Consider the following 111,374-nt stretch of genomic DNA (forward strand, 5'->3'; position numbering starts at 1 on the left):
GGTCGATAACCGACCGGCCCTTCTTCGCGTTCCTCCCGGAGGCCCGCAGGCCCTGGGCGGCGGTGACCGTGGTCATCCGCTCGTCCACCAGACGGACCGTCACCGGCTTGATGCCCTTGGCCAGTTCGTTCGCGAATGCGCGCACCTTGGCCGCGGCCGGCCCCTCCCGCCCGCTGAGCGAGCGGGGGAGGCCGACCACGACTTCGAGGGGCTCGTACTCCTCGACGAGCTGCCGCAGCCGCCGGTGAGCGAAGGGGATGTCCCGGCCCGGGACGGTCTCCACCGGCGTGGCGAGCACCCCGTCGGGGTCGCAGGACGCGACCCCGATCCGGGCGTCTCCGACATCGATGGCCAGTCGGCGGCCGCGGCGCAGGGTCATCGTCAGGCCGTCTCTGCCACGAGGCGCTCGACGGCGGCGATGGCCTCGGGCACGGCGCCCGGGTTCTGGCCGCCACCCTGGGCCACGTCCGGCTTGCCGCCACCGCCGCCGCCGAGGGTCTTGGCGGCGGTGCGGACCAGGTCACCGGCCTTGAGGCCGCGCTCGCGGGCCGCCTCGTTGGTGGCGATGACGGTCAGCGGGCGGTCGTTCGCCACGGTGAAGAGGGCGACGACGGCCGGGCGGTCGCCCTGGATGCGGCCGCGGACGTCGAGGACCAGCTTGCGCAGGTCGTCGGCGCCCGTGCCGTCCGGCACCTGGCCGACGACGAGGGCCACGCCGCGGATGTCCTGGGCGTTCGAGGCGAGACCGGCGGCGGCCTGGAGGACCTTCTCCGCGCGGAACTTCTCGATCTCCTTCTCGGCGTCCTTCAGCTTGCCGAGCATGGTGGCGATCTTCTCCGGCAGCTCCTCCGGACGGCCCTTGACGAGCTCCTGGAGCTGGGCGACGACCGTGTGCTCCTTGGCGAGGAAGTTGTACGCGTCGACGCCGACCAGGGCCTCGACGCGGCGCACGCCGGAGCCGATGGAGGACTCGCCGAGCAGCTTCACCAGACCCAGCTGGGAGGTGTTGCCGACGTGCGTGCCGCCGCACAGCTCCTTGGAGAAGTCGCCGATGGTGACGACGCGGACCCGCTCGCCGTACTTCTCGCCGAACTCGGCGATGGCGCCCTGCTTCTTCGCCTCGTCGATGCTCATGATCTCGGCGGTGACGTCGAGCTCGCGGGACAGCACGTCGTTGATCTTCTGCTCGACGTCGGTGAGGACCGTGCCGGGGACGGCGTTCGGCGAGCCGAAGTCGAAGCGGAAGCGGCCGGGGCTGTTCTCGGAGCCGGCCTGGGCGGCCGTCGGGCCGAGGGCGTCGCGCAGCGCCTGGTGCGTCAGGTGCGTGGCCGAGTGGGCGCGGGCGATGGCCCGGCGGCGCTTGATGTCGATGGCGGCGTACGCGGAGGCGCCCACCGTGACCTCGCCGACCTGCACGGAGCCCTTGTGCACGGAGACACCGGGGACGGGCTGCTGGACGTCGCGGACCTCGATGACGGCACCGGTGTCGAGCTTGATGCGGCCCTGGTCGGCGAGCTGGCCGCCGCCCTCGGCGTAGAAGGGGGTGCGGTCGAGGACGACCTCGACCTCGTCGCCCTCGGAGGCGGCGGGCGCGGAGACGCCGTTGACCAGGAGGCCGACGATGGTGGACTCGCCCTGGGTGGTGGAGTAGCCGGTGAACTCGGTGGCGCCGGAGCCGTCGGCGATCTCCCGGTAGGCCGACATGTCGGCGTGGCCGGTCTTCTTGGCCTTGGCGTCGGCCTTGGCGCGGTCGCGCTGCTCCTGCATCAGGCGGCGGAAGCCGGACTCGTCCACGGAGAGGCCCTGCTCGGCGGCCATCTCCAGGGTGAGGTCGATCGGGAAGCCCCAGGTGTCGTGGAGCAGGAACGCCTTGTCGCCGGAGAGGACCGTGCCGCCGGCGGCCTTGGTCTCGGTCACGGCGGTGTCGAGGATGTTGGTGCCGCCCTTGACGGCCTTCAGGAAGGCGGCCTCTTCGGCGAGGGCGACGGTCTCGATGCGCTTGCGGTCGGTGACCAGCTCGGGGTACTGCTGCCCCATCGTGTCGATCACGACGTCGATCAGGTCCTGCACGACCGGGCCGGTGGCGCCCATGAGGCGCATGTTGCGGATGGCGCGGCGCATGATGCGGCGCAGCACGTAGCCGCGGCCCTCGTTGCCGGGGGTGACGCCGTCGCCGATGAGCATGACGGAGGTGCGCATGTGGTCGGCGACCACGCGCATCGAGACGTCGGTGCCCTGGGCGGCGCCGTACTGCACGCCGGTCAGCTCGGTGGCCTTGTCCATGACCACGCGCAGGGTGTCGGTCTCGTACATGTTCTGCACGCCCTGCAGGATCATCGCGAGGCGTTCGAGGCCGAGGCCGGTGTCGATGTTCTTCGACGGCAGGTCGCCGAGGATCGGGAAGTCTTCCTTCCCGTCGCCGGCGCCGCGCTCGTACTGCATGAAGACCAGGTTCCAGATCTCCACGTAGCGCTCGTCGTTGACGGCCGGGCCGCCCTCGACGCCGAACTCGGGGCCGCGGTCGTAGTTGATCTCGGAGCAGGGACCGCAGGGGCCGGGGACGCCCATGGACCAGAAGTTGTCCTTCTTGCCCAGGCGCTGGATGCGCTCGGCGGGGACGCCGATCACGTCGCGCCAGATCGTCTCGGCCTCGTCGTCGTCGAGGTAGACGGTGATCCAGAGCTTCTCGGGCTCAAGGCCGTAGCCGCCGTCCGCCACGGAGCTGGTGAGCAGCTCCCAGGCGTACTTGATGGCGCCTTCCTTGAAGTAGTCCCCGAAGGAGAAGTTGCCGCACATCTGGAAGAACGTGCCGTGGCGGGTGGTCTTGCCGACCTCTTCGATGTCCGGGGTGCGGACGCACTTCTGCACGCTGGTGGCGCGGGGGGCCGGGGGCTTGGTCTCGCCGAGGAAGTACGGCTTGAACGGGACCATGCCCGCGTTGACCAGCAGCAGAGTCGGGTCGTCCGCGATGAGCGACGCCGAAGGGACAACGGTGTGACCGCGCTCCTCGAAGAAGCTCAGCCAGCGGCGGCGGATTTCAGCCGACTCCATCAGTGGTCCTCATTCCGGTTGTACGAAAAATTCGAACGGTGGGTGTTCTGGTCGTTCTGGCGGTGCTCGATGGCCCGCAGCCGCCGCGGCCCGGGGAGGGCGGTGACGTTGTCGGGCCGGGCTGTGTCCTCTTCGGACCGGCACAACCCGAGTGCGTCGTTCAGCTCGTCCTCGCGCTGCGTCATTCCCGCCTTGACGTCGAGGGCGAATTCCTTGAGTCGGTGCCCGGCCTCCACGGCCTTGTCGGCCGCCTGGGCGGCGAGGCTCTCCGGGGTCAGCTTCTTCAGCTGGCGGTTGACCTTGGTGGTGGCCCACACGCCGGCGGCGGCGCCTGCGGTGAACCAGAAGGCTCGGCGGAACATCGGCGGTCTCAGCCCTTCTGCTTCCGGCGCCGGGCCGGCGGCACCGTACGGCCGACGATCACGGTTCGCCGGGTGGTCTTCTGCGGGGCGTCCTCGGTGCGGCCCAGCGCCTTGCGCACGCCGTAGCCGAAGGCCGCGACCTTGACCAGGGGTCCGCCGAAGGTGGTGGCCACGGTGGAGGACAGCGCGGAGGCGTTGGAGGTGACCTCCTGGACGTCGCTCGCGATGGCGTCGACCCGGTCGAGCTGGGTGCGCGCGGAGCGGACGGTCGTCGAGGCGTCCGCCAGCAGCGGGACGGCCTGCTCGGTGACGTCGGCCACGAGCTTGGTGGTCGCGCGGAGCACCTGCGCGAGCCGTACCAGCACCACGGCGAGGAAGGACACCAGAATGGCCCAGAAGACGGCCACGAGGATGCCGGCCACCTCTCCACCGGACACGTTGCACCGCTCCCTGATCTGCTTGCCTACGGTTTCACTACGGATCTACTGCGGAGAAAAGTCTCTCTCCGACCCTATCGCGCCGGAGATCCGCCGCAGTACCGGAATTCCGGGTCCGGCGCTCGCCCCCGCGGACCCGCCTCGTACCCGGCGCGTCCGGAACAGTACTCTCCGTGCCCCGTGCGACAGCGACCCACCCGGCGTGCGCCCTCGGGCAATCTTCCCTCGGAGCCGAGTTCCTTCGTCGGGCGGGGTGCCGAACCCGCCGGGGTGGCGCGGGCCCTGGACTCCTCCCGGCTGGCCACGGTGACCGGGGTGTGCGGGGCGGGGAAGTCCCGGCCGGCGCCGGGCAACGGAAAGGCCCGCCGCCCCCGGAGGGGACGGCGGGCCGATACCAGCCTGCGAGGGCTACGGCCGCTGGATCAGCGGGCGTAGTACTCGACGACGAGCTGCTCGTCGCAGATGACCGGGATTTCCTTGCGGTTCGGGTCGCGGTCGAGGCGGAAGGCCAGGGCCTTCAGGTTGACCTGCAGGTAGCGCGGGGTCTCGCCCTCACCGGCGTAGCCACCCTCGCGGGCAACCTGGAAGGGGTGCTTCTCGCGGCTGCGCTCGCGGACCGTGATGACGTCGTCGGGACGCACGCGGAACGACGGCTTGTCGACCTTGCCACCGTTGACCTCGATGTGGCCGTGGACGACCATCTGGCGGGCCTGGTAGATGGTGCGGGCGACGCCGGCACGCAGGACCAGGGCGTCCAGACGACGCTCGAGCTCGACGACCAGCGCCTCGCCCGTCTTGCCCTCGGCCTTCTTCGCGCGGTCGTACGCGCGGGCCATCTGGCGCTCGGAGATGTCGTACTGGGCGCGCAGACGCTGCTTCTCGAGCAGACGGACCTTGTAGTCCGAGTTCTGCTTGCGGCCACGGCCGTGCTCGCCCGGCGGGTAGGGGCGGGCCTCGAAGTACTTGACGGCCTTCGGCGTCAGGGCGATGCCGAGGGCACGAGACTTCTTGACCTTGGGTCGCTTCTGGTTCACGGGGAACCTACCTCCATGTAAGTTAGGTGAGGCTTACCTTAGCGAGGAGGACGTAATGTCTCGACCACATGGGATCCCCCTGCCCAGTGCGCGCCGCAGTTCGGATTCCAACGAAACGAAATCCGCTTTCGACGACGATAAGCAAGGTCAGCCGCGTCCCAGGGAAGGCGTTCGGCAGCTCACCGGAGCCGAACGCGTACGAACCCTCGTAGAGTCCAACGCCTCAGTATCCCTCACGCTGCCGGGTGCTTTCGACCAGGCCGAGTGGTGGACAGGGGTGCCGGCCGCGCGGACCGTCACCCCGGACGGGGACGTGATCCTCCTGGTATCAGGGGGATCCGCGGCTGCCAGGGCTGCCGCTCACGCCCAGGACGACGACCTCCCCGCCGTGATCGAGATCACGGATGTGGCGCCGGTGTCCGTGCCCCATCGTATCCGAGGCCGCGCCCGCCTCTCCGGGTGGCTGACCCCGGTGCGCGGGGACGACCGCGCGCCCTGCGCGGCCCTGCTCGCGGAGCGGCACCCGGTGGGCGAGCTGCTGGGCCTGACCGAATCGCAGGACCCGCCGTACACCGGCCGGCCCGCCTGGATGATGCTGCGCCTGGAGGTCGGCGAGATCGCGCTGGAGGACCTGTGGGGCGCCGGGCCGGTGGACCCCGACGGCCTGGCGGCCGCCGAGCCCGACCCGCTGACCGCCCACGAGACGGAGCTGCTCCAGCACCTCGCCTCCGCCCACGCCGAGCGGGTCGCCGACCTGTGCGGGCTGCTCGGCGCCCGGGAGACGGCCGGGATGACCGCCGTCCCCCTCGCCCTGGACCGCCTCGGGCTGCGCGTGCGCTTCACCGCCGGCCCCGGCCGGGCCGCCCGCTCCTTCGACGCACGGTTCGACTTCCCGGAGCCGGTGGCGGACGTCCGCGGCCTGCGCCGTGCCATGCGCGCCCTGTTCGCCGCCGCCGCGCGCTGAGGTCGGCCGTTCATCTCAGGCGGCAGGAGCCGACGACGGTCCTGTGACTCGTCACAGCCGTCAGCCGGACCCCCGCAGCCGCTCGCGGACCTTGTCCACCACGTCCGCGTAGCGCGCCTCCGCCCCGTACCGCGTCGGCTCGTAGTACCGCTTCCCGTGGATCTCGTCCGGCGCGTACTGCTGCGCGGCGATGGCGCCCGGCACGTCGTGCGGGTAGACGTACCCCACCGCGTGCCCCAGCTTCGCCGCGCCCTTGTAGTGCCCGTCCCGCAGGTGCGCCGGCACGGCGCCGGCCAGCCCGGCCCGTACGTCGGCCAGCGCCGCGCCGATCGCGGTCGTGGCGGTGTTCGACTTCGGGGCCAGCGCCAGCGCGATGGTCGCGTGCGAGAGGGTCAGCGCGGCCTCCGGGAAGCCGATCATCGCCACCGCCTGGGCGGCCGCCACCGCCAGCGGCAGGGCCGTCGGGTCCGCCAGGCCGATGTCCTCGCTCGCGGAGATCATCAGGCGCCGCGCGATGAACCGGGGGTCCTCGCCGGCCTCGATCATCCGGGCCAGGTAGTGCAGCGCGGCGTCCACGTCCGAGCCCCGGATCGACTTGATCAGGGCGCTGGCCACGTCGTAGTGCTGGTCGCCGTCCTTGTCGTAGCGGACGGCCGCCCGGTCGACGGCCTCCTCCAGGGTCTGGAGGGTGATCTCCTCCTCGCCCTTGGCGATGGCCGAGCCGGCCCCCGCCTCCAGGGCGGTCAGCGCCCGGCGGGCGTCGCCGCCGGCGATGCGCAGCAGGTGTGCCTCGGCGTCGGCGGGCAGGGCCACCGCCCCGCCCAGGCCGCGCTCCTCCGTCAGCGCGCGCCGCAGCAGCGCGCTCAGGTCCTCGTCGGTCAGCGGCTCCAGGGTCAGGAGCAGCGAGCGCGACAGCAGCGGGGAGATGATCGAGAAGTACGGGTTCTCCGTGGTCGCCGCGATCAGGGTGACCCAGCGGTTCTCCACGGCGGGCAGCAGCGAGTCCTGCTGCGCCTTGCTGAAGCGGTGGATCTCGTCCAGGAAGAGGACGGTCTCCTTGCCGTAGCCGCCGGCGGCGCGCTTGGCGCCCTCGATGACGGCCCGGACCTCCTTGACACCGGCGGTGATCGCGGACAGCTCGACGAACCGCTTCCGGGTGGCCTGGCTGACCACGTACGCGAGGGTGGTCTTGCCGATGCCGGGCGGGCCCCAGAGGATCACCGACGAGGCTCCGGCCGGTCCCCCGGCGCCCTCCCCCACCAGCCGGCGCAGCGGGGAGCCCGGCTTCAGCAGGTGTTGCTGGCCGACGACCTCGTCCAGGTTGCGCGGGCGCATGCGGACGGCGAGCGGGGAGCTCGCGGGGTCCTTCTCCTGGCGGTCCTCGGCTGCGGCGGTGAAGAGATCTGGTTCCACACCGGAAGCCTATGCGAGGCCACTGACAGCCCGACGGGCCTCAGGAGGTCCAGAAGTCCCACCAGCGGGTCAGGATCAGCATGCCGATGATCCCGATGTGCAGTACGGGCAGCACCCAGGTGAACTCGTCCAGGAAGCCGCGCAGCCAGCCGGGGGCGGGCAGCAGGCCCTGGCGCACGTTGTGCGAGGTGACGTACCAGAACATCAGGATGGTGGCGACCCAGGCCAGGCAGCACCACAGGCAGAGCGAGTTGATGTTGTACAGGGACTGGTACATCAGCCAGGCGCAGAATCCGACGCCGAAGAGGGTGCCGGCGTTCAGGGTCAGCCAGTACCAGCGGCCGAACCGGGCCCCGGCCAGCAGGCTCATGCCGACGCAGATCACGATGCCGTAGGCGACCAGGCCGAGCATCGGGTTGGGGAAGCCGAAGACGGCCGCCTGCTCGCTCTTCATGATGTTGCCGCAGGAGACGACCGGGTTCAGGGAGCAGCCCGGGACGAAGTCCGGGTCCTCCAGCAGCTTGAACTTGTCGATGGTGATCACCCAGGCGGCCAGCAGGCCCGCCGCTCCGGTGATGACCAGCAGCAGGGCCAGCGCCCGGCTCCCGCCGAAGGTCCGCGGAGCGGTGTCCGCGCCTGCGCCTGTTGTCGTCATCCCGATCCCGCCCGCTCCGCTTCCGCAAGGTCATCAAGCAGGGGCCATTGTGCCGTACGGGGCTGTCCGCCATCCGTTCGCCGGAGATAAGGACGGCCCGGAGCGCTTGTGGGATCGGGCGCCGGGGGCGGGGCGGGGAGGACTCCCCCGCCCCGCCCCCGGCGGACGGTACGGACGTCAGGCCAGACGGGCCCGCACCTCGGCGACCACGTCGGCGACGGCCACGGCGGCCTGCTCGCCGGACTCCATGTCCTTGAGCTGGACCACGCCCTCGGCGAGGTCGCGGTCACCCACGACGATGGCGAAGCGCGCACCGCTGCGGTTGGCGTCCTTCATGGCGCCCTTGAGGCCCTTTCCACCGTAGGACATGTCGGCCGCGACCCCGGCCCTGCGCAGTTCGGTCACCAGACCGAAGACGGCGGGCTTGGCCTCGCCCAGCGCGACCGCGAACACCGCCGTGGAGGCCGGGATGTCCAGCTCCACGCCCTCCGCCTCCAGGGCGAGGACGGTGCGGTCCACGCCGAGCGCCCAGCCGACCGACGGCAGCGCCGGTCCGCCGATCATCTCGGACAGGCCGTCGTAGCGGCCGCCGCCGCCCACCGCGGACTGCGAGCCCAGGCCGTCGTGGACGAACTCGAAGGTGGTGCGGGTGTAGTAGTCGAGGCCGCGCACCAGCTTCTCGTCGTCCTCGAAGGCGACCCCGGCGGCCGTGACCAGGGCCCGGACCTCCTCGTGGTACGCCTTGCACGCGTCGCACAGGTAGTCGCGCAGCACGGGGGCGCCCACCAGCTGCTTCTGCACCTCGGGCCGCTTGTCGTCGAGGACGCGCAGCGGGTTGATCTCGGCCCGGCGCACGGTCTCCTCGTCGAGGTCGAGGCCGCGCAGGAAGCCCTGGAGCGCCTCCCGGTAGACCGGGCGGCACTCCTTGTCGCCGAGCGAGTTCAGCAGGATGCGGAAGTTGCGCAGGCCCAGCGAGCGGTACGCCTGGTCCGCGAGGATGATCAGCTCGGCGTCCAGCGCCGGGTCCTCGGCGCCGATGGCCTCGGCGCCGACCTGCGAGAAGTGGCGGTAGCGGCCCTTCTGCGGCTTCTCGTAGCGGTAGTACGAGCCCGAGTACCAGAGCTTGACCGGCAGGTTGCCCTTCTTGTGCAGGCTGGCCTCCAGCGCGGCGCGCAGGACGGAGGCGGTGCCCTCGGGGCGCAGCGCGAGCTGGTCGCCGCCCTTGGTCTCGAAGGCGTACATCTCCTTGGAGACGATGTCGGTGGATTCGCCGACGCCGCGGGCGAAGAGGCCGACGTCCTCGAAGCCGGGGGTCTCGATGTAGCCGTAGCCGGAGTTGCGCAGGGGCGCGGAGATGGCCTCGCGCACCGCCAGGTAGTTCACGGAAACCGGCGGGATCAGGTCGTACGTGCCCTTGGGGGCCTGAAAAGTAGCCACGAAACTCTCGTCACATTCCTCGTCGTGGGGCGGCGGTGCCGTCCCCCAGGCCGGCGGCGACTTCCCGCAGGTACGGGTTGGTCGCGCGCTCACGGCCGATGGTGGTCTGGGGACCGTGGCCGGACAGCACCACCGTCGAGTCCTCCAGCGGCAGGCACACGCGGGCCAGCGACTGGAGTATCTCGGCGTGGGAGCCGCCGGGCAGGTCGGTGCGTCCGATGGAGCCGGCGAACAGCAGGTCGCCCGAGAAGAAGACGGGCGGGACGTCCGCCTGCTCGGGCATCCGGAAGGTCACCGACCCCTTGGTATGCCCGGGCGCGTGCGCCACCGAGAACTCCATCCCCGCCAGCTTCAGGGCGGCGCCGTCGGTGAGCTCGCGGACGTCGTCCGGCTCGCCCACGGTCAGCTCCCCCATGAGCGGCATGCCGATGGAGCGGCCGAGCGCCTTCTCCGGGTCGCTCATCATGTAGCGGTCCTCGGGGTGGATCCAGGCCGGTACGTCGTGTGCTCCGCACACCGGGACCACCGAGGCCACATGATCGATGTGGCCATGGGTGAGGACGACGGCGACGGGCTTGAGGCGGTGCTTCTTCAGCGTCTCCTCGACGCCCTGGGCGGCCTGGTGGCCCGGGTCGATGATGACGCACTCCTCACCGGCGGCGGGGGCGACCAGGTAGCAGTTGGTGCCCCAGGCCCCGGCGGGGAATCCGGCAATCAGCACGTTCGTCCTCAATCGTCGTCCGGCGGGAGGCAGCGGATCGGAATCTGCTGCTCAGAGCCTACCGGCGCCCCTCATTACACAGCGAACCCATATACGGTACGGCCTAACCCAGCCCGGACAGCGGTACCAGAGACGCACAAGGAGACGACCCGGTGGTCACGAGCGATCAGCGTCGGCGACAGCTCGCCAGGGAGAAGTACGAGCGCCAGCAGAAGCGCCGCGCGGAGGCCCGGCGCAAGTCACGGCAGCGTCTGGCGGTCATCGGCGCGGCCTCGGCCGTGGTGATCGCCACCCTGGTCGGCCTCGTCGTGGGCGGTGTGTTCGACAGCGAGGACACGAAGGACTCGGCGGCCGACCCCTCGTCGTCCCCGTCGGCGCCGACGCCGAAGAAGTCCCCCTCCCCCGCCATGGCGATCGACGACAAGGCGAAGTACACCTTCGACCTGAAGACCAGCGCGGGCGACGTGAAGTTCGAGATGGACGCGGCGAAGACCCCGCAGACGGTCAACTCGTTCAAGTCGCTCGCCGACAAGGGCTTCTTCGACAGGACCAAGTGCCACCGCCTGGTCACCGGCGGGATCTTCGTCCTCCAGTGCGGCGACCCGGAGGGCACCGGCACGGGCGGCCCCGGCTACAACGTGCCGGACGAGAACCTGGACTCCCTGGGCAAGCCGAACGAGCAGGGGCAGGTGGTCTACCCGGCCGGCACGGTCGCGATGGCCAATACCGGCCGCCCCGGCACCGGCGGCAGCCAGTTCTTCCTCGTCTACAAGGACAGCCCGCTCGCCCCGTCCTACACCCCCTTCGGCAAGATCGACGCGGCCGGTGTGAAGGTGCTGGAGGAGGTGGCCAAGGCCGGGACCGCCGACGGGGCCCAGGACGGGGCCCCCAAGACCCCGGTGACCATCGAGAAGGGCACCGTCACCAAGAACTGACGGGGCACCGCGGCCCCGGGCCCGGCGGGCCCGCCGCCCGTACGTCGATATTCCGTCGTGCGGGATGCGGACAGCCGGCCCGGCGGTCGCCTATGTTGGCGTTGTGCAGGGCGGGCGCTGCCCGCCCCAGGAAACTGTGGACGATGCCCGGGGGTCCACCCCCGGCGGGCATCAGGTGGAGGAGGCGCTGTGAGCAGCGACCCGTGGGGCCGAGTCGACGAGACCGGCACCGTGTACGTGCGTACTTCCGAGGGCGAGCAGGTCGTCGGCTCGTGGCAGGCGGGCACCCCTGAGGAGGCCCTGGCCTACTTCGAGCGCAAGTACGAGGGCTTGGTGGTCGAGATCGGCCTCCTCGAACGGCGGGTTCGGACCACCGATCTGTCCGCCAAGGACGCCCAGACGGCCATCGAGCACCTGCGTACCCAGGTGGACGAGCACCACGCCGTGGGCGACCTGGCGGCGCTGCGCGTCCGGCTCGACAAGCTGGTGGCGACGGTGGACTCGCGGCGCGAGGAGCGCAAGGTCCAGAAGGCCAAGCAGGCGGACGAGGCCCGTACGGCCAAGGACGCCCTGGTCACCGAGGCGGAGCAGCTGGCGCAGAGCGACCAGTGGCGCAGTGCCGGTGAGCGGCTGCGCGCGCTGGTGGACATCTGGAAGGGGCTGCCCCGGCTCGACCGCAAGTCGGACGACGAGCTGTGGCACCGCTTCTCGCACGCCCGCTCCGCCTTCTCCAAGCGCCGCAAGGCCCACTTCGCCGCGCTGGACGCGCAGCGCGAGGACGCCCGCAAGGCCAAGGAGAAGCTGGTCGCGGAGGCCGAGTCGCTGTCGAAGTCGACGGACTGGGGTCCGACGGCCGCCCGCTACCGCGAGCTGATGGACAGCTGGAAGGCGGCGGGCCGGGCGCAGCGCGAGGCCGAGGACGACCTGTGGAACCGTTTCCGCGGTGCTCAGGACGTGTTCTTCGCGGCGCGCGGCGAGGTCTTCGCGGAGCGCGACGCCGAGCAGGTCGAGAACCTGAAGCTGAAGGAGGAGCTGGTCGTCGAGGCGGAGAAGCTCGTCCCGGTGACGGACCTGAAGGCGGCCCGGGCCGCGTTCCGCTCCATCAACGAGCGCTGGGAGGGCATCGGCCACGTGCCGCGCGACGCCCGTCCCAAGGTCGAGGGCCGGATGCACGCCGTGGAGCGGGCCATCCAGGAGGCCGAGGAGGGCGAGTGGCGCCGTACGAACCCGGAGGCGCGGGCCCGTGCGGCCGGTCTGACCGGGCAGCTGCAGGCGGCCGTCGACAAGCTGCGTGAGCAGATCGACGCGGCGCGCGCGGCCGGCAACAACGCGAAGGCGGACAAGCTGGCCCGGGAGCTGGAGGGCCGGCAGGCCCTGCTGGACCAGGCTCTGAAGGGCCTGGAGGAGTTCGGCGGCTGACGCCGCGCACTCCCGCGTCCCCGATCGTTCGGCTGACGGGCACCACCGGTTCGGTCCGGTGGTGCCCGTCCGTCGTTCCGGCGCCTGAGGTCTCGTACGCGGCCTGTTTCGTGCGGCCCGTTCGTTACGTGGTCGACGCAGCCTGCGCGTCTGTCCCAGCCGGCGCATGTGTACCGTTGTACGGTGCCGCATCGGCGGCCCTCCAGCCGGGCGAGGACCAGGATCGAAAGTGACACATACCCACATACGCGCTGAAGTCCCAGAGACCCGTCTCGTTGCCCGGCCCGTGGCCGACAAGAGGGGATCGGGACTCCGGGGGGTCGGACGGCGCGTACTGGCCAACCTCAGGCGCGCCCGGAAGGCGCTGCTGATCCACATCGGACTGCGCGCCGTCGGGCTCGCCGTGATGGCGGTCTGGGCCCGCCGCGAGGGCGTGGGGCCGCTGGAGGTCCTGGGCGGGCGCTGGGACTCCGACTTCTACCTGCACATGGCCGAGCACGGTCTGACGACGGAGATGCCCGCGTCCTGCGGCGCGGTGGGGCCGGGCTGCCAGATGGCGTTCTTCCCCGTCTACCCGGTGCTGGTCCGGTGGACCGTGAACGTCACGCAGCTGCCCGTGAACTGGGCGGCGATCGGGGTGGCCCTGCTCGCGTCGGTGATCGCCGCGTGGGGGATCTTCGCCGTCACCGACAAGATCTACGGGCGTCGGGTCGCCCTCTTCACCTGCGCCCTGTTCGCGATCGTGCCGGCGGCGCTGGTCCAGTCGATGGCGTACACCGAGCCGGTGTTCCTCGCCCTGTCGGTGTGGGCCATGTACGCGGTGCTGAAGAAGTCCTGGCTGACGGCCGGTGTGCTGGCCTTCTTCGCCGGCGCCACCCGTCCGTCGGGTTCGGCGATCGTCGCGGCCGTGGTGCTGGCGGGCGTCTGGGAGTTCGTGCAGTGGCTCCGCGGGCGGCGTGTGCAGCGTCCGGCCGTGGGGCGGATCGTCGTGGCCTCGCTGATCGCCCCGCTGGGCTGGTTCGGGTACGTGGGCTTCGTCGGCTGGCATTTCGGCCGCTGGGACGGCTACTTCGAGCTCCAGCAGCGCTGGGGTTCGAAGTACGACGGCGGTTTCGACACGCTCCGGTCGCTGAAGAAGACCTTCACCGATACCCACCTCACCCTCAACCACGTGGTGGTGTCGCTGACGGTGGTCGCGGCCGTGGTGCTGTTCGTCCTGATCACACGCAGGCGCCGGCCCCCGGCGGTCCTGTGGATCTTCACGGCGATGACCCTGCTGGTGGCGCTGGGCGGCGCGGGCTTCTACTACTCCAAGATGCGCTTCATCATGCCGGCGTTCCCGCTGCTGTTCCCCTTCGCCCTGGCCCTGGCCAGGGCCCGGCGGAACACGGTGCTGTGGGTCGTCGGATCCGCCACGGTGGTGTCCGCGCTCTTCGGGGGCAACCTCAACTTCGTCTGGTGGGCCAACCCCTGAGCGGGTCCTCCCCGTACGTGACGGTGGGCGCCACCCCCTCGGGGACGGCGCCCACCGTCATGTTCGGCGCGGGGCGCTACGGCCTGCGGGCCGAGGTGACGCGGTACACGTCGTAGACGCCCTCGACGCCCCGTACGGCCTTCAGGACGTGCCCCAGGTGCTTGGGGTCGCCCATCTCGAAGGTGAACCGGGAGGTTGCCACCCGGTCGCGGGAGGTCTGCACGGCCGCCGAGAGGATGTTCACGTGCTGGTCCGACAGGACCCGGGTGACGTCCGACAGCAGCCGGGACCGGTCCAGCGCCTCGACCTGGATGGCGACCAGGAAGACGGAGGACTGGGTCGGCGCCCACTCCACCTCCAGCATCCGCTCGGGCTGCTGGGAGAGGGAGTCGACGTTGACGCAGTCGGCACGGTGAACCGATACGCCACTGCCGCGCGTGACGAAGCCGATGATCGGGTCGCCGGGCACCGGGGTGCAACAGCGGGCCAGCTTCACCCACACGTCCTCGACGCCCTTGACGACCACACCCGGGTCGGCGTTGCCACGCCGCTTGGTGCGGGCGCGCGACGGCGGGACGCTCTCCTCGATGTCCTCGTTGGCGGCGTCCTCGCCGCCGAGGGCCTGCACCAGCTTCTGCACGACGCCCTGCGCGGCCACGTGGCCCTCGCCGATCGCCGCGTACAGGGAGGAGATGTCCGGGTAGCGCATCTCGTGCGCCAGGGTGACGAGGGAGTCGCCCGTCAGGATGCGCTGGATCGGCAGGTTCTGCTTGCGCATGGCCCGGGCGATGGCGTCCTTGCCGTGCTCGATGGCCTCGTCGCGGCGCTCCTTGGAGAACCAGGCGCGGATCTTGTTGCGGGCCCGGGGGGACTTCACGAAGCCGAGCCAGTCGCGGGACGGGCCCGCGCCCTCGGCCTTGGAGGTGAAGACCTCGACCAGGTCGCCGTTGTCCAGGGTCGATTCGAGCGGGACGAGCCGCCCGTTGACCCGCGCCCCTATGGTGCGGTGTCCGACCTCGGTGTGGACCGCGTACGCGAAGTCCACGGAGGTCGCGCCGGCGGGCAGCGCGATGACGTCGCCCTTGGGGGTGAAGACGAAGACCTCGTTGCGGGAGAGGTCGAAGCGCAGCGAGTCGAGGAACTCGCCCGGGTCCTCCGTCTCCTTCTGCCAGTCGAGCAGCTGGCGCAGCCAGGCCATGTCGTTGACGGTGTCCTGGCCGGCGCTGCCCTTGGCGGCCTGCGGGACGTCGGTACGGACCTTGGAGGCGCCGGCGACGGTCTGCTGCTTGTACTTCCAGTGCGCGGCGATGCCGTACTCGGCGCGGCGGTGCATGTCGAAGGTGCGGATCTGGAGTTCGACCGGCTTGCCGCTGGGCCCGATGACCGTCGTGTGCAGCGACTGGTACATGTTGAACTTGGGCATCGCGATGTAGTCCTTGAACCGGCCGGGGACCGGGTTCCAGCGCGCGTGCACCGTGCCGAGGGCGGCGTAGCAGTCCCGGACGGTGTCCACGAGGACGCGGATGCCCACCAGGTCGTAGATCTCTGCGAAGTCACGGCCGCGGACGATCATCTTCTGGTAGACGCTGTAGTAGTGCTTGGGTCTGCCGGTGACGGTGGCCTTGATCCGGGCCGCGCGCAGGTCGACCATCACCTCGTCCGTGACGACGGCGAGGTACTCGTCGCGCTTGGGCGCCCGCTCGGCGACGAGCCGCACGATCTCGTCGTACATCTTGGGGTAGAGGATGGCGAAGGCGAGGTCCTCGAGCTCCCACTTGATCGTGTTCATGCCGAGGCGGTGGGCCAGCGGCGCGTAGATCTCCAGGGTCTCGCGGGCCTTCTTCTCCTGCTTCTCCCGCTTGAGGTAGCGCATGGTGCGCATGTTGTGCAGGCGGTCGGCGAGCTTGATGACCAGGACGCGCGGGTCCTTGGCCATGGCGACGACCATCTTGCGGACGGTCTCGGCCTGGGCCGCCTCGCCGAACTTGACCCGGTCGAGCTTGGTGACGCCGTCGACGAGGAGGGCGACGGCGTCGCCGAAGTCGCGGCGCAGCTGCTCCAGGCCGTACTCGGTGTCCTCGACGGTGTCGTGCAACAGGCCGGCCATCAGGGTGGCCGGGTCCATGCCCAGCTCGGCGAGGATGGTGGTCACCGCGAGCGGGTGGGTGATGTACGGGTCGCCGCTCTTGCGCTTCTGGCCGCGGTGCCAGCGTTCGGCGACCTGGTAGGCCTGCTCGATCTGGCGCAGCGTCGCCGTCTCGATCTTCGGGTCGTTGCTGCGGACTATACGGAGGAGCGGTTCCAGTACGGGGTTGTACGGGTTGGAACGCTGCACGCCGAGGCGCGCCAGCCTGGCGCGCACCCGGTTGGAGGACCCGGCCGGCCTGGCCGGGACGGGCTTGACCGGCGGGGCCGGCGGGGGCGTGGCTGCGGCCGCCGCGGCCGGGTCGGCCTTCGGGTCGGGCTGTGCGGCGGAGAGTGGCTGGACCTCGTCTGGCAAGAGCGCTCCTCTGGGGGTCCCCCCGGACGGAGTCAGGGGGAGGATCCGGGGGCCCGGTCAGGTCCGGATAACCCATGGTAGCGAGGGTTCCGCCGACCCGTTCTCCGTGGTCGCTCCCCGGCACGCGCCCCCAGGCACGCTCCGGCCCGGCCCGAGGGTCCGTACCCGAACGAGAACGGCGGGTCCCCGGATGTCCCGGGAACCCGCCGCTTCGGCAGAGCGGGGATCAGACCACGATCAGCGCGTCCAGCGGGGCCCCCGCCAGCGCCGGGGCCAGCTTGGCCCGGCCCGGGAGGAAGGACAGCTCCATCAGGACCGCCACTCCGGCGACCTCGGCACCGGCCCGCCGGATCAGCTCCAGCGATGCCTCGGCGGTGCCGCCGGTCGCGAGGACGTCGTCGATGACCATGACCCTGTCACCGCCCGACAGGTCCTCCGCGTGGACCTCGATCTCGGCGGTGCCGTACTCCAGCTCGTACGACTGCGCGAGCGTGGCGCCCGGCAGCTTCCCGGCCTTGCGTACGGGGACGAAGCCGATGCCCGCCTGGACGGCCACCGGGGCGGCGAGGATGAACCCGCGCGCCTCCAGGCCGACGATCTTGGTGGCGCCGTACCGGACGGCCAGCTCCACCAGCGCCTCCGTCAGCGCCGCGAAGGCCTTCGGGTCGGCGAGCAGCGGGGTGATGTCCTTGAACGTCACCCCGGGCTTCGGGTAGTCCGGGACGTCCTTGATCCGGCCGAGCAGCAGCTCGCGGAGCTCGGGGGTGGAGGAGGGCGCGGTCACCGGCGCCGCCTCCCCTGGCCGCCCTGGGCCACGACCTGCGGGGCGTCGTCCGCGTCGGCGCCCTCGGCGTCCTCGCCCTTGGCGGCCGCGGCGGCCCGCTTGGCGAGCACCCGCTTGGTCAGCGCCTTCATCGCCGGCTCGCGCTCCTTCAGGTCCACGACCAGCGGGGTCGCGATGAAGATCGAGGAGTACGCACCGGCCGCGAGGCCGACGAACAGCGACAGCGAGATGTCGTTGAGCATGCCCGCGCCCAGCACGCCGCCGCCGATGAAGAGCAGTCCGGCGACCGGGAGCAGCGCGACGACGGTGGTGTTGATCGAGCGGACCAGCGTGCCGTTGATGCTGCGGTTGGCGATCTCGCTGAAGGTGTAGCGGGTCTGCTTGGTGATGTCCTTCGACCCCTCCTTCAGACCGTCGAAGACGACGACGGTGTCGTAGAGGGAGTAACCGAGGATGGTGAGCAGACCGATCACGGTGCCCGGGGTGACCTCGAAGCCGACCAGCGCGTACACGCCGACGGTGATGGTGAGGTCGTGGACCAGCGCGATCAGCGCGGCGACGGCCATCCGCCATTCGAAGGCGATGGCGAGGTAGATCACCACGAGGACCATGAAGACGCCGAGGCCGGTCCAGGCCTTGTTCGCGATCTGCTCGCCCCAGCTCGGGCCGACCAGGTCCGCGTTGATCTGGTTCGCGTCGACCTTGAGGTCGGCCGCGAGCCCCTTCTTCACGGACGCCGCCGCTTCGGTGCTCAGGCCGGAGATCTGAATCCTCAGTCCGCCGGTGCCGAGCTCCTGGACGATCGCGTCGTGCCCCGAGGTCTTCTCCGCGCTCTCGGTCGCCCTGGCGACGGAGACGGCCGTCTTCGGGGTGGTGAAGACGGCACCGCCCTTGAACTCGATACCCATGTTGAGGCCCTGTACGGCCAGGGCCACGATCGCCGTGATGGTGATCAGGATGGAAACGCCGTACCAGACGAAGCGCTTGCCGACGAAGTCGTAGCCGACATCACCGCGGTACAGCTTGGCGCCGAGATCTCCCAGCTTCGACATCTCTCACGCCTCCTTTGCGTCGACGGGGGCGGGGACGGGCGCGCCGCGGCGGGACCGGCGCAGCGGCGGCTTGGCGCCCAGCCGCTTCGGGTCCAGCCCGGACCACGGGTGTCCGCCGGAGAAGAACTTCGTACGGGCCAGCAGGGTCATGACCGGCTTGGTGAAGAGGAACACCACGACCACGTCGAGGAGGGTGGTCAGACCCAGCGTGAAGGCGAAGCCCTGGACCTTGCCGACGGTGACGATGAAGAGCACCGCGGCGGCGAGGAACGACACGAAGTCGGAGACCAGGATGGTGCGGCGGGCACGCGGCCAGGCGCGCTCGACAGCCGGACGCAGGGTGCGGCCCTCGCGGATCTCGTCACGGATGCGCTCGAAGTACACGATGAACGAGTCGGCCGTGATGCCGATCGCGACGATCGCGCCGCAGACGGCGGGCAGGTTCAGGGCGAAGCCGATGCCCTTGCCCAGCAGCGACATGATCGTGTACGTGAGGATCGCGGACACCAGGAGGCTGACGATGGCGATGAAGGCCAGGCCCCGGTAGTACACCAGCAGGTAGATCACCACGAGCGCGAGGCCGATGGCGCCGGCGATGAGGCCGGCCTTCAGCTGCTCGCCGCCGAGCGCGGCGGTGACGGTGGTGACGCTGTCCTCGCTGAAGGAGAGCGGCAGGGCGCCGTACGACAGCATGTTGCCCAGGTCCTGCGCGGACTGCTGGGTGAAGCCGCCGGAGATCTCGGCGCTGCCGCCGGTCAGCGCCTGGCTGACGGACGGGTCGGAGATGACCTTGCCGTCGAGCACGATCGCGAACTGGTTCTGCGGGGACTGCTTGGTGGCCAGCTCACCGGTGATCTTGGCGAACTTGTCGGCGCCCTTGTCGGTGAACTGCATCTGCACGATCCACTGACCGCGCTGCTGGTCGATGACGCCCTTGGCGTCCTTCACGTCCTGGCCGTTGACCTGGGCCGGGCCGAGGACCCACTTGCCCCAGGCGGTGCCGCGCTGGCCACAGGCGAGCGTCGGGTCCTCGGGCTTGGCGCCCTTGCCGGCGGCGGCGCGCTGGTCCTCCTTGGTGCAGTCCAGCGCGGCGAACCTCGCCTGCAGGTCGGCCACGGCCGGGTCCGCCGACGGGGTCGGAGCGGGGGCAGGGGCCGAGGCGGAGGGCGTGGCCTTGCTGTCGTCTGCCTTCTTCGACTCGCTCGCCGAGGGCGAGGGAGTGGGGGTGCCCGGGGCCTTGAGGGCCTCGCTGAGCACACGGCCCTGGGAAGTGGCGCTGGACGACGGGGTGGCCGAGGCGGGGGGCTTGGAGCCCTCGGCCTTCGGGGTGCCGGAACCGCTCGCGGAGGGGCTCGGGGACGAGCTCGCGGACGTGCTCGGCTTCGGCTCCGGAGCGGCGGGGGCGCCGTCGGCGAAGGCCAGCACGGGGCGGAAGTACAGCTGGGCGGTGGTGCCGACCTGCTCGCGGGCCTGCTGCTCGTTCACCCCCTTGGGGATGTTCACGATGATGTGGTCGCGGCCCTGCGTCTGGACCTCGGCCTCCGAGACGCCGAGACCGTTGACACGGCGGTCGATGATGCCGACCGCGGTGTTCATGTTGGTCTCGTTGATGGCGTCCGGCTTGCCGGGCTCGCTCTTGGCCTTGAGCGTGATGCTCGTACCGCCGGCGAGGTCGATGCCCAGACGGGGCGTCGTCTGCTTCGTGAGGAACATCCCCGCGGTGAGCGCCACCATCGCGATCAGGATGAAGGCCAGAGCGCGCCCCGGCCTCCCCTGAGCCCCCGTGGGCCGCCGGCCCTTCTTCGGTGCTGCCACCTTGTCGTTTCTCCCTGTCCAACCGTCCCGCGCCGGGTCAGCGCGCGGACGGCCACGAAATGTGTGGTGGGGACCCCTGCCCCCCGCAGAAGTTCACTGCGGGAACCGCGGCGGATGCCGGTCGGACACCACCGCGGCTCCTGCCGGACGCTACTTGGCGCCGGGCTCGCCGTCGGTCTTGCCGTCCTTCGGCTCGTCGTCGCCCTTGGGCTCGTCCTTCTTGCCCAGGTCGAGCTTGGGGGCGTCGCCCTCGGTCAGCGAGGAGGCGTCGTCGGGGACGACCGGCGCGTCGCCCTCGGAGGCCTCGGAGAAGCCGTGGACGATCCGGTTGTACTCGGCGTCCTCCAGCACGGCACCGATGGCGTTCTTCGCGTAGACCGCGTGGACACCGGGGGCCACCTCGAGGGTGACGGTGTCCTCGCCGATCTCCTTCACCGTGGCGTACATGCCGCCGATGGTGCGCACGCCGGTGCCGGTCGTCATCTGGTCGCGCATCGAAGCGGCCTGGGCCTGCTTCTTCTTGGCGGACCGGGTCATCAGGAACATCGCCCCGATGAGCACGATGAACGGGAGCAAGAAGCTGATGTTGTTCACGGGACGAGGATCCTTCGCACGGCCGCGCCAGGGAGCGGCCATTTCTACGGGGGTGGGCACGCCGACCCGAAGGGTCGGCATCGGCGGAGTCTAGGCGAGTCCGCACCGATGGAACAACGCCCAGCATGGCACCGCAGTTCCTGACCGGTCGAACCTCCGCGCCGTCAGGCCCCGAACAGGCCCTGTTGTCCGCTTGATCCGCCGCCTCCCTGCTGGGGCGGGACGAGCCCCAGGTGGGCCCATGCGGCGGGGGTCGCGATCCGGCCGCGCGGGGTACGGGCGAGCAGCCCCTCCCTGACCAGGAACGGCTCGGCGACCTCCTCGACCGTCTCGCGCTCCTCCCCCACGGCGACGGCGAGGGTGGACAGCCCGACGGGCCCGCCGCCGAACAGCTTGAGCAGCGCCTCCAGCACGGCCCGGTCCAGCCGGTCCAGCCCGCGCGCGTCCACCTCGTACACCTGGAGGGCGGTGGCGGCCACCTCACGGGTGATCACCCCGTCGGCCTTGACCTGCGCGTAGTCGCGTACGCGGCGCAGCAGCCGGTTGGCGATGCGGGGCGTGCCGCGGGAGCGGCCTGCGATCTCGGCGGCCCCGGCGGTGTCGATCTCGACGTCGAGCAGGCCGGCGGAGCGGTGGACGACGCGTTCCAGCTCGGCGGGGGCGTAGAACTCCATGTGGCCGGTGAACCCGAACCGGTCCCGCAGCGGCGGCGGCAGCAGGCCGGCGCGGGTCGTCGCCCCGACGAGGGTGAACGGCGGCAGCTCCAGCGGGATGGCGGTGGCGCCCGGGCCCTTGCCGACGATCACGTCGACGCGGAAGTCCTCCATGGCCATGTACAGCATCTCCTCGGCGGGCCGGGACATGCGGTGGATCTCGTCGAGGAAGAGCACCTCCCCCTCCTGGAGGGAGGACAGGATCGCGGCGAGGTCCCCGGCGTGCTGGATGGCGGGGCCGGAGGTGATCCGGATGGGCGCGCCCATCTCGGCGGCGATGATCATGGAGAGGGTGGTCTTGCCGAGGCCGGGCGCGCCGGACAGCAGCACGTGGTCGGCGGTGGCGCCGCGCTGGCGGGCGGCCTTCAGCACGAGGTCCAGCTGCTGGCGGACCTTCTCCTGGCCGACGAACTCGCCGAGGTCCTTCGGTCGCAGCGCCGCCTCGACGGCGGTGTCCTCCCCGTCGGCGGCGGCCGCCACGATCCGGTCGTCGCTCTCGTCGTCCCAGTTCACGGTGTTCAGTCTGCCTTCTACGTCGTTGCGGTGGTCAACCCGGGTGCGGGGTCCGCTGCGCGGTGCTGCTGCCCGCCCCGCCCTTCGCCCGTTCCCCGGGGCGCGGCCCCGGAGCCCCTCCCGGGGGCTCGCTCCCAGACCCCCGGGAGCCCGTCAGCGGGCGCGGTTGAGGGACTGGAGCGCGGCCCGCAGCAGCTGCGGAACGGGGGCCGAACCGCCGGAAGCGATGGCCGCCTCCGCCTGCGGCGTGACGGCCGAGACCGCCTCCTCCGCGTCCCGCGAGGCGTACCCCAGCCCGATCAGCGCGGCGGTGAGCTGCTCGGTCCACGGCGCCGGTCCCGACGCGGCGGGCGCACGCTGGGCGCCGACCACGGCGGCGGCCGGGGCGCCCAGCTTGTCCTTCAGCTCCAGCAGCAGCTTCTGCGCCCCCTTCGGCCCGATCCCCGGCACCGCCGTCAGCGCCTTCGCGTCCCCCGCGGCGAAAGCCACCCGCAGCGCGTCCGGGGTGTGCACCCCGAGCATCGCCTGGGCCACGCGGGGACCGACCCCGCTCGCGGTCTGGAGCAGCTCGAAGACCTGGCGTTCGTCGTCGTCCGCGAAGCCGTACAGGGTCAGCGAGTCCTCCCGCACCACCAGCGAGGTGGCCAGCCGCGCCTGCTCGCCCGTCCGGAGCCCCGCGATGGTGTTCGGCGTGCACTGCACGGCCATGCCCACTCCCCCGACCTCGATCACGGCCAGGGTGGGGGCGAGGGCGGCGACCTGGCCGCTGACGAAGGCGATCATCGGGTACGGCCTTTCAAGGCAGAGGCGGAGGCAGAGGCGGAGGCAGAGGCGTGCCGGGCGACCGCCTGCTGAAGGCGGTTCTGGGCGGGGGCCCGCCAGATGTGGCAGATGGCGAGGGCGAGGGCGTCGGCGGCATCGGCCGGCTTCGGCGGTTCGGCGAGCCGCAGCAGCCGGGTCACCATCGCCCCGACCTGCGCCTTGTCGGCGCGGCCGCTGCCGGTGACGGCGGCCTTGACCTCGCTCGGGGTGTGCAGCGCGACCGGTATCCCGCGGCGCGCGGCGCACAGCATGGCGACGGCGCTGGCCTGGGCGGTGCCCATCACGGTGCGCACGTTGTGCTGGCTGAAAACCCGCTCCACGGCGACGAACTCCGGCCGGTGCGCGTCGAGCCACTCCTCGATGCCGGCCTCGATCGCGACGAGCCGCTGCCCGAGCTCGGCATCGGCGGGCGTCCGCACGACCCCGACGCCGATCATGGTCAGGGGCCGCCCGGCGACTCCCTCGACCACGCCGACACCGCACCTGGTCAGCCCCGGGTCCACACCCAGTACGCGCACTCCGCCCCCTCTTCCGACACCTGTCCGTGCAGGCTATCCGCCACCACCGACAATGCGACGGCGGGCCGACAGGGTGTGTCCTGTCGGCCCGCCGAAGGAAAGCGGGAGGTGCGGCGCCGGTCAGGCGTCGACCTTCTCCATGACCTCGTCCGAGACGTCGAAGTTGGCGAAGACGTTCTGCACGTCGTCGCTGTCCTCCAGCGCGTCGATCAGCTTGAAGATCTTGCGCGCGCCCTCTTCGTCGAGCTCGACCTGCATGGTCGGGACGAAGCTGGAGTCGGCGGAGTCGTAGTCGATGCCGGCTTCCTGGAGCGCGGTGCGGACCGCGACCAGGTCGGTGGCCTCGCTGATGATCTCCCAGGTCTCGCCGTTGTCGTTGACCTCTTCGGCACCGGCGTCCAGGACCGCGTCCAGGACGTCGTCCTCGGAGAGCTCGGCCTTGGGCAGGAGGATGACGCCCTTGCGGTTGAACAGGTACGAGACCGAGCCCGGGTCGGCCATGGAGCCGCCGTTGCGGGTCATGGCGACGCGGACGTCGGAGGCGGCACGGTTGCGGTTGTCGGTGAGGCACTCGATGAGCACCGCGACACCGTTGGGGCCGTAGCCTTCGTACATGATCGTCTCGTAGTCGGCGCCGCCGGCCTCGAGGCCGCCGCCGCGCTTGACCGCGGAGTCGATGTTCTTGTTCGGGACCGACTGCTTCTTGGCCTTCTGAACGGCGTCGAAGAGCGTCGGGTTGCCCTCGATGTCGGCACCGCCCATACGGGCCGCGACCTCGATGTTCTTGATCAGCTTCGCGAAGAGCTTGCCGCGCTTGGCATCGATCACGGCCTTCTTGTGCTTCGTCGTAGCCCATTTAGAGTGGCCGGACATCCGCCTGTCTCCTTCGCGTAACCAACAGTGTTCGTTCCCGATCCTACCGGGAGCCCGTCACAGCCCCGCGCGCACCATGTCGACGAAGTACGCGTGGACCCGGTCGTCGCCGGTCAGTTCGGGGTGGAACGAGGTCGCCAGGACATTATCCTGCCGCACGGCGACCGTGTGGCCGTCGTACGTCGCGAGCACCTCCACGCTGCCGCCGACCGACTCGACCCACGGGGCGCGGATGAAGACGCCCTCGACGGGGCCGCCTTCTATGCCCGCGAAGTCGATCTTCGCCTCGAAGGACTCGTTCTGGCGGCCGAAGGCGTTGCGGCGCACGATCATGTCGATGCCGCCGAGCGTCTCCTGGTCCTCACGGCCGTCGAGCAGCTTGTCGGCGAGCATGATCATGCCGGCGCAGGTGCCGTAGACGGGCATGCCGGCGCGCACGCGCTCGCGCAGCGGATCCAGCATGCCGAACAGCACGGCGAGCTTCGACATGGTCGTGGACTCGCCGCCGGGGATCACCAGGGCGTCGACCTCGGCGAGCTCCTCGGGGCGCCGGACCGGCCTGGCCACGGCGTCCGCCGCGGCCAGGGCGATCAGGTGCTCCCGTACGTCGCCCTGGAGGGCCAGGACACCAATAACGGGGGTGGTCATGGCAGTGACTACCAGCCGCGGTTGGCGTAGCGCTCGGCCTCGGGGAGGGTGTCGCAGTTGATGCCGACCATGGCCTCGCCGAGGTTGCGGGACGCGTCCGCGATGACCTTCGGGTCGTCGAAGAAGGTGGTGGCCTTCACGATGGCGGCGGCGCGCTTGGCCGGGTCACCGGACTTGAAGATGCCGGAGCCGACGAAGACGCCCTCGGCGCCGAGCTGGCGCATCAGAGCGGCGTCGGCCGGGGTGGCGACACCACCGGCGGAGAACAGCACGACCGGGAGCTTGCCGAGCTCGGCGACTTCCTTGACCAGCTCGTACGGGGCGCGCAGCTCCTTGGCGGCGGCGAACAGCTCGTTGTTGTCGTAGCCGCGCAGGCGGGCGATCTCGTTCTTGATCTGGCGCAGGTGGCGGACGGCCTCGACGACGTTGCCGGTGCCGGCCTCGCCCTTCGAGCGGATCATGGCCGCGCCCTCGGCGATGCGGCGCAGGGCCTCGCCCAGGTTGGTGGCACCACAGACGAAGGGGGTGGTGAACGCCCACTTGTCGGAGTGGTTGACCTCGTCGGCCGGGGTCAGGACCTCGGACTCGTCGATGTAGTCGACGCCGAGGGACTGGAGCACCTGGGCCTCGACGAAGTGGCCGATGCGGGACTTGGCCATGACCGGGATGGACACGGCCTCGATGATCTCTTCGATCATGTTCGGGTCGGACATGCGGGCCACGCCGCCGTCCTTGCGGATGTCGGCGGGGACCCGCTCCAGGGCCATGACGGCCACGGCTCCGGCGTCCTCGGCGATCTTCGCCTGCTCGGCGTTGACCACGTCCATGATCACGCCGCCCTTGAGCTGCTCGGCCATGCCGCGCTTGACGCGGGAGGTGCCGATCGCCGACTCAGCGGACTGGGAAGAGGTGGGAAGCGTGCTCACGGGTTGACCTCACTCGAAACGAACGCGAAAGGAAGACGGGTGGTACTCGCCGAGAAAACCCCACCGACCAGTCCACTACAAGGGCCAATGTGGAGCCGGTGGCTCTTTCATTTGTCCCCCGCGGCCCTATGAACCTCAGGCGGGCCGGTCCGCGAGGTCCACCGGAGGCTCATCGTCCATTTCGAAGGCCAGCGGGAACGGCGCGTGTCCCGCCAGTCTGAACCATCGGACCTTCCGGTGGCGGCGCAGCGCGCGGGCGGCCCGTACGGAGTCGTTGAGGAACCGGCGCGCCATCGGCACCCGGCGCACCGCCGCGGCCAGCTCCTCGGCGGCCTCCACCCCGCCCGGGGCGGCCTTCAGCACCTCCACCTGGTCCGCGTCGGCGAACACCGCCCGCAGCGCCTGGCTGAGCTCGCTCTCGGCGACCTCCCGGTGCTCCTCCTCGGCCTGCCGCGCGGCGTGCGCGGCCTCGTACAGCACGAGCGAGGAGGCGGGGTCGAGCGCCCCGGAGGTGGCCACCTCCAGCACCACGGAAGCCCGCCGCACGAGCTGCGCGTCGAGGGCGGCCCGGGCGGCATCCATCCGCGTGTGCAACCGGTCCAGCCGCCCGGCGGTCCAGCTGAGGTAGACCCCGACGACGGCGAGCGCCACCGCGATCCAGACAAGGTTTTCGATCACGGGCGGCGACACTACCCGCTACGGGCCCCTACGTGTCCCGTGTGAAGCCCAGGCGGGTGCGGAGGGGGACGCGTTCGTCGGTGGCGACGGCCGCCGCGCCGGCGGTGACCGTTTCGTAGACCGCCAGGATGTCCGCGCCCACCGTCGACCAGTCGAAGCGGCGTACGTGTGCCGAGCCGCGGGCGCTCAGTTCCGCGCGGCGGGCCGGGTCGCGCAGGAGGGCGGTCGCGGCCGCGGCCAGGGAGGCGGCGTCCTCGTTGGCGAACAGCTCCCCCGCCGCGCCCTGGTCCAGGACCTGGGCGAACGCGTCGAGGTCCGAGGCCAGGACGGCCGCCCCCGCCGAGAGGGCCTCGACGAGGATGATGCCGAAGCTCTCGCCGCCGGTGTTGGGGGCGACGTAGACGTCCACGCTGCGCAGCAGGCGGGCCTTGTCCTCGTCGGAGACCATGCCGAGGAACTCCACCCGGGAGCGCAGGTGCTCCGGGAGGGAGGCCACGGCCTCCTCCTCGTCGCCCCGGCCCGCCACGAGCAGGCGTACGTCCGGGCAGGCCTCGACGATGGCGGGGAAGGCGGCCATGAGCACCGGGAGGCCCTTGCGGGGTTCGTCGATGCGGCCGATGAAGCCGAGGGTCTGCCCGCCCCACTCGGCCTTGGGGTCGGCCCGGGCGAAGAAGTCGACGTCGACGCCGTTGGGGATGACCACCGCGTCCCCGCCCAGGTGTTCGACGAGGGTGCGGCGGGCGTACTCGCTCACCGCGATGCGGGCGCTGATCTTCTCCAGCGCCGGCTGGAGGATCGGGTACGCGGCGATCATCGCGCGCGAGCGGGGGTTGGAGGTGTGGAACGTCGCCACGATCGGGCCCTGGGCCGCCCAGCAGGAGAGCAGGCCCAGGGAGGGCGAGGCCGGCTCGTGGATGTGGATCACGTCGAAGACGCCCTCGTGCAGCCAGCGGCGCACCCGGGCGGCGGAGAGGAAGCCGAAGTTCAGCCGGGCGACCGAACCGTTGTAGGGCACCGGCACCGCCCGTCCCGCCGAGACCACGTAGGGGGGCAGGGGGGTCTCGTCGTCCGCCGGGGCCAGCACCGACACCTCGTGGCCCTGGCGGATCAGGTGCTCGGCCAGGTCGCGGATGTGGAACTGGACGCCGCCCGGCACGTCCCACGAGTACGGGCACACGATGCCGATCTTCACTACGGGCGCTCCTCCAGGTCGTCCAGCCACAGGCGCTGCAACATGTGCCAGTCCTCCGGGTGCTCCGCGATGCCCGACGCGAAGGCGTCCGCCACCGCCTGGGTCATCGCGGCGGTCTTCTCGGTCCGCGTGCCCTGCTTCGGCACCTCCACCTCGGGGTGGAACCGGCCGTACATCTTCGGGGTGTCGCCGTAGTACAGGGTGACCGGCAGCAGCACCGCCCCGGTCTGCTGCGCCAGCAGCGCGGGACCCGCGGGCATCCGGGCCCGGGAGCCGAAGAAGTCCACCTCGACGCCGGAGGCCGACAGGTCCCGGTCGGCGACCAGGCAGATCAGCCCGCCGGACCGCAGCCGGCGGGCCAGGGTGCCGAAGGATGCGCCGCCGGTGTGCGGCAGGACCTCCATGCCCAGGCTCTCCCGGTAGGCGACGAAGCGGTCGTAGAGGGATTCGGGCTTGAGCCGCTCGGCGACGGTGGTGAAGGGGACGCCGAGGTGGCCGGTGACCCACGCGCCGGCGAGGTCCCAGTTGGCCAGGTGCGGCAGGGCGGCGATGACCCCGCGACCGGAGGCGATGGCCTCGCGCAGGATGTGGTCGTCCTTCAGCTGGACGTCCTCGCCGAACCGCTGCGGGTCCATGGCCGGCAGCCGGAAGGATTCCATCCAGTAGCGCATGTACGAACGCATGCCGGCGTGCGACAGCTCGCGCAGCCGCTCGGGGGTCGCGTCGGGCACCACCCGGGCCAGGTTGGACTCCAGCCGCAGCACGCTCTTGCCGCGCCGCTTCCACGCCACGTCCGCGATCTTGCGGCCGAGGGCCACGGCAGCCGGCTCGGGCAGCTTCTTCACGCCCGCCCAGCCGAGCCCGTACAGCCCGTCGACCAGCTTGTCCTGTGCCTTGCCCATCAGAGCGCCCCGCCTTCGGCACCGGCGGCCGCCGCGTCGGCCTCCGCCGCCTCACGGCGTACGGTGACCACCCGCTGGACCAGCGTGACCAGCGAGCCCGCCGCCACGATCCACAGCGCGACCGGCAGCAGCACCCCGATCCACGAGGGCACCCCGAAGGTCTGCAGCCCGGACAGGCCGGCCGCGACCAGGGAGATCACCAGGCGTTCGGCGCGCTCGACGAGCCCGTTGACGGCGACCGGCAGGCCGATCGCCTCGCCGCGGGCCTTCGTGTACGAGACCACCTGCCCGCTGGCCAGGCAGAAGATCGCCACCGCGCACAGCACGTTGTCGTCGCCCAGACCCGCGTACCAGAGCGCGAGGCCGCCGAAGATCGCCGCGTCGGCCACCCGGTCGAGCGTGGAGTCGAGGAACGCGCCCCACCGGCTGGAGCTACCGGCCTGGCGGGCCATGTTGCCGTCCACCAGGTCGGAGAAGACGAAGAGGGTGATGGTGATCGTTCCCCAGAAGAGCTCGCCCCGGGGGAAGAAGACCAGCGCTCCGGCCACCACTCCGGCGGTGCCGATGAGCGTGACGGCATCCGGGCTCACCCCCCGGCGCAGGAGAAATGCGGCGAACGGCGTGAGAACACGCGTGAAGAATGCACGCGCGTACTTGTTCAGCATGGCCTTCCCAGAGGGTCGCTGGGCCGAACGGCCACCACGGCCACCGGCTGGCCCATCGTAGCCAGCGCCCCGCGCCCGCAGCGCCCCGCACCCACCGGTTCGCTCCGGCTCCCCACCCGCTGCACCGCCGCGTCACCCTCCCGCCGCGCACCCGACCGTGGCCGGTACCACGTATGGACGCAGTGTGACGGCAGTGCAAAGCTCGAAGGACCCCGATCACCCTCCTCACCGCGACACCAGGAGGCACGAGAAGCATGGGAGCCACATCACACCAAGCCGGAGCCGCCGGCAGGGCACTGACGGCCGACCGCCCCGATTCCGTACGGAACGTCGTGCTGGTCGGCCACAGCGGCGCCGGGAAGACCACTCTGGTCGAAGCCCTGGCCCTGACCGCGGGGGCCGTGAACCGGGCCGGACGGGTCGAGGACGGGGGCACGGTCTCGGACTACGACGAGATCGAGCACCGCCGCCAGCGTTCCGTCCAGCTGTCCCTGGTCCCCGTCGAATGGGCCGGAATCAAGATCAACATCCTGGACACCCCCGGATACGCCGACTTCGTCGGGGAACTCAGGGCCGGCCTGCGCGCCGCTGACGCGGCCCTCTTCGTCGTCTCCGCCTCCGACGGGATCGACGGAGCCACCCGGATGGTCTGGGACGAATGCGAGGCCGTCGGCATGCCGCGCGCCATCGTCGTCACCCATTTGGAGGCAGCCCGCGCCGATTACTCCCAGATGACCGCCGTCTGCGGAGAGATCTTCGGCGCCGACGACCCGGACGCCGTCATCCCGCTCTACCTCCCGCTGCACGGACCGGCCGGACCGGACGGCCACTCCCCCGTCAACGGCCTGCTGGGGCTGCTCTCCCGGCGCGTGTACGACTACACCTCCGGCGAGCGCGCGGAACGCGACCCGGACCCCGCCGAGCTCGCCCTCATCGACGACGCCCGCTCCCGCCTGATCGAGGGGATCATCGCCGAGAGCGAGGACGAGACCCTCATGGACCGCTACCTCGGCGGTGAGGACATCGACGTCAAGACCCTGATCGACGACCTGGAGCGGGCAGTGGCCCGGGGCACCTTCCACCCCGTCCTGATGGCCGCCCCCGCCGCCGACGGCGCCCGCCAGGGCCTGGGCACGGTGGAGCTCCTCGAACTGATCACCGGCGGCTTCCCCACCCCCGCCGAACGCGCCCCCGTCGCCGTCACCGCCCCCGACGGCTCCCCCCGCCCCGACGTCACCTGCGACCCGGCCGGGCCGCTGCTCGCCGAGGTCGTCAAGACCTCCTCCGACCCCTACGTCGGCCGCGTCTCCCTGGTCCGCGTCTTCTCCGGCACCCTGCGCCCCGAGGAGACCGTCCACGTGTCCGGGCACGGTCTGGAGGACCGCGGGCACGAGGACCACGATGTCGACGAGCGCATCGGCACCCTCACCTCCCCCTTCGGCAAACAGCAGCGCACCCTCGGCACCTGCATCGCCGGCGACCTCGCCTGCGTGGCCAAACTCACCCGCGCCGAGACCGGCGACACCCTGTCCTCCAAGGACTCCCCGCTCCTGATGGAGCCCTGGCCGATGCCCGAGCCGCTGCTCCCCCTCGCCGTCGAGGCCCACAGCAAGGCCGACGAGGACAAGCTCTCCCAGGGCCTGGCCCGCCTCGTCGCCGAGGACCCCACCCTGCGGCTGGAGCAGAACCCGCACACCCACCAGCTCGTCCTGTGGTGCCTGGGCGAGGCCCACCAGGACCTCGTGCTCGAACGGCTCAAGACCCGCTACGGCGTCCAGGTCGACCCCGTCCCCCACAAGGTCAGCCTCCGCGAGACCTTCGGCGCCAAGGCCGCCGGACGCGGGCGGCACGTCAAACAGTCCGGCGGCCACGGCCAGTACGCCATCTGCGAGATCGAGGTCGAACCCCTCCCGCCCGGCAGCGGCATCGAGTTCGTCGACAAGGTCGTCGGCGGCGCCGTCCCCCGCCAGTTCATCCCGTCCGTCGAGAAGGGCGTACGGGCCCAGGCCGCCCGCGGCATCGCGGCCGGCTATCCGCTGGTCGACGTACGCATCATCCTGCGCGACGGCAAGGCGCACTCGGTGGACTCCTCCGACGCCGCCTTCCAGACGGCCGGCGCCCTCGCCCTGCGCGAAGCCGCCGCCGACATCCCGATCCACCTGCTGGAGCCCGTCGCCGAACTCGACGTCGAGGTGCCCGACGAGTACGTCGGCCCGGTCATGAGCGACCTCGCGGGCCGCCGCGGCCGCGTCGTCGGCACCGAGCAGGCCGGACCCGGCCGGTCCCGGGTGCGCGCCGAGATCCCCGAGATCGAGATCGGCCGCTACGCCGTGGACCTGCGCTCCGTGTCCCACGGCACGGGCCGCTTCAGCCGCGCGTACGCCCGGCACGAACCCATGCCGCCCCACCTCGCGGACAAGGTTCGCGAACAGGCCGAGAAGGGAAGCCAGTTGACATAGCACACCGGATACCGCCCACCCAACCAGCTTGCGGTGGGCGGTATTTCCCTGTCCCATGACCATGGGGACGAGTACGCATATAGGCTCTTCGCCGCGACGGAGAGCACAACGGACCACAACGGAGCGCGACACGACCGGGCACGGCACGGCACGGCACGACCGGGCGCGACACGCCGCGAACGGCGGCGGCACGACTAGCACGACGGCACCACGGGCAAAGAGCACAGTGGCACGGCGATGGGGGCAGCGGTGGCGGACGACGGATTCGACTTCAGGCCCGGAGCACAGATTCCTCTCCAGGGGGGCGGCGGTCAGACCGCGGCGACCAACGCCCTCGCCTCCGCCGCGTACCGCGACGGCGGCAAGGACACCGCCCTGTCCTCCATACTCGGGGCGAACAGCGAGAACCACCCGGCCTCGGTCAAGGCCCCGAAGGTCTCCCTCCTCGAACCCAGCCTCGGCGAGGCCTTCTGCCGCGCCGTCGAGGCCCGCACCCTCGGCTCCGGCCGCAAGCCGCTCATCCAGTCCTTCGGCGCCGACCCGCAGACCGTCGTCGAGCACTGCCTGGCCGCCTCCCGCATCCGCAAGGAACGCGACCGCAAGCTGCGCCTGATCATGCTGGTCAGCGGAGTCGTGTTCCTGCCCGGACTGCTGCTCTGGCTCGGCCTCTTCCAGCTGCGCAAGACCCTGTCCAAGGGCGAGGGCAAGAAGAGCACCTGGATCGGCACCGCCCTGCTGGTCGCCGTGGTCCTCTTCGGCGCGGTCCTGCTCTACCGGGTGCTGTACCGCCAGCCCGGCAGCGGCCTGCTGGAGCTCTACCTGCTCGGCGCGATCATCGCGCCCGTCCTCGGCTGGTACCTGGCCCGCCGGATCTGCGAGAACACCGCCGCCGACCTGCGCTCCCGCTGGGACGGCCTGCTCGGCGGCGGCGCCCCCGTCGCCGCCAAGATCCCCGAAGCGGTCCCCGGCAACCCGGACGAGAAGGCCCGCGAGGACCTGCGCCACCAGCTGGCGAAGCTGACCGCCGAGAACCGCAGCAACTCGGTCTTCTACGCCGGCCCCAAGGGCATCCTCGGCATGGGCACCCGCTGGGGCAGCTGGCAGATGGCCGAGGAGCTGAACCCCAAGACCGACGGGCACGAGATCCACCCCTTCCGCAGCTGGGACGTCATACGCGCGATCGACTCCCAGCTGCGCAAGCTGGAACGCGGCCCCCTGCACACCGGCGGGTTCCCGACCGCCTCCATCCAGCACTGGATCGTCACCCCCGTCGGCGAGGGCGCCGCCGAAGTGGCCCGCCCGAGCGGCGAGGACGTCGACACCTTCCTCGTCAAGCCGCACGAGATCACCCGGATCTGCAACGAGCAGCAGTTCAGCGCCGGCAACCGGCACTACCTCGGCATCCAGTACCCGCTCTGGGACGGCCAGCTCGTCATCACGATGCTGGTCACCGTCACCGTCCTCTACAAGACCCTGCGCGTGGACGTCACCGCCCACGCCCTCGGCCCGGTGCACGGCCTGTTCACCACCAAGTCCAAGCCCCCGGTGGTCGAGGTCCCCAAGTCCATCCGCTTCTGGGAGACGGTGGAGCGCCCACTGCCGCTGGTGGACACCATGGAGGTGGTACGCCTCGCCGCGCGCGCCCCGCTGACCTGGTACCCGCCGCTGCTGGAGTACTTCGGCGGCAAGCTGGTCCTGCCCGAGCCCTTCGGCCTGCGGCACGTCTGGGCGGGCTCGATGTGGCGCCACCGCTTCATGGCGGACGACGCCCTGCGCACCGTGGCCCCGGTGCTGCGGTCGGTGCACGCGGCCACGTTCAAGGTGCTGGAGGAGAACGGCGTGGACACCGCGGCCTTCACCAACCGGTCCTCGATCATGAACGGCCTCATCCAGGAGCCGGCCCCGCGCAAGGCGGACGTCTACGACGCGTAGGGACGCTGCGACGCGTAGGTACGCTGGAGGAGTCCCAGCCGACGACCCCGGGAGGAGCCGTCATGACCGAGCGCAAGCCGCCGGGGGTCAGCTTCGAGTCCTTCGTGGACCGGCAGATCAGAGAGGCCGCCGACCGGGGCGAGTTCGAGAGACTGCCGGGCTGGGGCAAGCCGATGGCCTCGCTGGACGCCCCGTACGACGAGATGTGGTGGATCAGGCGCAAGCTGCACGGCGAGGGCTTCGCCGTGCTGCCGCCGGCGCTGGCGCTGCGCAAGGAGGCCGAGGACGCCCGGGAGGCGGCCCTGACGGCCGGGACGGAGCGCCGGGCCCGGGAGATCCTGGCGGAGGTCAACGAGAAGATCCGCACGGCGCTGCGCCGGCCCCCGCCCGGCCCGCCGCTCGGCCTCGCCGAGTTCGATGTGGAGGCGGTCCTGGCGGAGCGGCGCGAGGGCCGTACGGGCCGGCGCGAGGGCCGTACGGGCTGATCAGTCGTTCGGCCAGGAGTCGGCGAGCATCTGGCGGGTGTCCGCGAGCAGTTGCGGCAGCACCTTGGTGTGGCCGACGACCGGCATGAAGTTCGTGTCGCCGCCCCAGCGGGGCACGATGTGCTGGTGCAGGTGCGCGGCGATGCCGGCGCCGGCGGCACTGCCCTGGTTGAGCCCGATGTTGAAACCGTGCGCCCCCGACGCCTTCCGCAGCGCGACCATGGCCCGCTTGGTCAGGTCCGCCAGCTCCGCCGTCTCCGGGCCGTCGAGCTCCGTGTAGTCGGCGACGTGCCGGTACGGGACGACCATCAGGTGGCCGCCGTTGTAGGGGTAGAGGTTCAGCACCGCGAAGACGTGCTTGCCCCGCGCCACGATCAGGCCGTCCTGGTCGGACATCTCAGGAATCCCGCAGAAGGGACAGCCGTCCCCGGCTTCCGGGCCGGTCGGCTTGTTCTCGCCCTGGATGTAGGCCATCCGGTGAGGGGTCCACAGGCGCTGGAACCCGTCGTGCGTGCCCACACCGTTCTGCCGCTCCGGCTCAATCGTCATGCCATGCAGCATATGACCTCGTCCGGACGAACGAGCGGGGCCCCCGGAAAGTGATCGCTTTCCGGGGGCCCCGCTCGGTGGCCGGCCGGCCTGGACCAGACCTGGACCAGCCCTGGATCAGACCTGGACGCGGTCGGCGACGACCTTGGCCAGCTTGGCCAGCGCCTCGTCCTTCGGGATGCCGTTCTCCTGCGAACCGTCGCGGTAGCGGAAGGAGACGGTACCCGCGGCCATGTCCTCGTCACCGACGATGATCATGAACGGGACCTTGAGCTTCTGGTGGTTGCGGATCTTCTTCTGCATCCGGTCGGAGGACGCGTCCACCTCGACCCGCAGGCCCTGCTTCTTCGCCGTGGCGGCGAACTCCTGCAGGTACTCCACGTGCCCGTCGCCGATCGGGATGCCGACCGCCTGGACCGGGGCCAGCCACGGCGGCATGGCGCCCGCGTAGTGCTCCAGCAGCACCGCGAAGAACCGCTCGATGGAGCCGAACAGCGCGCGGTGAATCATGACCGGGCGCTGGCGGGAGCCGTCCGGGCCGGTGTACTCCAGGTCGAAGCGCTCCGGCAGGTTGAAGTCCAGCTGCACGGTCGACATCTGCCAGGTGCGGCCGATGGCGTCGCGCGCCTGCACGGAGATCTTCGGGCCGTAGAAGGCCGCGCCGCCCGGGTCGGGGGTCAGCGGGAGGCCCTGCTTCTCGGCGACCTGCTGGAGGACCGCGGTGGCCTCCTCCCAGACCTCGTCCGAGCCGACGAACTTCTCCGGGTCCTTGGTGGACAGCTCCAGGTAGAAGTCGGTCAGACCGTAGTCGCGCAGCAGGTTCAGCACGAAGGTGAGCGTGCGGTCGAGCTCCTCGGCCATCTGCTCGCGGGTGCAGTAGATGTGCGCGTCGTCCTGGGTGAAGCCCCGGGCACGGGTCAGGCCGTGGACCACGCCCGACTTCTCGTACCGGTACACGGTGCCGAACTCGAACAGGCGCAGCGGCAGCTCACGGTAGGAGCGCCCGCGCGCGTCGAAGATCAGGTTGTGCATCGGGCAGTTCATGGGCTTGAGGTAATAGTCGGTACCACCGTCGAGCTGCATGGGGGGGTACATGCCCTCCGCGTACCAGTCCAGGTGGCCGCTCTTCTCGAAGAGGGCGCCCTTGGTGGCGTGCGGGGAGTAGACGAACTCGTAGCCCTCCTCCTCGTGCCGGCGGCGCGAGTAGTCCTCCATCACCCGGCGGATGATGCCGCCGCGCGGGTGGAAGACGGCCAGGCCGGAACCGATCTCGTCCGGGATGGAGAAGAGGTCGAGCTCGTTGCCGAGCTTGCGGTGGTCGCGCTTCTCGGCCTCGGCGAGGAAGTCGAGGTGCGCCTTCAGCTCCTCCTTCGAGGGCCAGGCGGTGCCGTAGATGCGCTGGAGCATCGGGTTCTTCTCGCTGCCGCGCCAGTAGGCGGCCGCGTTGCGCATCAGCTTGAACGCCGGGATGTTGCGGGTGGTGGGCAGGTGGGGACCGCGGCAGAGGTCCTTCCAGCACAGCTCGCCGGTCTTGGCGTCCAGGTTGTCGTAGATGGTCAGCTCGCCGCCGCCCACCTCGACGTTCGCGCCGTCGTCGGTCGACGCGGAGCCCTTGATGCCGATGAGCTCCAGCTTGTACGGCTCGTCGGCGAGCTCCTCGCGGGCCGCCTCGTCGGAGACCACGCGGCGGGCGAACCGCTGCCCGCGCTTCTGGATCTCCTGCATCTTCTTCTCGATGGTCTTGAGGTCATCGGGAGTGAAGGGCCTGGCGACGTCGAAGTCGTAGTAGAAGCCGTCGCGGACCGGCGGGCCGATGCCCAGCTTGGCCTCGGGGAACAGCTCCTGCACGGCCTGCGCCATGACGTGCGCGGTCGAGTGGCGCAGGATGTTGAGGCCGTCCTCGGAGGAGATCTCCACCGGCTCGACGGTCTCGCCGTCCCGCACCTCGTACGAGAGGTCCTTCAGCTCACCGGCGATGCGGGCGGCGACGATGGTGCGCTCGCCGGCGAAGAGCTCCGCCGCCGTAGTGCCCGTGGCCACCACGCGCTCGTCCCGCTCGGAATCGCGTTGGATGATCACACGGACGTCTGACACCGGTCTCTCCTGACTCAGGGGGTACGCAGGCCAACGCTGCGCGCCTGAATCGTACCGAGCCGAGCGGCCGCGCCGCGAAACGGTTAACGGGGGCGCCCCCGAGCCCCGCCGCGCGGCCGGCTGGCGGGCGCGGGTTCCAGCCCCGTGGGGCGGTCGGCCGAGCCCCGCCGGGGCGGGGCGCCGGGCCGGAAAACCACCCGGTCCGTCCCCGTCCTCCGGGGTAGCGTGGCCGGACCCGCCCCGCCCCGCCCCCGGAAGGACCGGCCCCCATGCCGCAGCCCCGCCCGCTGGACCTCGCCGACGAGGCGACGGCCACCGCCGTGCACCGGATCGGCCTGGCCGCGTACGCGGTCGAGGCGGAGCTGATCGGCTTCGACGGCATCCCCGCGCTCGGCGAGAGCCTGGAGACGATGCGGGCGCGGCCGCTGCGCTGGCTGGGCGCGGTGACGGGGGCGGGCACGGTCGCGGGGTTCCTGGCCTGGGAGGAGACGCGGGACGGCGTGTCCGTCGACCGGCTGTGCGTGGACCCGGCCTGGTTCCGCCGGGGCATCGCCTCGCTGCTGGTGCGCCACGCCCTGGCGGAGCTCTTCCCGGGCCGCCCGGTCGAGGTCACCACGGGCGCGGACAACGGCCCCGCGGTCGCCCTGTACGAGCGCCTCGGCTTCACCCGCGGCGCGGACTTCACCCCCGTCCCGGGTCTGCGGATGGCCTCCTTCACCCTGCGCGGCACCGTGTAGGGCCGTGGGGGAACCGGCCGGCGGCCGGGTACGTCACAGGGGCGCCCGAATCACAGGGGACCCAGGGGGAACGAGGAACCATGCGCCGTACCGCAGTCACGCTCACCTGCATCGCCGCCGCGCTGCTCACCGGCTGCGGGACCGCCGCCGGTTCCGGCCCGGCGGCCGAGCCGCCCGCGCCGCCCGCGCCGGCGTCCGCACCGCCGTCCGCACCGCCGTCCGCCGGCGGGGCGCCGGCCTGCCCCGGAGCCGACCGCTCCGAGCCCGGTGCCCCGCCCACCACCATCGACGGGACTCCCGCGAACACCCCCGAGGCCGTGAGCCTGTCGCAGGCCGTCGGCGCCCAGGGGTACGGGGCCTTCGCGGACGTCTACGGCACCCACACCACCGACCGGCCCGCGGGCCGGGTCGCGGTGTGCGTGACCGACCTCGCCCGGGGCCGCCTGCTCCTGGAAGCCGCCCGGAAGGCCGACCCCTCCGTCGACCCGGGCCGCGCCGACCTCTACCTGAGCCGCTACACGCACCGCGAGCTCAGGGCCGCCGTGGACCGGCTCACCGCCGACCAGGGCCGGTCGGCCTTCCCGCTGTACAGCTTCTCGGCGGCCCGGGACGCGTCCGGGGTCGTGGTGACGAGCACCGAGGCGGGCGCCGCGTCGAAGGAGCTGAAGGCCCGGCTGGAGAAGATCACCGGCGGCGTCCCGGTGACGGTGGAGCGGGGCGACCCGGCGGAGTCCCTCGTGGGCAGCAGGCCCCCCAAGAGCCCGGACACCGCGTCACCGGTCGCGCCCTAGCGGACGCCCCCGGGGGTGTCGGCGAAGTCCCTCCTAGTCGTCGGAGGGGAGCACGTCCTCCGGGTCGAAGGCCGCGTCCAGGGACTTCATCAGCCGGTCCCGCTCCATCTCGTCGAGCGGGACCGGCGTCACGTCCGAGGCCCGTGCCAGCCTGCGGAAGCCGCCCCGGCGGGAGAGCCGGCCGCTGACCCGGACCGGCATTCCGGCCAGGTGGGCGTGGACGGCGATCCGGTAGCCCTCCTCGTCGAGGGCGGCCCGTACGTACGGGACCTCCGCGCCCGACAGCACCCGCAGCCGGACCGTCCCCCCGCCGCCCGACGCCGAGCGCCGCATCCGGACCACGGCACCCGTGAGCCGGACGGCGACGGCCGGCTCGGCCCGGGTGTAGCGGGCTGCGGCCTCGCGCAGCACGGGCAGGTCGCCCGGCGAGAACTCCACCGGCTCGGGCCGTGCCGCGCACCCGGCCGGGGCCCCGGCCGCCGGTGCCCAGGCCAGCGCGATCCGGGCCCCTTCCGAGCCCCGGACCAGGGAGACCAGCGCCTCGGCGAGCTCCCGGCTGACCCCCGCCGCCACGGCGGCGTCGAAGGCCTCCATGCCGCCGGTCGCCCTCTGGTAGTCCACCGCCTCCCGCGCCGCGTGCAGCGCGTGGTGCAGCCGCGTCACCACCCCGCGCCCCCCGGCCACGGGTACGTACGCGGCGAGCCTGCGCCCGCCCGGGGCGGGCCCCACCAGCACCCCGTCCAGGAAGCGCTCGGCCTGTGCGCGGTGGCGCGCGCCGTAGTACCCGGCGCGGGCGCGGTCGGCGAGGGCCCCGGCCAGCAGCAGCCGGCGGGCGGCCGAGCGCAGCCGCTCCTGCGCGGGCCAGGCGGCCTCGCCCTGGAAGCCGTACGGCCCCTGCGGGACCTCCCGCTCCCAGCGGACCTCGTCGCTGGGCACGCTCAGCCCGAGGAGCACCTCCCGCGCGGAGGGCACCCCGCTGCGGGACAGCGCGGTGAGCGCCTCCTCCAGCAGGTCGGCGCAGTCGGGGAAGCCGCGGCTCTCGGGGACGAGCAGGCTGGTCCCGGCGCGGTCCGGCGGGGTCCAGCGCCCGTAGCGGCCCGCCGCTCCGCCGCGGCGCAGCCAGCCGTGCCGGTGCAGCAGCGCCCCGAGGACCTGCGGGTCGACCTGCCCGGGATCGGGGGCGTCCGGGGCGAGTCCGGGGCGGGGCAGCGGTTCGAGGTGCGCTGGGTACCGGTCCATCAGGGTGTCCCTCCCGACCCGACCCGGGTCATGATCTCGCACAGCGCCCGGTCGTCGAAGATCCGCTCGGTGGGGATCCGTACGGTGGTGCGGCGCCGGCCGGTCACGGGGTGACCGGCGAGGTTGGTCCAGTAGCAGCAGTGCCGCAGGTCGAGCCGGTCGTGCCCGGCGCTCAGCCACTGTTCCCGCTGCCGCGGTACGAGCATCACCACGAGGATCTTGTGGACGGCGACCGGTGTCCGTGCCAGCTTCACCAGGTGCTCGTTGTCCAGGGTGAAGCCGAAGCTGGCCCCGGCGGGGCGGGGCGGTACCTGGTAGGTCGCCTTCAGCTGCACCTTGATGGTCACCTCGTCGTCGACGACGTGCTCGGGCGCGCCGTGGCTGACGTGCCAGTCGATGCCGTTGTCGGGGAAGGGCTGGGAGAGCGAGCAGCCGGCCGCGGCCGCTACGGCGTGCAGGTAGCCCACCTGGAGGGTCTCCATGCAGGCGGTGGTGGCGAGTGTGCCGCGCAGCGGTCCGCTCGGCGGATCGCCCTGTCCGTGCAGCACCCCGCCCGGTTCGGGCTGTGTGAGCGCCATGGCCGGCTCCCCATGCCTTCCGGGCCCTGCCGTGAACGGTGAACGGGAATGGGGGGGGTGACGACCGGTCAAGCGTGCGACCCCCCGAGGGAGTTGTCTCCGTACCCGGCCGCCCGCAAACGGCGTACGGGGCAAACAGCCCGGGTATCACGGATTCGGCGGGGGTCGGCGCGTCATGGGGCAGAGGTGCCCGGTGCGGCCCATCCGCCGACCGGGGACGAGGAGTTCGCCATGACACGCTGGTACGAGGGGCCGCTGGCCGCATTCGACACGGAGACCACCGGGGTGGACGTCGAGCAGGACCGGATCGTGTCCGCCGCGCTCGTCGTGCAGGAGTGTGCGGGCGGCCGGGTCCGCTCCACGCGGTGGCTGGTAAATCCCGGGGTTCCGGTGCCGCCGGGCGCCACGGAAGTGCACGGCCTGACCGACGAGCACCTCCAGCGCAACGGCCGGTGGCCGGCGCCGGTGGTGGAGGAGATAGCCCGTGCGCTGGGCGAGCAGCAGGTGGCGGGGCGGCCGGTGGTGGTGATGAACGCGCCGTTCGACCTGACGCTGCTGGACCGGGAGTTGCGCCGGCACCGGGCGTCGACGCTGGCGCGGTACCTGGACAACAGGCCGCTGACGGTGCTGGATCCGCGGGTCCTGGACAAGCACCTGGACCGCTACCGCAAGGGCCGCCGCACGCTGACGGACCTGTGCGCGCACTACGGGATAGAGCTGGAGGGGGCGCACGACGCCTCGGTGGACGCGCAGGCGGCGCTGGAGGTCGTACGGGCGGTCGGGCGCAGGTTCGCGGCGCGGCTGGAGCGGCTGACCCCGGCGGAGCTGCACACGCTCCAGGCGGTGTGGCACGCGGCACAGGCGCGGGGCCTGCAGGCGTGGTTCGCCCGGCAGGGCACTCCGGAGGCGGTGGACCCGCACTGGCCGCTGCGCCCGGAGCTGCCGCAGGCCGCCTGACCGGCGACCGACCGGCCGACCGGCTCGGGGCGGGCCCGGGAGTCCGGGGAGTCCGGGGAAGTGTCAGGAAATGCGGAAGGCCGGTCCGTCATCAGACGGACCGGCCTGTCCCGGTGGGCGATACTGGGATCGAACCAGTGACCCCTTCGGTGTGAACGAAGTGCTCTCCCGCTGAGCTAATCGCCCGGGAACGCACTGAACAATACAAGAGCCTCGGGGCCGGATCAAACCGCTTCCGGCGGAGCGGTCAGCAGGGCGCGCAGGCCGCGCCGCCCGGCCCGCATCATCAGCGCGTGGTTGAGCCGGAACACCGGCCGCCCGGCGAGCGCGAACCTCCGCAGCAGGGCGGCCCGTACCTCGACCTCCTGCTCGTAGACCGCCCGCGTACGGCCGGCGCCGGCCCCTCCCCGGGGGCGTACGGTCCAGCGCGCCCAGCCCTCGATGTCGCCGCTCAGGGCCGCTTCGAGGACGCCGCGCGCGGGGTCGTGGAGCAGGTCGGTGAGGGTGACGCGGATCCCGTACGGGAGGGCCGAGCGGATCAGCGCGGTCCCGGTGCGGTCGTCGATCCGCTCGACCCGGCGGACCTGGGGCCACCAGTCCGGGTAGCGGGCCGGGTCGGCGAGCAGGGAGTAGACGAGCGCGGGCGGGGCGTCGAGGTCCCACACGCTGCGGAAGCGGTAGTGCGTCCAGCGCGGCATGGTTCCAGTCTGGCCCGCCGGGGCGCGGCGGGGCGGGCGTTCTCCCGAGTAGGTACTCAACGTTCATCTGAGTACGCACGCCCATGCCCTGATGGCGTGACGGGCGCCACACTCCGGCTATGGACTCCCCCCTGCCGCCGGCCCACGAGCTGGCGCTCATCGACGGCGAACTCGCCCAACTGGAGGCCCGGCGCGGTTGCTTGCTGGCCCGACGGGACTGGCTGCTGCGCCTCCTTGCGGCGCAGCCGGTGCCGTCGGGGCAGGCGGTGCCGGGGCAGCCGGTGCCGTCGGGGCAGTTCGGGCCGGCCGCGCGGTTCGGGCCGCCCGTGCCCGTCGCCCGCGCGTCGACGCCGAGCGCCCAGAACGTGCTGCTGACGCTGGGCGCGGTGCTGCTGGCGGTGGCCGCGCTGGCGTTCACCCTGGTCAGCTGGGGCTCCCTGGGGATCGGGGGCCGCTCGGCGGTGCTGGCGCTGCTGACGGCGGGGGCGCTCGCGGCGCCCGCCGCGCTGCTGCGGCGCGGGCTGCGGTCGACGGCCGAGGCGGTCGCGGGGGTGGGGCTGCTGCTGACGGTGCTGGACGCGTACGCGGTGCGCGCGGTCGGGCTGTCCGGTGCCGACGGGGTCGCGTACGCGGCGTCGGCGTCGGCGGTACTGGCCGGAGTCTGGGCCGGGTACGGGGCGGCCCTGGGCCGGCTGCGGCTGCCGCTGCTCGCCGCGGTGGGGGCCGCGCAGCTGCCGTTGCCGCTGGCGGCGGCCGCGGCGGGGGCGGGCCCGCTGGGGGTGGGCGCGGCGCTGCTGGCGACGGCGGCGCTGGACGCGGCGGTGGCGTCGGCGGTGGCCCGCCGGGCGGTACGGGTGCCGGCGTGGGTGTGCTCGGGGGTGCTGGGCGGGACGGCGCTGACGGTGGGGCTGGTGCGGTCCCTCGCGGAGCCGGGTGCGGCCTGGCCGGCGCTGCTGCTGGCGGCGGGGGGCCTGCTGGGCGTGGCGGTGGCCTGGCGCGAGCCGCGGGCTTCGGCGGCCGCCCTGGCCGGGGGCCTGGCGGCGGTGTCGGCGGCCGGGGCGCTGGTCCCGGCCGGGGCGGGCTCCGCGGGGTGGGCGGTCGCGGTGCGGGTGGCGGCGGCGCTCGCGCTGTCGGCGGCGGTGGTGCGGGCGGGCTCGGGCGCGGTCCCGGGGCCGGTGCGGCGCGGGTTGCTGCGGGCCGGGGCGGCGGTGGCGGCCCTCGGGGCGCTCGCCGGGCTGACGGCGGTGGTGGTGGCGCTCACGGCCCGGGCCGTGGTGCTGCGCGAGGTGTGGGCCGCGACGGCCCCGCAGCAGGGCGGGCCGGGTGCGGGGCTCGCGGTGGCGCTGCTGCTCGCGGCGCCCGCGCTGTGGCTGCCGGGCGGGGTGCTGCCGCGGCCGGTGGCGGGGGCGGCGGCCGTGGTGTGCGGCTGGGCGGCGCTGTTCGCGGTGCCGATGCGGCCGGGCCTGCCGGCCTGGGCGGTGTTCGCCGCGCAGCTCGGGGTGGTGGCGGCGGCCGGGGTGGCGGCAGCCGGGGTGGGGGCGTCGCGGGCTTCGGCGCGGGCGGTGGCGTTCGCAGCCGGGGGGTGCGCGGCCGTGGGGGCCTTCAGCGTGTCCCTGGCGGCCCTGGACGGCCGGGCGGCCACCTTCGCGGTGTTCGGGCTGCTGGGCGCCTGCTGCGCCCTGGGAGCCGCCCACAGGGCCGCCGCGGTGCCCGTGCGGGCGGGCTGCGCGGTGGGCGCCGTCGGCTACGCGGCCGGGCTGGTGGTGGCGCTGGGCGCGGTGGCGGAGCTGCCCTGGTCCTGGCGGGCGGTGGCGGTGCTGGTCGTCCCGGCGCTGGTGGTGGCGTCGGCGCCCCGGCTGGGCCCGGTGCGGGTCGCGGCGGAGGCGGCGGCGGCCGGGGCGGGGGCGCTGGCGGTGGCCGGGGCTTCGGCTGCGGGTGACGCGCCGGTGCTGGCGCTGGTGCTCGGGCTGGCCGGGGCGGTGTGCGCGGGAGCGGCGCTGCGGGCGGAGCGGCACGCCCTGGGCTGGGCGGCGGGGGCGCTGTTCGTGGCGGCCGCCTGGGTGCGGCTGGCGGCGTGGGGGGTGGCGGTGCCCGAGGCGTACACGCTGCCGGTGTCGGTGCCCGCGCTCGCGGTGGGGCTGCTGCGCCGCCGCCGGGATCCGGGGGCCTCGTCCTGGTCCGCGTACGGGCCGGGGCTGGCGGCGACGCTGCTGCCGAGCCTGGTGGCCGCCTGGGGCGACGCGCACTGGCAGCGGCCGCTGCTGCTGGGGGCGGTGGCGCTGGCCCTCACCCTGGCGGGGGCGCACCGCCGGCTCCGGGCGCCGCTGCTGCTGGGCGGTGCGGTGCTGGCGGCGGTGGCCCTGCACGAGCTGGCCCCGTACGTGGTGCAGGTGGTGGGCGTGCTGCCGCGCTGGCTGCCGCCGGCCCTGGCGGGCCTGCTGCTGCTGGTGGTGGGTGCGACGTACGAGAAGCGGCTGCGTGACGCCCGCCGGCTGCGGGAGGCGATCGGGCGGCTGCGCTGACGGCGGCGGGGACGGGGGTACGACAGAGGCCCGGAGACTCTTCCGAGTCTCCGGGCCTCTGCTCCGGGTGGGCGATACTGGGTTCGAACCAGTGACCCCTTCGGTGTGAACGAAGTGCTCTCCCACTGAGCTAATCGCCCGGACGCACCGCAAACATTACCGCATGTCAGCGGTGCTCCGTGACCACCCTCGGGCGGGCGCCGGACCGGCCGGTCACTGGTCCTTGATGTTCCACGGCAGGGTGAGGCCGTACTTCCACAGGTAGAACCCGATCAGCGCGCCCGCGATGGCGAGGCCGACGCTGGTGAGGATGATGTTGCGGCGCCGCACCTTCGGGTCGAGGGCCTTCTGCGCGGCCTCGGTGACCTTGCGCTTCGTCCAGCGCAGGACGAGGGAGGCCCAGGCGAACTCGGTGGCCCAGATCGCCAGGCCCGCGAAGATCGCGACCCAGCCGGGGCCGGGCAGGACGAGCATCGCGACGCCCGCGCCGATGACGGCGAGGCCGACGACGAAGACGCCGACCTGCCAGCTCAGGTGCAGGCTGCGGTTGGCCTTGATGAAGGCGGGTGCCTTCGACTCGTGCGGCGGCTCTTCGGAGGCCGGCTCGCTGTTGGCGGATTCGTTGGTTCCGCGGTCACTCCCCGTATTCATGGCGCCGAATCTACCGGAGCCGGAAGCACACGTGAATGCCGGTTTGGATCCGCCGTCCGAGGGACCCAGAGGTCCGCAAAACGGTCAGAGGGGTTTACAACGGCACCGTAGGTGGCATGTCGATTTCGCCGACGTGCGAATCCCCGAGCGCACACTGAGCGAAAGGCCCTGGCGCTTATGAACACCACGGTCAGCTGCGAGCTGCACCTGCGCCTCGTTGTGTCGAGCGAGTCCTCACTGCCTGTTCCCGCGGGCCTGCGGTATGACACGGCCGACCCCTACGCCGTGCACGCCACCTTCCACACCGGCGCCGAGGAAACGGTCGAATGGGTGTTCGCCCGCGACCTCCTCGCGGAGGGCCTCCACCGGCCCACCGGTACCGGCGACGTCCGCGTCTGGCCGTCCCGCAGCCACGGTCAGGGCGTCGTCTGCATCGCCCTGAGCTCACCGGAGGGAGAAGCGCTGCTCGAAGCACCCGCCCGAGCCCTCGAGTCGTTCCTCAAGCGGACGGACGCCGCGGTCCCACCCGGGACCGAGCACCGGCACTTCGACCTCGACAAGGAGCTCTCCCACATCCTGGCCGAAAGCTGAGCCAGGCCCCCAGCCCGCCACCGTCCGACTCGGGGCGACGGTGCGGGACGGACAACCACATACGGCAGTGCCGGCGCTGTCCTCGCGGGAGCCACCCGCGGGGGCGGCGCCGGTGTGCTCGGGTACCTTTCCGGCGGTAAGCGCTATTGTCGGCCCCCAGCGGGCGGCAGCGGCCCGCCGCCGCAAGGCCCGGCCCCCAGGGAGCGACCCCCGTGCAGATCCCCCACGACACCCGTCGCGCGCTCGACGTCGTCGTCGCGCTGGTGAACACCGCGGCCGAACCGGAACAGCCCGACGGGCTGTCCGACATCGGGGCGCTGCGCGGCTTCGTCGAGGAGTACGCGATCAGCGACGTGGGCGAGCTGGGCGCCCGCGACCTCGCCGGGGTGCGGGCGGTCCGGGGCAAGTTCGCCCAGGTCTTCGCAGCACCGAACTCCCGTCCGGCCGCCGCACTGATCAACGAGCTCGTGGCCACGGCCGGCACCACCCCGCAGCTCACCGACCACGACGGTTACGACTGGCACGTGCACTACTTCGCGCCGGGCGCCTCGGTGGGCGACCACCTGGCGGCGGACGGCGGGATGGCGCTGGCCTTCATCGTGGTCTCCGGCGAGCAGGAGCGGCTGCGCCGCTGCGAGGCCCCGGACTGCCGGCGGGCCTTCGTGGACCTGTCCCGGAACCGCTCGCGCCGCTACTGCGACAGCCGGACCTGCGGGAACCGGCTGCACGTGGCCGCGTACCGGGCCCGCCGCAAGGAGGCGGACGGCCGGCCCGAGGGCTCAGAGCAGATAGAGGTCGTGCAGGGCGGCGAGCAGCAGCAGGGTCCCGACCACCGCTAGGAAGATCATCAGCGGCGGCTGGGAGAGCGCGAAGAGACACCCGCGCCCTTCGGCCGCGGCGGAGGGCGCCGCGGCCGGGGAGGGCTCGGGAGCCAGAGCGGTGGCGGCCCGGGCGATGGGGGCCTCGGAGGCGGGAGCCGGCGGCTCACCCTGCGATGTGTCGAGCATGTCGGGGCGATGATCGCGCAGCGCGCCCCCGCCCCGCCCTCAACACGCCATGATCGGCGCGGCAGTTCGCCGTCTCTCGTCAGATCAGGTGGTTCCCCGCGGCTTCTCCCCCCGCACGGGCCCGGCATCCGCTACGAGGACCCGGTCGGCCGTGTGTCGGTCGCGGGCCCGGCCGCCGGTGTGCGGGACGGTGGGCGCGGTGGGCGGGCCGTCCGCACGCGACGGCCCCGGGCGCACGCGCGAGAGGCTCCGCATGACCGACAAGGGCACTTCCCCGACCAGCCGGCGGGCCCTCCTGCTGACCGCCGGATCCGCCGGGATCGCCGCGCTGACGGCGTCCTGCGCCCGCCCGGCCACACCCGGCCGGGCCGCACCGGCGCCGTCGGGCGGCGCCACACCGGGCTGCGTACTGGCGGTGACGTCGGGCGCGGGCCCGAACTACGTCGGCCGGGGCCGGACCCGCTCGGACGTCACCGAGGGCCGCGAGGGCGTACCGCTGCGGCTGGAGCTGACGGTGGTGCGCGTGAAGGACGGCTGCCGGCCGCTCGCGGGCGCCGCCGTGGAGATCTGGCAGGCCGACGCGTCGGGCGTGTACTCGGAGGGCAAGGAGAAGTGGCTGCGCGGCGTCCAGGTCACCGACGCCTCCGGCCGCTGCGTCTTCGGGACGATCGTGCCGGGCTGGTACGCGGGGCTGGCGCCGCACATCCACTTCAAGGTCCGGCCCGACGCGCGCTCCGAGACGACCTCGCAGTTCTTCCTGCCCGACGCGTTCCTCAAGGAGGTCTACGGGCGGCAGCCGTACGCGCGCCGCAAGGCCCCCCGCGACCCGAACGGCAACGACGACCGCTACCGGGCCGCCAACGGGAGGATGACCCTGACCCCCGCCCCGGACGGCACCGGCTACCGCGCGGCGTTCACCGTGGGCCTCGCGTAGGGGGTCAGATCCCGTGCTTCTTGAGGATCGCCTCGATGTCGGAGAAGTCGTCCGCCGGGGCCGCAGCGGGGGCCGGCTCGGCGCCCTGGCGGCCTCCCGTGCCCAGGGAGGGGACCGAGGCGCCCGGGGCGACGGCCTCCCGGCCAGGGGCGCCCTTGGCCGCCTTCGGGGCCTTGGGGGCCCTTCCCAGGCCCCGGCGCTCCACGGCCCGGGTGGTCATGAACAGCACCCAGGCCAGCCCCAGCAGGCCGAAGCCGATCCAGACGGTCGGCTTGAAGACCATCCCGGACACCCACTGCACCACGCCGGTCAGCACCAGGCCCACCGGCACCAGCGAGTACGCCGCGATCCGCGTCGCGGCGAGGAAGCGCTTGCGGTACGCGGTCACTGCGGCGATGCCCAGGCCCGCCGCGGACACCGCGGAACAGATGGTCTCGGCGAGCATGCGGTCCTCCGGCGGTCGGCGGTGGTCGGTCTGTCCCTTCCATCCTGCACCGGCCCCCGCCGCGGCGGCCACGTCCGCGGGCCCGTCCACGCGGATCTCCGGGACATCTCGGGGTCGGATCTCCTCCTCAGGGGGTCTGGGAGACTGTCCGCATGACCGATTCCGTGATCCTCGAAGTCTGGTGCGAACTCCAGTGCCCGGACTGCCACAGCGCCCTGGACGACGTGCGGGCCCTGCGGGCCCGCTACGGCGACCGGCTGGACGTCCGGCTCCGGCACTTCCCGCTGGAGAAGCACAAGCACGCCTTCGCCGCCGCGCAGGCCGCCGAGGAGGCCGCGGAACAGGGCCAGGGCTGGCCGTACGCGGAGGCCGTGCTCGCCCGCACCGCCGAACTGGGCGAGCGCGGCGAGGCCGTACTGCTGGACGTGGCGCGCGAACTCGGCCTGGACGCCGAGGAGTTCGACACCGCACTGATCGACGGCCGGCACATCCTGATCGTCGACGCCGACCAGGCCGAGGGCAAGGCCATCGGCGTGACCGGCACCCCGACGTACGTGATCGGCGGCGAGCGCCTGGACGGCGGCAAGAGCCAGGAGGGCCTGCGCGCCCGCATCGAGGAGATCGCGGACCGGCTGCTCGCGGGCGAGACGGCCTAGGACCCGTCCCGCGCCACGGCGGGCGCGCCCGCTTCCGCCGTGGCGGGCTCCCGGCGGCCCGCGAGCCAGGCGGCGATCCGTCGCCTGAACTCGGGGTTGCTCCCGGGGAAGCTCCAGCCCGCGGTCCACTCCAGGTGCCGCAGGACCTCCGCCGAGCGGTACGGGTGGGACACCGCGACCACGTCGACGCCCCTCTCGCCCGTCGAGCAGATGATGTACACGCTGCTGTCGAGCGCCATCATGCCGAAGCCCGGGTGGCCCGCGTGGACGCCGAGGAAGGCGGAACCCGCGCCCCGGCCCATCACGTCCCAGCGCTCCAGCAGCCGCACCCGCGTCCAGAGCGACGGCGGCGCCGCGCCCTCGTGCATGTGGTGCAGCGCGGCGCGGTGCGTCCGGGTGCCCTGCGGGAGCATGACGAGGAACTCGCGCCGGTGGTCGAAGAGGCCCGTGGAGACGGCGAGCTCGTACCACTCCTCGTTGAGCCGCTCCACGAGCCGCGGGGTGTCGTACGGGAGGGAGAAGTACCCGGCGACGTCCTCGGCCCCGTACGAGCCGACGAACGGCATCACACCGTCCGGCACGGCGTCCGGGATCACTTCCAGACCGGCCCGCCGCAGCGGCCGGTACACCTTGCGCTCACGCTCCCTGACACCCATGGGCCACCAGGCTAGATGAGCTCCTTGCCGTAGTTGAGGCCGGTCGGCCGGTACCCGAGGGACTCGTACAGGCGCAGGGCCGGGGTGTTGGCGGTGAACACGTGCAGCGCCAGCACCCGGTGGCCGGCGGCGATGGCCGTGCGCTCCGCGAGCAGCATCAGGTCGCGGCCGTATCCGCGCCCGCGGTGCTCCTCGGCGACGGCGACGTCGTAGACGTACGAGCCCTCCCCGGCCGCCGCCACCCATACGTGGCCGACGGGGGTGCCCGCCGCCTCCAGGACGGCGAAGGTGACCCCGGGGGTGGCGAGTCCCCGCGGGAGCTGCGCGTCGTGGTCGGCCCGCGATTTGGCCCGGGCCGCCTCCTCCGGCATCCCCCGGGCGGCCCAGCTCGCCGCGTAGCCGGCGCGGGCCCGTACGTTCCAGGCCTCGTACTCGGCCTCGGTCATGGGCCGGCCCTGGACCCCCTCGGAGAGCGCCGGCGGGGCGGCCGGGAGCTCCTTGGCCATGTTGCGGCCGGACTCGGTGTAGCCGAGGGCGGCCGCGAGCCGGAGCCCGCCCGGGGAGGCGGCCGGGACCGAGATCCTCACCCGGCGGCAGCCCCAGCCGCGCAGCACCTCCTCGGCGGCGAGCGCCGCGACGGTGGCGCGGCCGCGGCGGCGGTCCGGCTCGTCGATGGCCAGGTCCCGGATCTCCCCCACCGTCGGCCCGAAGGGCGTGTCGGCGGCGATCAGCAGCGCCCCGACGCGCCTGCTGTTGACGCGGACCTCGTACGGGCGCGAGCGCGCGCCGGAGTCGCTCTGCTGAAGCGGCCCGCTCGGCCGCAGGGTGGTGGTCATCGTCGTGTTCTACCCGCCCCGCGCCGCCGTGACCACGGGGCGTGGGGCGCTCGGCGGGATGCTCAGGGGTCGATGTCGGACGCGGCGCGCTCGTCGAAGACGCGCATGGCCTTGGCCGTGACGGGGCCGGGGGTGCCGGTCAGGACGCGCCCGTCGACGCGGTGGACGGCCTGTACGTCGCGCAGGGTGGAGGTCAGGAAGACCTCCTCGGCGCGCTCCAGGACGTCGAAGGGCAGGTCGGTCTCCTTCGCGCCGGTCCATTCGACGGCCAGTGCGCGGGTGATGCCCGCGAGGCAGCCCGAGGCGACGGGCGGGGTGTGGAGCTCGCCGTCGAGGACGACGAAGACGTTGGAGCCGGTGCCCTCGCAGAGCTGTCCGACGGTGTTGGCGAAGAGGGCCTCGGAGGCTCCCGCCCGGTTGGCCCGGTCGAGGGCGACCACGTTCTCGGCGTAGGAGGTGGTCTTGAGGCCGGTCAGCGGGGAGCGCTCGTTGCGGACCCACGGAACGGTGATCACGGCGGTGGTGTCGGGGCGGCGGGTGGTCTCGCCGAGGGCGACGACGAGGGTGGGTCCGGAATCGCCTCGGTCGGAGCCGAGCGGGGACGGTCCGCCCGTGTAGGTGATCCGGAGCCGGCCGAGCGGGACGGGGTTGGCCTCCAGCACGGCGGCGCAGGCGCGGCGGACCTCGTCGAGGTCGGGGTCCGGCAGGCCCAGGCCGCGCGCCGAGCGGGTCAGCCGCTCCAGGTGGCGGGTGAGCGCGAAGAGGGTGCCGTCCTGGGCCTTGAGCGTCTCGAAGACCCCGTCGCCCACGGTCAGCCCGTGGTCCAGTACAGACACCCTCGCGTCATCGGCGTCGCGCAGCGTGCCGTCGAGCCAGATCCTCACCGTACGGTTCCTCCACTCAGGTCGTGCGTCGTCTCGTGTGCGCCGGGCAGGGGCCCGCCGGAGGCCAGTGCGACCAGCCGGGCGGCCTTCAGCTCGGTCTCGGCCCATTCCCGTTCGGGGTCGGAGCCCCAGGTGATCCCGGCGCCGGTGCCGAAGCTGAGGCGGGGGCCGCCGGGTGCCTCGCGGTCGATCCAGAAGGTGCGGATGCCCACGGCGAGCGCGGCGGTGCCGCGGTCGGCGTCGACCCAGCCGATGCCCCCACAGTAGGGGCCGCGGGGGGCGGTCTCCAGCTCTTCGATGATCCGCAGGGCGGAGGACTTGGGGGCGCCGGTGACCGAGCCGGGCGGGAAGGTGGCGGCGAGCAGCTCGGGCCAGCCGGCGTCCTCGGCAAGTTCGCCGCTGACGGTGGAGACGAGGTGGACGAGGCCGGGGTGCTCCTCCAGGGCGCACAGCTCGGGGACGGCGACGGAGCCGGTGGAGCAGACGCGGCCGAGGTCGTTGCGCACGAGGTCCACGATCATCACGTTCTCGGCGTGGTCCTTGGGCAGCAGGTCGGCGGCGGTGCGGCCGGTGCCCTTGATGGGGCCGGACTCGATGTGGCGGCCGTCGCGGCTCAGGAAGAGCTCGGGGGAGGCGGTGGCGATCTCGACGCCGTGAGCCCTGAGCCGAATCGTTCCTGCATAGGGCGCGGGATTGCCGCGCGCGAGGAGCGAGGTCAGGGCGTCCACGTCGGTGGCGGCGGGGTCCGGCAGGGGCGCGGACATCACGCGGCAGAGATTGGCCTGGTAGACCTCCCCCGCCGCGATGTACTCGCGGATCCGCCGGACGCCCGCGACGTACGCGGAGCGGTCGAGCGAGGAGGACCACCGGTCGGCGGCCGGTCCGCGCCAGGCCCCGGGCACGGGCGCGGGTACGGGGTCGGGGCGTATGTCTCCGAAGCGCGCGCAGACCAGCCGGCCTTCGAAGTCTGCGGTCACCGCCCAGAACCCGGTGGAGTCGAGGGCCGAGGGGTCGCTGGTGACATCTCGGAGGTCGGTCGCGAGAAGGCCGCCGAAGCGGGCCAGGGGAGGCAGGTCGTGCACGGCTGCGAGTCTATGACCGGTGACGCGATGGCGCCGGTGAGGTGACCGACGGGTGACCTCCGGTGATCGGGTGGCAGCACGCTGCGGAAACGCGTTTTTGAGCTGGCCCGGGAATCCGCTAGAGTTCAACACGTCGCCAGGGAGCGCCGGGAAAAACACCGGAGCGAACACGGTGACACTGCGGACGTAGCTCAGTTGGTAGAGCACCACCTTGCCAAGGTGGATGTCGCGAGTTCGAGTCTCGTCGTCCGCTCTGAGTGGGGGATCTTCCCGAGAACCCCTGCACACTCCGAGGTGGAGTGGCCGAGAGGCGAGGCAACGGCCTGCAAAGCCGTCTACACGGGTTCAAATCCCGTCTCCACCTCCAAGGACGATTAGCTCAGCGGGAGAGCGCTTCCCTGACACGGAAGAGGTCACTGGTTCAATCCCAGTATCGTCCACTGGTCCGCAAGGACCTGATCCGCAAGGATCCCCGCGCGATTAGCTCAGCGGGAGAGCGCTTCCCTGACACGGAAGAGGTCACTGGTTCAATCCCAGTATCGCGCACGCAACACCCGCAACACCTTGTTCACCTGCGGTTCCTTACCGCAGCCCGCGCGATTAGCTCAGCGGGAGAGCGCTTCCCTGACACGGAAGAGGTCACTGGTTCAATCCCAGTATCGCGCACCGCACCGGAAGCCCCGGCCGTCATCACGGCCGGGGCTTCCGCGTTGTCCGGCACCGGGACAGGAACGGGCACGCGAAAAAGGGTGCTGCCCGTCCGACTCCCCAGTCGTACGGGCAGCACCCTTCACCTGCCGTCCGTCGCTCCCCCGTCCCCACGGGGTGCGACAGGCCGATGCCCGGCCCGGACCGCTCTTCCGGGCCCGGGGCGCCGCTCAGCGCCCCAGCATCACGCCCACGGACGACGCCTGCGCCGCCACCTGCTCGAAGCCTCCGAAAAGGAAGAGCAGGAGGGCGGCCAGGGGAAGGACCATGGCCGCGGCCACCAGCGGGTGGCGCGTACCGGACTCATGGCCGTTGAACGCGAATGCCTTGCGTCCCTGCCGTGCGATGTCCGCCATGATCCTCTCCCTGTCGTTTGGCAGCGGCGGGCTTGTGACCTCGGGGGACGAGTGCGCCACCCGCCGCTTGTCTTCAACACTAGGCGGCCCGAAGGCTCCTGACCTCATGCCCTCGTACCCCTTGCCGGGCCTCCAGGAGGATGACGAGGCCGGCCCCGGCGTACTCCCCTGGGTGGAGATCCCTCCCCGGTGATGGGGGTCTTCCCGGAGGGGGCTATCGGAGCGTAGTGACTTCGCTCACTTCCGTCACTCCCCGCACACGTATGTCCCCTTGCGGGGCGTTGACGACCCCGCCCGCCGGGACGGGCCGATCCCCCTCGGAGCCGGCCCGTCCGGGGAGCGGTGCGGGCGCCAATACCCTTGACCCGAGGGCGGTTTGGGCCGGGGACCCGGACTCGGGGGCCGGACGGGGGCGGAACCTGTCGCACCCTCAAGTGGCCTGCCCCGCACTGACAATCGAATCTCCCCGGGAGGGCGCGGCCTCTGAGCGCTCGTGCCGGATGGTCCGTAAGCTGTGCCAGGTCAGCAGGACGACCGTCAGCGGGGTGGACATGGCGATGATGCGGCTCCGGCGCGAGGACCCGCGTGTCGTCGGCTCGTTCAGACTGCACCGGCGGCTCGGCGCCGGCGGTATGGGCGTGGTCTACCTCGGGTCGGACCGGCGCGGCCAGCGCGTGGCCCTCAAGGTGATCCGGCCCGACCTGGCCGAGGACCAGGAGTTCCGCTCCCGGTTCGCGCGAGAGGTGTCCGCCGCCCGGCGGATCCGCGGCGGCTGCACGGCACGGCTGGTGGCCGCCGATCTGGACGCGGAGCGCCCCTGGTTCGCCACCCAGTACGTGCCCGGCCCCTCGCTGCACGACAAGGTCGCCGAGGAAGGGCCCCTGACGGCCGCGCAGATCGCCGCGATCGGGGCCGCGCTCTCCGAGGGCCTGGTCGCCGTGCACGAGGCGGGGGTGGTCCACCGGGACCTGAAGCCCTCGAACATCCTGCTCTCCCCCAAGGGCCCCCGGATCATCGACTTCGGCATCGCCTGGGCCACCGGGGCCAGCACCCTCACCCACGTGGGCACCGCCGTCGGCTCCCCCGGCTTCCTCGCGCCCGAGCAGGTGCGCGGCGCCGCCGTCACCCCGGCCACGGACGTGTTCGCGCTCGGCGCCACCCTCGCCTACGCGGCCACCGCCGACTCGCCCTTCGGGCACGGCAGTTCCGAGGTGATGCTGTACCGCGTGGTGCACGAGGAGCCGCACCTGGTCGGGGTCCCGGACGCGCTCGCGCCGCTGGTACGGGCCTGCCTGGCCAAGGACCCCGAGGAACGGCCGACCACGCTCCAGCTGTCGATGCGGCTGAAGGAGATCGCCGCCCGCGAGGCGCAGGGGCTGGGCGACGTGCGTCCGCCGGCGCAGCGGGCCCGCGTGGAGCGGCCCGCGGCGCGGCCCGACGGGCGGGGCCCGGGCCAGGCGGACCGCAGCACGGAGCGGCGTACCGGTGGCGCGACCCCCGTCGCCAGGCCGCAGGGCCCCCACAGCGGGCCCCAGTCGCGGCCCTCGTCGTCCCGCAACCCCGGATCCACCGCCGGGCGTACGGGGGGCCGCCCCGGCCCGCGTACGACCGGCACCGGGCGCCGCCCGTCGCGGCCGGACCCGAAGCTGCTGCGGCAGCGGCTGATCGTGTTCGTCGTGGTCACCTTGATCGTGGCCCTGGGCATCGCCCTCGCGCAGCGGCTCTGAGCCGAGGGGTCTGCGCCGGGACCTGCACGGGATACCTCGAAGGGGGTGCCCCGCCTCGTCGGCGGGGCACCCCCTTCGGTCCTTCGGTACGTTCCGGCGGCTACCGGCTACCGGCTACGCGCGGCCGCTGCCGGCCACCGCGTAGAAGGCGACGGCCGCCGCCGCGCCCACGTTCAGCGAGTCCACTCCGTGCGCCATGGGGATGCGCACCCACTCGTCGGCGGCGACCAGCGCCTGCGTGGACAGCCCGTCGCCCTCCGCGCCCAGCATCAGCGCGACCCGGTCCAGGGTCTGCGGGGCGGCCACGTCGATCGGCGAGGCCTTCTCGTGCGGGGTGAGGGCGAGGAGCTTGAAGCCCGCCTCCCGCACCGTGTCGAGGCTCTTGGGCCACGCCTCCAGGCGGGCGTAGGGGACGGAGAACACCGCGCCCATCGACACCTTCACCGAGCGCCGGTACAGCGGGTCCGCGCAGTCGGGCGACAGCAGCACCGCGTCCATGCCGAGGGCGGCGGCGCTGCGGAAGATGGCCCCGATGTTGGTGTGGTCGTTGACGGCCTCCATGACGGCCACCCGGCGCGCCGAGGCCAGCAGTTCCTGGGCCGTGGGCAGCGGCTTGCGCTGCATCGAGGCGAGCGCGCCGCGGTGCACGTGGTAGCCGGTGACCCGCTCGGCGAGGTCCGGGCTGACCGCGTAGACCGGGGCGGGGAGCTCGTCGATGACGTCGCGCATGACGTCGACCCACTTGGCCGAGAGCAGCATCGAGCGCATCTCGTACCCGGCGTCCTTGGCCCGCCGGATGACCTTCTCGCCCTCGGCGATGAACAGGCCCTCGGCGGGCTCGCGGCGGCGCCGCAGCTCGACGTCGGTCAGGCCCGTGTAGTCGCGCAGGCGCGGGTCGTCGGGGTCTTCGATGGTGATGAGATCAGCCACAGGGTGATACTGCCTTGTCCTGGGTGCGGTGCCAACGGCCTGTCAGGCGCCGGCGAGGGGTGCGTTGACGCGGACGACGTCGCCGATCACGATGACGGCGGGCGGGCGGACCTCCTGCGCCTTGACCGTCTCGCCGACGGTCGCGAGGGTGGCGTCCACCCGGCGCTGGGTGGCGGTGGTGCCCTCCTGGACGACCGCCACGGGGGTGTCGGCGGAGCGGCCGTGACGGACCAGGGCCTCGGCGATCAGACCGATCTTGTCGACGCCCATGAGGATGACGATCGTGCCGGTGAGCTTGGCGAGGGCCGCCCAGTCGACGAGGGAACGCGGGTCGTCCGGTCCGACGTGACCGCTGACCACGGTGAACTCGTGCGCCACCCCGCGGTGGGTGACGGGAATGCCGGCGGCGCTCGGCACCGAGATGGAGCTGGAGATGCCGGGCACGACGGTGCAGGCGATCCCCTCGGCGGCGAGGGCCTGGAGCTCCTCCATGCCGCGCCCGAAGACGTACGGGTCCCCGCCCTTGAGCCGGACCACGGCCTTGCCGGCCTTGGCGTGCTCGATCAGGGCGTTGTTGATGGCCTCCTGGGCCATGAAACGGCCGTACGGGATCTTCGCGGCGTCGATGACCTCGACGTGCGGCGGGAGCTCGTCGAGCAGGTCCCGGGGGCCGAGCCGGTCGGCGATGACCACGTCGGCCTCGGCGAGCAGGCGGCGGCCGCGCACGGTGATCAGGTCCGGGTCGCCGGGCCCGCCGCCGACGAGGGCGACACCGGGGACGCGGGGGCGGGCGGCGGTCAGCGAGCCGTCGCGCAGCCCCTCGACGACCGCGTCGCGCACGGCGGCGGAGCGGCGCGGGTCGTTGCCGCTGAGCACGGCGACGGTCACGCCCTCCACCCGGCCGGTCGCCGGGGTCCAGGCGGTGGCGGCGTCGGCGTCGTCGGCGCGCACGCACCAGACCCGGCGGCTCTCGGCCTCGGCGGAGGCGGCGTCGTTGGCGGCCCGGTCCCGGGTCGCGATCAGCGCGTACCAGGCACCGTCGAGGTCGCCGTCCTGGTAGCGGCGGCGCTCCCAGCGGATCTCGCCGGTCTCCGCCATCGCGTCCACGGAGGGGGTCGCGGAGGGGGAGATCAGCAGCACGTCGGCACCGGCCGCGACGAGCGCGGGCAGCCGGCGCTGGGCGACCTGCCCGCCGCCGATGACGACGACGCGGCGCCCTGCCAGACGGAGTCCTACGGGGTAGGCGGGGTGTGCCGGGTTTGCCATGGCGGTTGCGGCTCCTGATGCGGCGGGGTGTGGACGGCGGTGGCCGCTGCTGCGCTGGAGCGGCTGGTCGGGCACGCGGTGCGGGGCGCCCGTCCGGGACCACGATACGACCCATCGGCGCTGGTGGTACCTGCGGGGGCGAACTTCGGCGAGGGGTCGGGGGACGGTTTTGCGCCGGGTGGCGGGGCGGGGGTTCCGGCGGGGCGGAGGTATCCCGTACACCGGAACTCGCGGTGACGGGATCCCGGTGGACCGGATCGGAGAGGGCACGGGGGTTTCCCGTCAGTCCCATCGTCCTTCCGCGTCGCGCCGGGCTGTCAAGAGCGCTCCTTCGTCGCGTCGCTGCGCGATGTCGCTCCGCTCCACTCCTGACAGCCCGTCCCGCCCCGGAAAAACGAAGACTGCCGGGAAACCCCCGAAGGAACGGTCACGGGGCAGGAGAGGAAGCGCGGCCGTGTCAGGGACGAGGCGACGGGGCCGGACGCCGGCCGACCGGGCATCCGGGCCCTGTGATCCCCGGCCCAGGGCCGGGGCGCGACCACGCGCACGAGAGGCCGACCAGAGCGACCTGCGGAGCCCCCAGCCGCACCAGATCGCTACGCGCTCCTCATATCTCAGCGTCCGACGGCCGTCCGGGGCTGATACCTGCACCAAAAGACGACCAGAGAGGCCCCCCGGCACGACAGGCGCGTCGGATCGCTACGCGCTCCCCCGTTCTCGGCGTCTGACTGCCGTCCTGGGCTGGTCGTCGGCGGGTTGGACGTTGCCGACGGCGGTCGTGAACTCCCGGCCGGACGCGCCACGGATGTACGCGAGTTCCATCCAGCGCTCGTAGGCGACGGAGTCGGAGACGTTCTCGTTGATCACGGCCATCAGCTCCCCCTCGGTGCCGGAGGCGATGTCACGCACCCGACGACGGAGGAGGCGGTGAGGGACGTACTCGTACTGCTCACTCATGGGGCGGCTCCTCGAACGAGTCGAGGAACCGCTCCCAACCACGACGCGCGCGGTCGAGAAGGTCCTGGCTGGGCACGGGCAGGACCTGCGCCCTACAGACGAGAGTGTCGCAATCGAGCGGGCGACTAACGCTGTCGGGCACGGTCCGGCACTGACCATTGCGTTTCTGTGGGGACACTGCACCTCTCCACTGTCTGTGTCTGGCGGCGGTGACCAGTCAACTGCCCTACGCGTTTGGATGGATGGGCCAGGAGGCGTGGCCATTCCGGGGACATGGCCACGTTTTATGGCCGGGGGACGGGAATGACGACCAGGAACGAGAGCAACGGAGTAGAGCCCATTGGGCAACTGCTTCGGCGACTACGGACGGCGAGCGGACGGACCCAGGAGGGGCTGGCGACAGACCTCTCGGCGCGGCGGGGATATCCCCTGGAGCAGGCTGCGGTGTCGAGATGGGAGACCCAAGAGCGTCTTCCGGACCCCGCGTCGCGGGCGCTGCTGGCTGCGGAGTTCGGCGTGCCCGAGGAGGAGCTGTGCCGTGCCGTTGCCTTGGCCCGGCGGCTTCGCCGACTGGAGCAGCAGACCGGTCAGGAGAACGATGTGAATCGCCGAGGATTCATGGCAGGCGCTGGGATCGCCGCCATACAACCGTCGTCGTTGCTGGCGTCCGGGCGGAGGATCGGCGCCGACGTGCCAGAACAGCTCAGCCAGAGGACGGCGCGGCTCAGGCGACTGGACGATTTCGTGGGTGGTGGTGACACCTACCGCATGTACGTACGCGAGCTGGAGGGCACGACCCGACTGGCCGACGAAGGCGTCTACTCCGAAGCCACCGGGCTCGCCCTTCGGGGAATCATCGCCGAACAGGCCCAGCTCGCCGGCTGGGCAGCGTACGACGCCGGTCAATACGGAGAGGCCCGTAGCCGCTACATGACTGCCTTGGCGGCGTCCCGCGCAGCGGAGGACACAGCGCTGGAAGGCAACTCGCTGGCCTTTCTCGCGTACCTGGAATGGACCGTGGGCGGGAGCGCCGGGGTCACATTCGCGACGGGCCGCCTACGAGGCACTCGGCACGGACGCAGCACCAGCAGTGCGGGCTCTACTGGCGGACAGGCTGGCGTGGCAGCACGCGACTTCCGGCAACGACCGGGAAGCGGACTACTTCCTCAAGGCTGCAGCGGAAGCCGTTAACAGGGAGAGCGGCGAGATCGCGCCGGACTGGGCCTACTGGGTGGACCGCGACGAGATCGCGATCATGACGGGGCGGTGCTGGGCAGAGCTGCATCGTCCGCTGCGCGCCATCCCGGCGCTGGAAGACGCCCTCAGCCGGTATGACGACACCCGGGCACGCGACAAGGCGTTGTACCTCTCCTGGCTCGCGTCGGCCTACCTCGACGCGGGCGAGGTCGAGCACGCGGCCGCGATCACGAGCCGGGTATTCGACCTCTCCGAGGGCCTCGCTTCGGTCAGACCGGTGGCGCGGGCACACACGATGGTCAAGCGGCTGGCACCCCACCGCGCCCTCGCCCCGGTCAGCGTTCTGCTGGAGCGTCTGAAGGTCTAGCGTGTGGCGCGGGTGATCCAATCCAGGTACTCGGTACGACCGGCATCGATCCCGATCGCGATGACCTCAGGCGAGTCATACGGATGGCTGCCCACGAGGTGGCTTTCGATGGCCTCCCGCCGGTCTTCGGTCGTGCGGAACGTCACCTGGTACTCGGTCCCCTCGCAGAGCTCGCCGAGATGCCGATACGTGGTCTCAATCGGTCCGGTCACCTGCCCGGAGGCAGCGAGCCCCGCCTCCACCGCCGACCGCGACAATTTTCGCGCGGCGTCGTGGGTGTCCACGGTGGTAATCACGATCAAGAAGTCAGCCATATCGGCAACGTACCTGTTCTTCAGGGCGCAGATCCGTTGAACTCGGCGATGCAGCCGGGGAGTTCGATGAGGCTGTCGACCCTGAAGGTCGGCAGCTCCACTGCCTCGGGCGTCTCCCATTGGATGGTGGCCCACGGCCCCCGCCGAATCAGGGCGCTCTGCATCCCTGCGGCAGCAGCAGGCCGCAGGTCGTTGTCGACCCGGTCGCCGACGTAAAGGATCTCCTCCGGGGCGAACGGCACGACCTTGGCAACGCGCACGAAGAACTCAGGGTCGGGCTTGCTCGCTCCCCAGTCGTCCGAGGTGCCGATCAGATCCACGTCCGAGGCGAAAAGCTCCCTCAGGATCCCACCAGCCCGAACGGTCTGGTTGCCGGCGATGCCCAGCCACAAGCCGTCAGACCGCAGCTGCGCCAGCGCGGGCCGGACATCCACGTACAGATCACCCTCGCCGAACTGCTCGGGCTGCCCCGCAGCCGCACGGGCCTCACGCTGCTCATAGAGGTCGAACCCCGGCCGGAAGGTCTGGAACGTCTCCCGATAATCACGCCCCTGGGCAATAACGGCACCGAACATCGCGGCGAACGTATGACGCGGCACCCCGAGCCAGTCGGCCCAGGTCCCGTACTCCCGCGTCTCGTCCACCAGGCACTCGCCCACGTCGAAAACCACAGCGCGAATCGTCATACGGGCACCCTAGCCCTGAGCCAGATCTAGATCCCTGGAATCCGCCGACCCTCTGCGAGCCCTAGCATCAGGGCATGCCCTCTGAGCGGGAAGTTCGTTTCCGGTCCCTCGACGGTACGAAGTTGGCCGGGACGGTGACATCGCCGTCCGAGGCGGAGCCGGCATGGCTGGCGGTGCTGGCACACGGCGCCGGTGTGACGAGGGAAGAAGGCGGCTTCTTCAGCCGGCTGGCCAAGGGCCTGGCAGCAGTTGGCGTGGTGTCCCTGAGATTCGATCTGCGTGCGCACGGGGCAAGCAAAAGCCGGCCCCAGGACATCACCATCGCCGGGATCGCCAACGACATCCGGGCGGCCGGAGACCAGATTCGCAAGGAGACGGGGCTGGCCGACCCCCCACACGTGATCGCGGCATCCTTCTCGGGTGGGGCGGCCGCCCTGCACGCCGGGCGGAGGCCACAGGACGTAGGACGGCTGGTGCTTTTGAATCCTCGGCTGGACTACCGGGACCGCTACGTGGACAGCCGCCCCTACTTCGACGGCGGCTACATCTCGACCACCGCAGCCAACGACCTGGACGAGCGCGGCTTCACCGAGAAGTCGCCGTTCGAGCTGGGCCGGGCCCTCCACAACGAAGTCTTCTACCTGGAGCCAGAGGTCTACCTGAAGGCAGTCCGTGCACCTGTCCTCCTCGTGCACGGCACGGAGGACACCTTCGTCCCTGTGGAATCATGCCGCCGGTATCTCCCGTTCTTCCCGGCGGCCGAACTGCTGGAACTGGGCGGCGCCCAGCACGGCTTCGCAGTCCACGACGATCCCGGGTACGCCGATCCGCAGACGCAGATCTGGCAAGCCCAGGTCATAGACCGAGTAAGCCGATTCCTGTCCTCCTAGGTCAGGTTCACCTGCGGCAGGCACGGCCGGCTGGCCAGCTCCAGGGTGGGCCGGTCCTGCAACGGGTTCGGAGGCCACCGTCAGATCCAGTGGGTCATCAGGGTGCGGGTCTTGGGAGCGAGATGGGGCGCAACAAGCTGCCAGACGGACCGCAGACGCTGAGACGCGAGGAGCGCGTAGCGACCTGCTGCGCCTGCGTGCTTCGCAGAGGCCTCTGGTCAACCTCTCGTGCGGGTAGCCGCGCCCCCGGCCCGGAATCGCGGATATGGGGCCCGGATGCCCGGCATGCCGGCGCCCGGCCCCTCGCCTCATCGCTGAGAACCCGCCCCTCCCCCTCTGGACCGTGCCGTTCTTTTGGGGGCTTCCCGGCAGTCCTTGTCTTTCCGGGGCGGGTCGGTCGGTCAAGGGTCGCCGAAGGCGATCGCGCAGCGACGCGACCGAAGGGAGCGCCCTTGACAGGCCGGCCCGAACCGGAAGGACGATGGGACTGACGGGAAACCCCCCAACCAGCTGCGAGACCGCCCAAGGGGCTACCGCCCCCACCCCACCGGCCCGCAGACGAGGGGGCGGGTGGGCAGCCACCGACCCGCCCCCACCCCCTCGAGGGGGAGATGGCGGGCCCGAGCCGACACGCGGCAGGGCCGGACACCCTGCGGTGTCCGGCCCTGGTCAGCGTGGAACTGCGTACCCGCTACTTCTCCGTCACGCCCGCCGCGTCGAACGTGGCCACCTCGTGCATCGCGCGGGCCGCGCTCTGGACCAGGGGGAGGGCCAGGAGGGCGCCGGTGCCTTCGCCGAGGCGGAGGTCCAGGTCGACCAGGGGGCGCAGGCCGAGCTTGTTCAGCGCCGCCACGTGGCCCGGTTCCGCGCTGCGGTGGCCCGCGATGCAGGCCGACAGGGCTTCGGGGGCGATGGCGCGGGCCACCAGGGCGGCCGCGCCGGCGCTCACGCCGTCCAGGATGACCGGCGTGCGCAGGGAGGCGCCGCCGAGGAGCAGGCCGACGATCGCGGCGTGCTCCAGGCCGCCGATGGCCGCCAGGACGCCGATCGGGTCGTTCGGGTCGGGCTGGTGGAGCTCCAGGGCGCGCCGGACGACGTCGACCTTCCGGGCGTGCGTCTCGTCGTTGATGCCCGTGCCCCGGCCGGTGACCTCGGACGGGTCGACCCCGGTGAACACGGAGATCAGGGCCGCCGACACGGTCGTGTTCGCGATGCCCATCTCGCCCGTCAGCAGCGCCTTGTTGCCCGCCGCGACGAGGTCGCGCGCCGTCTCGATGCCGACCTCGATGGCCGCGATGGCCTCCTCGCGGGACATCGCGGGGCCGACCGACAGGTCGTCCGTGCCCGGGCGGACCTTGCGCGGGAGCAGGCCGGGGGTGGCGGGGAGGTCGCCGGCCACGCCGACGTCGATGACGCAGACCTCGGCGCCGACCTGGTTGGCGAAGGCGTTGCAGACGGCCCCGCCGCCCAGGAAGTTGGCCACCATCTGCGTGGTGACCTCCTGGGGCCAAGGGGTGACGCCCTGGGCGTGGACACCGTGGTCACCGGCGAAGATCGCGACGGCGGCCGGCTCCGGGATCGGCGGCGGGCAGACCCGCGACAGGCCGGACAGCTGCGCGGAGATGATCTCCAGCATGCCGAGCGCGCCCGCCGGCTTCGTCATGCGCTTCTGCCGCTCCCAGGCCTCGCCGAGCGCCTTCGCGTCGAGCGGGCGGATGCCGGCGACGGTCTCGGAGAGCAGGTCGTGCGGGGCTTCGCCGGGCAGGGCGCGGCGGCCGTACGTCTCCTCGTGGACGACCCAGGCCAGCGGGCGGCGCTGGGACCAGCCCGCCTGCATCAGCTCCGGCTCCTCGGGGAACTCGTCGACGTAGCCGACGCACAGGTACGCGACGACCTCCAGGTGCTCGGGGAGACCCAGCGCGCGGACCATCTCGCGCTCGTCGAAGAAGCTGACCCAGCCGACGCCGAGGCCTTCGGCGCGGGCGGCGAGCCAGAGGTTCTCGACGGCGAGGGCGGAGGAGTACGGGGCCATCTGCGGCTGGGTGTGCCGGCCGAGGGTGTGGCGGCCGCCGCGGGTGGGGTCGGCGGTGACGACGATGTTCACCGGGGTGTCGAGGATGGCCTCGATCTTCAGTTCCTTGAACTGCTTGGCCCGGCCCTTGGGCAGCGACTTGGCGTAGGCCTCGCGCTGCTTCTGGGCGAGCTCGTGCATCGTCCGGCGGGTCTCGGCGGAGCGGATGACGACGAAGTCCCAGGGCTGCGAGTGGCCGACGCTGGGCGCGGTGTGGGCCGCCTCCAGGACGCGCAGCAGCACCTCGTGCGGGATGGGGTCGGTGCGGAAGCCCTTGCGGATGTCGCGGCGCTCGCGCATCACGCGCAGGACGGCCTCGCGCTCCGCGTCGGCGTACCCGGGGGCCGGCTCGCCGACGGGCTCCGCCGGGGCGGGCTCGACGGCTTCGGCTTCGGCTTCGGCCGGGGCGGGCTCGGCCGCGTCCGCGTCCGCGACGGCCGGCTCGGCGGCTTCGGCGGGCTGCACGGGCTCGGGCTGCGCCTCGGCGGTGGGCTCCGGCGCGGCTTCGGCGGGCGCCTCGGCCTGGACCACCGTTTCTGCGGGGCCCGGCTCGGCGGCGACGGCGGCCACGGCGGCGGGCGCCTCGGCGGGCTCGGCGGCCTGCGCGGGCTCGGCCGGGGTCTGCGGGGCCTCGGGCGCGGCTTCGGCGGCGGTTGCGGCCTCCGGGGCCGGCGGCGCGGCCTCGGCCGGGATGCCGGCGGGGGCGGGAACGGCGGCCTCGGCCGCCTCGGGGGCTGCGGCAGCCTCGGCGGCGGGAACGGCCGTCGGGGCCTCCTCGGCGGCGGGAGCGGCCTCCGGGGCGGCCTCCGGCGCGGGCTGGGCAACGGCGGCGGCCACGACGGGGGCGGGGGCGAGCGGCTCGGCCGTCCACGGGGTACCGGCCTGCGGCGGGACCTCACCGGGCTGCGGCGCGGCGGGACCCAGGTCCAGGTACTCCGGGCCGGGGGCGGCGGCCGGGTCGGCCGGCGCGGCTTCGGGGGCCGCCTCGGCGGCGGGCACGGGCTCGGGAGCCGGCAGGGCCTCGGCGGCCGGAGCGGTGGCTTCGGGGGCCTGGACCGCGGCGGCCTCGGCCGCCTCGGCGGCCTGGATGGCGGCCGCCACCTCGGGCGCCAGGACCACGACGGGCTCCGCGGCGACGGGCTCCGCGGCGACGGGCTCCGCCACCAAGGGCTCCGGCGCGACGGCCACGGCTTCGACGGGAACGGCTTCGACGGGAACGGCTTCGGCGGCCACGACGGGCTCCGCCGCAACGGCTTCCGCCACGACGGGCTGCACCTGCGCGGCGGCCTGCTCGACGGGCGCCGCCTGCTCGGCGGGAGGTGCCTGCTCGGCGGGAACGGCCTGCTCGGCGGCCGCGGCCATCTGCACATCAGGCGCCACCTGTACATCAGGCGCCACCTGCACCCCCGGGGCGACCTGCACCCCAGGCGCCACCTGCACCCCAGGCGCCACCTGCACCCCGGGAGCCACCTGCACGCCCGGCTGCACACCGGCGGCGGCCGGCACCTGCGCGGCGGGCGCGGCGGCGGCCGGGCCCCGGTCCGCGAGGGAGCGTACGACTCCCCCGGTGGCGTCGGGCACGGGCGGGCCCATGTGCAGCGGGCGGCGCGGCGGCACCACGGCGGCGGCGGGCGGGACCTGCGCGGCGGCGGGGGCACCGGGCGGGACCACGAGGCCGCCGAGGTCCAGGGAGCCGGAGTCGCGGCCGCCGGTCTCGTGCGCGCCGGCGCTGTACGCGGCGGGGTCGGCGAAGGAGCCGGGGGCGGGGTAGCCCGCCTCGGGGAAGCCGGGGGCGGGCTGGCCGGGCGCGGGGAAGGCCTCGGGGAAGCCGGGGTCCGGGAAGCCGAGGTGTCCGGGCTCGGGGTAACCGGCGGCGGGGGCCTGCGGGTACTCGGTGTAGACGGGCTCCGCCGGGAAGTCGCCGGGGAAGGCCGGGACCGGGGGGACCACCTGCGGGTCGCTCCAGGAGCCCTGCCCGTGGCCGCTCGGCATCAGGAGCAGTTCCTCGTCCTCGGCCTCGGAGGGGTCGTCCACGAGGTCCTGGAAGGCGTAGCCTGCCGGGGCCTGCGGCGGCATCGGGGGCAGCGGCGGCATCGGCGGGACCGGAGCGGGAATGCCCTGCTGATCCACCATGCCCGTGTTGTCCGGGTGACCCTCGCCCGGGACCTGGCCGGTGTCAGTCATGCGTACCCCTCGCCCATCGGTGTTGCCTCTTCGATCGCACGGCCGCCCAACGGGCGCGGCGTGCGGACTTTGCCGTGCGGGGTCGTCGCGCGGTGCGCCCTCTCGCGTGCGCACGCACAACAACTCCTGAGCATTGTCGCGCTCGTCGGCCTCCGTGTCGGCCATAAACCGGCACGGTCCGCTGTGGACTGCGCCACGTCGCGCGTCCACCAGGGCGGTACGACGATCGGCCAGCCTACCCCGGGCTCCGCGTCAGCGGTTCACGGGGCGTTCGCCTGCCAGCAGGAACACCACGGAACGCTCCTGTTCCGCCCAGGTCCGGGGGTCGAGGCCGACGGACTGGAGCAGGGCGCATTCGACGGCGTAGCCGTGTTCGGTGAGGGTGCGTCCGATGGCCTCGGCCTCGTCCCGCGTGGAGGCGTGGCTGACGATGCGTTCGGGGCGTCGTTCGGCGACGGCGGCGATGACGGCGGGCCCGCCGCCGCCGACGCGGACCACGTCGGGTTCGGGGAGGTTCTCCAGTACGTGTGGAGCGCGGCCCGGGACCACCTGGATCTGGACACCGCGCTTGCGGGCGGCGGCGGTTACGCGTTCACAGGCGCGCGGGTCGGCGTCGACGGCGATGACGGCGGCGCCGTGGGCCGCGGCGTCCACGGCGAGGGCTCCGGAGCCGGCTCCGATGTCCCAGACGAGGTCTCCGGTGCGGGGGCCGAGCCGGGCGAGCTGGGCGGCGCGCAGCTGGACGGACTCCCCTTCGCCGGGCCGGGGGCCGTCGGCCGCGGGCTGCGGGCGGGCCCAGCCGCGTACGGGGGCGGGTCCGGGGCCGCGGCCGAGCAGCCAGCCGGGGTCCGCGGCGGTGGGGGCGTGGCCGGCGCCGCCGATGACGATGACGACGTTGGGGTCGCGCCAGCTGTGGTCGGCGGCGGCGTCGGAGGTGAGGACGGTGACGCGTTCGCGGTCGGTGCCGAGTTCCTCGCAGATGACGAAGGTGCGGTGGATCCCCTCGAGGAGCAGGGCGAGTTCGGCGGGGCCGGCGCCGGGTGAGGTGAGGACGGCGACCTTGGTGTGGGCGCGGCAGACGTTGACGGCCCGGCGCAGGGTGCGGGGATGGGCGACGACGACCTGCGCGTCGTCCCAGGGCATGCCGGCGCGGGCGAAGGCGGCGGCGACGGCGGAGACGGCGGGGACGACTTCGACTTCGAGGCCGTGTTCGGGGGCGCGCAGGGTGCGGACGACGCCGAAGAAGCCGGGGTCGCCGTCGGCGAGGACGACGGCGGTGCCGCGGTGGCCGGCGATGCGGCGGGCGGCGAGGCCGAGGCTGCCGAGGCGGATGCGTTCCGCGCCGGGCGGGATCTCGGGGAGCGCGAGGTGGTGGGCGGCTCCGGCCACGAGGGTGGCGGCGGAGAGCGCGGAGCGGGCGGCCGCGGTCAGGGGGGAGCCGTCCCATCCGATCACCGTGACCCGGTCGGCCATCGTCGTCGGTCTCCTGGGGTGGGGGGTGGAGGGAGACGCCTTCGGCGCCTTCGGCCTCGTCAGGGGGTTTCGTCGGGTGTTTCGGGGGGTTTCAGGGGGTCACGGTGAGACTACCCGGTCATCGGGTCAGTGCCGGTCGGCGCCGACTGCGTAGCCGTGTGCGTCGGCGCGGCGGCGCAGGGGGTAGCCGTCGTCGTGGCCGGGGCGCCCGGAGGGGCCGGGGCGGGCGTGGCGGCTCTCGTACACGTCGTACTCGTCGGTGTCGTCGAGGTCCTCGGGGACCAGGCTCCAGACGATGAGGTCGGTGCGGGTGTCGGTCCAGCTGCCGTCGGCGGCCTGGGTGCGCACTATCGCCACGTTGCGCAGGACGCCCTCGCTGATGCAGCCGATCTTCTGGGCGACCTGCTGGGAGGCGGTGTTGTCGGCGGCGGTGCGCAGTTCGAGTCTCTCGAAGCGCTGGTCGCGCAGGAGCCACTGGGCGACTGCGAGGACGGATTCGCTGGCGTAGCCCTCGCCGCGGGCCCAGGGGGCGGTGACGTAGCCGGCTTCGGTGGTGCGGGTGCGCCAGTCGGTGTTCTGGAGGTGGACGATGCCCACCAGGCGCTGGGTGAGGAATTCGGTGACGGCGAAGACGATGCCGCGGCCCTCGGTGCGCTCGGCGTGGGAGAGCACGGTGGCCCAGGCCCGGGCGTCGGCGGGGGTGTAGGGGTGCGGGACGGAGGTCCAGGCGGTGATCTGCTCGTCGTTCATCATCTCGGCGAGTGCGGTGACGTCCTCTTCCTCGAAGGGGCGCAGCACCAGCCGGTCCGTGCTGATGGTGACGTCCGGGAAGGTGGTAGTCATGCGCAGCTCCATGCCTGGGACCTTGGGGCGGGACCGTTCGTACGGGACCGTGCGTACGGGACCGGTTCGTACGGGACCGTTGGTGCGGGACCGTTTGTGCGGGTCGTAGGCCACAGCATGCAGCATCGGCCCGGGGATGTGCAGGGCCGGGCTGCCCGGAAGCGGGCAAGCCGCGGGAAGCCCGCGGCCCCGCGCGCCCGGGTGGGTGCGCGGGGCCGGGAATCCGGCGTCTGCCGGGCGGTCTTGGGTCAGGCGGCGGGGGTGCCGAAGGCCGGGATGACCGAGCCCTGGTACTTGTCCTCGATGAACTTCTTGACCTCGTCGGAGTTCAGGAGCTTGGCGAGCTTCTGGATGCGCGGGTCGTTCTGGTTGCCGTCCTTGACCGCGAGGAAGTTGGCGTACGGGTTGCCCTCGGCCTTCTCCAGGACCAGGGCGTCCTTGGCCGGGGAGAGCTTGGCCTCCAGGGCGTAGTTGCCGTTGATGACGGCGGCGTCGACGTCGTTCAGGGCGCGGGGGACCGTGGCGGCCTCCAGCTCCTTGAACTCCAGGCCCTTCTTGTCGGTGATGTCGGACAGCTTGGCGCTGGTGCCGACCCCGTCCTTGAGGGTGATCAGCTTGTTGGCGGCGAGCAGCTGGAGCGCGCGGCCCTCGTTGGTGGTGTCGTTGGGGACGGCGACGGTCTGGCCGGGCTTGATGTCCGTGAGGGCCTTGACCTTCTTGGAGTAGAGGCCGAGGGGCTCCAGGTGGACGTTCACGACGGGCACGACGTGCGTGCCGTTCTTCTTGTTGAAGTCGTCGAGGTACGGCTTGTGCTGGAAGAAGTTGCCGTCGACCTGGCCCTGCTCGGTGGCGGTGTTGGGCAGGACGTAGTCCGTGAACTCCTTCACCTCCAGCTTGAGGCCGTCCTTGGCCGCGAGCTTGTCCTTGACGAAGTTCAGGATGTCGGCGTGCGGGCTCGGGGAGGCCGCGATGACCAGCGGCTTGCTCTCGTCGACCTTGCCGCCGTCGGTCTTGGCGGCCGTGGACGGGTCCGAGGAGCTGCCGCAGGCGGTGAGGCCGAGGGCGAGCGCGGCGGAGGCGGCGGCGATGGCGGTGAGCTTGGTGTTCTTGCGCACGAAGAGTGCCTTTCTTGCTTTTCGCGGGTGTTCGCGGGGTGGTGGCCCAAGCACGACAAGTGCGGGCTTTCCTTTTTGGGGAAGTCTGGGAGGTTTCCTCAGGCTGTCCGGCCGCGGCGCGCGAGGACGCGTACGACGCCGTCGCCGATCAGCTGGATCACCGTGACGAGGGCGACGAGGACGGCGACGGTGGCGAACATGAAGCCGGTCTCGAAGCGCTGGAAGCCGTAGGTGATGGCCTTGGAGCCGAGGCCTTCGCCGCCGACGGCGCCGGCCATGGCGGAGTAGCCGACGAGGGTGATCACGGTGGTGGTGACGCCGGCGACCAGGGAGGGCAGGGCCTGCGGGAGCAGGACCTTGCCGATGAGGGTGGGGATGCCGCCGCCCATGGACTCGACGGCCTCGATGAGGCCGTGGTCGACCTCGCGGACGGCCGTCTCGACGAGCCGGGCGAAGAAGGGGACGGCGCCGATGGCGAGCGGGACGATCATGGCGGTGGGGCCGATGAAGGTGCCGACGACGGCGGTGGTGACCGGGATCAGGAAGATCAGCAGGATGATGAACGGCAGCGAGCGGCCTATGTTCACGATCACGCCGAGGACCTTGTTGAGCGGCTGGTTCTGCAGGAGGCCGCCCTTGTCCGTGAGGACGAGGAGGATGCCGATGGGCAGTCCGCCGAGGACGGTCACCAGGGTGGACCACAGCACCATGTAGAGGGTGTCGTAGGTGCCCTGGGTGAGCAGGGGCTGCATCTCGGACCAGGTCACTTGGCACCATCCTTGACCAGTGCGGCGATCTCGGAGTCGAGGTCGGAGTCGTCGTCGACGATGTCGACCTGGAGGCCCTGCTCGCGCAGGAAGCCGACGGGCACCACGTTGTCCTCGTAGCGGCCGGGGAGTTCGATGCGCATGCGGCCGATCTGGCGGCCGGCGACGGTGTCCATGGCGGCGCCGAGGATCGAGATGTCGATGTTGTACGTGCGCGAGAGCTGGGAGATGACCGGCTGGGTGGCGGCCTCGCCGTGGAAGGTGACGTCGACGACGGTGCGGTCGGGGCCGGTGGCGGCGCCGCTGACCGGGAAGAGTTCGCCGGCGAGCTCGGAGCCGGGGGTGGCGAGCAGCTCGGCGACGGTGCCGGACTCGATGATCCGGCCCCGCTTCATGAGGGCGGCGGAGTCGCAGACGGCCTTGACCACGTCCATCTCGTGCGTGATGAGCAGGACGGTGAGGCCGAGCTGGCGGTTGAGGTCGCGCAGCAGCTGCAGGATGGAGCGGGTGGTCTCGGGGTCGAGGGCGCTGGTGGCCTCGTCGGAGAGGAGCACCTTGGGGTCGCCGGCCAGGGCGCGGGCGATGCCGACGCGCTGCTTCTGGCCGCCGGAGAGCTGGGTGGGGTAGGCCTTGGCCTTGTCGGCGAGGCCGACGAGGTCGAGGAGTTCCAGGGCCTTGCGGGAGCGTTCGCGGCCGGAGACGCCGAGGATCTCCAGGGGGAGCTCGATGTTGGCCTGCACGGTGCGCGAGGACAGCAGGTTGAAGTGCTGGAAGACCATGCCGATGCGGCTGCGGGCCTCGCGGAGTTCCTTGCCGGCGCGGCGGCCGCGGCCGGCGAGGGCGGTGAGCTCGACCCCGTCCACGGTGACGGTGCCGGTGGTGGGGCGCTCCAGCAGGTTCACGCAGCGGATGAGGGAGGACTTGCCGGCGCCGCTCTGGCCGATGACTCCGTAGACCTCGCCCTCGCGGACGTGCAGGTCGACGCCGTCCAGGGCGGTGACCTCGCGGCCACGGGACTGGTAGACCTTCGTGAGGCCCGATGTGGTGATCACAGGATTTCCGTCGCTGTCGAGTGCACGGGGTGCGGATGCCGTGCACGGGGCAAACATCTGGGGACGCGATACGGGTCTAACCGTCACAAAAAGATGGTGTCGACGCGTGCGCGGGGCAGGAGCGGTCCATACCGGGGATCAGTCGGCGGGGTGGTGCGACTGGGGCGGCGGAGTTGCTCGGCCGGTCTCGCTTCGGGGCGCGGGACTGCGTGAAGGGGCCCTCAGAAGGCGCACATTCGACACATACAACGAGCACCGGGCGTCATCGTCGCCTCGGTCGCAAGGGTGCGGCTGCTCGTCGTGGTCATGTGCCCCAGTAAAGCAGACATGGCGACTCACCGATCAATGTTGTCCGCATAGCGGACGGAATCCGGCCACATTCCGGACGGGATTGGACTGAACCAGTCAGCCTCACCCCTCCGGCTCCAGCCTGATCCCACCCTCGCTGACCAGCGCGGACACGGCCGAGAGGCCCTTGACGACCACGTGCGCGTCGAGCTCGGCGGCCGGGTGCGTTGTGGTCAAGACCACGGTCCGCATGCCGGCCGCCAGCCCGGTCGCCCGTCCGGCCGCCGGCCCGGCGGAGGCGTCCTCGAAGGCCCCCCGCGAGGGCCGGGCGCATCGGGTCTTTAAGCCCGTAATACCCTCGCTGCATGCTCGTCGCCCTGACGGTCGCCATCGGCGCGGCCGCACTCGCCCTCGCCGCCTGGTGCGGCCACGCCGCATGGCGGGACCAGCCCACCAAGGACTGGCACTTCATCGGCATGGCCGTGGTGACCGTGCTGGTCCTGGCGCAGCTGGTGATCGGCCTGGTCCAGCTGGGCCGGGGCGAGAAGCCCGAACAGGGCACGGTGATCTTCGTGGCCTACCTGCTGGGCGCCTTCGCGGCGGTCCCGGCGGCCGGGATGCTCTCGCTGACCGAGCGCACCAAGTGGGGCTCGGTGACGGTGGCCGCGGGCGCGGTCGTCCTCGCCGTGCTGGAAGTACGGCTCTACGACATCTGGGGATCCGGTGCCTGACACGACGACCGCCCCGCCGGCCGGGCGCAAGCGACTGGTCTCCGGTCCGGGTCTGCTGCTGGTGTGGCTCTACGGGGTGATGGTGGTGGGCGCGCTGTCGCGCTCGGCCTACCAGATCTCCACCGAGTTCGACCGGGCGCCGCTGGCGTACTCGCTCTCGGCGGCGGCGGCCGTGGCCTACGCCTTCATCACGTACTCGCTGGTGCGCGGCGGGGAGAAGGCCCGCCGGGCGGCGCTCGTGTGCTGCGGTGTGGAACTCGCCGGCGTGCTGGCCGTCGGGACCTGGACGCTGGTGCGGCCCGAGGCCTTCCCCGACGCGACCGTGTGGTCGGAGTTCGGGATGGGCTACCTCTTCATCCCGGTGATCCTGCCGGTCACCGGAATGCTCTGGCTCCGCTCCAAGCGCTGAGCCGTGCGGCCTCGGGGCCGTGCCGCCTTGGGGCCGTGCCGCCTTGGGGCCGTGCGGTCTTGGAGCCGTGCGGCCTCGGGGCCGAGGGGCCTCGGGGCTTCGGCCGTGCCGCCTCGGGGACTTGAGGCGGGCCATGGGCCGTGGAACCGGTCCGGGGGTGTCCCGCCGCTGCGGAACACCCCCGGACCGGACGGCCGCTACGCGCTGACGGCGTAGTCGGTGTCCTTGGCGTCCTTCTCCAGGATGACCAGGCGCACGCCGTCGGAGGCGGTGCGGTTGCCGACCTGCGCGTAGCCGGCCTTGCGGTAGAGCCGCAGGTTGGACTCGCTCTTGTGGCCCGTGTGCAGGCGGAAGCGGGTGGTGCCGCCGTGCCCGGCGAGGGCCTCCTCGACCCCGCGCAGCAGCCGGGCGCCCAGGCCGTGGCCCTGCAGGCGCGGGTGCACGCACAGCTTGGCGATGCTCGCCGTGCCGTCCTCGCCGACGCTGCCGCGCACCGCGCCCACCACCTCGTCGCCGAGCCGGGCCACCAGGACGGTGTCCGCGGCCAGCTCCGCCTTCAGGGAGTCCAGGGACTGGGTGAGGGGCTGGATGAGGTAGTTGCCGTACAGCTCGGCCTCCCGCTGGAACGCCAGATACTGCAGCTTGAAAATCTGCTCGGCGTCTTCGGCGGCCGCCGCCGAAATGGTCACGCTCATGCCCATGTGCGCATGCCTCCCGCTCACCTGGTAGCTCTCCGGTCTACCGCTCCTTTCCCCACGGGTCAGGAACCGCAACCTCGACAGCCAGCATTCTGCGCAGACATCCCAGGCAACGGGAACGTACTGGTCCCAAACTTCCTTGTGAGATACCCAACTCTCCTGCGATTTCACGGTAAGTCAGGTCTCTGGGTGACAGAAGTGCGGCCATCAGCTCCGGACAGCGTCCCGGCAATCGGGCGACCGCCGATCGGAGGGCCCGGTTCTCCTCGCCGTGCAGCAGGGCGTCTTCGGGCTCGCCGGCCACGTCTGCCGGGGTCGCGCCGTACGGGACCTCCCGGCGCGCCCGCCGCCGGGCGAGCCGGGCCTCGGCGCGCACCGCCCGCCGCAGCCAGCGGGCCCGGCCGGCGGGGAAGGGGGCGCGCGGGCCGCGCTCCAGCAACCGCACCCAGACGGCTTGTACCAGGTCGGCGGCTTCCACCCCGGCGGCCGGGGCCTCCGCGGCGGCCTCGGCGGAGAGCAGCGGGCCCAGTTCCGTGAGCAGGTCGGGTTCCTGTATCAGGTCCATGCCGGGCGGGACGCGGGTGCCGGGCCGGGCGGTTTCCCCTCCGGGCCCGGCCCACCCGTTCGGGGGCGGGGGCCTAGCGGTTGACGCCGCGCCCGGGCCGGAAGGCCTCCGCGGCGAGGAGCCCGGTGTCCGGGTTGTCGGTGAAGATGCCGTCGATGCCCAGTTCGAAGTACTTCTTGAAGGCGCCGAAGGCGTCCCCGTAGGCGGCCGGGTCGGTGCCCTTGCGGTACTCGGCCGGCAGGAAGCTGTTCTCGTTGCGCGCGGTGTAGGGGTGCAGCACCAGGCCCCGGGCGTGGGCGTCGCGGACGAGGGTGGTGGGGGTGCCGAGCTTGCCGGCCGCGTCGCGCGGCACGATCAGGTCGAGGGTGGGCCCGATGCCCTGGGCGAAGCCGGAGATCCACTTGAGGCCCTCGGGCTTGACCAGGTCGGCGACCGTACGGGGGTCCTTGGCCGCCTCGAAGTCCCAGGGGCGGGTGTTCGCCGCCGAGAGCAGCACCACGCGCGGGGCGGACACCAGGCGGGAGAGCCGCTGGATGCTGGAGGGCTCGAAGGACTGGAGGAAGACGGCGGCGTCGCGGCCGTCGCGCCCGTAGCGGCGCAGCAGCCGGGCGAGGGGCTCCTCCAGGCCGAGGCCCAGTCCCCGGAAGTAGGTGGGGTGCTTGGTCTCGACGTGCAGCCAGATGCGCTTGTCGCGCAGCCGGCCCTCGCGGTTGGCCCAGCGCAGCACCTCTTCGAAGGTGGGCACCGCCCAGCGGCCGTCGTAGAGGGTGTTGCGCTGGCGCACGGCGGGGATACGTTCCTTCGCGCGCAGGGTCTTCAGCTCGGCGAGGGTGAAGTCCTCGGTGAACCAGCCGGTGACGGAGACCCCGTCGACGGTCTTGGTGGTGCGCCGGCCGGCGAACCCGGGGTGGTCGGCGACGTCGGTGGTGCCGCCGATCTCGTTCTCGTGGCGGCAGACGAGGTGGCCGTCCTTGGTGGGGACGAGGTCCTGCTCGATGACGTCGGCGCCGAGGTCGAGGGCCAGCTGGTAGGAGCCGAGGGTGTGCTCGGGGCGGTAGCCGCTGGCGCCGCGGTGGCCGATGACCAGCGGGACGGGCAGGTCGCGGTAGCCGCCGCCGTCACCGTGGCCACTGTCGGAACGGTCGTCCGGCGCGGCGGAGGCGGTTCCCGCCGTCAGTCCGGAGATACCGGTTCCGGCCGCCAGTACGGCCGCTCCGAGCACCGTGCGCCGCGCTGCCCCACCCTGTGTCATGAGTGCCACTCCTCGTTCTGGACCGGGCCCGCGGCCCCGGGATCTCCGGGGGGCGTGGAGGCCCCGATCGGCGTGGCGATGGTAGGCAAAGGAGGGTGGCGCGGGGGTGGGCTCCGCCCGAACATGGCGGAAACGTGTGTCAACACTGCGTATCCACCTCGTGAACCCGATGTGCCAACAGGGGCGACCCGCGAGTATCGTCCTCACCTGCACTACCGCCGTGTGGTGCGAAACCCGCTTTCGATGCCGGAGGGCTCACGTTGTTCCGTACCGCGCTCATCAAAGCCACTGTCGGACCGGTCATTCGCCTGATCATCCGCACCAAGGTGGAGGGCATCGAGAACATTCCGGGCACCGGTCCGGTGATCCTGGCGGGCAACCACCTCACCTTCATCGACTCGATGATCCTTCCGCTGGTCTGCGACCGCACGGTCCACTTCATCGGCAAGGACGAGTACGTGACGGGCAAGGGCTTCAAGGGCCGCCTGATGGCGTGGTTCTTCACCGGCGCCGGCATGATCCCGGTGGACCGCGACGGCGCGAACGGCGGCGTGGCCGCGCTGATGACGGGCCGACGGATCCTGGAGGAGGGCAAGATCTTCGGGATCTACCCCGAGGGCACCCGCTCCCCCGACGGCCGGCTCTACCGCGGCCGCACCGGCATCGCCCGCCTGACCCTGATGACGGGCGCACCGGTGGTTCCGTTCGCGATGATCGGCACGGACAAGCTCCAGCCCGGCGGCGCGGGCATGCCGCGCCCGGGCCGGGTCACGATCCGCTTCGGCGAGCCGATGGAGTTCTCCCGCTACGAGGGCATGGACCGCGACCGCTACGTGCTGCGCGCCGTGACCGACTCGGTGATGGCCGAGGTCATGCGCCTGTCGGGCCAGGAGTACGTGGACATGTACGCGACCAAGGCGAAGGCGGCCTGAGGCCGGCTACTGCCGCTGGAGTGACCGGCTGACGCCCGCCGCCGTGGTGGTGGCGAGGACCCAGCCGGTCACGATCAGCACGTACGACAGCCACTGGTACCAGCCGGCCGGCGCGAAGGCGCCCTCCTGCCCGAAGCCGATGATCGGCAGCATCAGGTCGAGGGTGTAGAAGAGCGGGTTGAACTCCGGCGCCTCCCCCGCCTTCAGCGCCCGCGGCGGTGTGATCCCGTAGGCGAGGGTCCCGGTGACCGTTAGCGCCAGCAGCCAGGCCGCCGCGCGCATCGGCCGGAAGCCGTAGCCGACGGTGGCGTCCTGGAGCAGGCCCCAGAGCCGGGTGTGCCGGGGCTGGGTCCGCCGGTGGCGGCGCAGTTTGGCCAGCTGGGCGGTGCGGGCGGCGGCCTCGTCGCCGACGGTGCGGTAGGCGGCGGCCAGCTGCTCGTATGCGTACGGCAGGTAGCCGTCCTCCTCGCGCTCCAGCAGCGGCAGGCGTTCCTCGGCGGGCAGGTGGGGGTGGAGGAGCCGGTAGCTCAGCCCGTCGGCGCGGACCAGGGGCGGCCAGACGGACGGCTCCGCCCAGAGCATGTCGAACTGGCTGCGGCGCAGGTTGACGATCCCGTCGATGGTGGGGGCCTTGCGCAGCCAGAACTCCCCCATGACGGCGGAGCTGGCGCGCAGGGCCACGTTTCCGGGGTTGGACAGGTGTGCCCGGCCCAGGAAGAGCTGGCCGGGGATGCGGGCGCCGGTGAGGTTGACCATGCCCTCGGCGTGCAGCCGGTGGCCGCGTACGTCGCTGCCGACCACCAGGGTCTCGGCGTGCAGGGCGATGCCGCCGGGGTTGACGAGCCTGGCGCCGTCGAGGTTGATCTGACCGGCGACGCTGGACCCGTTGAGGCGCAGCTCGCCGTGGACCGTGAGGTCGTTGGCGATGATGTCCGTGCCTATTTCCGCGTGGTTGAGCTGGAGCGGCGGCTCGTCGGCCTCGTCGGGCAGGCTGCCCTGCCGGATGACGGCGCCCTGGAGGAAGAGGCCGCCGGCGATCTTCGCGCCGGCGAGGCGCACGGGGCCGTCGATGCGGCAGCCGGAGAGTCTGAGTACGACCTCGACGCGTACGGTGGCGGCGGTCAGGCCCGGCAGGGTGGAGTCGCCGAGGACGAGGGCGCGCAGCTGGGCGCCGTACATCATGGGTTTGCGTTCGAACCAGCAGGACCGCATCCGGATCGGGTGGTCGACGACCGCGTACTTCAGGTCGAGCTTGCCGCTGATCCTGGCACCGTAGAGCTTGATCCCGGCGACGTGCCCCTCGGCCGCCGTGCCCCCGACGAGGAGGTTGCGCAGCACCTCGGCGCGGACGGTGCGGCCGGGGCCCCAGTCGGCTCCGTCGTGGGAGGTCTCGTCGGGGCTCTCGCGGAAGTCGACCGCCTCGCCGCGCGGGAAGGCGTCGACGACGCGGCGTTCGGCCGGGGTCAGGTCGTTGATCTCCATCGCCGGGATGGTGTCCCGGGATCCGACGGACTGTCAATTCCGCGAAATCCGTCCGGGACACGACCGCCTGGCGGTGCGTCAGTGCTGGACGCCGTCCTGGAGCTCCTGGCCCTTGAGCAGGAACCAGGCGGCCGCCGCGGTCGCCAGCAGGACGGCGGCGCCCACGCCGGAGGCGAGCCGCAGGCCGTCCACGAAGGCCTCCTGGGCCGCGCCGACCATGGTGTGGGCGGTCTGCGGGTCCAGGGCGCGGGCGGCCTCCACGGCGCCGCCGAGCGATGCGTGCGCGGCGTCGGCCACCGGGGCGGGGACCTGGGCCGGGGCGGTGAAGCCCTGGTAGACGCCGGTGACGACGGAGCCGAGCAGGGCGATGCCGAGGGCGGCGCCGAGTTCGTACGCGGTCTCGGAGACGGCGGAGGCCGAACCGGCCTGCTCCTTGGGCACGCTGGAGAGGATGACGTCGGCGGTGACGGTGAAGGAGAAGCCGGCGCCGAGGCCGACGACGAGCAGGGCGGCGCCGAGCAGCGGGTACCCGGTCTCGCGGTGGATGACGGTGAGCGCCGCGAGGGCCAGGCCTATGGCGGCGAGGCCGCCGGTGACGATGACGCGTACGGAGTACGTGCGGGCGTACTTGCCCGCGACCAGGCCGGTGGCCACCGCGCCGATGGCGGCGGGCAGTTCGGCGAGGCCCGCTTCCAGGGGGTCGCGGCCCTGCACCAGCTGGAAGAACTGGGAGAGGAAGAAGACGAGGCCGGAGAGGCCGAAGACGGTCAGCAGGTCGGCGAGGACCGCGCCGGAGAAGCCGCGGTGCTTGAAGAGCCGCATGTCGAGCAGCGGGGAGGGGAGGGCGAACTGGCGGCGTACGAAGGCGTAGAGGCAGGCGGCGCCGAGGACGGCGGCGGTCCAGACGCCGGGGGTGGCGCCGTGGGTGGCGGCTTCCTTGACGGCGTAGACGACGCTGATGACGCCGACGAGGGACAGGGCGACGCTGATCAGGTCCCAGGGGCCCGCGACGGGGTTCTTGGACTCGGGCAGCAGCCGGATGCCGACGAGGACCAGGGCGATCATCACCGGGAGGTTGATGAGGAAGACCGAGCCCCACCAGAAGTGCTGGAGCAGGGCTCCGCCGACGACGGGGCCGACGGCCGCGCCGGCGGAGGCGGTGGCGCCCCAGATGCCGATGGCGAGGCTGCGTTCGCGCGGGTCGTGGAAGATGTTGCGGATCAGCGCGAGGGTGGACGGCATGAGGGTGGCGCCGGCCACGCCGAGCAGGGCGCGGGCGACGATCATCATCTCGGGGCTGGTCGCGTAGGCGTTCAGGACCGAGACGGCACCGAAGGCGGTGGCGCCGGTGAGGAGGAGCTTCTTGCGGCCGATGCGGTCGCCGAGGGAGCCCATGGAGACGAGCAGGCCGGCGATGACGAAGGAGTAGATGTCGCCGATCCACAGGAGCTGGGTGCCGGACGGCTTGAGGTCCTCGCTGAGGGAAGGCGTCGCGAGGCCGAGTACGGTGGCGTCGACCGCGACCAGCAGGACGGCCAGGACGAGCACGGAGAGGGCGAGCCAGCGCCCCCTGCTCTTCTCCTCCGCCCCCGTCCCCCGGTGCAGCTGTTCGGTTCGGCTCATCACTCCACGCTCCGTCGTGCGCCACCGAGCAGCAACTCGGTGATCATGTACTGGAAGTCCTTGGCCGCGACCCGGCCGTCCATGACGGCCCAGGCGCAGCTGCCGACGAGGCCGTAGAGGGCCTCGGTGAGCCAGGCGGGGCTCAGGTCGATGCGGATGTCGCCCTCCTGCTGTCCGCGCCTGAAGAGCGCGCTGACGCGGGCGTCGAGGCGGGCCCAGCCCTCGTTGACCTGGTCGCCCTCGAAGAGCTGGTTCTCGGTGACGAGGAAGGCCAGCAGCTGGGCGTTGGGCTCGGTCTCGGCGATCAGCCGCCTGAGGGCGTCCACGGCGGTCCCCTCGTCCAGGCGGGCCCGGTCGAAGGCGCCCTCGAACTCGCGGATGCCGAGGTCTTCGAGGGCGCGTACGAGGGCGTCGCGCCCGGCGAAGTGCCGGTGGAGGGTGGCGCGGCCGATGCCGGCGGCGCGGGCGACCTCGTCCATCGTGGCGGTCGACTTGCGGGAAAGCAGGGCCGCCGCGTCGCGGAGCACCTGGTCACGATCCATGGCCATGAGACAAGCATACCCCGAATGAGACACGCACGTCTCATTCGTTGATCCGGATCAAGGAAAACGGGTCGCCAGCGGGGCGGCCCGGGAAGAAACCTGGAGCCATGAAGCCACTGCTGCTGATCGACGTCGACGGACCCCTGAACCCGTACGCCGCCCGGGCCACGCGCCGCCCCGAGGGCTACACCACCCACCGGATGCGGCCCACCGGCTTCACCGACGGCAAGCCGCTGCGGGTCTGGCTGAACCACGGCCACGGGGCGGAGCTGCTCGCGCTGGCCGACTCGTACGAGCTCGTCTGGGCCACCACCTGGAAGGACGAGGCGAACGACTGGATAGGCCCGCACCTGGGGCTGCCGCGGCTCCCCTTCATCGACTGGCCGGTGATGCACGGCCGGGCCCCGCGCGGCACCTTCTGGAAGACGCAGTACGTCCTGGAGTACGCGGGCGCGCGGCCGTTCGCCTGGATCGACGACGACATCACGGCCATGGACCACGAGTACGTCGACCGGCACCACCTGGCGCACGCCCTGCTGATGTACGTCGACGAGCGGATCGGCCTGACCCGGCCGGACTTCGACGCACTGGCCGACTGGGCCGACGACCAGACCGGCTGATCCGCCGTCCGCCTCCGCCGCCCCCGGACACGCCGGGAACGGCGGGAACGCCGCAGGGGCGGTACGGGCCGATACGGCCCGTACCGCCCCTGCGGGCCGTATCGGCTACTGCTTGTGGACGGCCCAGGCGTGCTGGATGACCAGGTCCGCCTTCAGCTCGGTGAGCTGGACCGCGACCGCCGAGGGGGCGGTGCCGCCGCGGCCGTTGCGGGAGGCGAGCGCGCCGGGGACGTTGAGGACGGTGCGGACCTCGGGGGTCAGGTGCTCCGAGATCTTCGCGAACTGCTCGTCCGTGAGCTCGTCCAGCTCGATGCCGAGCCCCTCGCACTCCTTGACGCACTCGCCGGCGACCTCGTGCGCGACCCGGAAGGGCACGCCCTGCTTGACCAGCCACTCGGCGATGTCGGTGGCCAGCGAGAAGCCGGCCGGAGCCAGCTCCTCCATCCGCTCCCGGTTGACCGTGAGGGTGGCCATCATCCCGGTGAAGGCCGGCAGCAGCACCTCGAGGGTGTCGCAGGAGTCGAAGACCGGCTCCTTGTCCTCCTGGAGGTCCCGGTTGTAGGCGAGGGGCAGCGCCTTGAGGGTGGCCAGCAGGCCGGTCAGGTTGCCGATGAGGCGGCCCGACTTGCCGCGCGCCAGCTCCGCGATGTCCGGGTTCTTCTTCTGCGGCATGATCGAGGAGCCGGTGGAGAAGGCGTCGTGGAGGGTGACGAAGGAGAACTCCTTCGTGTTCCACAGGATGATCTCCTCCGCGATCCGGGACAGGTTGATCCCGATCATCGCGGTGACGAAGGCGAACTCGGCGACGAAGTCGCGCGAGGCCGTGCCGTCGATCGAGTTGCCGACCGAGCCGCGCTCGAAGCCCAGGTCGGCCGCGACCGCCTCCGGGTCCAGACCCAGCGAGGAGCCGGCCAGGGCGCCCGAGCCGTACGGGGAGACCGCGGTCCGGGTGTCCCACTGCCGCAGCCGCTCCGCGTCCCGGGACAGCGACTGCACGTGGGCCAGGACGTGGTGGGCGAACAGGACGGGCTGCGCGTGCTGGAGGTGCGTCCGGCCGGGCATCGCCACGTCCGGGTGCGCCTCGGCGAGCCCGACCAGCGCGTCCTGGAGGTCGGCGACCAGGCCGCCGATGATCCGCGCGTGGTCGCGCAGGTACATCCGGAAGAGGGTGGCCACCTGGTCGTTGCGGGAGCGGCCGGCGCGCAGCTTGCCGCCGAGGTCCGGGCCGAGCCGCTCCAGCAGGCCGCGCTCCAGGGCGGTGTGCACGTCCTCGTCGGCGATGGTGCCGGTGAAGGAGCCGTCGGCCACGGCCGCCTCCAGCTGGTCGAGGCCCGCGATCATGCGGTCGAGCTCCTCGGCCGTGAGCAGGCCCGCCTTGGCGAGCACGCGGGCGTGGGCGCGCGAACCGGCGATGTCGTACGGCGCGAGGCGCCAGTCGAAGTGGACCGACGCGGACAGCTTCGCGAGGGCCTCGGACGGGCCGTCGGCGAACCGGCCGCCCCAGAGCCGGACGTCACCGTTGTTGCTGCTCACAGCTGCTCCTCATGAGGGTGGTGGTGCGACGGTCTCCCCACCGCGCAGGAAGCGGGGAGACCGTCTCGGTACAGCGTCAAACGATTCACGGCGCGATGCGACGCACGATCGGCCGGGGTAGGCATAACTATGCATTGCTCCGTATGTTTCGTCAATCGAGGTCCGGTGTCCCACCGCTGACCAGCCCGTATATCGGGAGCGCTGACCGCCCGCGGCCACCTACGATCGCGCGAGCGGAACGATCCCGGGGAGGGCACATGTGGAGCGCGGCCGAGAACGCGTCATGGGGGCGCAACGTGGCCGGGGGTCTGCTGCGCGGGGACGCCTCGCCGGTGGCCGCCAGGCTCGCGGGGAACAGCCCGGACGCCTGGATCGCCTTCGACGAGGAAGTGCGCCGCCTCCAGCGCTTCTGCGACGGCCCGACGGCCGGCGCCGGCCGGCTGGAGGCCCGGCTGTGCCACCCCGACGGGCGGATACGCGAGGCCGCGCTCGCCGCGTGGCGCAAGCCGCCGCTCCAGCTCGTCCTCCTCCGGTGCGCCGACCGGGTCCCCCAGGTCCGCGAGCGCGCCCGCAGGGTGCTGGGCCGGGTGGTGGCCCAGCACCCCGTCCGCAACCGGGACCGGGCCCGCCGGACGCTGAACCGGCCAGTGGCCGACGACCCCGCCCACGTGCTGACGGCACTCGCCCCGCTCGCCGTGCGGCTGGGCGGGCGCGAGCACGGCGGCTGGGCGGTGGAGCAGCTGGAGGCCGCCCTGAGCGGCCGGTACTCCCTCCTCGCCGCGTGGTGGCGCCCCGGGCTGCCCTCGACGACCTGGAGCTGGAACTCGCTGACCGCCCGGCAGCGCGCGGGCATGCTCGAACGCCTGGCGGGCAGCGCCGACCGGCCGACGCGCCGCTTCGCGGCCCGGGTCGCCATCGCCTGCGGGCAGTACGGCGCGCAGGAGCTCGCCCGGCGGGCCGCCGCCGAGCGCGACCCGGTGACGGCCCGGGTGTGGACCGACGCCGCCCTGGCGGCGATGGCCGCCGACGGACCGGACGACGGAGCCGTCGACGCCCTGCTCGGCTCCCGCTTCGTCGCGGTGCGGGCCGCCGGGGTGACCGCGCTGCGCCGGGCCGGGCGGGCGGCCGAGGCCGTGGACCACCTGGCGGACCGGGCCGGCCAGGTCCGGGCCTGCGCCCGCTGGCTGCTGCGCCAGGACGGCGGTGACCCGTACGCGCACTACCGCGCGCTCGTCACGGACCGGCAGCGGGTGACCCGGTACGCGGTGACAGGCTTCCGGGAGGTGGCCGGACGGGCCGACGGGCCGCTGCTGCACGCCCTGCTGGACCACCCCGAGGGCGCGGTACGGTCCGCCGCCGTGGCCGGGCTGCGCGGGCTGGGCCTCGACGTCGAGGACGCGGTCCTGCTCGCGCTGCTGGAGGACCCGTCCGCCTCGGTGTCCCGCGAGGCCGCGTTCAGCCTCCTCCGCGTGGCCGGGCGGCTGGACTCCGCCGCGCTGGCCGCGCGTACCGGCCCCGAGTGGCCCACGCACGTCCGCCGGGCGGCGTTCCGGCTGCTGCGCGGCCGGGGCGGGAGCGCCGAACTGCGGGCCTCGGTGGCCATGATGACGGACCCGGACCCGGGGCTGGGCCTGCAGGCACGGAGCGCCGTGATCAACTGGAACTGGCTCAGCACCCTCGACGAAGGGGAGGCGCACCACGCGGAGCTCGGCGTACTGCTGGCACGGGCGGCCCGGGTGCTGGACGTCCACCGGATGCGGCTGCTGTGACACGCTTCCACGGCCTGCCTGCGCGGCCGCCGCGCCCGTCGGCCGTACCGTCTGACATGTGCTGCGTACCGCCCTGCTCACGGGCTCGCTGATCCTCGCCGGGCTCTTCCCGTACGGCCCCGACCCGCTGCCGGCGCGCCTCGCCGACACCGGCGGCGGCAGCCAGCTGATCACCGCCGTCGCCCCCGGGCCCGGTGCCACCACCGGGGTGCTGACCTGGTGGGACCGGCGCGCGGGGCGCTGGTTCGAGGCCGGCAGCGCGCCCGCACGGTTCGGCGCGAACGGCCTGACCGAGGGCACGACCCGGGTCCAGGGCACGGACACCACCCCGGCGGGCCTGTACGAGCTGCCGTACGCCTTCGGCATCGCGCACGCCCCGGCCGGAACGGAGTACGCCTACCGGCGGGTGACGGACCGTTCGTGGTGGTGCCAGGACAACGCCTCGGCCGCCTACAACCGCTGGACGGAGCCGCTGCCCGCCGACTGCGCGCCGGGCGAGTCCGAGCACCTGGTGGCGTACGGGCAGCAGTACGCGCACGCCCTGGTCATCGGCTTCAACTACGAGCAGCCGGTGCGCGGCCGCGGCGCGGGCATCTTCCTGCACGTGAACGGGAAGGGCGCCACAGCCGGCTGCGTGTCCGTCCCGCACGGGGCGATGCGCGAGCTGCTGCGCTGGGCGGACCCCCGCCGCCGCCCGCACATCGCGATCGGCACGGAGACCGGCGCCCTCGACGTGACCCGCTACTAGGCCGTGCCTGAGCCAGAAGCCGCGGGCTAGCCCTCCTTCTGCGCCAGGCGCAGAAGGTGGTCGGCCAGGGCCTGGCCGCCGGCCGGGTCGCGGCTGATGAGCATCAGGGTGTCGTCGCCCGCGATGGTGCCGAGGATCGCCTGGAGTTCGGCCTGGTCGATGGCCGAGGCGAGGAACTGGGCCGCGCCGGGCGGGGTGCGCAGGACCACGAGGTTCGCGGAGGCCTCCGCCGAGATCAGCAGTTCGCCGGAGAGGCGCCGCATGCGCTCCTCCTTCGCCGACTCGCCGAGCGGGGCCTGCGGGGTGCGGAAGCCGCCCTCGCTGGGGACCGCGTAGATCAGCTCGCCGCCGGTGTTGCGGATCTTGACCGCGCCCAGCTCGTCGAGGTCGCGGGAGAGCGTCGCCTGGGTGACGCTCAGCCCGTCGTCGGCGAGCAGTTTGGCCAGCTGGCTCTGGGAGCGGACCGGCTGCCGGTTGAGGATGTCCACGATCCGGCGGTGGCGGGCGGTGCGGGTCTGCGGAACGGAGGGGCCGCCGTTCTGCTCGGGTTCCTGCGCCTGGCTCATCGTCGTCTCATTCTCCGGATCGTCCCGCTTCGTCGAGGATGCCGGGAAGTGCCCGGACGAACGCGTCCACCTCGGCCTCGGTGATGACGAACGGGGGCATCAGCCGTACCACGTCGGGGGCGGGCGCGTTGACCAGGAATCCGGCCTGCTGGGCCGCGAGCTGCACCTTCGGCGCGAGCGGCTCCGTCAGCACGATACCCAGCAACAGACCCGACCCGCGGACGTGGGAGACCAGTCCGTGACCGGAGGCTTCGATTCCGGAGCGCAGCCGCTCGCCCCGGGCCTTGACCCGGTCGAGCAGTCCCTCGGCGGCGATGGTGTCGATCACGGCGAGGCCGGCGGCGCAGGCGACCGGGTTCCCGCCGAAGGTGGTGCCGTGCTGGCCGGGCTGGAGCAGGTCCGCGGCCGGGCCGAAGGCGGCCACCGCGCCGATGGGCAGACCGCCGCCGAGGCCCTTCGCGAGCGTGACGAGGTCGGGCTCGACCCCCTCGTGCTGCTGGTACTCGAACCAGCTGCCGCAGCGCCCGATGCCGGTCTGCACCTCGTCGAGGGCGAGCAGCGTCCCGGTGGCCCGGGTGATCTCGCGGGCGGCCGTCAGGTAGCCGGCGGGCGGGACGACCACGCCGTTCTCGCCCTGGACCGGCTCGATGAGGACGAAGGCGGTCTCCTCGGTGACGGCGGCCCGCAGGGCCTCCACGTCGCCGTAGGGGACGTGCGTCACGTCGCCGGGCAGCGGCAGGAAGGGCGCCTGCTTCCCGGGCTGGCCGGTGAGGGCGAGTGCGCCCATGGTCCGGCCGTGGAATCCGCCGCCGGTGGCGACCATGTGGGTCCGCCCGGTCAGCCGACCGATCTTGTAGACGGCTTCGACCGCTTCCGCACCGGAGTTGCAGAAGAACACCCGCCCCTCGCGGCCGAAGAGCTGGAGCAGCCGCTCGCCGAGGGCGAGGACGGGCTCGGAGGCGTAGAGGTTGGATACGTGGCCGAGGGTGGTGATCTGCTCGGTCACGGCGGAGACGACGGCCGGGTGGGCGTGTCCGAGGGCGTTGACCGCGATGCCGCCGACGAAGTCGGTGTACTGCTTGCCGTCCGCGTCCCAGACCTGCGCGCCCTCACCGCGTACGAGGGCCAGCGCCGGGGTGCCGTAGTTGTTGGTCAGCGCTCCCTTCCAGCGGGCGGCGTAGCGCTGGTTGCCGGTCTCCTGGTTGCCGCTCACTCGCTGTCCCCTCCCTGTGCGTCGGGCACGACCATCGTGCCGATTCCCTCGTCGGTGAAGATCTCCAGCAGGATCGAGTGCTGGACCCGCCCGTCGATCACGCGGGCGGTGCTGACGCCGCCGCGCACCGCGTGCAGGCAGCCCTCCATCTTCGGCACCATGCCGCTGGACAGCTCGGGCAGGAGCTTCTCCAGCTCGCTGACGGTGAGCCGGCTGATGACCTCGTCGCTGTTGGGCCAGTCCGCGTAGAGGCCCTCGACGTCGGTGAGGACCATCAGCGTCTCGGCGCCGAGTGCGGCGGCGAGCGCGGCCGCGGCCGTGTCGGCGTTCACGTTGTACACGTGGCCGTCGTCGGCGCTGCGCGCGATGGAGGAGATGACCGGGATCCGGCCGTCCGCGAGCAGGGCCTCGATCGCGCCGGTGTCGATGGCGGTGATCTCGCCGACCCGGCCGATGTCGACGGCCTCGCCCCCGATCTGCGGGGTGTGCTTGGTGGCGGTGATGGTGTGGGCGTCCTCGCCGGTCATTCCGACGGCGAGCGGGCCGTGCTGGTTGAGCAGGCCGACCAGCTCCCGCTGGACCTGGCCCGCCAGGACCATGCGTACGACGTCCATGGCCTCCGGGGTGGTGACCCGCAGGCCGGCCTTGAACTCGCTGACCAGGCCCTGCTTGTCGAGCTGGGCGTTGATCTGCGGGCCGCCGCCGTGGACGACGACGGGCCGCAGGCCGGCCTGGCGCAGGAAGACCACGTCCTGGGCGAAGGCCGCCTTCAGGTCCTCGTCGATCATGGCGTTGCCGCCGAACTTGATGACGACGATCTTGCCGTTGTGCCGGGTGAGCCAGGGCAGCGCCTCGATGAGGATCTCGGCCTTGGGGAGCGCGGTGTGGCGCCTCGCGGTGCTCATGAGCTGTACGCGCTGTTCTCGTGGACGTACTCGGCCGTCAGGTCGTTGGCCCAGATGACCGCGGACTCGGAGCCGGTGGACAGGTCCGCGGTGATGCGCACCTCGCGGTCCTTCATGCTCACCAGGTCGCGGTCCTCGCCGACGGAGCCGTTCTTGCAGACCCAGACGCCGTTGATGGCCACGTTGAGCCGGTCCGGGTCGAAGGCCGCCGCAGTGGTGCCGATGGCGGACAGGACCCGGCCCCAGTTGGGGTCCTCGCCGTGGATGGCGCACTTGAGCAGGTTGTTGCGGGCGATGGACCGGCCGACCTCGACCGCGTCCTGCTCGCTGGCCGCGCCGATCACCTCGATGCGGATGTCCTTGCTGGCGCCCTCGGCGTCGCCGATCAGCTGGCGGGCGAGGTCGTCGCAGACGTTCCGTACGGCGTCGGCGAAGGCCTCGTACGCGGGGACCCGGCCGGAGGCGCCGGAGGCCAGCAGCAGCACGGTGTCGTTGGTGGACATGCAGCCGTCGGAGTCGACCCGGTCGAAGGTGGTGCGGGTGGCGTCCCGCAGCGCCTTGTCGAGGGTGGCGCTGTCGAGGTCGGCGTCGGTGGTGAGGACGACGAGCATGGTGGCCAGGCCCGGGGCGAGCATGCCCGCGCCCTTGGCCATGCCGCCGACGGTCCAGCCGTCCTGGCCGGCGGTGGCCGTCTTGTGGACGGTGTCGGTGGTCTTGATGGCGATGGCGGCGTCCTCGCCGCCGTCGGCGGAGAGGGCGGCGGCGGCCGTCTCGATGCCGGGGAGCAGCTTGTCCATGGGGAGCAGGACGCCGATCAGGCCGGTGGAGGCGACGGCGATCTCACCGGCGTTGTGCTCGCCGCCCAGGACGGCGGCGGCCTTCTCGGCGGTGGCGTGGGTGTCCTGGAAGCCCTTGGGACCGGTGCAGGCGTTGGCGCCGCCGGAGTTGAGGACGACGGCGCTGACGGTCGCGCCGCGCAGGACCTGCTCGGACCAGCGCACGGGGGCGGCCTTGACGCGGTTGGAGGTGAAGACGCCCGCGGCGGCCAGTCTCGGCCCGTTGTTGACCACGAGGGCCAGGTCGGGGTTGCCGTTCGCCTTGATCCCGGCGGCGATGCCCGCCGCCGTGAATCCCTGTGCAGCCGTCACGCTCACGGCGCCACTCCAATCGTGGAAAGACCCAGCGCCTCGGGGAGCCCGAGGGCGATGTTCATGCTCTGCACCGCACCGCCGGCGGTGCCCTTGGTGAGGTTGTCGATCGCGCTGATGGCGATGATCCGCTGCGCGGACTCGTCGTACGCGACCTGGACGTGGACGGCGTTGGAGCCGTACACCGCCTTGGTGGTGGGCCACTGGCCCTCGGGGAGGAGCCGGACGAAGGGCTCGTCGGCGTAGGCCTTCGCGTACGCGGCGCGCAGCGACTCCGCGGTGGTGCCGGGCAGGGCCTTGGCGGAGCAGGTGGCGAGGATGCCGCGCGGCATGGGCACGAGGTTGGGGGTGAAGGAGACGGACACCCGCTCCCCGGCGAGCGGGGAGAGGTTCTGCACCATCTCGGGCGTGTGCCGGTGGGCGCCGCCGACGCCGTACGGGGTCACGGTGCCCATGGCCTCGGAGCCGAGCAGGTGCGGCTTGAGGGCCTTGCCGGCGCCGGAGGTGCCGGTGGCGGCGACGATGACGGCCTCGGGTCCGGCGAGCCTCGCCTGGTAGGCGGGGTAGAGGGCGAGGGAGACGGCGGTCGGGAAGCAGCCGGGGACGGCGATGCGCTTGGTGCCGGCCAGGGCGGCCCGGCCGCCGGGGAGCTCGGGGAGCCCGTAGGGCCAGGTGCCGGCGTGCGGGGCGCCGTAGAACTTGTCCCAGTCGGCGGAGTCCTTCAGCCGGTGGTCGGCACCCATGTCGACGACGAGGACCTCCTCGCCGAGCTGGGCGGCGACGGCGGCGGACTGCCCGTGCGGCAGGGCCAGGAAGACGACGTCGTGGCCGGCGAGGGCCTCGGGCGTGGTCGCCTCCAGGGTCCGTCCGGCGAGCGGGACGAGGTGCGGCTGGAGTGGACCGAAGGGCTGTCCGGCGTTGGAGTGGCCGGTCAGCGCGCCGATCTCCACCTCGGGGTGCGAGAGCAGCAGGCGCAGGACTTCACCGCCCGCGTATCCGCTCGCTCCGGCCACCGCTACACGTACCACCATCGGACCCTCCTCCTCGATGGCATGACTATACGTACCTATGCAGTTTTATGCAAAGGTCCGGTGTCCGCGGGACGGTGCCGACTCCCGTGCGGGTTCCGGCCGCCGCCGTCGGCCGGGCGGATCGAGGCGGGCTTCTCGATTCCATGCTCACGCCCCGGACCAGGGGTGTCGACCGGGCAGACAGGCCGGATACGCCCCGACCCCGACACGGGCCTCGACGACCGTCAGGGCTGCATCGCCGGGGTCGCGCTCGCCCTCACGACCGAGCGCCGCTAGCCCTGGCGGGTACCGCTCAGCACTCCCGCTCGTACTCGACCTGTTCGAGCGGGCGGCCGTCACCGAAGTCCGTTTCCCGTACCGCCCCGGTCCCGGCGAAGCCGCACTTGGCGTAGAAGCGGCGGGACCTCGGGGTGTCCCGCAGCGTCCACAGGTGGGCGCGGGCGAAGCCGTCCGCGCGCAGCCGGGCCAGCGTCGCGTCCATCAGCACGGCGGCGACGCCGGTGCCCCAGCCGTCGGGGTGGGCGTAGAAGCTGAGGATCTCGGCGAGGCCCGGCCGGGTCCCGGACGGGGAGGACCAGGACATGGCCAGGGGGCGGCCGCCCGCCTCGGCCAGCAGCAGCGTCCTCGGGTCCTCGGCGAGCCGCGCGTGCCAGCGGGCGCGTCGGCTGCGGACGCCCTCGGCGGCGAACTCCGGCGCGAAGAAGGGGGCGTACGCGGCCTCCCAGGCGACGGCGTGGATCTCGCCGAGGGCGTCGCCGTCGCCCGGGCCGGCGGCCCGGACGGCGATCATCCGGACACCGCCCCGTCGGCGCCGAGCGCGTGGCGCACCCAGACGTTCGGCTCCACGTAGACCGCGCGGTCGTGCTCCGGGTCGCAGTGGACGGTGCTGAGCGCCCCGGGCACCCGGACCGGGCCCGGGGTGTCGAAGGGCAGTCCGGTCCACCCGCGCCACTGGTCGAGGGTGCCGCTGATGGTCATCGACACCGGGGCCACCGAGTCGATGACCGCCCCCGCACGGACGTGGACCCGCAGCCACGGGTCGTACGGCAGTCCGTCCTCGCGGGTGCGGTACGCGTACTCCGCCATGGGGGTCTCGGGCTCGGCGGGCTTCGCGCTCGGCCGGACCGGGGCCACGACCTCGGTGAACCCGGCGGCGCGGGCACCCTCGCGCATGGCGGTGAGCATCCGGCCGGAGAGGCCCTCGCCCTGCCGGCCGCGGGCGATCGAGATCTCCAGGGCGGTGACGGTGTCCGGCCGGACGCCCCGCCGCTGGTCGGAGAAGGCCCACATCAGGACCCGGTCCCAGCCCTGCCCGGGCAGGACCCCGCCGCGCTCGGGGGTGTGCAGCGCGAAGGGGACGCTGAAGGCCCGGGCCACCACCTCGTCGCCGTCGGTGGCGATGAAGACGTACTCGGGGAACTCGGCCACCAGGCGCGGGTACAGCAGCCAGGCGATCGGGTCGTTCTGGGCGAACTCGGGCCAGGAGTCCTCCATGTCCCAGAGCCGGGGGGCCAGTTCGGGTCGGACGGCCAGGGAGGTGATCACGATCTCGGTCATGCCCGCAGGCTAGAGCGGTTCCACCACCCCCTCAACGAGGTTTACGCGCCCCCGCCCGCCCTGCCGAGCAGCCCCTCGGGCAGCCCGCCCCGCAGCCGCTGCACCGCCTCCACCAGCTCCCCCGGCCCGGACACCCCCGCGAAGCTCAACCGGACGTGCGCGGCGGGCGGTTCGGCGCAGAAGTACGGGCGGCCCGGCGTGACCGCGACTCCGGCGCGCAGGGCGGCCGCCGCGAACCCGGCGTCGTCGCCGTCGCCGCCGGGGCGCACCCAGAGCTGGAAGCCGCCCGAGGGCAGGTGGGTCAGCTCGGCGCCGGGCAGCTCCCGCCGCAGGGCGCCGGCGAGGACCTCGCGCCGGTGGCGCAGCTCGGCGGCGACGGCCCGCAGGTGGCGCGGCCAGGCGGGGGCTCCGACGAGTTCGAGCGCGGCCTCCTGGAGGGGCCGGGGGACGAAGAAGCTGTCGACGACCTGGATGGCCCGCAGCCGGTCCAGGACGGGGCCCCGGGCGGCGAGCGCGCCGACCCGCAGGCTGGGCGAGGTGGCCTTGGTCAGGGACCGGACGTGGACCACGACCCCGTCGGAGTCCTGGGCGGCGAGCGTCGGGGGCAGCGGGCCGGCGTCCTCGTGGGCCAGGTTGCGCGCGTAGTCGTCCTCGACCACGAAGGCGCCGGCGGCCCGCGCGATGCGCAGCACCTCGGTGCGCCGTGCGGCGGACAGCACGGCGCCGGTCGGGTTCTGGAACAGCGGCTGGCATACGAAGACCCGCGCGCCGGTGGCTTCGAAGGCGGCGGCCAGCAGCTCCGGCCGGACCCCTTCGGCGTCCACCGGGACGGGTACGGGCCGGCAGCCGGAGGCGCGGGCGATGGCCAGCAGCCCGGGGTAGGTGGGCGATTCGACCAGGATCGGCGCGCCGGGCGGGGCCAGCGCCCGTACGGCGGTGGTCAGCGCGCTCTGCCCGCCGGCCGTGATCAGCACGTCGGCGGCGCCGACCGACCCGACGGCGCCGCCGATCTCGCGGGCGAACCAGTCGCGCAGCTCGGGCAGTCCCTCCATGGGCGGCCGCCCCCACGCCCCGGGCCTGCGTCCGGCGCGGGCCAGGGCCGCCGCCATGGCCCGCTCGGGCTGGAGCGAGGGGTGCAGGTAGCCGCCGTTGAGCTCGATGACCCCGGCGGGCGGCACGGCGAGGGAGTTCGCGACCCCGCTGGCGTCCACGGAGCGCGGGACGATCTCCCCGGCGCCTTCGGCGCTGAGGGCGACCTCCTGCCAGGAGGTGTCCCCGGGCGCGGGGCCGCTCGTACGCGGACGGGCCCGGAAGGCCCCGGCGCCGGGCCGCGTGACGACGAGTCCCTCGGCGGCGAGCTGCGCGAGGGCCCGGGAGACGGTGACGGGGCTGACCCGGTAGCGCTCGACCATGGCCCGACTGGACGGGAGCTTTCCACCAACCGGGTAGCGGTCGAGCTCCGACCGCAGGGATTCTGCCAGCTCGGCCACACTGCTACGCTCATACATGACAGCACAGAATAGCGCTACTCGCCCGACGTCGATAGCGGTGCAGGTGGGGGCCAGCCGGACCGCAGCACGCAGCGGTACCGCCCTCGCCATGCTCGGGGTGGTCACCTTCTCGCTGACCTTCCCCGCCACCGCCTGGGGCCTGGAGAGCTTCGGCCCCTGGTCCCTCGTCGCGCTGCGGAGCGTCCTGGCCGCCGCCGTCGCGGGCGCCTTCCTGCTGGCCGGGCGGGTGCCGCTGCCAGCCCGGGAGCACTGGGCCGGGCTCGCCGTGGTGGCGGGTGGCGTGGTGGTGGGCTTCCCGCTGCTGACCACGCTGGCCCTGCGGACCTCCACCACCTCGCACGCCGCCGTCGTGGTGGGGCTGCTGCCGCTGACCACTGCCGCGCTCTCCGCGCTGCGTACGGGCAACCGCCCGTCCAACCGCTTCTGGGTCGCGGCCGTCGCCGGGGCCGTGGTGATCCTGGTCTTCACCCTGGCCCAGAGCGGCGGCGCCCCCTCCGCCGGTGACGCCTACCTGTTCGGGGCCCTGCTGGTGTGCGCGGCGGGCTACACCGAGGGCGGGCGGCTGGCCCGCTCGCTGCCCGGCTGGCAGGTGATCGGCTGGGCGCTGGTGCTGTGCCTGCCGTTGAGCCTGACGGGCGCGGCGTTCGCGCTGGCGTCCGAGCCGGTGCACCTGACCTGGCACGGGGTGACCGGTCTGGTGTGGGTGGCGGCGGGCTCGAACTTCTTCGGGCTCTACGTCTGGTACCGGGGCATGGCCGAGATCGGCACCGCGCGCGCCAGCCAGCTCCAGCTCGCCCAGCCGCTGCTGACCCTGGTGTGGTCGGTGGCACTGCTCGGCGAGCACCTCTCACCGGCCACCCCCCTGGCCGCCTGCGCGGTCCTGGTCTGCATCACCGTGACTCAACGGGTCAAATAACCTCGGATCGGCCTAAACTACTGGCACCGGATCGGACCGGCTCCGAGGGAGGTCAGCAGATGCGCGCGACCGAGGGCGACCAGCTGGTGCAACACGGCAGGATCGTGGGCCAGCACGACAGGGTGGGCGAGATCGTCGAGGTCCTGGGCGAGAACGGCGCCCCCCCGTACCGGGTCCACTTCCCGGACGGGCACGACGCCGTCATGTCCCCCGGCCCCGACTGCGTCGTACGCCACCCGGACAAGCCCGAGGGCAAGTCCCCCACCTGGCGCTGAGTCAGCGCGGCGGCACGGCCGTCGGGTAGTGGTCGGCGACGACCCTGGCCAGCGCTCCATTGGGGTCCGCGACCACGTACTTCCCCGAGAAGTAGGAGTGGCCGCGGACCTCGGCGTAACGGCGGGCGAGGGTCAGGTGCCGGGACAGCTCGGCGGGATCCCGCCAGGCGGCCGTGGAGCTGTCCGCGTCGCAGCGGTACAGCGCCTCGCCCACGTACAGGTCCACCCCGGTGCCGGCCACCGTCTTCGCCCACCAGCGCACGACCTCGGCGTAGTCGGCCGCCGCGTACCCGATGTGCCAGTACGCCTGCGGTGCGACGTAGTCGACCCAGCCCCGCAGCACCCACTTGCGGGTGTCCGCGTAGAGGTCGTCGTACGTCTGCAGCGCCCGGGTGGCCGAGCCGAGCCGGTCGGTGCCCCGGTTGCGCCACACCGCGAAGGGGCTGATGCCGAAGCGCACCCCCGGATGGGCGGAGCGCAGCCGCTGCGACATCTCCTGGACGAGGGTGTCGGTGTTGTGGCGGCGCCAGGCGGCGCGGGAGGTGAAGGAGCCGCCGTGCTCCGCGAAGGCGTCGTCGTCGTCGAAGTACTCCCCGGCGACCGGGTACGGGTAGAAGTAGTCGTCCCAGTGCACCGCGTCGACGGGGTAGCGGGAGACGGCGTCGAGCATCGCCTCCTGGACGAAGGACCGCACTTCGGGCAGCCCCGGGTTGTAGTACAGCTTGCCGCCGTAGGCGACGGTCCAGCCGCGGTTGCGGCGCGCCGGGTGCGAGGCCGCGAGCCGGGAGGGGTCGGTGTGGTTGGCCACCCGGTACGGGTTGAACCAGGCGTGCAGCTCCAGCCCGCGCGCGTGCGCCTCGCTGACGGCCGTGCCCAGCGGGTCCCAGCCCGGGTCCTTGCCCTGCGTACCGGTCAGCCACTGCGACCAGGGCTCGCGCGTCGAGGGCCAGAACGCGTCGGCGGCCGGGCGGACCTGGAGGATGACCGTGTTGAGCCGGCGCGCCACCGCCGTGTCGAGGAGCTTGATCAGCTCCGCGCGCTGCTCCCGGGCGGACAGCCCGCTGCCGGAGGGCCAGTCGACGTTCTGTACGGTCGCGATCCACATCCCCCTGAACTCCGCCGCCCCCGCCCGGCCGCCGGCGGCGGTCCGCGCCGGGAGCGCCCCTGGTGGCCCGGCCGCGTCCCGTACCCCGGCTGCCGCCCCGGGCTCCGCCGCCGCGGGGCCCGCGGCCGTCGCGGCCAGCACTCCCGCCGCCCCCGCCAGCAGTCCCCGCCGTCCGATGCGCGTCATGTGACGACTCCGTTCCTCTCCGTGACAATGCTCTGCGTGGCACAGCATGCCCCGCCCCGGCCCGCCGACGGGGGCAACGCGGGAGTAACGTCGGGGGGCGTGGCGGGCGCCGGGATGCAGTTACCACTGCCGAACACGGGGGACCCGCGATGGATGAGCAGCGAAAGGCACGATGTGACGGACCTCTCTACCCTCCCGACCGACATCACCAGGGTCGGCGTGGTGGGCTGTGGCCAGATGGGCGCGGGCATCGCGGAGGTGTGCGCCCGCAGCGGTCTTGAGGTGAAGGTCGCCGAGACCACCGGGGAGGCCCTGGAGATCGGGCGCACCCGGCTGCACAACTCGCTGACCAAGGCCGCCGAACGCGGCAAGATCAGCGAGGAGGAGCGGGACGCCACCCTGGCCCGGCTCTCCTTCACCACCGACCTCGGCGAGTTCGCCGACCGCGACCTCGTCATCGAGGCCGTCGTCGAGAACGAGCAGGTCAAGACGGAGATCTTCCAGGTCCTGGACCAGGTGATCACCCGCCCGGACGCGATCCTCGCCTCCAACACCTCCTCGATCCCGCTGGTCAAGCTGGCCGTCGCGACCTCGCGGCCCGACCAGGTCATCGGCATCCACTTCTTCAACCCGGCGCCCGTGCAGCGGCTCGTCGAGCTGATCCCGGCGCTGACGACGAGCGAGGAGACCGTCAAGCGGTCCGAGGCCCTGGTGCGGGACGTGCTGAAGAAGCACGCCGTCCGCGCCCAGGACCGGTCCGGCTTCGTCGTCAACGCCCTGCTGGTGCCGTACCTGCTGTCCGCGATCCGGATGTTCGAGTCGGGCATCGCGAGCCGCGAGGACATCGACAACGGCATGGAGCTGGGCTGCGCCCACCCGATGGGCCCGCTCAAGCTGTCCGACCTGATCGGCCTGGACACCATCGTCTCGATCGCCGATTCGATGTACGCCGAGTACAAGGAGCCGCTGTACGCCGCTCCCCCGCTGCTCCAGCGCATGGTGGACGCGGGCCGCCTGGGCCGCAAGACGGGCTCGGGCTTCTACCCGTACGGCTGAACGGACACCCCCTAGGGGCGGCCCAGCCTCAGGTGGTGCAGGAGGAGGAGCCCGGCCGCCATGTTGGCGGCCGGGATCTCCCCGCGCGCGATCATGTCCGGGACCAGCTTCAGCGGGACCCACTCCCGGCGCGAGGACTCGAAGGCGTCCTCCGGTTCACCGACGTACGCGGCCCCGTCCGCCCAGTAGAGGTGGTGGCGGGCGTCGGTCAGCCCGTTGGAGGGCTCCACGGTCATCAGGTGGTGGAGCGGGCCGGGCCGCCAGCCCGACTCCTCCTCCATCTCCCGTGCGGCCGCCGCCTCGACCGACTCCCCGTCCTCGACCACCCCGGCGGGCAGCTCCCAGCCCCAGCTGTCGGTGATGAACCGGTGCCGCCACAGCAGCAGCACCTCGTCGGCCTCGTTGACGGCCGTGGCGACGGCGACCGGCCGCAGCCGGATGACGAAGTGGTCCAGGTGCCGGCCGTCGGGGAGTTCCACGTCCGCGAGGTTCACATCGAACCAGCGGTTCTTGTACACGGTCTGCTCACTCAGGTTCGTCCACTGCACGGTAATGCCACCTTCCGCATCCGTTGGTGGCAACATGGCAGCAGCAGAGGCCCTCACAGGGGAACGCGCAGCGCCCCGTCGATCAGGTACGCGGTCTCCTCCGCGCCCGCGCACCCGCTGCTCAGCAACTGCTCCCGGACGGCCCGCAACCGGTCCCTCAGACGCAGCGACTCCATCCCCTTGGCCCGCTCGGCCATTTCGGCCGCCGAGGCCACCGCCCGGTCGGCCTCCCCCTGCCGCAGCTGGATCTCGCACAGCATCGCGAGGCGGTGCACCCGCCCCCTGTCGTGCGCCGGGGTCCCCACCGCCTCCGCCGCCTGCTCGTGCGCCCCGGCGAGGTCCCCCAGGCTCAACAGGGCCTCCGCCACCTGTACGTTGACCAGCCCGGGCTGTACGTAGCCGGTCTCGGCGGGCTCGGTGCCCGGCCTGATCCGCTCGGCGGCCGCCTCGGCCCGCCGGATGCACGCCAACGCGGCCGCCGTGTCCCCGAGTTGCGCGTAGGCCTTGGCCTGCATCGCGTACAGGTCGGCCCCCAGCGCCGGGGTGGTGTCCGGTCCGGCGGCACGCAGAGCGGCCTCGGCGAAGGCCACGGCCTGGCGGTACTCCTTCAGGTGCAGCGACTGGTTGACGAGCAGGGCGATCACGTACGCCCCGAGCCCCCGGTCCCCGCTGGCCTTGGCGAGCCGCAGCGCCTGGTGGAAGTAGCGCTGGGCCAGGCCGTGGGCGTCGGAGTCGTACGCGCAGATCCCCGCGACCGCCACCAGGGACCCGGTGGCCCGGTGCAGCGGGCGGCCGACCTCGTCGGAGTAGGTCCCGCGCAGCATCGGGGCGGTCTCGGTGCCGAGGAAGCGCACGATCCGGGCCCGGGTGGCCATCCCGCCCGCCCGGCGGTACATCAGCTCGTAGTGCACCCGGGCGGCCCGCAGGACCTCGATGTGCTCGGGCCCGATCCGGTGCCGCCCCACCCGGGACACGTCGGCGTCCTCGGGCGGGTTCTCCCACTCCCACACCGGTATCACGGCCGGGGTGCCGGTGAGGGCCTGCGCCGTGAGCTGCGCGGGCCGGCCCAGCTCGTCGGAGCGCCACAGGGCGGTGGCGCGGTCGACGAAGCCGCTGAGCCGGGTGCCGTGCGGGCTCTGCCGGCCGGGGATCCCGAGCCCGATGTCGTCGAGCCCGACGGGCCGTTGCAGCCGCCCGCCCAGCACCTCGCAGATCAGGTCGGGCACCTGGCCCCGGGGGCGCTGCCCCTTCAGCCAGCGGGAGACCGCGGTGTGTTCGTAGCGCAGCGCGAGTCCGCGGGACCGGCCCGCCTGGTTGACATGCGCGGCGAGTCCGGCGTGGGACATTCCCGCCTCGGCGAGGAGGGCGTCGAGCAGTGCATTGGGCTGCATGGGCCCCTCCAAGGGCTCGTCCGGTTCAGGCTAGTGGCTGAGCCGGGCGGGCGGGGGCGTTCCGCCTTTCCTTCACACGGGGTGTGAACCGAGTGCGCGCATAAATGCGTTCCGCACCCTGCCGCTCGGGGGGCCGGGGGCGGTTCACTTAAGAGCCTCGCCAAGGAGGCCGCCCGGTCGTCGGCTCCCCCTCGTACAGTGCGACGACCCGGCACCGCGCCGCCCGCCCCTGCTGTCTGCCCGACACTCCATGGCGGGCGCGGGCGGCGCACCACGGCTCCGCCGCGGTCCGGTTGGTCGCCGGACCCCGCCGGGGCCGGGCCGGTTCCGTACCGGGTCCGTCCACCGGCCCGGTACGGAGCGGCTCCGCCGGTGACACGGATCCGCCCGGGCCGTTCCACTCCCCCCGGGCCGGGCGGGTCCGCACCGGTCGTGCGCGGCCGGCACGGCACCCTGGGGGCGGCGTCGGCGGTGGGGCCGCCCTCCCGGTGCCGTGCACGGCGCGCACGCCCGCAGCCAGCCGCGCGGGTGTGCCCGTGCGCGGGTGCACCGCTGCGCGGAGCGGTCCCCTACCCGCCCTTCCACCGTCCCCAGGTGCTCCGCCCCTGACCCCGATACCGCGCGCTCCGCGCCCGGTGCGCTCGATCGCCGCTCGGGCTGGAATCCGCGCAGCGAATTGCCGGCCGCGCCGGCGAGTCCGGAGTACCACCCGAACGGGTGAGGGGCGCGCCCGGTGATCCGGACGCGCCCCTCGGCGGGAGCTACGGCGGCGTCACGCGCCCCGCAGCACCGCCCCGGTCCGCTCGCCGGCCAGCGCCACCGCGGCATCGCGCGCGGCCGTGGACTCCTCGGCGGTCAGCGTCCGGTCGGCCGCGCGGAAGCGCAGCGCGTACGCGAGGGACTTCTTGCCCTCGCCGACCTGCTCACCGGTGAACACGTCGAACAGCCGCAGCGACTCCAGCAGTTCGCCGGCACCCTTGCGCAGCGCGTCCTCCACCGCCGAGGCGGGGACGGAGGCGTCCACGATCAGCGCGACGTCCTGGGTCGCCACCGGGAAGGTGGAGATCCGGGGCGCCTGCACGGCCTCGCCGCCGGCCGCCGCGAGGCGGTCCAGGTCGAGCTCCATGGCGCTGGTGCGGGCGGGCAGGCCCATGGCCTTGACCACGCGCGGGTGCAGCTCGCCGGCGTGGCCGATGACCTGCTCGACACCGTCGACGGTGACGACCAGCTCGGCGCAGCGGCCCGGGTGCCAGGGGCCGTACTGGCCCTGGCGGACGACCAGCTCGGCACCGGCCTCGACGGCCAGCGCGCGGGCGGCCTGGACGGCGTCCGCCCAGTCGGCCGGACGGCCCTTGCCCCACCAGCCGGCCTGCTCGCGGGCGCCGGCCAGCACGACCGCGGCGTACCGCGGCTGCGCGGGCAGGGCCGCGTCGAGGGTGGCGACCTCCTCGTCCGTGGGACGCCGGTCGACGGGCAGGCGTACGGCGACGCCCGCCTCGGCGGCGGCACGGAAGACCGAGCCGGTCTCGAAGAGCGCGAGGTCGTGGCTGCCCCGGCTGTCGTTGCGGCGCAGCGCGCCCAGCAGGCCCGGCAGCAGCGTGGTGCGCAGCGCCGGCTCCTCGTCGGACAGCGGGTTGACCAGCTTGACGACCTGGCGGCTCGCGTCGTGCGCGGGCAGCTGCAGCTGGTCGAAGACGGCCTCGCCGATGAACGGGTAGCTCAGCGCCTCGACGTAGCCGGCGCCGGCCAGGGCGCGGCCGACCCGGCGGTGCAGCTGCTGGCGCGCGGTCAGGCCGCGGCCGGAGGGCACCTGCGGGAGGGTGGACGGGAGGTTCCCGTAGCCCTCCAGCCGGATGACCTCCTCGGCGAGGTCGTTGGGCTCGGCGAGGTCGGGCCGCCACGAGGGGACGGTGACGACGAGCTCGTCCTGTCCGTAGACGTCGCAGCCGATCTCCTGGAGGCGGCGCACGACGGTCTCGCGGCCGTACTCCATGCCCGCGACCCGGTCCGGGTGGTCCGCGCTCATCGCGATGGTGCGCGGGGCGCCCGGGGCGGTGAGCTCGGTGACGCCGGCCTCGGCGGTGCCGCCAGCGAGCAGCACGAGGAGGTCGACGGTCCGCTGCGCTGCCGCCGCGGCGGCCTGCGGGTCGACGCCCCGCTCGAAGCGCTTGGAGGCCTCGGAGGAGAGCTTCAGGCGGCGGGCGGTGCGCGAGATCGACACGGAGTCGAAGTGCGCGGCCTCGATCACGACGTCCGTGGTGCCCGTGACGGCGCCCGTCTCAGGGTCGGTGACGGAGTCGGCGATCTCGGTGTTGGCACCGCCCATGACGCCGGCGAGCCCGATCGGGCCGCTGCTGTCGGTGATCACCAGGTCCTCGGCGTCGAGCGTGCGCTTGACGCCGTCGAGGGTGGTGAACTTCTCGCCCTGCTCGGCACGGCGGACGCCGATCGCGCCGTCGAGGCGCGCGCGGTCGTAGGCGTGCAGCGGCTGGCCGAGCTCCAGCATCACGTAGTTGGTGATGTCCACGGCCAGCGAGATCGGGCGCATGCCCGCCTTCTGGAGGCGGCGCGTGAGCCAGATCGGGGACCGCGCCTCGGGGTCGAGGCCGGTCACCGTGCGGGCGGTGAAGCGGTCGCAGCCGGCCGGGTCGGAGATCTGCACGGCGTAGCCGTACGAGTTCGGCGCGGGCACGTCGAGCAGCGCCGGGTCGCGCAGCGGCAGGCCGTACGCGGTGGCGGCCTCGCGGGCCACACCGCGCATGGACATGCAGTAGCCGCGGTCCGGGGTGATGTCGATGTCGAGGACCTCGTCGACGAGCTGGAGCAGCTCGATCGCGTCGGTGCCGGGCTCGTACTCCGGCGGCAGCACGATGATGCCGTGCGTGCCGTCGTCGCCCATGCCGAGCTCGTCGCCGGAGCAGATCATGCCGTGCGAGGTCTTGCCGTACGTCTTGCGCGAGGCGATCGCGAAGTCGCCGGGCAGGACGGCGCCGGGCAGGACCACGACGACCTTGTCGCCGACGGAGAAGTTCCGGGCGCCGCAGACGATCTCCTGCGGCTCGCCGGTGCCGTTGGCGGTGCCGACGTCGACCGTGCAGAAGCGGATCGGCTTGCGGAAGCCGTCGAGCTCCTCGATGGTCAGCACCTGGCCGACGACGAGGGGGCCCTTGAGGCCGGCGCCGAGCGTCTCGACGGTCTCGACCTCGAGGCCGGCGTCGACCAGCTTGGCGGCCACGTCACGGCCGGTCTCGCCCGCGGGGAGGTCGACGTACTCCCGCAGCCAGGAAAGCGGGACGCGCATCAGATCTCACTCCCGAACGGCCGGGTGAAGCGCACGTCACCCTCGACCATGTCTCGCATGTCTTCAACGTTGTGACGGAACATCAGCATCCGCTCGATGCCGAAGCCGAAGGCGAACCCGCTGTACTTCTCCGGGTCCACACCGCAGGCGGTGAGCACCTTGGGGTTGACCATGCCGCAGCCGCCGAGCTCGATCCAGCCCTCGCTGGAGCAGGTACGGCAGGGGCGGTCGGGGTTGCCCACCGACTCGCCGCGGCAGACGTAGCACTGCATGTCCATCTCGGCGGACGGCTCGGTGAAGGGGAAGAAGTGCGGGCGCAGCCGGGTGGTGGTCTGCTCCCCGAAGAGCTCCTTGACCATGTGGTCGATGGTGCCCTTGAGGTCGGCCATGGTCAGGCCCTCGTCCACGGCGAGCAGCTCGACCTGGTGGAAGACCGGGGTGTGCGTCGCGTCGAGCTCGTCGGTGCGGTACACGCGGCCCGGGCAGACGATGTAGACGGGGGGCTTGCGCTCCAGCAGCGAGCGCGCCTGCACCGGGGAGGTGTGGGTGCGCAGCACGACGCCCGACTCGTCGCCCTCGGTGCCCTTGGGGCCCTGGACGAAGAAGGTGTCCTGCATCTGGCGCGCCGGGTGGTCGGGCGTGAAGTTGAGGGCGTCGAAGTTGAACCACTCCGCCTCGACCTCGGGGCCTTCCGCGACCTCGTAGCCCATGCCGACGAAGATGTCCGCGATGCGGTCCATCAGCGTGGTCAGGGGGTGGCGGGCGCCGGCGGGCACGCGGTCGTAGGGCAGCGTGACGTCCACCGCCTCCTCGACCAGCACCCGCTCGTCGCGCTCGGCCTCCAGCTGGACCGTGCGGGCCCCGAAGGCCTTGTTCACGGCGCCGCGGGCCTGTCCGACGCGCTTGCCCGCGTCGGCCTTGGCCTGGGGCGGCAGGGCGCCGATCTCGCGGTTGGCGAGCGCCAGGGGCGAGCGGTCGCCCATGTGCGCGGTCTTCGCCTCGCGAAGCTCGTCGAGGTCGCCGGCGGACGCGAAGGCGGCGAGCGCCTCGTCCCGCATGCGCTCGATCTCTTCCGGTTTCAGTGCCTCGACCTCGACAGGGTCGTACGACTTGTTCGGTGCCGACATCTCTTCCCGTACTTCCGATGGCTGGCTGGTGGGTCCCCGCGCGACGTGATCGAAACGCCTCGGGCTCGATCGGCACAAGGACACAAAGGTGCCAAAGGACGAGTCTAAGGGCCGCCGGGGGTGGAGGAGCCCGTGGGCCGCCCGGTGAGACTCTCCGCAGGGTTACTGGGTGAGGTAGGCCGGGGCGCTCACGGGCAGGATAAATCGGAACTCGGCGCCGCCTCCGGGGCCGCGGCCGACCGTGATGGTGCCGCCGTGTGCCTCCACGATGCCCTTGACGATGTACAGGCCCAGGCCGGTGCCGCCGCGCTTGCTCCCCCGCCAGAAGCGGGTGAAGACGCGGGCCATCGACTCCTCGGGGATCCCGGGGCCTTCGTCGGTCACGGTGACGGCTGTTCCCTTCTCGTGCGGCGCTACGTCGATGGTGACCGTTCCGTCACCGTGGCGCACCGCATTTTCGAGGAGGTTGCCGAGGATCTGGTCGATCTTGTCCGGGTCGGCCCAGCAGTCGGGCAGCGGGCTGCTGACCCGTACGAGGAACCGCTCGGGCGCCTGGCCGTTCGCGGTGAGGGCCTGGACGTGGCGGCCCACGGCCGCGGCGAGGTCGACCGGCTGGCGGCGGACCTCCAGGCGGCCGGAGTCGATGCGGGAGATGTCGAGGAGCTCGGCGATCAGCCGGGTGACGCGGTTGGCGTCGGCGTCGACGGTCTCCAGCATCAGCCGCTTCTGGTCGTCGGTGAACCGCTCCCACTTGGCGAGCAGGGTGGCGGTGAAGCCCTTCACCGAGGTCAGCGGGGAGCGCAGCTCGTGCGCGACCGTCGCGATCAGCTCGGCGTGGCTGCGTTCGGTGCGGCGCCGGGCCTCCGTGCCGCGCAGGGTGACCACGAGGCGGCTGAGGGGGCCGGTGGGGTGGCTGCGCACGTAGCGGGCGGAGACGAGCACCTCGCGGCCGCCGGGCAGCAGCAGGTTCCGCTCGGGCTGACCGCGCCGGGTGGCGAGTCCCCCGTACGGGTCGGTCAGCGCCCACCAGCGGCGGCCTTCGAGGTCCTCCAGCGGCAGCGCGCGTTCGATGCGGGCGCCGATGGCCTGGCCGGCCGGGATGGCGGTGATCCGGGAGGCGGCCCGGTTGAAGCAGACGACGTGTCCGGTGTGGTCGGCGACGACGAGCCCGTCGGGCAGTTCGTCGGGGTCGATGGCGGGCTCCGGGGCGGCCGGGCCCGGCCGGGCCGGCCCGTCCGCCGCCCGTCCCGCGGGGCCCGCCTGCGGCGGTACGAAGCCCAGGCCGTCCGGGGCCGCGGCGGCCTCCGTCGCGGGCCCCGGCCCGTCGGGTCCGGCGGCGGACGCGCCGGGGCGGTCGGCGCCCGGGTGCCCGGCGGCGTCCCCGAACCGCTCCTCGGCCGCGCCGGCGCCCACTGGCGAGCTGTTCGTACCGACGGTCATGTCCCCGTACCCCACATCTCCGGGTAGCTCAGTGGGCCCCCGGACGGCCACATTACTAGCTGGGGGTCACGGAGCGGCACCCTCCGGGCGCCCGCTGTGCACGCGCGGACGCGTAGAGGCACACGGCGGCGGCCGTCGCGAGGTTCAGGCTCTCGGCCTTGCCGTGGATCGGGACCCGCACGACGGCGTCCGCGAGCGCCCGGGTCTCCTCGGGCAGGCCCCAGGCCTCGTTGCCGAAGACCCAGGCGGAGGGCCCGCCCATGGTGCCCGCGTCCAGCTCGGCGTCCAGGTCGTCCTCCCCGGCGCCGTCGGCGGCCAGGATCCGCACTCCGGCGGCCCGCAGCCCCTCCACGGCCTGCTCCACGGGCACGCCGACGGCCACCGGGAGGTGGAAGAGGGAGCCCACGGAGGCGCGTACGGACTTCGGGTTGTACAGGTCGACGGAGGCGTCGGTCAGCACCACGGCGTCGGCGCCGGCGGCGTCCGCGCAGCGCAGCACCGTACCGGCGTTCCCGGGGTCGCGGACGTGGGCCAGGACGGCGACCAGGCGGGGCCCGGCCGCCAGGATCTGCTCGAACGGGGAGTCCAGGAAGTGGCAGACGCCCACCAGGCCCTGCGGGGTCACGGTCTGCGAGACCTCGGCGAGCACCTCGTCGGAGGCGTAGTGCACCCGGGCACCGGCCAGCAGCGCGGCCTCGACGATGTCGGCGTAGCGCTCGGCGGCCTCGACGGTGGCGAACAGTTCGATCAGGGTCGCGCCCTGGGCCCCGCGGTGCTCGACCGCCTCGCGGACGGCCTGCGGACCCTCGGCGATGAACCGGCGCTCCTTGGTGCGGAAGTTGCGCCGCGCCAGCCGCCGGGCGGCGGCCACCCGCGGGGATCGGGGGGAGATCAGCTCGTGGTGACCCAGGTCGGCCATGGTCTCTGCGGTCCCTCTCGGGGTGCGGGGCGCGCGGGGCGCGAGCGGTGCGGGCACGGGCGGTGCGGGGGCACCTCCGCCGTGCGGGGAAAACACTCGGACCCGCAGGCGATTCGCCTGCGGGTCCGGGGATGCCGACTGCTTACGCGGCCGGCCAGGCTTTAGGCAGCGGCCTTGGGCGCGTTGACGTCGGCCGGGAGGGCCTTCTGCGCGACCTCGACCAGCGCGGCGAACGCGTTGGCGTCGTTGACGGCCAGCTCCGCGAGGATCTTGCGGTCCACCTCGATGTTGGCGGCCTTCAGACCCTGGATGAGGCGGTTGTACGTCATGCCGTTCTGGCGGGCAGCGGCGTTGATGCGCTGGATCCACAGCTGACGGAAGTCGCCCTTGCGCTTCTTGCGGTCGTTGAAGTTGTAGACCAGCGAGTGGGTGACCTGCTCCTTGGCCTTGCGGTACAGGCGCGAACGCTGACCGCGGTAGCCGGAGGCCGCCTCGAGGATCGCCCGGCGCTTCTTGTGGGCGTTTACTGCCCGCTTGACGCGTGCCACTTTTTACTCCTTGTAGCGGGGCCGTGGATGTCGTCACACGGCCCGGAATTCGATGGGGTCCCGGTGCTGACGTCCCGCTCCCCCGGGGGGAGCGGAGGACATCAGATGCCGAGAAGCTTCTTGATCTTCGCGGCGTCGCCGGGAGCCATCTCCGCGTTGCCGGTCAGGCGACGGGTGATGCGGGACGACTTGTGCTCGAGCAGGTGGCGCTTGCCGGCGCGCTCGCGGAGCACCTTGCCGGAGCCGGTGACCTTGAAGCGCTTCTTGGTACCGCTGTGCGTCTTGTTCTTCGGCATGGCGCCGTTATCTCCTCGTCGGTGGCGCTCCCGCCGGTCACAGGGACCGGCCTGCGGGAGCGTCATGTTGTTGGGTGATCCGGAACGGGCTGTCCCGGGATCAGGCCTCGGCGTTCGCCTCGGCGGAGCCGTCGGCCTCGGCCTCGGCCTCGACGACCTCGGCAGCCTCGACGACCTCGGCCTCGTCCGGAGCGGCCTCGGCGGCGGTACCGCCCTGGCGCTCGGCCTTGCGCGCGGCCTGCGCCTCGCGGGCTTCGGCCATCGCCTCGGTCTTCTTCTTGTGCGGACCGAGAACCATGATCATGTTTCGGCCGTCCTGCTTCGGGTTCGACTCGATGAAGCCGAGGTCCTCGACGTCCGAAGCGAGACGCTGCAGCAGTCGGTAGCCGAGTTCCGGCCGGGACTGCTCGCGACCACGGAACATGATCGTGATCTTGACCTTGTCGCCCTGCTTGAGGAACCGAACGACGTGACCCTTCTTGGTGTCATAGTCGTGCGGGTCGATCTTCGGCCGGAGCTTCATCTCCTTGATGACCGTGTGCGCCTGGTTCTTGCGCGCCTCACGGGCCTTCATGGCCGACTCGTACTTGAACTTGCCGTAGTCCATGAGCTTGCAGACCGGCGGACGCGCGGAGGCGGCGACCTCGACCAGGTCCAGGTCGTATTCCTGCGCGAGCTCAAGCGCCTTCGCAAGCGGGACGATGCCCACCTGTTCGCCGCTGGGACCGACGAGTCGCACCTCAGGGACGCGAATCCGATCGTTGATGCGGGGCTCGGTGCTGATGGATCCTCCTCGGTAGCACCACACGGCTGCCTGGCAGACAGCCGCTGACGTCTTTTGTCGTCAGACCTAAACCGCGGCGGAGAACGAAAAAAGCCCCGCCGGGCACAGGCAGGGGCTCCAAAACAACCGGAGCACCGCCGCGTGCGAACCGCGGGGCGCAACTCGGCGGCTTTCCATCGTCCGTACGGAACGATGGATACCGCCTGACCGGAAGACCCGCCTCCCCGGAGGGTGGTCGGGTGGGAGATCGGAGCCTCCACTTGTGGGCCGGGCACGCATGTGTCCGGCCGGTCGATGTACATAGTACCCCACGCAATGCAAGGCCGCCGCACGACCTATCGTGGAGCGCATGACTGACGCGACGCCCTCCGATTCCACCACTCCCGACTACGACGAGATGACCCGCGACATCGCGGACGTCCCGGCCGTCGAGGTCATCACCACGGTGGCCGTCCACCTGCTGAGCGCCGCGGCGGTCAACCTGGGCCTGGACAAGCCGGACTCCGAGCACAAGGACCTCGACGAGGCCCGCAAGCTGATCACCGCCCTGGCCGGCCTGGTGACCGCCAGCGCCACCGAGATCAGCTCCTTCCACGCCGCCCCGCTGCGCGACGGCCTGAAGTCGCTCCAGCTGGCCTTCCGCGAGGCCTCGATCGTCCAGGACGAGCCGGGCCAGGGCCCGGGCGAGAAGTTCACGGGCCCGGTCTACGCCTGATCCCGCCCCGCCCTCCCCGCATTCCGCTCAGCCGCCGAAGGGCCGCCCGCGAGTTTCCGCGGACGGCCCTTCGGCGTGCGTACGGGCCTCAGCGCGTGAAGAGCGCGTCCCCCGGCGGGACCGGGGCGTCGGCCGGGAGCAGGGCCAGGTCCAGGCCGCGTACGAGCCGGCCGCGCAGGGTCTCGTCCGCCGCCAGGGCCTCGGCCACCCGGCGGGCCGCCGGGGCCGGCTCGGCGTCGGCGGAGAGCACGATGGCCAGGGTGCCGTCCGCGTCGGCGCCGCCCCGGCCCAGGTGGGCGCGGAGCACGGCGGGCTCGGCGGCCACGGCCGCCCGTACCGCCTCGCGCACGGCGGGGTCCGCCAGCGGGTCGGCGTCCGTGCGGCCCTCGGCGAGCGCGAGCAGCGCGGGGCCGGTCAGCTGGTACGGGACGGGGCCCGCCAGGTCGATGACGACGGTGTCGGCCTTCTCGTGCGCGGCGGCGGCGAGCGCCTGGTGCAGCGGGACCGCCACGGGGCGGGCCGCCGGGTCCCACAGGGCCAGCGAGGCGATCGAGGTGAAGGCGGGCAGCGCCCGCCGGTTCCCCGCCGTCAGCGTCGGCACGGCCATGTCGCTGGTCTTCTCGCGCTTGAGGCCGGTCTCCGGGTCGGTCTCGACCTCGCCGAGCATCGCCACGACGGGCACCAGCAGCCGGGCGTCCTTCAGCGCCGCCAGCAGCTGCGGTTCGGCCGCCCGGTCGGCCGCCCAGGCGGCCAGGGCGGCGCTCAGCCGGGGGTCGGCGGTGCCGTCGTCGTCGGAGAAACCGGGGTCTGGAATGTTCTTGGTCGCCACAATCAACCGACCCTATCCCGACGTGTCCCGCCGTGCGGCGCGCGGGCGCCGGGCCAGTACGGCGGCCAGCACCAGCAGGACCGCTCCCCCGGCCGCCGCCGCCGGGACCCCGGGCACCTTCCGGCGCCCGGCGGGGCGGGCCCGCTCGGGGCCGGGGCCGAAGTACCGCCGCCCGGCCGCGACGGCGGTGGGGACGGGCGCCTCGGGGCGCAGCGCGGCGCCCGCCTGGAGCGCGGCGACGGCGTCGACCGTGCCGTGGCCCCGGCCGTCGTCGCGGCCTCCGGCCGGGCGCTCGGCTGCGGTGTCCTCCAGCAGCTTCTTGACCTGGGCCGGGGACAGGCCCGGGTGGGCGGCCTTGACGAGGGCCACGGCGCCGGAGACGAAGGCGGCGGCGGCGCTGGTGCCCCAGCCCTCGTAGTAGGAGCGGTCGGGGTCGGCGATGACCACGTCGACGCCGGGGGCGCTGACGGTGGCGTACCAGTGGCGGGTGGAGAAGGGCGCCTTGCGGCCCTGGCGGTCGACGGCCGCGACGGCGATGACGCCGGGGTAGGCGGCGGGGTAGGAGGTGTGGTCGCCGCGTTCGCCGCCGTTGCCCGCGGAGGCGACGACGACCACGCCCTTGCCGAGGGCGTACTGGACGGCCTCGTCCTCGGCGGCCTCGTGGTGCGCGGAGTCGCTGTCGTCGCCGAGCGAGAGGTTAATCACGTCGGCGCCGTGGTCGGCGGCCCAGCGGATGCCCTCGGCGAGGGCGCCGGACTTGCTGTCGCGGGCCTCGTTGCGGCCCGGGTCGCCCTCTTCGAGGATCACCCGGACCGGCAGGACCTTCGCGTGGGGCGCGATCCCGAGGACCCCTTGCGAGCGGTCGGGGCCGTGGCCCCGGCCCGCGATGATGCTGGCCATCGCCGTGCCGTGGCGGGCCCAGGCGCGTTCGCCGCGGCCGGCGCCCATGCCGACGAGGTCGGTGCCGTCGAGGACCTGGCCGGTGAGGTCGGGGTGGGTGGCGTCCACGCCGGTGTCGAGGACGGCGACGGTGACCCCGTCGCCCTGGGTGGTGCCCCAGGCCTCCTCGGCGCGCAGGGCGAGCAGGCCCCACTGCCGGTCGCGGATGGTGTCGGCGGCGGCGGGGTGGGCGGCGGTCACGGCGAGGAGGGCGGCGGCGAGGCCGGCGGCGGCCGCCGCGCGCAGCGGGGTCGGGTTCATCGGGCGGACCCCTTCGACGGTGCCGCGCCCGGCACCGTGTCCGGGGCGGCGAGGGCGGTGAGGGCCTGTCCGACCCGGTCGGCGGCGGCCTTGGCGTCGTGGCCGAGCCCGGCTTCGGCGACGGTCCCGGTGGCGCCCTGGCGGACCGCTTCCTCGGCGGGGACGGGCGCGTCGACGGTGCGGCCGTCGGCGAAGGCGGAGACGGTGTAGACGACGGCCGGGGCCTCGGCGGAGACCGTCGCCGTCCAGGCGGCGCGGCGCGCGTCGGCGTACTCGTAGGCGGGCGGGACGGTGAGGCGGCCCCGGAGGGCGGCCATGGCGGTGGCGTCGGCGGGGGTGAAGACCAGGCCGACGGTGACGAGGGAGCTGCGGGTGGCGTCGGTGTAGGTGGCGCGGAGCACGCGGGTGCAGCCGGTGGCGGCAAGCGCGGTCCGCCAGTCGGCCGGGAGGGCGGCCCCGCAGTCGGCGTCGGGCGCGAGGGAGATCCGGGTCCAGCTGCGGTCGGCTCCGCCGGGGCCGGCTTCGGGGGCGTCCAGTACGGGGGGCAGGAGGCTGTCCACGGGGGCCGACCGCCACAGCGACGCGGCCTGGCGGTAGGCGGCGTCGGGGGGCAGGGGGCGGTGCGCGGCGCGGTGGTCGCTCCAGGCGGTGGCGGCGGCGCCGGCGAGGAGGGCGCTGCCGAGGAGGGCGCACGCGGCGGCCGTGACGACCCGCACGGGGTGGCGGCGCGGTGGCTGCGGCGGCGGTCCGGGGGCGTCCAGGACCTCGGTCCGTGGTGTCGTCGTGGTCATGCGGCGGCTCCGCCCCCCGTTCCGTACGGCTGCCTGCCCGTACTCTACGGGGCCCTTGCCCTGGCCTGGCCCTTGCCCTGGTGGGCGGCGGCCGCACCGGCCGAACCGCTGCGCGGGCCGTCCCCTACCCGCCCTTCCACCGTTCCTCCCCCAGCTACCGCTGGGAGGTACCCCCAGGGCTGCGCCCGCGGGGTCCGGGGCAGCGCCCCTGGGAACGGTGGAAGGGCGGGTGGGGGACCTCGCCCCGCGCAGCGGCGGCACCCGCACACCGCCCGGCCGGGGCAAGGGCCTACCCACCGGTAGAAGCGTCTGGCAAGCTGCCGCCCATGACTTCGGACCGGGCCCGGTACGACCGGGCGACCGCGCATCTGGACGCGCCCCTGGCCATCGTGGACCTGGCCGCCTTCGACGCCAACGCCGACGACCTCGTCCGGCGGGCCGGCGGGAAGCCGGTGCGGGTGGCCAGCAAGTCCGTGCGGTGCCGGGCGCTGCTCGAACGGGTCCTGGCCCGGCCGGGGTTCGCGGGGATCATGTCGTACACCCTCGCCGAGTCGCTGTGGCTCGCCCGGTCCGGGTTCGAGGACGTGCTGCTCGCCTATCCGTCCGCCGACCGGGCCGGGTTCGCGGAGCTGGCCGGGGACGCGAAGCTCGCGCGGGCGGTCACCGTGATGGTGGACGACCCGGCGCAGCTGGAGCTGATCGACCGGGCGCGGGACGGCGGGGCCGAGGAGGTCCGGGTCTGCCTGGAACTGGACACCGCCCTGCGGCTGTTCGGGGGCCGGGTGCGGGTCGGGGCGCGGCGGTCGCCGTTGCGGGAGCCGGGGCAGCTGGCGGAGCTGGCGCGGGTGGTGGCGTCGCGTCCGGGGTTCCGGGTGGTCGGCCTGATGGGCTACGAGGGGCACGTGGCCGGGGTCGGGGACGCGCCGGCCGGGCGGCCTGTGCGGGCGCGGATGATCCGGCTGATGCAGAGCACGGCCCGCAAGGAGCTGGCGGTGCGGCGGGCGGAGGCGGTGCGCGCGGTACGGGCGGTGGTGCCGGACCTGGAGTTCGTCAACGGCGGCGGTACGGGCAGCGTGGCGGAGACGGCCGCCGAGGAGGCGGTGACGGAGATCGCCGCCGGGTCGGGGCTGTACGTGCCCCGGCTGTTCGACAACTACACGACGTTCCGGGGGCGTCCGGCCGCGCTGTTCGCGCAGCCGGTGGTGCGGCGGCCCGGGGTGGGGGTGGTGACGGTGCTGGGCGGGGGCTATCCGGCGTCGGGGGCGGCGGGCGCCGACCGGCTGCCGGTGCCGTACCTGCCGGCGGGGCTGCGCTACGACCCGCAGGAGGGTGCGGGCGAGGTGCAGACGCCGCTGCTGGGGAGCCCGGCCGACGACCTGCTGATCGGCGACCGGGTGTGGTTCCGGCACGCGAAGGCCGGGGAGCTGTGCGAGCGGTTCGACACCCTGCACCTGGTGGAGGGGGACCGGGTCGTGGACTCCGTTCCGACCTACCGGGGTGAGGGGCGGACCTTCCTCTAGGGCCTGTCCGGCCTGATCCGGCGGACAGGCCCTGGGGGCCCGTCAGAAGACGCTGTCCGTCTGGTCGGGGACGATGCCGGTGTCGTCCCGGCGGACGGGGCCCTGGGTACCGTCGTGGTCGACGTAGCCGGTGGTGGAGCAGGGGTAGGGGCCGGTCTTCTGCTTCTTCGGCTCCATGAACATCGGGTTCACGATCCACTTGCCGTCGCTGTTGTCGTAGGCGCGGCACATCAGCTCGTCCTTGTTGCGGTTGAGCACCAGGCGCAGGGCGGTGGCGTCGCGCAGGAAGGAGATGTCGGTGTCGGAGTCGCCGGCGGCGAAGACCTGGCGGCGGGCGGCCGGCTGGACCTTCTCGGCGGCGCGGCCCCGGACGCCGAAGACCTCCTTGTTGATCCAGCAGCGCTTGCCGTCGATGTAGGTGGTCATCGTGTCGGCGCCGTCGGGGACGGAGCCGCAGCCCTGGAGGTGGGCGGTGAGCCTGCCGTCGCGGGTGGTGGTGTTGCGGATGCCGATGACGTGGG

107 protein-coding genes and 7 tRNA genes (2 of these 114 cut by a window edge) are annotated in these 111,374 nt (G+C 72.8%); 35 read left to right on the plus strand and 79 right to left on the minus strand.

The features are described 5' to 3' along the window. The 5 genes from ruvX to rpsD all read right to left on the minus strand — a co-directional run. Positions 1-379, minus strand: partial view of a Holliday junction resolvase RuvX gene (gene ruvX, locus ACZ518_RS23750; protein ID WP_030028999.1) — the 5' portion only. 92 nt of this gene lie to the left of the window's left edge; only the first 379 of its 471 coding nucleotides appear in the window; it begins with the start codon at positions 377-379; its stop codon lies off the left edge, out of view. A 2-nt stretch (positions 380-381) separates the two neighbouring features. Continuing rightward, positions 382-3,051 carry an alanine--tRNA ligase gene (gene alaS, locus ACZ518_RS23755; protein WP_469115004.1) on the minus strand — a complete coding sequence of 890 codons (2,670 nt, stop codon included), beginning with the start codon at positions 3,049-3,051 and terminating at the stop codon, positions 382-384. Then, positions 3,051-3,413: a DUF6167 family protein gene (locus ACZ518_RS23760; protein ID WP_469115005.1), complete on the minus strand. Its 363-nt coding sequence runs from the start codon at positions 3,411-3,413 to the stop codon at positions 3,051-3,053. Before ACZ518_RS23760 ends, alaS begins: the two co-directional genes overlap by 1 nt. A gap of 8 nt (positions 3,414-3,421) precedes the next feature. Next, the gene (locus ACZ518_RS23765; RefSeq protein ID WP_469115006.1) at positions 3,422-3,850 is read right to left on the minus strand and encodes a DUF948 domain-containing protein; all 429 of its coding nucleotides are present in this window, start codon (positions 3,848-3,850) and stop codon (positions 3,422-3,424) included. Positions 3,851-4,272: 422 nt separating this feature from the next. Beyond that, the gene (rpsD, locus tag ACZ518_RS23770) at positions 4,273-4,884 is read right to left on the minus strand and encodes a 30S ribosomal protein S4 (RefSeq protein WP_365156943.1); all 612 of its coding nucleotides are present in this window, start codon (positions 4,882-4,884) and stop codon (positions 4,273-4,275) included. A gap of 55 nt (positions 4,885-4,939) precedes the next feature. Here rpsD and ACZ518_RS23775 point away from each other — a divergent pair, with 55 nt between their 5' ends. Further along, positions 4,940-5,848, plus strand: a complete 909-nt coding sequence (locus ACZ518_RS23775; protein ID WP_469115007.1) for a DUF2470 domain-containing protein — start codon at positions 4,940-4,942, stop codon at positions 5,846-5,848. Positions 5,849-5,908: 60 nt separating this feature from the next. Here ACZ518_RS23775 and ACZ518_RS23780 read toward each other — a convergent pair whose 3' ends face one another. From ACZ518_RS23780 to ACZ518_RS23795, 4 genes are all read right to left on the minus strand, one after another. Continuing rightward, on the minus strand, positions 5,909-7,261 hold the full coding sequence (locus ACZ518_RS23780; RefSeq protein WP_469115008.1) for a replication-associated recombination protein A: 1,353 nt from the start codon (positions 7,259-7,261) through the stop codon (positions 5,909-5,911). Positions 7,262-7,301: 40 nt separating this feature from the next. After that, a complete protein-coding gene (locus tag ACZ518_RS23785; RefSeq protein ID WP_469115009.1) occupies positions 7,302-7,916 on the minus strand; it encodes a vitamin K epoxide reductase family protein in 615 nt (204 codons plus the stop codon). A 177-nt stretch (positions 7,917-8,093) separates the two neighbouring features. Then, on the minus strand, positions 8,094-9,353 hold the full coding sequence (hisS, locus tag ACZ518_RS23790) for a histidine--tRNA ligase (protein ID WP_469115010.1): 1,260 nt from the start codon (positions 9,351-9,353) through the stop codon (positions 8,094-8,096). A 10-nt stretch (positions 9,354-9,363) separates the two neighbouring features. After that, a complete protein-coding gene (locus tag ACZ518_RS23795) occupies positions 9,364-10,074 on the minus strand; it encodes an MBL fold metallo-hydrolase (RefSeq protein ID WP_469115011.1) in 711 nt (236 codons plus the stop codon). Positions 10,075-10,226: 152 nt separating this feature from the next. On the opposite strand from ACZ518_RS23795, the gene ACZ518_RS23800 reads away from it, so the two are divergent. The 3 genes from ACZ518_RS23800 (at position 10,227) to ACZ518_RS23810 (ending at position 13,902) form a co-directional block, all read left to right on the plus strand. Continuing rightward, complete coding sequence (locus ACZ518_RS23800) at positions 10,227-11,009, plus strand: peptidylprolyl isomerase (protein ID WP_469115012.1); 783 nt, start codon at positions 10,227-10,229, stop codon at positions 11,007-11,009. Positions 11,010-11,198: 189 nt separating this feature from the next. Beyond that, positions 11,199-12,428: a DUF349 domain-containing protein gene (locus tag ACZ518_RS23805; protein WP_469115013.1), complete on the plus strand. Its 1,230-nt coding sequence runs from the start codon at positions 11,199-11,201 to the stop codon at positions 12,426-12,428. A gap of 286 nt (positions 12,429-12,714) precedes the next feature. Then, positions 12,715-13,902 (plus strand): glycosyltransferase family 39 protein, encoded by a 1,188-nt coding sequence (locus tag ACZ518_RS23810; protein ID WP_469115014.1) that lies wholly within the window; start codon positions 12,715-12,717, stop codon positions 13,900-13,902. A 76-nt stretch (positions 13,903-13,978) separates the two neighbouring features. Here ACZ518_RS23810 and ACZ518_RS23815 read toward each other — a convergent pair whose 3' ends face one another. The 15 genes from ACZ518_RS23815 to pgsA form a co-directional block, all read right to left on the minus strand. Next, entirely contained in the window at positions 13,979-16,402 is a 2,424-nt protein-coding gene (locus ACZ518_RS23815) for a RelA/SpoT family protein (RefSeq protein WP_469115015.1), read from the minus strand. Between the two features lie 226 nt (positions 16,403-16,628). Continuing rightward, on the minus strand, positions 16,629-17,186 hold the full coding sequence (locus ACZ518_RS23820; RefSeq protein ID WP_469115016.1) for an adenine phosphoribosyltransferase: 558 nt from the start codon (positions 17,184-17,186) through the stop codon (positions 16,629-16,631). Next, the gene (gene secF, locus ACZ518_RS23825) at positions 17,183-18,238 is read right to left on the minus strand and encodes a protein translocase subunit SecF (protein ID WP_469115017.1); all 1,056 of its coding nucleotides are present in this window, start codon (positions 18,236-18,238) and stop codon (positions 17,183-17,185) included. The genes ACZ518_RS23820 and secF overlap by 4 nt, the downstream gene beginning before the upstream one ends. 3 nt (positions 18,239-18,241) lie before the next feature. Then, on the minus strand, positions 18,242-20,053 hold the full coding sequence (gene secD, locus ACZ518_RS23830; RefSeq protein ID WP_469115018.1) for a protein translocase subunit SecD: 1,812 nt from the start codon (positions 20,051-20,053) through the stop codon (positions 18,242-18,244). Positions 20,054-20,203: 150 nt separating this feature from the next. After that, positions 20,204-20,647, minus strand: a complete 444-nt coding sequence (gene yajC / locus ACZ518_RS23835) for a preprotein translocase subunit YajC (protein WP_469115019.1) — start codon at positions 20,645-20,647, stop codon at positions 20,204-20,206. A gap of 164 nt (positions 20,648-20,811) precedes the next feature. After that, a complete protein-coding gene (ruvB, locus tag ACZ518_RS23840) occupies positions 20,812-21,873 on the minus strand; it encodes a Holliday junction branch migration DNA helicase RuvB (RefSeq protein ID WP_469115020.1) in 1,062 nt (353 codons plus the stop codon). Between the two features lie 153 nt (positions 21,874-22,026). Then, entirely contained in the window at positions 22,027-22,656 is a 630-nt protein-coding gene (gene ruvA, locus ACZ518_RS23845; protein WP_469115021.1) for a Holliday junction branch migration protein RuvA, read from the minus strand. Beyond that, the gene (gene ruvC / locus ACZ518_RS23850; RefSeq protein ID WP_469115022.1) at positions 22,653-23,213 is read right to left on the minus strand and encodes a crossover junction endodeoxyribonuclease RuvC; all 561 of its coding nucleotides are present in this window, start codon (positions 23,211-23,213) and stop codon (positions 22,653-22,655) included. The genes ruvA and ruvC overlap by 4 nt, the downstream gene beginning before the upstream one ends. A 120-nt stretch (positions 23,214-23,333) precedes the next feature. Next, positions 23,334-24,086, minus strand: coding sequence for a YebC/PmpR family DNA-binding transcriptional regulator (locus ACZ518_RS23855; RefSeq protein ID WP_469115023.1), 753 nt, complete (start codon positions 24,084-24,086; stop codon positions 23,334-23,336). A 57-nt stretch (positions 24,087-24,143) separates the two neighbouring features. Then, on the minus strand, positions 24,144-24,734 hold the full coding sequence (gene pdxT / locus ACZ518_RS23860; RefSeq protein WP_469115024.1) for a pyridoxal 5'-phosphate synthase glutaminase subunit PdxT: 591 nt from the start codon (positions 24,732-24,734) through the stop codon (positions 24,144-24,146). A gap of 8 nt (positions 24,735-24,742) precedes the next feature. Continuing rightward, positions 24,743-25,660, minus strand: a complete 918-nt coding sequence (gene pdxS, locus ACZ518_RS23865; protein ID WP_469115025.1) for a pyridoxal 5'-phosphate synthase lyase subunit PdxS — start codon at positions 25,658-25,660, stop codon at positions 24,743-24,745. Between the two features lie 135 nt (positions 25,661-25,795). Continuing rightward, positions 25,796-26,338: a hypothetical protein gene (locus ACZ518_RS23870; protein WP_469115026.1), complete on the minus strand. Its 543-nt coding sequence runs from the start codon at positions 26,336-26,338 to the stop codon at positions 25,796-25,798. A 28-nt stretch (positions 26,339-26,366) separates the two neighbouring features. Beyond that, the gene (locus tag ACZ518_RS23875) at positions 26,367-27,530 is read right to left on the minus strand and encodes a glycosyltransferase family 4 protein (RefSeq protein ID WP_469115027.1); all 1,164 of its coding nucleotides are present in this window, start codon (positions 27,528-27,530) and stop codon (positions 26,367-26,369) included. Next, on the minus strand, positions 27,530-28,432 hold the full coding sequence (locus ACZ518_RS23880) for a phosphatidylinositol mannoside acyltransferase (RefSeq protein ID WP_469115028.1): 903 nt from the start codon (positions 28,430-28,432) through the stop codon (positions 27,530-27,532). The genes ACZ518_RS23875 and ACZ518_RS23880 overlap by 1 nt, the downstream gene beginning before the upstream one ends. Continuing rightward, positions 28,432-29,097, minus strand: a complete 666-nt coding sequence (gene pgsA / locus ACZ518_RS23885; RefSeq protein WP_469115029.1) for a phosphatidylinositol phosphate synthase — start codon at positions 29,095-29,097, stop codon at positions 28,432-28,434. Before pgsA ends, ACZ518_RS23880 begins: the two co-directional genes overlap by 1 nt. 254 nt (positions 29,098-29,351) lie before the next feature. Here pgsA and ACZ518_RS23890 point away from each other — a divergent pair, with 254 nt between their 5' ends. The 3 genes from ACZ518_RS23890 to ACZ518_RS23900 all read left to right on the plus strand — a co-directional run bounded on the left by ACZ518_RS23890 (position 29,352) and on the right by ACZ518_RS23900 (position 33,973). Then, positions 29,352-31,556 (plus strand): elongation factor G-like protein EF-G2, encoded by a 2,205-nt coding sequence (locus ACZ518_RS23890; RefSeq protein ID WP_469115030.1) that lies wholly within the window; start codon positions 29,352-29,354, stop codon positions 31,554-31,556. Positions 31,557-31,805: 249 nt separating this feature from the next. Next, positions 31,806-33,488, plus strand: coding sequence for a hypothetical protein (locus ACZ518_RS23895; protein ID WP_469115031.1), 1,683 nt, complete (start codon positions 31,806-31,808; stop codon positions 33,486-33,488). Positions 33,489-33,550: 62 nt separating this feature from the next. Then, positions 33,551-33,973 (plus strand): DnaJ family domain-containing protein, encoded by a 423-nt coding sequence (locus ACZ518_RS23900; RefSeq protein WP_469115032.1) that lies wholly within the window; start codon positions 33,551-33,553, stop codon positions 33,971-33,973. On the opposite strand, the gene ACZ518_RS23905 is transcribed toward ACZ518_RS23900, so the two are convergent. Together ACZ518_RS23905 and thrS are read right to left on the minus strand one after the other, a co-directional pair. Further along, positions 33,974-34,534 (minus strand): HIT family protein, encoded by a 561-nt coding sequence (locus tag ACZ518_RS23905; protein ID WP_469115033.1) that lies wholly within the window; start codon positions 34,532-34,534, stop codon positions 33,974-33,976. A gap of 105 nt (positions 34,535-34,639) precedes the next feature. Next, complete coding sequence (thrS, locus tag ACZ518_RS23910; protein WP_469115034.1) at positions 34,640-36,616, minus strand: threonine--tRNA ligase; 1,977 nt, start codon at positions 36,614-36,616, stop codon at positions 34,640-34,642. A gap of 269 nt (positions 36,617-36,885) precedes the next feature. Between thrS and ACZ518_RS23915 the strand changes: the two genes are divergently transcribed. Then, a complete protein-coding gene (locus ACZ518_RS23915; protein ID WP_469115035.1) occupies positions 36,886-37,353 on the plus strand; it encodes a GNAT family N-acetyltransferase in 468 nt (155 codons plus the stop codon). 80 nt (positions 37,354-37,433) lie between these two features. Beyond that, positions 37,434-38,144 (plus strand): hypothetical protein, encoded by a 711-nt coding sequence (locus ACZ518_RS23920; RefSeq protein WP_469115036.1) that lies wholly within the window; start codon positions 37,434-37,436, stop codon positions 38,142-38,144. 33 nt (positions 38,145-38,177) lie between these two features. On the opposite strand, the gene ACZ518_RS23925 is transcribed toward ACZ518_RS23920, so the two are convergent. Both ACZ518_RS23925 and ACZ518_RS23930 read right to left on the minus strand, forming a co-directional pair. Further along, positions 38,178-39,383, minus strand: a complete 1,206-nt coding sequence (locus ACZ518_RS23925) for a hypothetical protein (RefSeq protein WP_469115037.1) — start codon at positions 39,381-39,383, stop codon at positions 38,178-38,180. Next, on the minus strand, positions 39,383-39,961 hold the full coding sequence (locus ACZ518_RS23930) for a DUF4365 domain-containing protein (RefSeq protein ID WP_469115038.1): 579 nt from the start codon (positions 39,959-39,961) through the stop codon (positions 39,383-39,385). Before ACZ518_RS23930 ends, ACZ518_RS23925 begins: the two co-directional genes overlap by 1 nt. 231 nt (positions 39,962-40,192) lie before the next feature. Between ACZ518_RS23930 and ACZ518_RS23935 the strand changes: the two genes are divergently transcribed. Further along, on the plus strand, positions 40,193-40,918 hold the full coding sequence (locus ACZ518_RS23935) for a 3'-5' exonuclease (protein ID WP_362474165.1): 726 nt from the start codon (positions 40,193-40,195) through the stop codon (positions 40,916-40,918). Positions 40,919-41,032: 114 nt separating this feature from the next. On the opposite strand, the gene ACZ518_RS23940 is transcribed toward ACZ518_RS23935, so the two are convergent. Next, positions 41,033-41,104, minus strand: a tRNA-Val gene (locus ACZ518_RS23940). Between the two features lie 38 nt (positions 41,105-41,142). After that, positions 41,143-41,616, minus strand: a complete 474-nt coding sequence (locus tag ACZ518_RS23945) for an SRPBCC family protein (protein ID WP_469115039.1) — start codon at positions 41,614-41,616, stop codon at positions 41,143-41,145. Between the two features lie 119 nt (positions 41,617-41,735). Between ACZ518_RS23945 and ACZ518_RS23950 the strand changes: the two genes are divergently transcribed. Next, positions 41,736-44,138, plus strand: coding sequence for an SCO7613 C-terminal domain-containing membrane protein (locus ACZ518_RS23950; protein WP_469115040.1), 2,403 nt, complete (start codon positions 41,736-41,738; stop codon positions 44,136-44,138). 68 nt (positions 44,139-44,206) lie between these two features. Here the strand turns inward: ACZ518_RS23950 and ACZ518_RS23955 are convergent. Continuing rightward, positions 44,207-44,278: transfer RNA gene (locus ACZ518_RS23955), tRNA-Val, on the minus strand. 73 nt (positions 44,279-44,351) lie between these two features. Next, positions 44,352-44,789 (minus strand): TIGR02611 family protein, encoded by a 438-nt coding sequence (locus ACZ518_RS23960; RefSeq protein WP_469115041.1) that lies wholly within the window; start codon positions 44,787-44,789, stop codon positions 44,352-44,354. A 177-nt stretch (positions 44,790-44,966) separates the two neighbouring features. Here ACZ518_RS23960 and ACZ518_RS23965 point away from each other — a divergent pair, with 177 nt between their 5' ends. Together ACZ518_RS23965 and ACZ518_RS23970 are read left to right on the plus strand one after the other, a co-directional pair. Continuing rightward, positions 44,967-45,380 carry an SsgA family sporulation/cell division regulator gene (locus ACZ518_RS23965; protein ID WP_030011909.1) on the plus strand — a complete coding sequence of 138 codons (414 nt, stop codon included), beginning with the start codon at positions 44,967-44,969 and terminating at the stop codon, positions 45,378-45,380. A 212-nt stretch (positions 45,381-45,592) separates the two neighbouring features. Then, on the plus strand, positions 45,593-46,219 hold the full coding sequence (locus ACZ518_RS23970) for a CGNR zinc finger domain-containing protein (RefSeq protein WP_469115042.1): 627 nt from the start codon (positions 45,593-45,595) through the stop codon (positions 46,217-46,219). Here the strand turns inward: ACZ518_RS23970 and ACZ518_RS23975 are convergent. Continuing rightward, entirely contained in the window at positions 46,160-46,387 is a 228-nt protein-coding gene (locus tag ACZ518_RS23975; protein ID WP_469115043.1) for a hypothetical protein, read from the minus strand. The two genes, ACZ518_RS23970 and ACZ518_RS23975, sit on opposite strands and share 60 nt — an antisense overlap. A gap of 253 nt (positions 46,388-46,640) precedes the next feature. Here ACZ518_RS23975 and ACZ518_RS23980 point away from each other — a divergent pair, with 253 nt between their 5' ends. Further along, positions 46,641-47,321, plus strand: a complete 681-nt coding sequence (locus ACZ518_RS23980) for a dioxygenase family protein (RefSeq protein ID WP_469115044.1) — start codon at positions 46,641-46,643, stop codon at positions 47,319-47,321. Positions 47,322-47,325: 4 nt separating this feature from the next. Here the strand turns inward: ACZ518_RS23980 and ACZ518_RS23985 are convergent, their stop codons facing one another. Continuing rightward, entirely contained in the window at positions 47,326-47,766 is a 441-nt protein-coding gene (locus ACZ518_RS23985; RefSeq protein ID WP_469115045.1) for a hypothetical protein, read from the minus strand. 152 nt (positions 47,767-47,918) lie between these two features. Here ACZ518_RS23985 and ACZ518_RS23990 point away from each other — a divergent pair, with 152 nt between their 5' ends. Next, on the plus strand, positions 47,919-48,422 hold the full coding sequence (locus ACZ518_RS23990; RefSeq protein ID WP_469115046.1) for a DsbA family protein: 504 nt from the start codon (positions 47,919-47,921) through the stop codon (positions 48,420-48,422). Here ACZ518_RS23990 and ACZ518_RS23995 read toward each other — a convergent pair. The 4 genes from ACZ518_RS23995 to ACZ518_RS24010 all read right to left on the minus strand — a co-directional run bounded on the left by ACZ518_RS23995 (position 48,419) and on the right by ACZ518_RS24010 (position 51,880). Further along, positions 48,419-49,078: a hypothetical protein gene (locus ACZ518_RS23995; RefSeq protein ID WP_469115047.1), complete on the minus strand. Its 660-nt coding sequence runs from the start codon at positions 49,076-49,078 to the stop codon at positions 48,419-48,421. The genes ACZ518_RS23990 and ACZ518_RS23995 overlap by 4 nt on opposite strands. Positions 49,079-49,089: 11 nt before the next feature. Further along, on the minus strand, positions 49,090-49,914 hold the full coding sequence (locus ACZ518_RS24000) for a GNAT family N-acetyltransferase (RefSeq protein ID WP_469115048.1): 825 nt from the start codon (positions 49,912-49,914) through the stop codon (positions 49,090-49,092). A 62-nt stretch (positions 49,915-49,976) separates the two neighbouring features. After that, positions 49,977-50,798 (minus strand): aminotransferase class IV, encoded by an 822-nt coding sequence (locus tag ACZ518_RS24005; protein WP_469115049.1) that lies wholly within the window; start codon positions 50,796-50,798, stop codon positions 49,977-49,979. Continuing rightward, positions 50,795-51,880 (minus strand): chorismate-binding protein, encoded by a 1,086-nt coding sequence (locus ACZ518_RS24010; RefSeq protein WP_469115050.1) that lies wholly within the window; start codon positions 51,878-51,880, stop codon positions 50,795-50,797. The genes ACZ518_RS24005 and ACZ518_RS24010 overlap by 4 nt, the downstream gene beginning before the upstream one ends. Positions 51,881-52,060: 180 nt before the next feature. Between ACZ518_RS24010 and ACZ518_RS24015 the strand changes: the two genes are divergently transcribed. The 5 genes from ACZ518_RS24015 (at position 52,061) to ACZ518_RS24035 (ending at position 52,546) form a co-directional block, all read left to right on the plus strand. Next, a tRNA-Gly gene (locus tag ACZ518_RS24015) sits at positions 52,061-52,133 on the plus strand. Between the two features lie 40 nt (positions 52,134-52,173). Continuing rightward, positions 52,174-52,247 (plus strand) — tRNA-Cys (locus ACZ518_RS24020). A 1-nt stretch (position 52,248) separates the two neighbouring features. After that, positions 52,249-52,320: transfer RNA gene (locus tag ACZ518_RS24025), tRNA-Val, on the plus strand. A 34-nt stretch (positions 52,321-52,354) separates the two neighbouring features. After that, positions 52,355-52,426 (plus strand) — tRNA-Val (locus ACZ518_RS24030). A 48-nt stretch (positions 52,427-52,474) separates the two neighbouring features. Next, positions 52,475-52,546 (plus strand) — tRNA-Val (locus tag ACZ518_RS24035). 212 nt (positions 52,547-52,758) lie between these two features. On the opposite strand, the gene ACZ518_RS24040 is transcribed toward ACZ518_RS24035, so the two are convergent. Further along, positions 52,759-52,944: a hypothetical protein gene (locus ACZ518_RS24040; protein ID WP_125597167.1), complete on the minus strand. Its 186-nt coding sequence runs from the start codon at positions 52,942-52,944 to the stop codon at positions 52,759-52,761. Between the two features lie 551 nt (positions 52,945-53,495). Here ACZ518_RS24040 and ACZ518_RS24045 point away from each other — a divergent pair. Then, positions 53,496-54,671, plus strand: coding sequence for a serine/threonine-protein kinase (locus ACZ518_RS24045; protein ID WP_469115140.1), 1,176 nt, complete (start codon positions 53,496-53,498; stop codon positions 54,669-54,671). A gap of 114 nt (positions 54,672-54,785) precedes the next feature. Here the strand turns inward: ACZ518_RS24045 and ACZ518_RS24050 are convergent, their stop codons facing one another. The 3 genes from ACZ518_RS24050 to ACZ518_RS24060 form a co-directional block, all read right to left on the minus strand. After that, positions 54,786-55,601, minus strand: coding sequence for a TrmH family RNA methyltransferase (locus tag ACZ518_RS24050; RefSeq protein ID WP_007263096.1), 816 nt, complete (start codon positions 55,599-55,601; stop codon positions 54,786-54,788). 42 nt (positions 55,602-55,643) lie between these two features. Further along, entirely contained in the window at positions 55,644-56,867 is a 1,224-nt protein-coding gene (gene cobA / locus ACZ518_RS24055; RefSeq protein ID WP_469115051.1) for a uroporphyrinogen-III C-methyltransferase, read from the minus strand. Positions 56,868-57,566: 699 nt separating this feature from the next. Next, the gene (locus ACZ518_RS24060) at positions 57,567-57,824 is read right to left on the minus strand and encodes a hypothetical protein (protein WP_469115052.1); all 258 of its coding nucleotides are present in this window, start codon (positions 57,822-57,824) and stop codon (positions 57,567-57,569) included. Between the two features lie 516 nt (positions 57,825-58,340). Here ACZ518_RS24060 and ACZ518_RS24065 point away from each other — a divergent pair. Both ACZ518_RS24065 and ACZ518_RS24070 read left to right on the plus strand, forming a co-directional pair. Then, positions 58,341-59,015: a hypothetical protein gene (locus tag ACZ518_RS24065; RefSeq protein ID WP_469115053.1), complete on the plus strand. Its 675-nt coding sequence runs from the start codon at positions 58,341-58,343 to the stop codon at positions 59,013-59,015. 40 nt (positions 59,016-59,055) lie between these two features. Then, on the plus strand, positions 59,056-59,388 hold the full coding sequence (locus ACZ518_RS24070) for a hypothetical protein (protein WP_469115054.1): 333 nt from the start codon (positions 59,056-59,058) through the stop codon (positions 59,386-59,388). Here ACZ518_RS24070 and cutA read toward each other — a convergent pair. Both cutA and ACZ518_RS24080 read right to left on the minus strand, forming a co-directional pair. Beyond that, the gene (cutA, locus tag ACZ518_RS24075; protein WP_469115055.1) at positions 59,385-59,702 is read right to left on the minus strand and encodes a divalent-cation tolerance protein CutA; all 318 of its coding nucleotides are present in this window, start codon (positions 59,700-59,702) and stop codon (positions 59,385-59,387) included. The genes ACZ518_RS24070 and cutA overlap by 4 nt on opposite strands. Positions 59,703-59,722: 20 nt before the next feature. Next, a complete protein-coding gene (locus ACZ518_RS24080) occupies positions 59,723-60,388 on the minus strand; it encodes an HAD family hydrolase (RefSeq protein WP_469115056.1) in 666 nt (221 codons plus the stop codon). Between the two features lie 74 nt (positions 60,389-60,462). On the opposite strand from ACZ518_RS24080, the gene ACZ518_RS24085 reads away from it, so the two are divergent. Then, a complete protein-coding gene (locus ACZ518_RS24085) occupies positions 60,463-61,278 on the plus strand; it encodes an alpha/beta hydrolase (RefSeq protein ID WP_469115057.1) in 816 nt (271 codons plus the stop codon). Positions 61,279-61,969: 691 nt separating this feature from the next. Here ACZ518_RS24085 and cobT read toward each other — a convergent pair. The 6 genes from cobT to ACZ518_RS24115 all read right to left on the minus strand — a co-directional run bounded on the left by cobT (position 61,970) and on the right by ACZ518_RS24115 (position 70,783). Next, the gene (cobT, locus tag ACZ518_RS24090; protein ID WP_469115058.1) at positions 61,970-65,533 is read right to left on the minus strand and encodes a nicotinate-nucleotide--dimethylbenzimidazole phosphoribosyltransferase; all 3,564 of its coding nucleotides are present in this window, start codon (positions 65,531-65,533) and stop codon (positions 61,970-61,972) included. Between the two features lie 252 nt (positions 65,534-65,785). Continuing rightward, on the minus strand, positions 65,786-67,006 hold the full coding sequence (gene cbiE, locus ACZ518_RS24095) for a precorrin-6y C5,15-methyltransferase (decarboxylating) subunit CbiE (RefSeq protein WP_469115059.1): 1,221 nt from the start codon (positions 67,004-67,006) through the stop codon (positions 65,786-65,788). A 126-nt stretch (positions 67,007-67,132) separates the two neighbouring features. Then, complete coding sequence (locus ACZ518_RS24100) at positions 67,133-67,849, minus strand: GNAT family N-acetyltransferase (protein ID WP_469115060.1); 717 nt, start codon at positions 67,847-67,849, stop codon at positions 67,133-67,135. Positions 67,850-68,097: 248 nt separating this feature from the next. Beyond that, complete coding sequence (locus ACZ518_RS24105) at positions 68,098-68,964, minus strand: MetQ/NlpA family ABC transporter substrate-binding protein (protein ID WP_469115061.1); 867 nt, start codon at positions 68,962-68,964, stop codon at positions 68,098-68,100. Between the two features lie 98 nt (positions 68,965-69,062). After that, positions 69,063-69,731 carry a methionine ABC transporter permease gene (locus ACZ518_RS24110; RefSeq protein ID WP_469115062.1) on the minus strand — a complete coding sequence of 223 codons (669 nt, stop codon included), beginning with the start codon at positions 69,729-69,731 and terminating at the stop codon, positions 69,063-69,065. Further along, positions 69,728-70,783, minus strand: a complete 1,056-nt coding sequence (locus ACZ518_RS24115) for a methionine ABC transporter ATP-binding protein (RefSeq protein WP_469115063.1) — start codon at positions 70,781-70,783, stop codon at positions 69,728-69,730. Before ACZ518_RS24115 ends, ACZ518_RS24110 begins: the two co-directional genes overlap by 4 nt. Before the next feature lie 653 nt (positions 70,784-71,436). Between ACZ518_RS24115 and ACZ518_RS24120 the strand changes: the two genes are divergently transcribed. Beyond that, positions 71,437-71,802, plus strand: coding sequence for a hypothetical protein (locus ACZ518_RS24120; RefSeq protein WP_125597304.1), 366 nt, complete (start codon positions 71,437-71,439; stop codon positions 71,800-71,802). After that, positions 71,795-72,211, plus strand: coding sequence for a hypothetical protein (locus ACZ518_RS24125; RefSeq protein WP_469115064.1), 417 nt, complete (start codon positions 71,795-71,797; stop codon positions 72,209-72,211). Before ACZ518_RS24120 ends, ACZ518_RS24125 begins: the two co-directional genes overlap by 8 nt. 197 nt (positions 72,212-72,408) lie before the next feature. On the opposite strand, the gene ACZ518_RS24130 is transcribed toward ACZ518_RS24125, so the two are convergent. From ACZ518_RS24130 to ACZ518_RS24140, 3 genes are all read right to left on the minus strand, one after another. Next, positions 72,409-72,912, minus strand: a complete 504-nt coding sequence (locus tag ACZ518_RS24130) for a GNAT family N-acetyltransferase (RefSeq protein ID WP_469115065.1) — start codon at positions 72,910-72,912, stop codon at positions 72,409-72,411. A 37-nt stretch (positions 72,913-72,949) separates the two neighbouring features. Continuing rightward, positions 72,950-73,474 carry a sigma-70 family RNA polymerase sigma factor gene (locus ACZ518_RS24135; protein WP_469115066.1) on the minus strand — a complete coding sequence of 175 codons (525 nt, stop codon included), beginning with the start codon at positions 73,472-73,474 and terminating at the stop codon, positions 72,950-72,952. Positions 73,475-73,547: 73 nt separating this feature from the next. After that, a complete protein-coding gene (locus tag ACZ518_RS24140) occupies positions 73,548-74,726 on the minus strand; it encodes a glycerophosphodiester phosphodiesterase (RefSeq protein ID WP_469115067.1) in 1,179 nt (392 codons plus the stop codon). Positions 74,727-74,986: 260 nt separating this feature from the next. On the opposite strand from ACZ518_RS24140, the gene ACZ518_RS24145 reads away from it, so the two are divergent. Beyond that, entirely contained in the window at positions 74,987-75,658 is a 672-nt protein-coding gene (locus ACZ518_RS24145; RefSeq protein ID WP_469115068.1) for a lysophospholipid acyltransferase family protein, read from the plus strand. A gap of 6 nt (positions 75,659-75,664) precedes the next feature. Here ACZ518_RS24145 and ACZ518_RS24150 read toward each other — a convergent pair whose 3' ends face one another. The 3 genes from ACZ518_RS24150 to ACZ518_RS24160 all read right to left on the minus strand — a co-directional run bounded on the left by ACZ518_RS24150 (position 75,665) and on the right by ACZ518_RS24160 (position 79,311). Beyond that, positions 75,665-77,140 (minus strand): bactofilin family protein, encoded by a 1,476-nt coding sequence (locus tag ACZ518_RS24150; protein WP_469115069.1) that lies wholly within the window; start codon positions 77,138-77,140, stop codon positions 75,665-75,667. Between the two features lie 78 nt (positions 77,141-77,218). Next, positions 77,219-78,763 (minus strand): MFS transporter, encoded by a 1,545-nt coding sequence (locus ACZ518_RS24155; protein ID WP_469115070.1) that lies wholly within the window; start codon positions 78,761-78,763, stop codon positions 77,219-77,221. After that, positions 78,763-79,311: a TetR/AcrR family transcriptional regulator gene (locus ACZ518_RS24160; RefSeq protein WP_469115071.1), complete on the minus strand. Its 549-nt coding sequence runs from the start codon at positions 79,309-79,311 to the stop codon at positions 78,763-78,765. Before ACZ518_RS24160 ends, ACZ518_RS24155 begins: the two co-directional genes overlap by 1 nt. A 101-nt stretch (positions 79,312-79,412) precedes the next feature. Between ACZ518_RS24160 and ACZ518_RS24165 the strand changes: the two genes are divergently transcribed. Continuing rightward, positions 79,413-79,925 (plus strand): HAD domain-containing protein, encoded by a 513-nt coding sequence (locus tag ACZ518_RS24165; protein ID WP_469115072.1) that lies wholly within the window; start codon positions 79,413-79,415, stop codon positions 79,923-79,925. A 105-nt stretch (positions 79,926-80,030) separates the two neighbouring features. Here the strand turns inward: ACZ518_RS24165 and argH are convergent, their stop codons facing one another. Beyond that, a complete protein-coding gene (gene argH / locus ACZ518_RS24170; RefSeq protein ID WP_469115073.1) occupies positions 80,031-81,458 on the minus strand; it encodes an argininosuccinate lyase in 1,428 nt (475 codons plus the stop codon). A gap of 257 nt (positions 81,459-81,715) precedes the next feature. Between argH and ACZ518_RS24175 the strand changes: the two genes are divergently transcribed. Together ACZ518_RS24175 and ACZ518_RS24180 are read left to right on the plus strand one after the other, a co-directional pair. Then, positions 81,716-83,227, plus strand: coding sequence for a hypothetical protein (locus tag ACZ518_RS24175; protein WP_469115074.1), 1,512 nt, complete (start codon positions 81,716-81,718; stop codon positions 83,225-83,227). Positions 83,228-83,288: 61 nt separating this feature from the next. Then, positions 83,289-83,975 carry a L,D-transpeptidase family protein gene (locus ACZ518_RS24180; RefSeq protein ID WP_469115141.1) on the plus strand — a complete coding sequence of 229 codons (687 nt, stop codon included), beginning with the start codon at positions 83,289-83,291 and terminating at the stop codon, positions 83,973-83,975. 26 nt (positions 83,976-84,001) lie between these two features. On the opposite strand, the gene ACZ518_RS24185 is transcribed toward ACZ518_RS24180, so the two are convergent. The 8 genes from ACZ518_RS24185 to ACZ518_RS24220 form a co-directional block, all read right to left on the minus strand. Continuing rightward, positions 84,002-84,541: an arginine repressor gene (locus tag ACZ518_RS24185; protein WP_388944993.1), complete on the minus strand. Its 540-nt coding sequence runs from the start codon at positions 84,539-84,541 to the stop codon at positions 84,002-84,004. A 7-nt stretch (positions 84,542-84,548) separates the two neighbouring features. Then, entirely contained in the window at positions 84,549-85,754 is a 1,206-nt protein-coding gene (locus ACZ518_RS24190; RefSeq protein ID WP_469115075.1) for an acetylornithine transaminase, read from the minus strand. Then, entirely contained in the window at positions 85,751-86,659 is a 909-nt protein-coding gene (gene argB / locus ACZ518_RS24195; RefSeq protein ID WP_469115076.1) for an acetylglutamate kinase, read from the minus strand. Before argB ends, ACZ518_RS24190 begins: the two co-directional genes overlap by 4 nt. After that, a complete protein-coding gene (gene argJ, locus ACZ518_RS24200; protein ID WP_469115077.1) occupies positions 86,656-87,813 on the minus strand; it encodes a bifunctional glutamate N-acetyltransferase/amino-acid acetyltransferase ArgJ in 1,158 nt (385 codons plus the stop codon). The genes argB and argJ overlap by 4 nt, the downstream gene beginning before the upstream one ends. Then, positions 87,810-88,838, minus strand: coding sequence for an N-acetyl-gamma-glutamyl-phosphate reductase (argC, locus tag ACZ518_RS24205; protein WP_469115078.1), 1,029 nt, complete (start codon positions 88,836-88,838; stop codon positions 87,810-87,812). The genes argJ and argC overlap by 4 nt, the downstream gene beginning before the upstream one ends. 292 nt (positions 88,839-89,130) lie before the next feature. Beyond that, positions 89,131-89,628, minus strand: a complete 498-nt coding sequence (locus ACZ518_RS24210; RefSeq protein WP_469115079.1) for a GNAT family N-acetyltransferase — start codon at positions 89,626-89,628, stop codon at positions 89,131-89,133. After that, a complete protein-coding gene (locus ACZ518_RS24215) occupies positions 89,625-90,395 on the minus strand; it encodes an N-acetyltransferase (protein WP_469115080.1) in 771 nt (256 codons plus the stop codon). The genes ACZ518_RS24210 and ACZ518_RS24215 overlap by 4 nt, the downstream gene beginning before the upstream one ends. Before the next feature lie 41 nt (positions 90,396-90,436). After that, positions 90,437-91,903: an aminotransferase-like domain-containing protein gene (locus tag ACZ518_RS24220; RefSeq protein WP_469115081.1), complete on the minus strand. Its 1,467-nt coding sequence runs from the start codon at positions 91,901-91,903 to the stop codon at positions 90,437-90,439. On the opposite strand from ACZ518_RS24220, the gene ACZ518_RS24225 reads away from it, so the two are divergent. Continuing rightward, positions 91,902-92,822 carry a DMT family transporter gene (locus ACZ518_RS24225; protein ID WP_469115082.1) on the plus strand — a complete coding sequence of 307 codons (921 nt, stop codon included), beginning with the start codon at positions 91,902-91,904 and terminating at the stop codon, positions 92,820-92,822. The genes ACZ518_RS24220 and ACZ518_RS24225 overlap by 2 nt on opposite strands. A gap of 59 nt (positions 92,823-92,881) precedes the next feature. Next, entirely contained in the window at positions 92,882-93,097 is a 216-nt protein-coding gene (locus ACZ518_RS24230; RefSeq protein ID WP_007263133.1) for a DUF1918 domain-containing protein, read from the plus strand. A gap of 1 nt (position 93,098) precedes the next feature. On the opposite strand, the gene ACZ518_RS24235 is transcribed toward ACZ518_RS24230, so the two are convergent. Further along, a complete protein-coding gene (locus ACZ518_RS24235; protein WP_469115083.1) occupies positions 93,099-94,388 on the minus strand; it encodes a glycoside hydrolase family 10-like protein in 1,290 nt (429 codons plus the stop codon). Positions 94,389-94,541: 153 nt separating this feature from the next. Between ACZ518_RS24235 and ACZ518_RS24240 the strand changes: the two genes are divergently transcribed. After that, entirely contained in the window at positions 94,542-95,444 is a 903-nt protein-coding gene (locus ACZ518_RS24240; RefSeq protein WP_469115084.1) for a 3-hydroxybutyryl-CoA dehydrogenase, read from the plus strand. A gap of 11 nt (positions 95,445-95,455) precedes the next feature. Here ACZ518_RS24240 and ACZ518_RS24245 read toward each other — a convergent pair whose 3' ends face one another. From ACZ518_RS24245 to infC, 9 genes are all read right to left on the minus strand, one after another. After that, positions 95,456-95,992, minus strand: coding sequence for an NUDIX hydrolase (locus ACZ518_RS24245; protein ID WP_469115085.1), 537 nt, complete (start codon positions 95,990-95,992; stop codon positions 95,456-95,458). Between the two features lie 53 nt (positions 95,993-96,045). Beyond that, entirely contained in the window at positions 96,046-97,383 is a 1,338-nt protein-coding gene (locus ACZ518_RS24250) for a tetratricopeptide repeat protein (protein ID WP_469115086.1), read from the minus strand. Between the two features lie 772 nt (positions 97,384-98,155). Then, the gene (pheT, locus tag ACZ518_RS24255) at positions 98,156-100,684 is read right to left on the minus strand and encodes a phenylalanine--tRNA ligase subunit beta (protein ID WP_469115087.1); all 2,529 of its coding nucleotides are present in this window, start codon (positions 100,682-100,684) and stop codon (positions 98,156-98,158) included. Next, positions 100,684-101,811, minus strand: coding sequence for a phenylalanine--tRNA ligase subunit alpha (gene pheS, locus ACZ518_RS24260; RefSeq protein WP_125600644.1), 1,128 nt, complete (start codon positions 101,809-101,811; stop codon positions 100,684-100,686). The genes pheT and pheS overlap by 1 nt, the downstream gene beginning before the upstream one ends. Positions 101,812-101,973: 162 nt before the next feature. After that, entirely contained in the window at positions 101,974-103,251 is a 1,278-nt protein-coding gene (locus ACZ518_RS24265; RefSeq protein WP_469115088.1) for a sensor histidine kinase, read from the minus strand. A gap of 55 nt (positions 103,252-103,306) precedes the next feature. Then, positions 103,307-104,161 (minus strand): TrmH family RNA methyltransferase, encoded by an 855-nt coding sequence (locus ACZ518_RS24270; protein ID WP_469115142.1) that lies wholly within the window; start codon positions 104,159-104,161, stop codon positions 103,307-103,309. Between the two features lie 170 nt (positions 104,162-104,331). Beyond that, positions 104,332-104,718: a 50S ribosomal protein L20 gene (gene rplT / locus ACZ518_RS24275; protein WP_007263143.1), complete on the minus strand. Its 387-nt coding sequence runs from the start codon at positions 104,716-104,718 to the stop codon at positions 104,332-104,334. Between the two features lie 101 nt (positions 104,719-104,819). Next, positions 104,820-105,014, minus strand: coding sequence for a 50S ribosomal protein L35 (gene rpmI, locus ACZ518_RS24280; RefSeq protein ID WP_007263144.1), 195 nt, complete (start codon positions 105,012-105,014; stop codon positions 104,820-104,822). 100 nt (positions 105,015-105,114) lie between these two features. Then, entirely contained in the window at positions 105,115-105,822 is a 708-nt protein-coding gene (gene infC, locus ACZ518_RS24285; RefSeq protein WP_469115089.1) for a translation initiation factor IF-3, read from the minus strand. A 325-nt stretch (positions 105,823-106,147) separates the two neighbouring features. On the opposite strand from infC, the gene ACZ518_RS24290 reads away from it, so the two are divergent. Continuing rightward, positions 106,148-106,513 carry a DUF1844 domain-containing protein gene (locus ACZ518_RS24290; RefSeq protein WP_042800665.1) on the plus strand — a complete coding sequence of 122 codons (366 nt, stop codon included), beginning with the start codon at positions 106,148-106,150 and terminating at the stop codon, positions 106,511-106,513. Positions 106,514-106,601: 88 nt separating this feature from the next. Here the strand turns inward: ACZ518_RS24290 and ACZ518_RS24295 are convergent, their stop codons facing one another. The 3 genes from ACZ518_RS24295 to ACZ518_RS24305 are packed head-to-tail and all read right to left on the minus strand — an operon-like array spanning position 106,602 to position 109,333. Further along, the gene (locus ACZ518_RS24295) at positions 106,602-107,342 is read right to left on the minus strand and encodes an SseB family protein (RefSeq protein WP_469115090.1); all 741 of its coding nucleotides are present in this window, start codon (positions 107,340-107,342) and stop codon (positions 106,602-106,604) included. A 12-nt stretch (positions 107,343-107,354) separates the two neighbouring features. Further along, positions 107,355-108,542 carry a type VII secretion-associated serine protease mycosin gene (gene mycP, locus ACZ518_RS24300; protein ID WP_469115091.1) on the minus strand — a complete coding sequence of 396 codons (1,188 nt, stop codon included), beginning with the start codon at positions 108,540-108,542 and terminating at the stop codon, positions 107,355-107,357. Continuing rightward, entirely contained in the window at positions 108,539-109,333 is a 795-nt protein-coding gene (locus ACZ518_RS24305) for a hypothetical protein (protein WP_469115092.1), read from the minus strand. The genes mycP and ACZ518_RS24305 overlap by 4 nt, the downstream gene beginning before the upstream one ends. Before the next feature lie 326 nt (positions 109,334-109,659). Between ACZ518_RS24305 and ACZ518_RS24310 the strand changes: the two genes are divergently transcribed. After that, positions 109,660-110,853, plus strand: coding sequence for an amino acid deaminase/aldolase (locus ACZ518_RS24310; RefSeq protein ID WP_469115093.1), 1,194 nt, complete (start codon positions 109,660-109,662; stop codon positions 110,851-110,853). Positions 110,854-110,895: 42 nt separating this feature from the next. Here the strand turns inward: ACZ518_RS24310 and ACZ518_RS24315 are convergent, their stop codons facing one another. Further along, positions 110,896-111,374, minus strand: partial view of a haloacid dehalogenase-like hydrolase gene (locus ACZ518_RS24315; RefSeq protein WP_469115094.1) — the 3' end only. The gene runs 814 nt beyond the window's last position; the window shows 479 of its 1,293 coding nt (coding positions 815-1,293); the start codon falls outside the window, past its right edge; the stop codon is at positions 110,896-110,898.

The sequence above is a fragment of the Streptomyces sp. NPDC033966 genome, from assembly GCF_055575955.1.

Excerpts from the sequence above, each read along its gene's own strand:
- alaS (WP_469115004.1), bottom strand. The coding sequence starts at position 3,051 with ATGGAGTCGGCTGAAATCCGCCGCCGCTGGCTGAGCTTCTTCGAGGAG.
- ACZ518_RS23760 (WP_469115005.1), bottom strand. The coding sequence starts at position 3,413 with ATGTTCCGCCGAGCCTTCTGGTTCACCGCAGGCGCCGCCGCCGGCGTG.
- ACZ518_RS23775 (WP_469115007.1), top strand. The coding sequence starts at position 4,940 with ATGTCTCGACCACATGGGATCCCCCTGCCCAGTGCGCGCCGCAGTTCG.
- ACZ518_RS23785 (WP_469115009.1), bottom strand. The coding sequence starts at position 7,916 with ATGACGACAACAGGCGCAGGCGCGGACACCGCTCCGCGGACCTTCGGC.
- secF (WP_469115017.1), bottom strand. The coding sequence starts at position 18,238 with ATGTCGAAGCTGGGAGATCTCGGCGCCAAGCTGTACCGCGGTGATGTC.
- ruvA (WP_469115021.1), bottom strand. The coding sequence starts at position 22,656 with ATGATCGCCTTCGTCAGCGGCCAGGTCGCCGCCCTCGCCCCCACCCTG.
- ACZ518_RS23855 (WP_469115023.1), bottom strand. The coding sequence starts at position 24,086 with ATGTCCGGCCACTCTAAATGGGCTACGACGAAGCACAAGAAGGCCGTG.
- pdxT (WP_469115024.1), bottom strand. The coding sequence starts at position 24,734 with ATGACCACCCCCGTTATTGGTGTCCTGGCCCTCCAGGGCGACGTACGG.
- ACZ518_RS23880 (WP_469115028.1), bottom strand. The coding sequence starts at position 28,432 with ATGGGCAAGGCACAGGACAAGCTGGTCGACGGGCTGTACGGGCTCGGC.
- pgsA (WP_469115029.1), bottom strand. The coding sequence starts at position 29,097 with ATGCTGAACAAGTACGCGCGTGCATTCTTCACGCGTGTTCTCACGCCG.
- ACZ518_RS23890 (WP_469115030.1), top strand. The coding sequence starts at position 29,352 with ATGGGAGCCACATCACACCAAGCCGGAGCCGCCGGCAGGGCACTGACG.
- ACZ518_RS23900 (WP_469115032.1), top strand. The coding sequence starts at position 33,551 with ATGACCGAGCGCAAGCCGCCGGGGGTCAGCTTCGAGTCCTTCGTGGAC.
- ACZ518_RS23905 (WP_469115033.1), bottom strand. The coding sequence starts at position 34,534 with ATGCTGCATGGCATGACGATTGAGCCGGAGCGGCAGAACGGTGTGGGC.
- ACZ518_RS23915 (WP_469115035.1), top strand. The coding sequence starts at position 36,886 with ATGCCGCAGCCCCGCCCGCTGGACCTCGCCGACGAGGCGACGGCCACC.
- ACZ518_RS23920 (WP_469115036.1), top strand. The coding sequence starts at position 37,434 with ATGCGCCGTACCGCAGTCACGCTCACCTGCATCGCCGCCGCGCTGCTC.
- ACZ518_RS23925 (WP_469115037.1), bottom strand. The coding sequence starts at position 39,383 with ATGGACCGGTACCCAGCGCACCTCGAACCGCTGCCCCGCCCCGGACTC.
- ACZ518_RS23930 (WP_469115038.1), bottom strand. The coding sequence starts at position 39,961 with ATGGCGCTCACACAGCCCGAACCGGGCGGGGTGCTGCACGGACAGGGC.
- ACZ518_RS23935 (WP_362474165.1), top strand. The coding sequence starts at position 40,193 with ATGACACGCTGGTACGAGGGGCCGCTGGCCGCATTCGACACGGAGACC.
- ACZ518_RS23945 (WP_469115039.1), bottom strand. The coding sequence starts at position 41,616 with ATGCCGCGCTGGACGCACTACCGCTTCCGCAGCGTGTGGGACCTCGAC.
- ACZ518_RS23950 (WP_469115040.1), top strand. The coding sequence starts at position 41,736 with ATGGACTCCCCCCTGCCGCCGGCCCACGAGCTGGCGCTCATCGACGGC.
- ACZ518_RS23960 (WP_469115041.1), bottom strand. The coding sequence starts at position 44,789 with ATGAATACGGGGAGTGACCGCGGAACCAACGAATCCGCCAACAGCGAG.
- ACZ518_RS23965 (WP_030011909.1), top strand. The coding sequence starts at position 44,967 with ATGAACACCACGGTCAGCTGCGAGCTGCACCTGCGCCTCGTTGTGTCG.
- ACZ518_RS23975 (WP_469115043.1), bottom strand. The coding sequence starts at position 46,387 with ATGCTCGACACATCGCAGGGTGAGCCGCCGGCTCCCGCCTCCGAGGCC.
- ACZ518_RS23980 (WP_469115044.1), top strand. The coding sequence starts at position 46,641 with ATGACCGACAAGGGCACTTCCCCGACCAGCCGGCGGGCCCTCCTGCTG.
- ACZ518_RS23985 (WP_469115045.1), bottom strand. The coding sequence starts at position 47,766 with ATGCTCGCCGAGACCATCTGTTCCGCGGTGTCCGCGGCGGGCCTGGGC.
- ACZ518_RS23990 (WP_469115046.1), top strand. The coding sequence starts at position 47,919 with ATGACCGATTCCGTGATCCTCGAAGTCTGGTGCGAACTCCAGTGCCCG.
- ACZ518_RS23995 (WP_469115047.1), bottom strand. The coding sequence starts at position 49,078 with ATGGGTGTCAGGGAGCGTGAGCGCAAGGTGTACCGGCCGCTGCGGCGG.
- ACZ518_RS24000 (WP_469115048.1), bottom strand. The coding sequence starts at position 49,914 with ATGACCACCACCCTGCGGCCGAGCGGGCCGCTTCAGCAGAGCGACTCC.
- ACZ518_RS24040 (WP_125597167.1), bottom strand. The coding sequence starts at position 52,944 with ATGGCGGACATCGCACGGCAGGGACGCAAGGCATTCGCGTTCAACGGC.
- ACZ518_RS24045 (WP_469115140.1), top strand. The coding sequence starts at position 53,496 with ATGGCGATGATGCGGCTCCGGCGCGAGGACCCGCGTGTCGTCGGCTCG.
- cobA (WP_469115051.1), bottom strand. The coding sequence starts at position 56,867 with ATGGCAAACCCGGCACACCCCGCCTACCCCGTAGGACTCCGTCTGGCA.
- ACZ518_RS24060 (WP_469115052.1), bottom strand. The coding sequence starts at position 57,824 with ATGAGTGAGCAGTACGAGTACGTCCCTCACCGCCTCCTCCGTCGTCGG.
- cutA (WP_469115055.1), bottom strand. The coding sequence starts at position 59,702 with ATGGCTGACTTCTTGATCGTGATTACCACCGTGGACACCCACGACGCC.
- ACZ518_RS24080 (WP_469115056.1), bottom strand. The coding sequence starts at position 60,388 with ATGACGATTCGCGCTGTGGTTTTCGACGTGGGCGAGTGCCTGGTGGAC.
- ACZ518_RS24085 (WP_469115057.1), top strand. The coding sequence starts at position 60,463 with ATGCCCTCTGAGCGGGAAGTTCGTTTCCGGTCCCTCGACGGTACGAAG.
- cobT (WP_469115058.1), bottom strand. The coding sequence starts at position 65,533 with ATGACTGACACCGGCCAGGTCCCGGGCGAGGGTCACCCGGACAACACG.
- cbiE (WP_469115059.1), bottom strand. The coding sequence starts at position 67,006 with ATGGCCGACCGGGTCACGGTGATCGGATGGGACGGCTCCCCCCTGACC.
- ACZ518_RS24100 (WP_469115060.1), bottom strand. The coding sequence starts at position 67,849 with ATGACTACCACCTTCCCGGACGTCACCATCAGCACGGACCGGCTGGTG.
- ACZ518_RS24120 (WP_125597304.1), top strand. The coding sequence starts at position 71,437 with ATGCTCGTCGCCCTGACGGTCGCCATCGGCGCGGCCGCACTCGCCCTC.
- ACZ518_RS24130 (WP_469115065.1), bottom strand. The coding sequence starts at position 72,912 with ATGGGCATGAGCGTGACCATTTCGGCGGCGGCCGCCGAAGACGCCGAG.
- ACZ518_RS24135 (WP_469115066.1), bottom strand. The coding sequence starts at position 73,474 with ATGGACCTGATACAGGAACCCGACCTGCTCACGGAACTGGGCCCGCTG.
- ACZ518_RS24140 (WP_469115067.1), bottom strand. The coding sequence starts at position 74,726 with ATGACACAGGGTGGGGCAGCGCGGCGCACGGTGCTCGGAGCGGCCGTA.
- ACZ518_RS24150 (WP_469115069.1), bottom strand. The coding sequence starts at position 77,140 with ATGGAGATCAACGACCTGACCCCGGCCGAACGCCGCGTCGTCGACGCC.
- ACZ518_RS24155 (WP_469115070.1), bottom strand. The coding sequence starts at position 78,763 with ATGAGCCGAACCGAACAGCTGCACCGGGGGACGGGGGCGGAGGAGAAG.
- ACZ518_RS24160 (WP_469115071.1), bottom strand. The coding sequence starts at position 79,311 with ATGGCCATGGATCGTGACCAGGTGCTCCGCGACGCGGCGGCCCTGCTT.
- ACZ518_RS24165 (WP_469115072.1), top strand. The coding sequence starts at position 79,413 with ATGAAGCCACTGCTGCTGATCGACGTCGACGGACCCCTGAACCCGTAC.
- ACZ518_RS24175 (WP_469115074.1), top strand. The coding sequence starts at position 81,716 with ATGTGGAGCGCGGCCGAGAACGCGTCATGGGGGCGCAACGTGGCCGGG.
- ACZ518_RS24185 (WP_388944993.1), bottom strand. The coding sequence starts at position 84,541 with ATGAGCCAGGCGCAGGAACCCGAGCAGAACGGCGGCCCCTCCGTTCCG.
- argB (WP_469115076.1), bottom strand. The coding sequence starts at position 86,659 with ATGAGCACCGCGAGGCGCCACACCGCGCTCCCCAAGGCCGAGATCCTC.
- argC (WP_469115078.1), bottom strand. The coding sequence starts at position 88,838 with ATGGTGGTACGTGTAGCGGTGGCCGGAGCGAGCGGATACGCGGGCGGT.
- ACZ518_RS24210 (WP_469115079.1), bottom strand. The coding sequence starts at position 89,628 with ATGATCGCCGTCCGGGCCGCCGGCCCGGGCGACGGCGACGCCCTCGGC.
- ACZ518_RS24215 (WP_469115080.1), bottom strand. The coding sequence starts at position 90,395 with ATGACCGAGATCGTGATCACCTCCCTGGCCGTCCGACCCGAACTGGCC.
- ACZ518_RS24225 (WP_469115082.1), top strand. The coding sequence starts at position 91,902 with ATGACAGCACAGAATAGCGCTACTCGCCCGACGTCGATAGCGGTGCAG.
- ACZ518_RS24220 (WP_469115081.1), bottom strand. The coding sequence starts at position 91,903 with ATGTATGAGCGTAGCAGTGTGGCCGAGCTGGCAGAATCCCTGCGGTCG.
- ACZ518_RS24230 (WP_007263133.1), top strand. The coding sequence starts at position 92,882 with ATGCGCGCGACCGAGGGCGACCAGCTGGTGCAACACGGCAGGATCGTG.
- ACZ518_RS24235 (WP_469115083.1), bottom strand. The coding sequence starts at position 94,388 with ATGACGCGCATCGGACGGCGGGGACTGCTGGCGGGGGCGGCGGGAGTG.
- ACZ518_RS24240 (WP_469115084.1), top strand. The coding sequence starts at position 94,542 with ATGAGCAGCGAAAGGCACGATGTGACGGACCTCTCTACCCTCCCGACC.
- ACZ518_RS24250 (WP_469115086.1), bottom strand. The coding sequence starts at position 97,383 with ATGCAGCCCAATGCACTGCTCGACGCCCTCCTCGCCGAGGCGGGAATG.
- pheT (WP_469115087.1), bottom strand. The coding sequence starts at position 100,684 with ATGCGCGTCCCGCTTTCCTGGCTGCGGGAGTACGTCGACCTCCCCGCG.
- pheS (WP_125600644.1), bottom strand. The coding sequence starts at position 101,811 with ATGTCGGCACCGAACAAGTCGTACGACCCTGTCGAGGTCGAGGCACTG.
- ACZ518_RS24265 (WP_469115088.1), bottom strand. The coding sequence starts at position 103,251 with ATGACCGTCGGTACGAACAGCTCGCCAGTGGGCGCCGGCGCGGCCGAG.
- rpmI (WP_007263144.1), bottom strand. The coding sequence starts at position 105,014 with ATGCCGAAGAACAAGACGCACAGCGGTACCAAGAAGCGCTTCAAGGTC.
- ACZ518_RS24290 (WP_042800665.1), top strand. The coding sequence starts at position 106,148 with ATGACTGACGCGACGCCCTCCGATTCCACCACTCCCGACTACGACGAG.
- mycP (WP_469115091.1), bottom strand. The coding sequence starts at position 108,542 with ATGAACCCGACCCCGCTGCGCGCGGCGGCCGCCGCCGGCCTCGCCGCC.
- ACZ518_RS24305 (WP_469115092.1), bottom strand. The coding sequence starts at position 109,333 with ATGACCACGACGACACCACGGACCGAGGTCCTGGACGCCCCCGGACCG.
- ACZ518_RS24310 (WP_469115093.1), top strand. The coding sequence starts at position 109,660 with ATGACTTCGGACCGGGCCCGGTACGACCGGGCGACCGCGCATCTGGAC.